Raw genomic sequence first — 113,002 nt, forward strand, 5'->3', positions numbered from 1 at the left:
CCACACCCCACCGGAGCCCCAGCATGACGAAGACGCTCGATCTCACCACCCTCCTCGCCGAGGCCGCATCCGACGGCGTCGGTGTGGCCGCGTGCAACGTCGTCCTCCTCGAACACGCTGAGGCTATCGTCGCGGGCGCCGAGGAGGCCGGCCTCCCGGTCGTCCTGCAGATCAGCGAGAACTGCGTCCGGTACCACGGCTCGCTCGCCCCCATCACGCTCGCGTCGCTCGCCATCGCGCGCGCCGCATCGGTTCCAGTGCTCGTGCACCTCGACCACGTCGAGTCGGTCGCCCTCGTGCACGAGGGTGTCGAGCTCGGTGTCGACAGCGTCATGTTCGACGCCTCCACCCTCCCCTATGCCGCCAACGTCCAGGCGACGAAGGACGTCGTGGAGTTCTGCCATGCCCGCGGCGTCGCCGTCGAAGCCGAACTCGGCGAGGTCGGCGGCAAGGATGGCGTCCACGCCCCCGGCGCTCGCACGGAGCCGTCTGAGGCGGCGGCGTTCGTCGAGGCGACAGGGGTCGACGCCCTCGCCGTCGCCGTCGGCACGTCCCACGCGATGACCACCAGGGAGGCAGCGGTGGATCACGAGCTGATCGAGCGCCTGCACCTGACGGTTCCCGTACCGCTCGTCCTCCATGGCTCCTCGGGCCTTCCCGACGATGAGCTGCGCGCGGCGGTGCGCTCCGGTATGACCAAGATCAACCTGTCCACGCATCTGAACGGGCTCTTCACCCGTGAGGTGCGCAACGTCCTGGACGAGCAGCCGAAGCTCGTCGATCCCCGGAAATACGTCCGCGCAGGGCGCACTGCGGTCGCCACGGAGACCACCCGGATCCTGCGTCTCCTCGCCGGGCGCTGAGCGCCGAGCGCTGAGCATACGCAACTACCAGCTTTCTATCAGCTATTCACAATGGTGAGATTGTAATATTTATCTTGTTGGAGATGATCCGACAAGACCACCGGTAACAGATCGTCCCCCGCGATCGCCCTCCGGCCTCCCGAGCTCGATACCCCTTCGAGTGCGCGGGAGATACGGCCACCCCATCCCCTAGATTCGGTGGCCGGAAGCTGCGCGGCCCTCTGGTCGCCGTCGATGCCCGGGTTCGGGCCCGGGCATCGACGCAGCCGGCACGCACGTCGCTCCACCGCGTCGCGCCTCGTTCACAGTGGTTTCACAGCTGAGGCGCGTACGTTCTTCTCCTGAGTGCCGATGTCACAACCGGCTTCCGTGTGCAGAGTCCACACCTCCACGGATCCGCCGATGCTCCCGACATGCACCACCAGCCGCGTCCCAGACCGGCGAACCGATCCGTCCGACGGCCCCAGCCGAAGGACACCGCCGAATCACGGCGAATCCCCGTCGCTTCATCCATGCGACCGGAACCGATCGTTTCGCATTCCCCGCGAGGGCCGGCCCATCCATCATCCGCATCATCAGAAACGAGATACACCATGTCCACCATTCAGACTCGGACCCCTGCGTCCACGAACCGCTCCACGGGCACTGCCGTCCACGGTCGCGGTCACTCCACCGACAAGCTCACCTACCGGTTCGGCCTCCGCACGCGCGAGGTCGGCAGCGAGCAGCGTGGCTCCAGCACCTCGGCGAACCGCCGCGGCTGACCCGCTCAGCAACTCCACCGACGCCCCCGTCCAGCCTGGCTGTGCGGGGGCGTCGTCGTCCGGCCCGATCGCGCTGAGCGAACCACCGCGATGCCGAACCCTCCGAGGGAGACGCGACCGCACCGAGGTGCGAGAATCCCCCCATGGATCCCGTCGCGCTCATCTCCTGGATCGTCGTGTTCGTGGTGGTCACCGTCACGGTGACCGGTCTCTCCGGACGCGCCGGCTGGTCGGCCCCCGTCGTGCTCGTCATCGTCGGAGGGGCGGCGTCGTTCATCCCGGCGGTGCCGCACGTGCAGATCGAACCGGACCTCATCCTCTACGGGATCCTGCCGCCGCTCCTGTTCGCCGCAGCCCTCCGCACGTCACTGATCGACATCCGCGCCAGGAACGACGGCATCATCCTCCTGTCGGTCGGCGCGGTCGCGTTCACCGTCGTCACCGTCGGGTTCGCCAGTTGGTTGCTGATCCCGTCGATCACCCTCGCGGCAGCCTTCGCCTTCGCCGCGGTCATCGCGCCGACCGACGCCGTCGCGGTGACCGCCATCGCCGGGAAGCTGCGCCTCCCACGCCGGGTGGTCACGATTCTCGAGGGTGAGAGCCTGCTGAACGACGCGACGGCACTCGTCGCCCTCAACGCCTCGATCATCGCGATCACGAGCGTCGTCAACCCGGTGGTGATCGCCGGTGAGTTCGTCATCGAGGTGGTCGCCGGGGTCGGCGTCGGGCTGGCCGTCGGGTGGGTGCTGTCCGAGGTGCGGCGGCGGCTCCGCGCACCGGTGCTCGACACGAGCCTCTCGCTCGTCACGCCGTTCCTCGCGTTCCTGATCGCGCAGTCGTTGCACGGCTCCGGTGTGCTCGCTGTCGTCACGGCCGGTCTCCTGCTGGGGTTCCGGTCGCCCGTCGTGCAGTCGGCCGAGGCTCGCATCGCCGAGTCGCTCAACTGGCGGACCATCCAGTTCCTGCTCGAGAACGCGGTGTTCCTGTTCATCGGGCTGAACCTGTCGGGCATCCTCGAGGGCGCCGTCCGTACGGGTCCGGGCCTCTGGCCGACCGTCTTCATCAGCATCGGTGTGCTCGCAGCGCTCATCGGGTCGCGCTTCGTGTGGGAGATGAGCGTGACCGCGATCTACCGTCTCGGCCCGAAGCGGCTGCGCGAACGCAGTTGGAGCTGGGGCAACGGCATCGCGGTCTCCGCGGCAGGGGTCCGTGGCGTGGTCACCCTCGCGGCCGTGTTCCTCCTGCCGGAGGAGACGCCGGCGCGCGAGTTCCTGCAGTTCCTCGCGTTCGTCGTCGTCGTCGGCACGCTGCTGTCGGGGCTCGCGCTTCCCGCGATCATCCGCGCGCTGCACCTGCCGCCGCCGAACCACGACCAGGAGAAGGTCGAGCAGCTCATGCTGATGGCAGAGGTGCAGACGGCCGGGCTCGAACGGCTCGACGAACTCACGACGGAGGCGGACGAGGAGCAGGTGCTCGTGCGGCTGCGCACGAACGCGAGCTTCCTCGCCGAGGCGCTCGAGCAGGAGGTCGCCGACGGAGACGAACCGCGTCCCGCTGCGTTCGCACGCTTGCGGCGTCAGATGATCGCCGCCGAACGCGCCGCGCTCCTGGCGGCACGGTCGGAGGGCCGGTACCAGGAGCCGGCGGTGGCCGCCGTGCTCGCCGCGATCGACGCCGAGGAGACGGCCTTGAAGGCGACCTCACCCAAGCGCCCGCGCGCCTGACTGGCGCGAACGGCGCGTGGTCGCTCGGGATGATCCTGAGCGACCACGCCCCGCACCTCCGCCGAGAGGCGCCGCCTAGTCTGGCGCGGTGTCGTAGACCTCGCGCGCGTCGTCGGTCGCCTCGGATGCCGGACCCGAGTCGGGCTGGTGGTCTGCGGAACCGTCGGCGTCGCCGCTGGCATCGTCGTCGGTGAGCGGCTCCTCACGTTCCGTGGAGGGCTCCGGCGAGTCGACCGCTTCCTCAGTGGCTTGGACCTCGCCGGTGTCGGCATCCTCGGTGCCCGTTCCATCGACCGTCTCGGACGACGTCCCGGAACTCGTCTGGTCGGAACTCACCAGCTTCTCGGTGTCGATGTCGGCGCCCTCCCAGGCCTCCTGGTCGGCTCCGGCCTCGCCCGAAGCGAGGTCACCCGATGCATGCTGGCCGTTCGAATCCGTCATGGTGCGCTCCTTTCCGTGCAACGCGATCGCCGCACGTGCGGCGACTCTACGTCGGCGAGCTGTCGTCCTCGGAGGGGTTGACACGATGCACACCCGGACCGACGCTCGCGCGCTAGCGTGAAGGGATGAGCCTTCCCCCAATGGACACCCGCGTCACCTATCCCGCCGGAGATCTGCGCTCCACGGGAACCGTCGTGCACGCCGAACCGTTCGGCGACCACCTCGCGGTGGTGCTCGATCAGACCGCGTGCCACCCGGTCGACGCGGCGTGGCCCGACCAGCCGGCCGACCAGGGCACCATCACGTTCGGCGACGGGGACCGTGCGGTCGAGGTGGCGATCAGCGATTGCGTCGTCGGCGCCACCGATGGCTCCGCGCTGTTCATCGGAGACGCCGTCCCAGTCCGGAAGGGTACCGAGGGTTGGGCGTTCCTCGCGGTGCACCTCGTCTATCCCACGGCCTCGGAAGCCGCGCAGGTCGGGGCAACAGCGCGGGTCGACATCGACGACACGACCAGGCGCGCCCTCTCGGCCGGGCACACCGGCTGTCACCTCGCCTCGCTCGCCCTCAACGCGGCCCTCGCGGATGCCTGGCGGAAGGACGTCGCCCTCGACACCCTCGGCGCGCCCGACTTCGACGCGCTGGCGTGCTCGTCGTCGCGGATCTCGCCGCGCGGCTCGACGGATCACTACCGGGTGGGGAAGTCGCTTCGCCGGAAGGGGTTCGATCCCGCAGCGCTCGACGACCTCGATGGATTGGCCGAGCGTATCGGCCGCATCCTGGCGGGCTGGACGGCGTCTGATGCCGCGGTCCGCATCGACCGCGACGGCGAGCTGCTCACGGACCGACGCAGCTGGCGGTGCGAGCTACCGGGCGGCCCCGCGATCATCCCCTGCGGCGGGACCCACGCCGGATCCCTCGCGGAGTTCTCGACCGTCGCCGTGTGGTTGGAACGCGAGGAGGTCGAGGGCGCCGTGGGATTCTCGATGATCACGACCGTGGTCCCGGCCGGCTGAGAGCTGCCCCAGGGAGTCGCTAGGCGCTGATCCCGGTGGACACGGCGCTGCCGACGAACAGCCCGCCGATGACAAACACCCAGAGCAGCACGAGCGCCGCCCAGACCAGCACGAACACCCCGTTCAGCACGATGCCGGTCACCGCCATCGCCCGACCTGCCGGCTCCTTGCGCGCACCCATGATGCCGAGGACCAAGCCGATCACGGGCAGCACGAAGGTGAACCCGAAGAACAAGGACACGAGCCCGATGACCATGCTCGCGATACTGAGCCCCCTCGGCGGCGAGGGCGTGTAGACGTAGGGGGCGACGTACACGGGCTGCCCGTACATCGGCTGTTGCGGGTACTGCGGTTGCCCGTACGCGAGCTGACCGTACTGCTGCTGCGGGTACTGCGCCTGCGGGTACTGCGCCTGCGCGACCGGCTGCTGCGCAGACGGCTGGACCTGGGCCGGCGGGTGCGGAGACTGCGGAGCGCTCGGCTGCATCGGCGGCTGCCCGACGGACGGGTACGGCTGCTGGGTGTCCTCCGGTGCGCTCATGCGGTCCACCCTACCGAGACGGGCTCCCTGCGCGACGGGGAAAACAGCCTACAGCTGTCTGAGAGCTTGGCCGCCGAGGCGGTGAGCGGCCCGGAAAGCGACTACCGTATTCGTGCGGTCCTCACAGTTCACCCGACTGGATCGCACTGAACCGCAGAGGAGTCCCGTGCAGAACGACGCGATCGCCGAGGAGCAGGACCACCTCGATCGACTGCATGACGTCATCCGGACGCAGTCTGATCTCGAGGAGCGCCGCTCCGAACTCGCCCTGCGGGCGTTCGACGGCGACGACGACTCCAGCTTCTCCGAGCGTGACGCGCTCGTCGCTCACCACCGCCAGCGCATGGTGGAACTGCGGTCCTCGAGCTACGGCCTCCTGTTCGGACTCCTCGAGCGCGATTCCGACGAGCGACACCACATCGGCCGCATCGGCCTCCGCGACCCGGAGAGCGGCGATCAGCTCCTGCTCGACTGGCGGGCGCCCGCGTCGCGTCCCTTCTACACGGCGACCCCGCTCCGCCCGGAGGGGCTCCGCCTGCGTCGCCGCATCGGCACCGCGGGGCGCAAGGTCACCGAGGTGCACGACGAGGTCCTCGACACCACCCTCCTGAGCGAGGACGAGCCGACCGGCATCGGCGAGTCCGGCGCTCTGCTCGCCGCACTCGGTCGTGCACGGACGAAGCACATGGCCGACATCGTCGACACCATCCAGGCCGAGCAGGACGCGATCATCCGCGCACCGCTGCCCGGGACGCTGCTCGTCCAGGGCGGCCCTGGAACGGGCAAGACGGCCGTCGCGCTCCACCGCGCCGCCTATCTGCTCTACGAGCACCGCGAACGCCTCATGCGCAGCGTCGTGCTCATCGTCGGCCCGAACTCCACGTTCCTCGACTACATCAGTCGTGTCCTGCCCTCGCTCGGCGAGACGGCCGTCGTGCTCGTCACCCCCGGCACCATCGTCCCGGGGCTCGACGCCCGTGGCGAGGACTCGCTCGAGACCGCCGAGCTCAAGGGACAGCTCCGGATGGCCGACGTCATCGAGCGCGCGATCCGTGAACGTCAGGTTCCGTTGGATGAGCCCGTCACGCTGCGGATCGCAGGCGACGGCCCACTGCGCATCACGCCAGGTGTCCTCCGCCGAATCAAGGCGGGCATCGAGCGGTCGCGTACGCCGCACAACGAGGCCAAGATCCGGTTCGACCGTGCCGTCCTCACCCACCTCATCGGCCTCGAGGCCAAGCGCGACGGCTTCGAACCGCGCACTGGCGAGGACGCCGACGACCGCCGTCAGGAGCTCAGCGAAGAACCGGAGATCGAGGAACTGCTCGACGCCCTCTGGCCCATCCTCGACCCCGCCGAGGTCGTCGACCACCTGCTGTCCGACCCCGAGTTGCTGTCCAGGGTCGCGACGGAGCACACCGCCCAGGAGCAGGCGCTGCTGCTGCGCGTCGCCGATCCCGGCGTCGCCCTGGCCGACCGGCTCACCCCCGGCGACATCGCCCTCGTGGACGAGGCGGCAGAACTCATCGGCGAGGACCAGCGTCCCGAACTCGAACGCCAGCGACGCGCAGCCTACGAACGCCGCCACGAGGTCGAGTACGCCCGGAGCGTACTCGAGATGATCGGTGACATCAGCATCGACGACGAGGCCCAGGACGACGACTACCTGCGCAACGCCCAGGACCTCGCCGACCGCCAGACGGTCGAGGACGACCGCAGCCCAGCCGAACGCGCCGCGACCGACCGCACCTGGGTCTACGGGCACGTCATCATCGATGAGGCGCAGGAGCTCACGCCCATGCTGCTGCGCGCGATCATCCGCCGAGGCCCGAACCGCTCGATGACGCTCGTCGGCGACATCAACCAGCAGTCCACCTCCACCTCGCGAACCAGCTGGCAGGACCTGCTCGGCCCGCAGATGCCGCGCTGGACCGAGGAACTCCTCACGGTCAACTACCGGACGCCCGAGCAGATCATGGATCTGGCCGACCCCGTCCGCCTCGAGCTCGACCCGGACTCCCCCGCGCCCGTGTCCATCCGACGCGGCGAGGAGGAGCCCGTCCAGCTCACCGTCGACTCGACCGAGCTGGCGGCAACCGCTGCCGCCGCGGCCGTGACTGCGATCACCGACCACCCGGGGATCGCTGGCATCATCGCACCACGCGCGCTGCTCGCCGACATCGACGCCCGGCTCGCCGTGCTCGGTGCCGACCGTGCCCGCGTGTGGAGCGGCACCGCTCGCGAGAGCAAGGGCCTCGAGTTCGACAGCGTCGTCCTCGTGCAGCCCGACGACCTCGGCGGGTCGGGACGCGCGGCGCTGTCCCTCCGCTACGTCGCGCTCACGCGCGCAACCCAGCGACTCACCGTCGTCAGGGAACCATCAGAGCACCCGGACCACTGAACAACCGTAGTCTTGAGCTCTGCCGACAGAATGTGAGGCTGGGATGAAGGTCATCAGCTACAACCTCCGCAAGAACATGGCCAGCGGCGAACTCGTCGCGCTCACCGAAGAGTTCGAGCCTGACGTCCTGGCGCTCCAGGAAGCCGACACCCTGCAGCTGCCCGCCGAGCTGGGCGCGCTGCACCTCGCCGACAGCACCCACCGCAACCGGCTGGGGCTCGCCCTCTACTACCGGCGCGACCGGTTCACCGCCGAGTCGACGCAGACTTTCGCACTGAAGAAGTCACTGCACGACATGGTGCTGGCGCCGGCCCACGAGCGCCTCATCGGCACGCGGCTCACCGACGTCGAGGCGAACCGCGAGCTCATCGTCGCGTCGTTCCACGCCGCCCCGCTCACCGCGCTGAACTCCCTCCGACGCCACCAGATCAAGGCGGCGCACGAGCAGCTGCACGCCATGGGTGACGTCCCGACGCTCATGGTCGGCGACTACAACTACCCGCTGTTCCAGAAGGCGCTCGGCACGAAGATGCTCGAGAGCGGTTACGACCTGAGCCTCAGCGACCGCAGCACCTACACGCGGTACAAGATGTTCCGCGGTCACTTCGACTTCGCGACCTCCGTGGGCCTCAAGATCGACCGCGTGCAGACGCTGCGACGCGGGATCTCCGACCACCTGCCGATCCTGGTCGACGCCAGTTACGGTGCGGCGGTGCCGCTCGACGGCGCTCCGGAGTCCGCCTCGCGCTGAGGATCGGCCGCACGAGCCCTGGATCCCATCGCCCACCACAGCGCACCTGACCGGACCCGACATTGGTCATTTGCCCTAACTCAGGAAGACCCCGGTGTGTCGCCGGGCGGCAGCGGCGTGTCGCGGGCGACGCGCCGCGAGCGTCATGAGTTAGGTTGAGCGCGGCGGGTGCCGGTTTCTGGATTGCCCTGAATTGCGAACCAGGTCGACGCTCAGATGAGGCTGCGGAGGAACTCCTGGACGCTCGTCCCGTGCTCGCGGGCCCGACGGGTGAGGCGCTCGTGTTCCTCGGCCGTCAGATCGAGGGTGAGCTGGTGCCACGTCGGTTCGGCGTCGAAGGAGAAGAGCGCGCCGTCGTCCTCCGCGTCGAACAGGGGTGCAGTGCGCTCCTCCGCGGCCTCGAGCTCGGCGAACAGCTCGGGTTCGGTCGTGTCGGTGGCTGCGACGTCAACCACTGAGGCCGCGCCAGCACCAGCACCGGTCCACCCCGGCCCCTCGGGGACCGCGGTCTTGCGCTGATACGCTTCAGCCGCTGAGCGCGCCCGGATGTCGGCCGCCTCGTTGAGCCGGTGGCCGACGTGCCCCTTGACCCACTCGAATCGGTACTGACGCCCGGCGATGGCCTCGTCGAGCTCCTTCAGGAGGTCGAGGTTCATGACGGGCTTGCCGTCGCCCTTCTTCCATCCCTTCTTCTTCCAGCCCGGCATCCACTTGGTCACCGAGTTGATGACGTACTGGCTGTCGCAGAGGATGTGGAGGTCTTCGTCGAGGTGCGCCGTCGCCCGGAACAGTTCGAGGACGGCTCGCAGCTCACCCATGTTGTTGGTGCCGTGCGGCCAACCACCCGCGGCCCAGCAGTCGTCGTCGACGTACCAGGCCCAGCCGGCGGGTCCCGGGTTGCCGAGGGCGGAGCCGTCTGCGGCAGCGGTGATCGTCATCCCCCCATTATCCCCGCTCAGAATTCAGGGAATGTCGAGCTGGACTCGGCTGCATGGCCGATTTCCGCGAGGATCGGGGTGGTTCCCACCGCCGCCGCGCAAGATTCCCTGAATTCTGAACTGGGAAAAGGGGTGCGGGGGTGCGGGGGTGCGGGGTGTCAGGATGGGGCGAAGGTACTCAGCGTGACCGAGACGGTGACGGTCGTGTAGCCGGGCAGGTCGGCGATCGCCTGCTCGAAGACGTCGTCGTCCAGGTGGTGGGCGCTCGGCCCCATCCGCACCTCGTCGCGCACCTCCTCGCGCATGAGCTCGACCTGGTAGTCGAGCGTGTCGCGCGATCGGAGTGCGAAGCCGTCGAGCTGCGCGTCGAGGCGGGCGTCCTTGTGCCCGGCGATCCCGATCATGCCGAGGCGGTCGCGCAACTCGGCGAGGTGTCCGGGCTGCGGGGTGACGACGGTGAGCAGCCCGTCCGGTCGCAGGACTCGCCGCATCTCGGAGCCGTTGCGCGGGCCGAAGATGCTCAACAGATGGTCGACGGAGGCCGTCCGGAGCGGGAAGGGCGCCCAGGCGTCCGCGGTCGCTGCAGCGGCCCGGCCGTGCGCGCGGGCGGCACGACGGGCGGCGAGCGGTGACAGGTCGAATCCGAAGCCGCGCCAGGCGGGACGGGCGTCGAGGATTCGGCCGAGGTAGTAACCCGTGCCACCCGCGATGTCCACGACGAGCGGCACTCCGGCCGGATCGACGGAACCGTCCGGGAGGAGCCGCGCCGCGGGCAGGGTCTGCGCGACGTGGTCGGCGATCGGTTCGTAGTGCTCGGCCTCCAGGAAGGCGGCACGGGCGGCGACCATCTCCTGGGTGTCCCCCGTCTTCGGCGTCCGGCCTCCGACGACGAGCGAGGCGTAGCCCTGGCGGGCGATGTCGAAGCTGTGGCCGGCGGGGCACCGGAGGACGCGGTCGCCGAGCGTGAGGTCTTCTGAGCAGATGGTGCAGGCGAGGTCGGGTGCGACGAGCGTCAGACGGTCGTGCTGCGGCACGTCCGGGAGCACGGGAATCATCGCGAACTGCTCTGGTTCGACCTGCTGAGATGTTTGCCGCTGCTGCGATGCATCCGGTTGTCGCACTTCACCCACACGGCGAGTCTAGGCGCGCGTCAGGGGTCCGTGCTTGACTCGGCGTCAGGGAGCGGATGGTGGCAGGATGGGAGGTTCGCTGATGGGAGAGGTACCGAAGGCGGGTTCCGGCACGAGCGGAGCGGGCCCCTCCATCCGTCTCGAACGCTATGGGCCAGCCGACCTCCCGACGCTGGAGCGGCAGAACACGCCTGAGATGACGACCTTCCTCGGCGGCCCGGAGAGCCGGGAGAAGCTCCTCGACCGACACGAGCGCTATCAGCGGTACTGGCGCACCGGCGAAGCACGCATGTACCGGATCGTGCTCGACGAGCCCGACGGTCCAGCGCTCGGCACCGGTGTCGGACTCATCGGCTTCTGGTCCACCACGCATGGCGATGAGGCGGTGCATGAGACCGGTTGGTCGGTGGAGTCGGCGTATCAGGGGCGCGGCATCGCGAGCGCCGCACTCCGCCTGGTGATCGATGACGCCCGCCAGCACGGCACGCATCGCTGGCTGCTCGCGTATCCGCGAACCGACAACGTCGGATCCAACGCACTCTGTCGACGCGCGGGCTTCGAGCTCCTCGGCGAGCAGGCGTTCGAGTACCCGAAGGGCAACCCGATCGTCTCGAACGTGTGGCGGATCGACCTCGGGGAGGTCGGCTGAGGCACCGCTGCACCGGACCGGGCGCCGGCCGGGTGCGGTCACCGCCGCCGAGGTCAGTCCTCGAGTGCTGCGCGCACCCGCTCGGCTGCGGTGTCCGCCGCCTCACCCTCTCGACGGAGCCGGTCGACCTCCCGCTGCTGTCTCGCGTGTTCGCGGCCGATGTCGGCAAGGTCCGCATCGAGTTCGGTCAAGCGGCGGGCGATATCAGCACGGTCGCGGAGCAGCTCCGCCTGGCGCGTCGCCGTCTCATCGAGGAGATGCTCGGCCGCCTCGATCTCCGCAGCGGCCACCTCACCGTCACGTTCTGCGTCGGCGAGCCTGGCGCGCAACCGCGCCCGCCGCTCACCGGTCAGCTCCGCATCGCCGTCCGCCTCAGGTGCCGTGGGCGCATCGCTCGCGCTGGAAGGAAGACCTGTTGCCATCCCGCTCGACCCCCAGCCAGATCCGCTCGAGGTGGGTGGCTCGACCAGCAGGCCGGAGGCGACCTGTTCTGCGACGTCTGCATCCGCGCTTGCGGCTTGCAGGCTCTGTCGGACGGATTCGACGACGCCTGCGGACAGGACCGCGCCCGAGGCGGCGGTCACCTCGATGGTGGCGTTCACGAGCTCGGCCACGAGAGACCGTCGTTCGGTGCCGAGGCTGCGCAGGGTGGCCGCGTCACCCGCCGCCTGTGCCGCACCGAGCGCGGAGCCGAGCGCTTCGAGGCGCGCGAACAGCTCGATCCGTTCCGCTGCGAGGACGTTGAGCGCCCAGGCGGCGACGGACGGCTTGCGGAGCGCCCGGATCGCCTTCGCCAGATCCGTGTCACCCCGGTCAGCCGCTTCGGCGGCGAGACGTGTCCGTTCGGCGACGAATCCGGCCGGCGGCGTGCGGAGCGCGACGCGGGCAGTGGCATCCAGGCCGAAAAGCTGGGCGTCTCCCTCGTGTTCGGCGTCCATGCGTGCACCCTTCGGTCCTTTTCCCGTCAGGCTAGCGTCCTCTTGCGCCAGAATCAGCGGCGTCTGTCGCCTTTTCAGGGGGTACTGCAGACAATGTGGGCATGGATCTCAGACCGAAACCGGCTGCTGCGACTCCCCTCGCCGAAGAGGACAGCACAGACCTCAAGTCTCTGCTGCGAGACGTGCAGTTCCCCATCTCAAGCGCGGAACTGCACCGGATCGCGGCCCGGAGCGGCCTCGACCGCGCGACGCTCGCGGCACTCACGGCGCTCTCCGAGCCCGAGTACACGGGCTCCTTCCAGGTCCTCCGCGAGCTCCGGCACCACGGCGACCTGCGTCGCTCCGCCTGACCCGGCGTGGCTGCCCGTCTGCCTGACGGATGCCCGCGCGGCGCGCTGATCCCAGCGCAAGTCCGTGGCGCGAGCGCGGGTCTCTGGAGGCCCGCGCTTGCGCCAGCGGCCCGCGGTGACGCAGGTTGCGCCGCGCTCGACTCAACGCACCGCGCTGACCTCGAAATGGCCACACGACGCGAAAAACCCCCGGCGAACCGAGGGTTTTCGTGAAGAGATCCAGTGCGGAGACGGCGGGATTTGAACCCGCGGTCCCCGTGAGGGGACTCCACCTTAGCAGGGTGGTGCACTAGGCCGAACTATGCGACGTCTCCATGTGCGCTCGCGAGCGGACGCACGACGACCAGCATAACCGGAGAACGGCCGCGGCACGAATCGCACCGAAGATGTGACCCCTCGACAAGCTCGGGACCGGCGACGGCGAGGCGGACGTGCGGCGACGACACGGCCGGCACCTGGCGTGGCGAGGCGGATGATTGAGGCTCGACTACTGGTCGTCGAGGGTCCTGCCGCGGGAACACGTGCGCTGGTCGGCGGTCTGGCCCTGCACCGTCGACGGCAGGACGACGGGACCCGACGCGCTCGCATCGGTCGGCACCGTCGTCGCGGCGGGATCTGCGGCGGGGTCGGCAGCCTCGGCCGGGTCCGCGGGAACCGGACCGGCCGGGTTCGCGACCGAACCCGCACCCGTCGCCCCGGTCAGCTGGATCGGCTGGTCGTTGCTCAGCGCTTCGAACAATGCCGTGGCCGCGGGCTCGATCGGCTCGACCCCGTTCTCGACGGCGGCGTTCGGGTACTGGACGAACGCGATGTTCGCGAGGTCGACCTCCCGCAGCGTCATCGCGATCGCGGTCATCGTGTCGAGACTGGTCAGGCTGTCCGACAGCTGCATGTTCTGCGCCGCCGCCTTCGCGAGCGAATACAGGATGGCGGGATTCGTGAGCGTCTCCGCGCTCTTCACCTGCTGCATCATCGCCGACAGGAACACCTGCTGGTTCGAGATGCGCGACAGGTCGCTGCCGTCTCCGACACCGTGGCGGGTGCGCAGGAACTGGAGCGCCTCATACCCCTCGAGCGTGTGCTCACCGGCGGCGAGGAAGGTGTTCGTGTACTCGTCCTCGATCGGGTCCGCGACACACACCGTCACTCCGCCGAGCGCGGTCGACATGGCCATGACCCCGCTGAACTGCACCTCCGCGGCGAACGGGATCTCGAGGCCGGTCAGCTGCGAGACGGTGAGGGCCGTGCAGGCGAGTCCGCCATAGCTGAGGGAGGTGTTGATCTTCTGCCGGGACATCGAGGAGAACGAGCCGCCCTCGGGGTCTGGACAGGACGGGATCGACACGAACAGGTCGCGCGGGAAGCTCACGACGGTCGCGTTGCTGTGGTCCTCGGAGATGTGCACCAGCATCGTCACATCGTTGAGGTTGCCGGTCTCCACCGTCTCATCGCCGAAGACCGGGTCCTGACCAGCACGGGAGTCGCTACCGACGATCAGCAGGTTCACGCCACCCGGGTACGCGCCGATGGCGGGGAGGGCGGCCGCCGTGACGTCCTGACCGTCGGCGCCGACCAGTGCGACACCGGGCTTCACGCTCGCGGCGACGTCCCAGAGCGCGATACCTGCCACGATGCCACCGCTCACCAGGGCGACGGCGAGCGTGGACGCGAGGATCTTGAACCCGGTGGCGAAGGGATTCGACCGCTTCAACCTGCCATGCCTGGCGATGGTCGCCAGCTTCGCCGGTCGACGTTTCGTCGAGCGCTCAGGTGACGGCTCGTCGACTTCAGGGGCATGCGGGGGCATCCGACGATTCAACCACGTCTGTCTGAGAATGCGGAATGTCTGATGCGGAGAGCGTGGGATTCGAACCCCGCGACGCGCCAGCGTTGCGCCGCCAGGCCCAGCCGGCCATCTCGACGACGTGCGGAGGGCGTGGGATTCGAACCCACGAGACATTTCTGCCCACCAGTTTTCAAGACTGGCTCCATCGGCCGCTCGGACAGCCCTCCTTGGTCGAGAGCCCCAGCGTCACACGCTGCGGTCGACCACGATCGAGTGTAACGGATGGGGCCAGTACCGCGGCCTCCCCACCCGTCCACCCGGTGCGACTACTGGTCTCCCTCAGGACGGCCGGCCGTGCAGGTGTTCTGTGCGGCGTTCTGGCCCGTGATGGTGTCGGGCAGGTCGACGACGCCACCGGCGGTCGGATCTGCCGGCGCAGCGGGGTCCGCCGTGGCCGCAGGGTCTGCCGTGGCCGCAGGGTCTGCCGTGGCCGCGGGATCGGCCGGAGCGGGATCGGCCGTGACCGGCGCGTTCGGATCGGTCACGACGTACTTGCCCGTGGCGGTGAGGTTGACCGCCTGATCACTCTGGAGCGCGCTCCACAGCAGGTCGGCGTCGGACGTCGCCTCGACACCGCCATCGACCGTGGCCGTCGGGGTCTGGACGAACGCGACGCGGTCGAGCGGGATGTCCTTCAGCGCGGACGCGATCGACACCATGGTGTCGATGTTGTTCAGGCTGCTCGACAGGGTCACGTTCTTCAACGCGGCGCGGGCGATCGAGTAGAGCTTGATCGGGTCGGACAGCGTCTCGCTGCTCTTCATGGTGCGGACGAGCGAGGAGAGGAAGATCTGCTGGTTCGAGATGCGGGAGAGGTCGCTGCCGTCGCCGACGCCATGACGCGACCGCAGGAATGCGAGCGCGGACGCCCCGGAGAGGTCGTGGGTGCCGACGTCGAGGTTGATGCCGCTCCAGGCGTCGTTCAGGGGCTCGGTGATGCACACCGGGACGCCGCCGACCGCGTTCGACATCGAGATGACCCCGTTGAAACCGATCTGAGCGGCGAACGGGATCGACAGGCCGGTGATGCCCTCGACCGTGGACACGGCGCACGCGAGTCCGCCGTCGTCGCCGCCGTACATGAGGGCGGTGTTCATCTTGTCGCGGCCGTTGCCACCGTTGGCGCAGTCGCCGATCTGCACGTACATGTCGCGTGGGAAGCTGACGACCGTGGCACTCGAGTGGTCGGCGGAGATGTGCATCAGGATCGTGACGTCGTTGAGGTTCTCGCCGCGCTCACCGTACTGGGCGTCGCCGTCTCCGGAGTCGCTGCCGACGAGGAGCAGGTTGACGCCGCCCTCGATCGCACCGATGTTCGGCGGGGGCGCACCAGGGGTCTCGTTGTCGAGGTGGGCGACGGGTTTCACGCTGTTCGCGAGGTCGAGTGCAGCGACGCCGGCGACGGCGATCCCGCTGACACCGACGACCGCGGCCGTGGCGGCGAGCACCTTGGCGACGGTCGCGAACGGGTTGGACTTGCGGAGCCTGCCGTGACGGACGGCGGCGCGTGGTTTGGGCGCGTCGGCGTTGCGGGTCATCGGTCTCACTCTCTCGTCGGGAACAGGGGCGGCACCAGCCCGTCAGGACAGCGGCTGGTCCGTGCGGGTGGCAACACGACTGCAGGCGCGACCCGAGGCTCCGAGCGCACCGGACAGGCGTGCGAGCACAGAGCTTTGGACGATGTTAACCCGAAATGCTCCTCAACAGCTGGGAGAGACCGTCCTCGGTGACCGTGCCGGTGACTTCGGAGGCGACAGCCAGCAGCTCTTCAGGCGCCTGGCCCATCGCGACACCGCGTCCTTCGACCCCGGCCCACTCGAGCATGTCGATGTCGTTGCGGCCATCGCCGACCGCCACCATCTGCGACCGTTCGAGGCCCAACCACTCGCGGACCCGCTCGAGGGCGGTCGCCTTGTTGACCCCCTTCGGCGCGATGTCGAGCCATGCCGTCCAGCCGATCGCGTAGCTGACCTGGTTCAGACCGATCCGCTCGACGATGCGGAGGAACTCCTCTTCATCGTGGCTCGGCGAGACGACGACGACGCGCGTGACGGGGCTCGTGACGAGCTCCTCGAACGGCACCTCCACGGCGTTGTCGAGGTTCCAGTCCTGCATACCGACCGTGTACTTCCGGAAGCCGTCCGGATACTCGACCATGTAGCTGCCCTCGGACAGGTGCGGTTTGATGAGGCCGAGCACCTCGCTCGGGTCGAACGTCTCCATGAAGAAGCGCTCGTAGCCGTGCTCCGCCGCCTCGTTCCGCTTCATGATGAGCGCACCGTTCGCGCACACGACGTACTCCGGGGTGAGTTCGAGGTCTTCGAGGACGGGGCGCGTGCTCTCCCAGCTGCGACCGGTCGCGAGCGTGACGACGTGACCGAGGGCGACGACGCGGCGGACCTCGTCGGCGACGGACAGGCTGAGCGAGCCGTCCTCGTGCAGCACGGTGCCGTCGACGTCGAGTGCGATGAGCAGCTGGGACGTCGTGGTCGTGGTCGACTCGGCCTGCGTCATCAGATCGGCCGCGCCACGTCGAGGCCACCCAGGTACGGGCGTAGCACCTCGGGGATGACGACGCTGCCGTCCTCCTGCTGGTGGGTCTCGAGGATCGCGACGATCCAACGCGTGGTCGCGAGCGTCCCGTTGAGGGTCGCGACCGGCGACGTCTTGCCCGACTCGGTGCGGTAGCGGGTGTCGAGGCGGCGCGCCTGGTACGTGGTGCAGTTCGACGTGCTCGTGAGCTCGCGGTACGCGTCCTGGGTGGGCACCCAGGCCTCGACGTCGAACTTGCGCGCGGCGCTGGAGCCGAGGTCGCCGGCGGCGGTGTCGATGACGCGGTAGCTGAGACCGAGCGACTGCAGCATCGCCTCCTGGTAGGACAGCAGGCGCTCGTGCTCCGCCTCGGCGTCCTCCGGCTTCGTGTAGACGAACATCTCCAGCTTGTTGAACTGGTGGACGCGGATGATGCCGCGGGTGTCGCGCCCGTAGGAGCCGGCTTCCTTGCGGTAGCAGGTCGACCAGCCGGCGTAGCGCAGTGCACCCTGCTCGAGGTCGAGGATCTCGTCGGAGTGGTATCCGGCGAGCGCCACCTCACTCGTGCCGGTGAGGAAGAGGTCCTCGCCCTCGATGCGGTAGACCTCGTCGGCGTGCTCGCCGAGGAATCCGGTGCCCTTCATGATCTCGGGGCGGACGAGCGTCGGGGTGATGAGCGGGACGAAGCCGGCCTCCATCGCGCGGTCGAGCGCGAGGTTCATGAGGGCGATCTCGAGGCGCGCTCCGATGCCGCGGAGGAAGTAGAACCGCGAACCGCTGACCTTCGTGCCGCGCTGCATGTCGATCGCGCCGAGGAGCTCGCCGAGGTCGAGGTGGTCGCGTGGGGTGAAGTCGAAGGTGGGACGTTCGCCGACCTCGCGGAGGGTGACGAAGTTCTCCTCGCCGCCGGCCGGGACGCCGTCGACGACGGGGTTCTGGATGCGCCCGGCGAGGTCGGCGAAGTACGCCTCCGCTTCATTGGCGACCTGCTGGGCCTCCTTGACGCGGGCGGCGAGCTGCTGCGCCTGGGCGACGAGGGCCTGCTTCTCCTCCTTGGGCGCCTTGGCGACCTGCTTGCCGAACGCGTTCTGCTCCGCGCGGAGCTCTTCGAAGCCCGTGATCGCGGCGCGGCGTGCGGTGTCGGCGGCGATCGCCTGGTCGATGAGCTCGACGGACGAGCCTCGCTTCTCCTGCGATTCGCGGAGGACTTCTGGACGTTCGCGGAGGAGGGCTGGATCGATCACCCGCCAAGTCTATCGATGACGCTCCTCGGGCGGACCCTGCGGCACTACCGTTGTGCCATGACGACATCCCGGCACGCGGCGCTCGTGTACAACCCCGTGAAGGTGGACGCGACCAAGCTGCGGAGTGCGCTCGAGACCCGGTCGCAGGCGGCCGGCTGGGAGTCCCCTCGGTTCTACGAGACGAGCGTGGAGGATCCGGGCAGCGGACAGGCGCAGCGTGCGGTCGTCGACGGTGCAGCGGTGGTGCTGGCCGCGGGTGGCGACGGGACCGTTCGCGCCGTCGCTCAGGGGCTCCGTGGCAGTGGGGTCCCGCTCGCGCTCGTCCCCTCCGGTACCGGCAACCTGCTCGCGAGGAACCTCAAGCTCCCGCTCAGCGACCAGGGTGCCGCGATCGACCTCGCCTTCGACGGCGAGACGCGCGCGATCGACATCGGTGTCGCCATGATCACCCGGGAAAACGGGGCGGAGGAGGAGCACGCCTTCGTCGTGATGGCCGGCATGGGTATCGACGCGATGATGATCTCGAACACGAACCCCGACCTCAAGAAGTCCGTCGGCTGGCTCGCGTACGTCGAGTCGGGTCTCCGGTCGATCATCACGGCCGAACCGTTCCGCATCCACTACCAACTGCGTGGACATCGTGAACACTCGGCTCGGGTCAGCTCCGTGCTCGTCGGCAACTGCGGCACGCTGCAGGGCGGCATCGAACTCATGCCGGATGCGGAGGTGGACGACGGGTTCCTCGACGTCGCGGTGCTGCAGCCGAAGGGCGCGTTCGGTTGGCTGCTCGTCTGGCGCAAGGTCACGTGGGAGAACCGGGTGCTACGGCGCACTGCGGTGGGTCGACGCATGATCAAGTTCACCGAGGGCGGCCGTGGTGGGAACACGATCACGAACCTGCGGTCGGAGGCGTTGACGGTGCGGGTGGAGCAGGCTCAGGACCTCGAGCTCGACGGCGATGAGTTCGGGACAGCGACGATGGTCGCCTTCGACGCCCACCGCGGCGGGCTGCAGGTCAAGCTCCCCTGACCGACGCCCCTCCGCATCGAGGTCTGGCTGTCTGGGCGGCCAGACAATATGCGGTGGGATCGGGTCGACCGGCGACCGCCCCGCGCGGTGGACTGAGCGCATGACCGACTCGACCACCACCCGCGTCATCCGCGCGGCCCGCGGAACCACGCTCACCGCCAAGAGCTGGCAGACGGAGGGGCCGCTCCGGATGCTCATGAACAACCTCGACCCGGAGGTCGCCGAGCACCCCGAAGACCTCGTCGTCTACGGCGGCACGGGCAAGGCCGCTCGCACCTGGGAAGCGTACGACGCGATCGTCCGCACTCTGGAGGGCTTGGAGGCCGACGAGACCCTCCTCGTGCAGTCAGGGAAGCCCGTCGGGGTCTTCCGCACCCATGAGTGGGCGCCTCGGGTCCTCATCGCCAACTCGAACCTCGTCGGCGACTGGGCCACCTGGCCCGAGTTCCGCAAGCTCGAGGCAGAGGGCCTCACCATGTACGGGCAGATGACGGCCGGTTCGTGGATCTACATCGGCACCCAGGGCATCCTCCAGGGCACCTACGAGACGTTCGCCGCCATCGCCGACAAACGCTTCGGCGGCACCCTCGCCGGCACGCTCACGCTCACCGGCGGCGCAGGCGGCATGGGCGGTGCGCAACCGCTCGCGGTCACGCTCAACGAGGGCGTCGTACTCATCGTCGACGTCGACCCGAGCCGTCTCCAGCGTCGCGTCGACCACCGCTACCTCGACGAGATGACCGACGACCTCGACGACGCCGTCGCCCGCGTCCTCGCCGCGAAGGCCGAGCGACGCCCGCTGTCGGTGGGCCTCGTCGGCAACGCGGCGACCGTCTTCCCGGAGCTCCTCCGGCGCGGTGTCGCGATCGACATCGTCACCGATCAGACGAGCGCCCACGACCCCCTCGCCTACCTGCCGGAGGACACCGCGCTCGCCGAGTGGCAGACCGAGGCCGCGGCCGACCCGGTCGACTTCACCCGCCGCTCTCGGCTGGCCATGGCGAAGCAGGTGCAGGCGATGGTCGACTTCCAGGACGCCGGCGCCGAGGTCTTCGACTACGGCAACTCCATCCGCGCCGAGGCGAAACTCGGCGGCTGCGAGCGCGCCTTCGACTTCCCGGGATTCGTGCCCGCCTACATCCGGCCGCTGTTCGCCGAGGGGAAGGGCCCGTTCCGCTGGGCCGCGCTCTCCGGCGACCCCGCCGACATCGCCGCGACCGACCGCGCCATCCTCGAACTCTTCCCCGAGGACGAGAAGCTGCGCCGCTGGATCACCTCCGCCGGTGAGAAGATCGCCTTCGAGGGACTGCCCGCGCGCATCTGCTGGCTCGGCTATCAGGAACGACACCTCGCCGGCCTGAAGTTCAACGAGATGGTCGCGTCGGGCGAGCTCAGCGCCCCCGTCGTCATCGGCCGCGACCACCTCGACTCGGGATCCGTCGCCTCGCCCTATCGCGAGACGGAGGCGATGGCCGACGGTTCCGACGCCATCGCCGACTGGCCCCTGCTGAACGCCCTGCTGAACACGGCGTCCGGCGCGACCTGGGTCTCCATCCACCACGGCGGCGGCGTCGGCATCGGGCGCTCCATCCACGCCGGCCAGGTGATCGTCGCCGACGGCACGGATCTCGCGGCCGAGAAGATCTCGCGCGTCCTCGTGAACGACCCGGGCACCGGCGTCATGCGCCACGTCGACGCCGGCTACGAGCGAGCCGCCGAGGTCGCCCGCGAGCGCGGCCTCCGCGTCCCGATGTGGGAGGGCGAGTGAGCGTTCGACCGCTCCTCGCCCATGGGCGGCTGGCGGGTCTCGACGAGATCGCGACGATCGGGGTCGACGCCACCCGGGGAGGCTACTCGCGGCATGTGTGGACGCCTGCGGAGTTCGAGTTGCGCGAGTGGTTCGTCGCACGCGCGACCGGACTCGGTCTCGACGTCGAGACGGACCGCAACGGCAATCTGTGGGCGTGGTGGGGAGCACCCGGACAGGACGCGGTCGTCACCGGCAGCCACCTCGACTCCGTTCCCGGTGGCGGCGCCTACGACGGCCCACTCGGCGTCGTGTCGGCGCTCGACGCGGTGGCGCGACTGCAGACGACCGGTTTCCGACCGTCGCGGCCGGTCGCCGTCGTGGTGTTCGCTGAGGAGGAGGGGTCGCGGTTCGGTGTGGCCTGCCTCGGTTCGCGGCTGCTGTCCGGAGCGATCGACGCGGATTCCGCCCGGGCCCTCACGGATGTGGACGGCGTGAGCTTCGCCGATGCCGCAGCGTCTGCTGGCCTGGACCCGGCCCACCTCGGTCGCGACGATGACATGCTCGCCCGCATCGGACTCTTCATCGAGTTGCACGTGGAACAGGGACGCGGCCTCATCGATCTCGACGCCCCCGTCGCCGTCGCCTCCTCCATCCTCGCCCACGGCCGCTGGCGCCTCCGGGTCACCGGTCAGGGCAACCACGCCGGAGCGACCGGCATGCGTGAACGCCGCGACCCCGTCGTCGCCGCCGCACGCGCGGTGCTGGCCGTCGAGGAGGCGGCGCTCTCGACCGACGACGCCCGCGCGACAGTCGGTCGCCTGCGCATCGTGCCCGGCGGCACCAACGTGATCGCCTCCGCGGTCGACGCCTGGATCGATGCCCGCGCGGCGACCGACGAAGCGACCCGAGCCCTGGTCGCCGACATCGAGACGCGCGCCCAACGCGCCGTTGCCGGTTCGGGCTGCTCGGTCGACCTCATTGAGGAGTCCTGGTCGGGCGTCGTCCGATTCGATCGGGACCTCGCCGCACGACTCTCCGGAACCCTCGGCGACGTGCCACTGCTCGCCACAGGGGCCGGTCACGACGCCGGTGTGCTCTCCGGCTCCGTCCCGACCGCGATGGTCTTCGTGCGGAACCCCACCGGTGTCTCCCACTCTCCTGAGGAGTTCGCCGAGGCCGCCGACTGCGTCGCAGGCGTCACGGCGCTCGAGGCTCTGCTGCGGAGCGTCCTGTGACCGGCGGACGCGCGTCGACCATCCCCGATCCGATCTGGGCCGCGACCGCCATCATCAACGGCATCGCGGTGCCACGCGTGCGGTTCCGGTCCGACGACACAGGCCGAATCACGGTCGTCGAACCCGACGTTCCAGCGGCGGATGGTGACCGACGTCTCGGCACCGTCGTCCCCGGTCTGGGCAATGCGCACTCCCACGCGTTCCATCGGCTGCTGCGCGGGCGGACGCACGCCGACGGCGGCGACTTCTGGCAGTGGCGCGAAGCCATGTACACCGCGGCCGCGAGCCTCGATCCGGCACACTACCGGCGCGTGGCCCGCGCGGTCTTCGGGGAGATGCTCGTCTGCGGATGGACCGCCGTCGGCGAGTTCCACTACCTGCACCATCGGGCGGACGGCTCGCCCTATCCGACGGCGCACGCGATGGAGTCGGCGGTGGCCGATGCGGCGGTGGAGGTCGGCATCCGACTCACCCTGCTCGACACGGCGTACCTCGCGAGCGGGATCGGTCCGGCCGGCGGGCCTCCGACGCCGCTCCTCGCCGAGCAAGTGGCGTTCGGCGACGGTGATGCCGACGGCTGGCTCACACGCTGGCGTGCCCTGCGGGACGCGCTGACCGCCACCCACGGTTCGACCGGACTCGTGATGCTCGGCGCGGCACTGCACTCCGTGCGCGCTGTCCCCGTCGACGCCATGCGGACGATCCTCGCAGGACTGCCCGCCGACATCCCGCTGCACGTGCACCTGTCCGAGCAGCCGCAAGAGAACACCGACACCCTCGTCGCCACGGGGCGCACCCCGACCGGGGTACTGACCGAGCTCGGCGCGCTCGGCGAACGCCTCAGTCTCGTGCACGCCACCCATCTCACCGACGACGACATCGACGCCATCGGACGCGCGGGAGCGACGGTCGTGATGTGCCCGACGACGGAAGCGGACCTCGGCGACGGCATCGGACCGGCACGTCGCCTGGCCGACGCCGGTGCACGGATCGCCCTCGGCTCCGACCAGAACGCCGTCGTCGACCCGTTCCTCGAACTCCGCGGCCTCGAGGCCGGTGAACGGCTCGCCTCTGGCCGTCGGGGCCGGTTCACGCCGGCGGAACTCCTCAGGGCGGGGAGCACCGGCGGGTACGCGTCGCTCGGCCTCTGGCGGCACACGCTCGCGGCCGGCGACCCGCTCGACCTCGTCGAAGTCAGCACGACGAGCCTGCGCACCACAGGCGGCGACCCCGCGCAGATCGCGCTCACCGCGACCGCGTCGGACGTCGAACGCGTCATCGTCGGCGGCAGACTCGTCGCGGAGCACGGTCGTCTCGTCGGCACTGACGAACGCCCGGAACACCTCCTCGCGGACGCGCTCACCGAGCTGGCAGCATCGAAACGGACGGCCACGCCCGCCCACGGAGGAAACCGATGACCACCGAACTCATCACCGGAATCACCGAGCTGACGACGAACGCCGGACAGAACGCGGAGGACACCGACGGCAACCGGATCGCCGATGCCGCGCTGGTCATCGAGGACAGCCGCATCGTCTGGCTCGGTTCGGCCAGTGAGGCTCCGGACGCCGACGTGTGCACGGACGTGGGCGGGCGGGCGGTGCTGCCCGGGTGGGTCGACACGCACACGCATCTCGTGTTCGCCGGCGACCGCTCCGCGGAGTTCGAGGCGCGCATGGCCGGCGGTCGGTACGCGGCAGGCGGGATCGCCACCACGGTCGCCGCGACCCGCGCTGCGAGCGAGGATCAGCTGGTCCTCGGCGCAGAACGGTTGCGTGCGGAAGCGCGGGCGCAGGGCACCACCTTCCTCGAGGCGAAGACCGGCTACGCACTCGACGTTGACGGCGAGGCACGCTCAGCCCGCGCCGCTGCCGAGGTCGCGGACGTCGTCACGTTCCTCGGCGCGCACCTCGTGCCGCAGGGCATGGACCGCCGCGACTACCTCGATCTCGTCACGGGCCCGATGCTCGACGCGGTCGCTCCGTACGCCTCCTACATCGATGCGTTCTGCGAGGTCGGCGCATTCGACGTCGAGGAGTCCCGCGAGGTGCTGCTCGCCGGTCGTGCCGCGGGGCTCGGCGCGCGCGTGCACGGCAACCAACTGGGCGAGAGTGGTGGTGTCCGGCTGGCGGTCGAGCTGGGTGCGGCAAGCGTCGACCATTGCAATCACCTCTCGGATGCCGACGTCGCGCTGCTCGCGGGGTCGTCCACGGTCGCGACGCTCCTGCCCGCGTGCGATCTCTCGACCCGGGAGCCTTTCCCGCCGGCTCGAGCACTCGTGGACGCCGGCGCCTCGATCGCCCTCGCCACGAACTGCAACCCGGGCACCTCGTATACGACGTCGATGAGCTACTGCGTCGCGACCGCGGTGCTGCAGATGCGGCTCACCATTGCCGAGGCCGTCTGGGCGGCGACTCGCGGTGCGGCCGTCGCGGTGGGCCGGGAGCACGGGGACGACGCGGTCGGTTCGCTCCGCGTCGGTGGCAGAGCCGACCTCCAGGTGCTCGACGCACCGTCGATCTCACACCTCGCCTACCGTCCAGGCGTCCCGCTGACGGCGGCCGTGTGGCAGCGCGGCGATCGGGTGGTGACCGGCGCCCGGCTGTGAACGAACAGCCTGGTGGCAGCAGCGGGGCGCATGGCGTCGAAGCGGACGTCGTCGTCCTGCCCGCCGACGGCTACGCAGCAGACGGAACCTGGAGCGCGAACCGTGGGTGCGGCGGCCGCCCGTCGACCAGGTCGAGGATGAGCCGGCCGAGGACGGGGCCGAACTTGAACCCATGCCCGGAGAACCCCGTCGCCACGACGACCCGGCCGATCCGGTCGATCACGAAGTCCTCGTCGGGGCTGATGTCGTAGAGGCAGCTGATCGTGGCGGGCTCGGAGGCGACGACCCCCGGCACCCAGGCGGCGACGTAGTCGACGAGCTGTGCGAGTTCACCGGGTTCCGCGAGACCGTCGCGCTCGTCCGGGTGCACATGGACCGCGCCGCCGTGGAGGCCCACCTTGACGCCCTCGCCAGGCGTCAGCAGACCGTAGACGGAGGACCCATCGGCGGGGTAGTGCACGAAACTCGGCCACGCGGCGTCAGGCAGCTCAGTCGGGAAGTGCGCCGGTTGCACCTGCGTGACGTCGATGGCGGGGAGCGGCGTCCCGGCGGCGGATGCGAGCGGTCCAGCCAGGTCGGGGGCCCACGAACCGGCCGCGACGACGACGTGGGCGGCACGGACGGTGCCGGCCGAGGTGTGCACGAGGACAGCCTCGGGTGCTGCATCGTCGGTTCCCTCGACCAGGTCGAGGTCCGTCACCCGAACCCCGAATCGCAGCGTCGCTCCGCTCTCCTCCGCGAGATCCAGCAGCGCTTCGATCGAGTCCGCTGCCAGCAGGCGTCCGCCACTCGCGTGGTGCAGGACCTCTCTGTCGAAGCGGAGCCCCGGCCAACGTGCTGCTGCGGCGGCAGGCGAGAGACGTTCGGAGGCGACGCCGCCGCGCGTCATGGCCGCCTCGATCGCGTCGAGCATCGCCGGCTCACCGTGGTCGACAGCGCCCGTCGACTCCAGGAGGGTGCGCCCGGTTCGCGCTTCGAGGTCGCGCCAGGCGTGCACGGCCTCAGTCGTCAGCGCGACGTAGTCGTCGGCGGTGTAGCCCTGCCGGAAGATCCGCGTCGCACCGTGGGAGGAGCCACGGTCGTGCCCACGCTCGAACCGTTCGACGAGCAGCACGCCGCGTCCGCTCTCCGCGAGACTGCGTGCGGCGGCGGCGCCGACGATGCCGGCGCCGATCACGACGACGTCCACCTGTCCGGGGAGAGCGGCGGTCGGGGCGGCGGAGTCCGTGCGGTACGAGGTCACCTGTCGAGGCTACCGACTCGCCGCCAGCGCGGTGCGCTCGTGCACGCGCGCCTCGTCGGACCGAGCGCGGCGCAGCCGCCGCCAGCGCGGTGCGCTGACCACCGCCGCACCCTCCACGCGTGAGCGCGGGCCTCCAGAGGCCCGCGCTCAGGCCGGTGACCCGCGCCCGGTGCAGCGCACCGCGCTGGCATCACCACGAACATCACAGGCGAAGCTGCGGCTAGATGACGCCCTGGGCGAGCATCGCGTCGGCGACCTTCACGAAGGCCGCCGTGTTCGCACCGACCACGTAGTCACCGGGACGCCCGTAGCGCTCGGCCGCCTCGAACGCCGCCTGATGCACGCCGTGCATGATGCCCCGCAGCTTCGCTTCGCTGTCGTCGAACGACCACCGCTGACGCGCGGCGTTCTGGCTCATCTCGAGCGCCGACGTCGCGACACCACCGGCGTTGGCCGCCTTGCCAGGGCCGAACAGCACGCCGGCCTCCTGGAACACGCGAACCGCCTCGGGCGTCGACGGCATGTTCGCACCCTCGGCGACCGCGATCACGCCGTTCTTCACGAGCGCGATCGCGTCTCGCTCGTTCAGCTCGTTCTGGGTCGCGCTCGGGAGCGCGATCTCACCGGGGACGTCCCACACGCTGCCACCGGCGACGAAGTGCGCACCCGGGCGACGAGCCGCGTACTCGGAGATCCGCCCTCGCTCGACCTCCTTGATCTGCTTGAGCAGGTCGAGGTCGATGCCGGCGTCGTCCACGACGTAGCCGGAGGAGTCGGACGCGGTCACGGCGGTACCACCGAGCTGGTGGACCTTCTCGATCGCGTAGGTGGCGACGTTGCCGGAACCGGAGACGACGACCCGCCTGCCGTCGATGCTCCGACCGTCCACGGCGAGCATCTCGTCGGCGAAGAACACCGTGCCGTAGCCGGTCGCCTCGGTCCGGACCTCCGCTCCACCCCAGCCGACCCCCTTGCCCGTGAACATGCCGGACTCGTGCCGGTTGGTGACCTTGCGGTACTGGCCGAAGAGGAAGCCGATCTCCCGGGCACCGACGCCGATGTCGCCGGCGGGAACGTCGGTGTGCTCGCCGAGGTGACGGTAGAGCTCGTTCATGAAGCTCTGGCAGAACCGCATGATCTCGGCATCGGACCGTCCGTGCGGGTCGAAGTCGCTGCCACCCTTCGCGCCGCCGATTCCCTGCGCGGTGAGGGCATTCTTGAAGATCTGCTCGAAGCCGAGGAACTTCACGATCGACAGGTTCACACTCGGGTGGAAGCGCAGCCCGCCCTTGTACGGGCCGAGCGCAGAGTTGAACTGCACCCGGAAGCCGCGGTTGACCTGCACACGGTTCTGGTCGTCGGTCCACGGCACCCGGAAGATGACTTGGCGTTCGGGTTCGACGAGGCGTTCGAGGATGCCGGCGTCGAGGTACTCGGGGTGTTCGCGAAGCGCAGGGCTGATCGATTCGAGGACTTCGGTGAGCGCCTGGTGGAACTCGGGTTCGTTCGCGTTGCGCCGTTTGGCGGCCTCTGCGACGGCGTGGACAGGGTCGTTGAGCGTGGTGGTGCCGGTCACTGTGGTGCTTTCTGATCGGCCGGGTGGACGTCTCCGAGTGGCGCTCGACGGTGGTCGGGAGCGTGGGTTCGTGTCTCGCCGGCGGGGAGGTACGCGGCCGTCGTGAGGCCTCGGTCAGCCTGGCAGCTGCGCGCGATGTCCGTCAAACGGCGCACGGGTTCTGGCCGGTTGACGACATCACAGGTGGTCGTGCTCCGCGCCCTCGCTCGGGATGATCGGGATCGCGACCGCCGGGAGGACGGCGACGGCGAGGAAGGCCAGCGGATAGCCGACGAGGCCGATGAGCGCGCCGACCGCTGGCCCGACGACCGATGCCGCGATGAACTGCCCGGTGTTCTGCACCCCCAGTGCGCGTCCTGCCCAGGCGGGCCCCGCCATCTCGGCCACCGAGGTGAACGCGAGTCCGTTGTCGGCGACGGTGACGGAACTCGCGATGACGAGCGCGACCGCGACGGCGACCGGCCATTGCACGGACCCGACACCGGCGAGCAGCACCATGACGACCACCGCGGAGACCGCCACCCAGCGCAGCGGTCGCACCCGACTGCCGACCCGGTCGCTGAGGACTCCGACGCCGATCCGCCCCACCGCGCCAACGAACTGCGAGACGCCCACGAGCACACCCGCGGCGAGGGCGTCCCAGCCCTGGTCGCTCACGAGCCACACGAGGGCGAAGGTCGTCAGCGTGAACTGCGGCACGACGAGCAGGATCGACACCGCGTGGATGCGCCAGAGGAAGCCGTCGCCGCGATAGGGGTTGCGCGGTGGTGCGACCGTGGGGTTGGGCGTCGTGTCGGTGGCCGGCGGCACGATAGCCACGGCACGCGGCGGGTTCCGGAGCCCGATCGCGCAGGCGAGCGCCAGCACAGCGGTGGCGATGAACGAGATGAGGAGTGCTGCGGCGATCCCGGATGTCGCCGCGACGGTCGGCACGGACACGGCGGCGGCAGTGACACCGAGCGGCTGCGACATCTGCCGGATTCCCATCGCCAGTCCACGTCGGTCCTTCGGGAACCAGCCGACGACGATGCGTCCGCTTGCCGAGTTCGTGCTCGCCGACACGGCACCACCGAGCAGCAGGAAGAGTCCGAGCGGGCCGTAGCCGAGCGTCGGGATCAGCGCGTCAGCGGCGATCGCGCCGCCGGCTGCGAGGGCGGTGAGCGCGAGACCACCCGCGATGACGATCCGCTCGCCGATCCGGTCGGCCAACCACCCCCAGGCGACGAGGGTGAGCACCATGCCGAGGGTCGGCGCCGCCGCGATCACGCCGGCCTCCGCGAGAGACATGCCTCGTTCGGCATGTAAGAGCGGGATGAGGAATGCGGGCGTGCTGACGAACAGGGTGCCGGCGGTCTGAGCGGCGACACCGAGCCCGAGCACGGTCCACGCACGACCTGCATTCGCCATGACGGCGCGGGTCGCGGGCGCTTCTGGTGCGGTCCTGTCGTTCGTCGATGGGGACGTCCCGTGCGTCATGGTCCCGCCTTCCGCAGCGCTTGGTCCCGCTGGTACGATGACGGTACACCATTTTGGTATACCAAGCTCGACGATCGGATCAGCATGAGCACCCCGTCGCAGACGACACACCTCTATGAGCGTCTGCGCTCGGCGATCCTCACCCTGGAACTCACGCCGGGTCAGGCGCTCACCGAACGTGGCCTCGAGCAACGGTTCCAAGCGTCCCGGACCCCCGTGCGGGCGGCGCTCGACCGCCTCGGCACCGAAGGCCTCGCCCGCCGGGAGGGCCGCGGCTGGATCGTCGCCCCCATCGACCTCCACGAGATCGGGCTCATCGCCGAATACCGCGAGGCCATCGAAACGGCGGCCGTCCGCTTGGCGGCCGAGCGTGCGTCCGACAAGCAACTCGACGTCGTCTTCGCGCTCCTCGAGAGACGCACACCCGACGATCCGCAGTCCGTCCTGCGCGTCGGCGGCGACTTCCACGAGGAGCTCGCAGCATTGTCCGGGAACCGGCTCCTCGCCGACGGGGTCCGGGGCGCGATGACACGTCTCGCCCGCACCCGCTGGCTCGAGGTGCGCACGACCGAGGCGCGCGAGCAGGCCGCCACCGAGCACCAGGCCATTCTCGACGCGGTCCGGGGGCGGGACGCCGATCGAGCGTCACTCCTCGTCGCGACGCACATCCGCGGCACGAATGAGCGTTTGCTCGCGTCACTCACGAGCGACCGGATGCGGCTCCGGGCCCACGGTCTCGACATCGTCGACTGAACCGAACCGGCAGCTTCTTGCACACAACTCCTGCAGGTCGTCAGCGCAGCGCCTGCGAGTCGTCTGCGCGGCAGTGCCCATACGGTCGGGTGGGACGCATCCCGGCGACCCGCAGGAGTTGTGCGCGACGAGCGGTGCGGTCAGTCCTGCGGCTCGGCGGACAGCAGCCCGCGCAGCCAGTCCCGCGCCTCGATGAACACCGCGTCGTTGTAGCGCGAGTGGTAGTCGACGGCGGTGCGGTCGGCGCTCGGGTAGGACCCCAGGAAGATCACGTTGGGGCTGAACCTCCGCAGACCGAGCAGCGCGTCGGCCATGCGTTCGTCCTCGATGTGCCCCAGGGCGTCGATCACGAAGCGGTAGCGGCCGAGGGCGTCGCCGATCGGGCGGGACTCGATGAGGCTGAGGTTCACCCCACGGGTCGAGAACTGCTCCAGCATGCCGAGCAGCGAGCCCGACTCGTCACTCGGCAATTCGACGATGAGGCTGGTCTTGTCGGCACCGGTGCGCTCCGGGATCGCCCGAGAACGGCTCACCACGACGAACCGGGTCACCGCGTTCGGGTTGTCGCCGATGTTCTCCGCGAGCACCTCGAGGTCGTAGTGGTTGACGATGCCGGGCGGGGCGACGGCGGCATCGGCGATCGACGTGCCGTCCAACAGCGAGGCTGCCGCCGCGACATTGCTCGCCGCCGGGATGTGTCCATGTGACGGCAGGTTCGCGTCCAGCCACAGATGGCTCTGCCCGTACGCGACGGGGTGTGCGTTGACGACGCGGACGTCTTCGAAGCGGGTGCCAGGACGCGCGACGAGGTAGAAGTTCACCGGCACGAGCACCTCACCGACGATGCGCAGACCCGGCATCGTCGCGAGGGCGTCCTGCGCCACCGAGACACCACCGTCGACCGAGTTCTCGATGGCGATGACGGCGGCCGTACTGCGGCCGGCGAGCACATCTCCGAGCGCCTCGCCGACGTTGCTGACGGGCTTCCAGATCTGCCCCCTGGCTTCCTCCACCTGACTCAGCGCGACCTCGGTAAACGTCCCGCTCGGGCCGAGAAAACTGTAGCTCCGGAGGTCGTCGGTCGAGGGCGATGCTGGCATGATCCGAGCGTACCGTGTACTTCGCGACACGCCCGTCGAGGTTCGCTTGGCTCCCGTGCGGGTCACATTCGGCCGATTCAGAGGAAAAACGCCCCGTTTTGGGTGCGAAACCATCCCCTTTGAGCTATTCAAAACACGCCAATCCCGGCACAATGAATACAAGGGTGTATTGGGCGCTGCCGCTCGCGTGGGGATGCGAGCACCAGCCGGTCGAGCATCCTCGACTCGAGGCGTGATCCGGTGTCTCGCATGGCTCCACCCGACGAGCTGCGACAGGAATGGGAGTGACGTGACGAGTGTCTTCGCCGACGCCGCTTCGCGGTCTGTTCCGCGCCTGACCCTCGCGGCCGGAACGGACGCTTCGTTCACCCTCGGATCGTCGTGGACCGCGCCCCGCTGGACCGCTCCGGAGTGGACGAGACGGCGCCTCTCCGGCGCTCGCGCGACCCTCGTCAAGACCGTCGTCATCGCCGCCGCCGTCACCGCGATCCTCGCCGGCGTCGTCACCGTCACGCATGTTCCGACCGCGACCTCGACGACGTCCTCGGCTGCAGATTTCGCGCCAGCCGCGTCGACCGTCCCCACGATGACCGCGACGCAGTTCACGACCGCCTTCGCCGGCGACCTCAGCGCCGCTGCGACGACCCTCGGGGCGATGTCGGCGACCCAGGTCGCGACGCTCTGGACCGAGTTCACGCCCGGCTACCGCGCGCTGCTCATGACGGGCTTCCCCGCGATCATCGGCAACCTGGAGGGTGTCGCGTACACCGACCGCGCGACGGCGAACGTCTCCAGGCTCGCGGGTCTCCTCGCCGACACCGAGGCGACGTACCGTTCGATGACGACCGGCGCCGACCAGGTCGACGGCGAGACGGCCTCGTCCGCACTCGCGACGACACTCTCCCGCCTCGAGGCGATCAAGCTGCTGGTCGAGCGCTACTCGCCCACCGCCGCGGCCACGCGTCTCCAGCCCGAGTACCTCGTCTCGCTGCAGGCGGCCGGCTCCGGCCCGCCGCGGGTCGCGGTCGCCGTGGGCGATGTCGACGTCGCGACGTATGTGACGGTGCTCGTGCCCGGCATGAACAGCAGCGCGCTCGAGCTCGACGACTACCTACGCGGCGCGAAACGCATCCAGACGGCGTCCCCGGACAGCGCGGTGATCCTCTGGATCGGTGCACACAGCCCGAGCGCCCTCGAAGTGCCGTCGAACGACCGGGCGATCGAGGGCGCTCCGCTGCTCGCGGCCGTCCTCGCCGGCTACGACGCCTTCCGGACGGCGCGTGGCCTGGCCTCGCAGCTGAGTGTCGTCGCCCACTCCTACGGCACGGCGACGGCCTCGCTCGCGCTCGCGTCCGCCGACTACCACGTCGACAACTTCGTGATGCTCGGTTCCGCCGGCATCCCGACGACCGTGTCCATCGACGACCTGCACGTGCCGGTGAGCCGGGTCTACGCCTCGCAGGCCAGTGCGGACACGCTCGCAGGGCTCGGCCAGGTGCTCTCGGGCCGCGCGAACCCCGCCGTGAGTTCGTGGGGCGCGACGGTGTTCGGATCCGACGGGCTCACGCTGGGCGACGGCGAGCGGCTCGGTGCCGTCAACGGTCACAACGCGGTCGGGTCGGACAACTCCGATGACAAGGGCAAGTACCTCGGTCCCGCGACGGAGAGCCTGTACGCGATCCAACGCATCGTGACGGGCAAGTCGTACGCGGTCCCCGACATCACGTCGCCAACCGCCGCGAGGCCCAGCGCCGCCGGCGTCGCGTCCGATGTCACCGCGTCCTCGCCCTCAGCGACCGCCGCCGCCCTCGTCTCCACTCCCTGACGCCGACCAGAGCAGGATCGATCGACTCCCACCGATCCGTCGGGAATCACCGCCCGGCTCCGGTCAAGCTCCTTCCTGACCGCCCTCGTTCCTGCCAGACTGGGACGATGAACGATCGTGCAGGGACCCCCGCCACCGAAGCTGATCTGATCGACGTCCCGTCGCTCATCGACGCGTACTACACACTGAAGCCCGACGTCTCGATCCCCGAGCAGCGGGTGGTGTTCGGTACCTCCGGCCACCGCGGCTCCTCGCTCAACACGGCGTTCAACCAGGACCACATCGCCGCGACCACGCAGGCGATCGTCGAGTACCGCGCGAGCCAGGGCATCACCGGTCCACTGTTCATCGGATCCGACACCCACGCGCTCAGCGGCCCGGCCCAGACCACCGCGCTCGAGGTCCTCGTCGCGAACGGTGTGCGGGTCCTCGTCGACGAATTCGACGACTTCGTCCCCACCCCGGCCCTCAGCCACGCGATCCTCACGTACAACGCCGAGGGCAACGGCGATCAGGCCGACGGCATCGTCGTCACCCCGAGCCACAACCCGCCTGCCGACGGCGGGTTCAAGTACAACCCGCCGCACGGCGGCCCTGCCGACTCGGACGCCACCTCGTGGATCGCGAACCGCGCGAACGAACTCATCGCCGGCGGCCTGCACGAGGTCAAGATGGCAGAACCCTCGGCCGTCGAGACGTACGACTTCCGCGGCAACTACGTCGAAGACCTCAAGCACATCATCAACCTCGACGCGATCAAGCGCAGCGGCATCCGCATCGGCGCCGACCCGCTCGGTGGGGCGAGCGTGCACTACTGGCAGGCGATCGCCGACCGGTACGAGATCGACCTCACCGTCGTGAACCCCCACGTCGATCCCGCTTGGGGCTTCATGACGCTCGACTGGGACGGCAAGATCCGCATGGACCCGTCGTCGCCGTCCGCAATGGCGGCGCTCGTCGCGCGCCGCTCCGAGTTCGACCTCCTCACCGGCAACGACGCGGACGCCGACCGTCACGGCATCGTCACGCCGGACGCGGGGCTGATGAACCCAAACCACTACCTCGCCGTCGCGATCGACTACCTGTACGCGAACCGTCCGGGCTGGCGGGAGGACGCCGCGATCGGGAAGACGCTCGTCTCCTCGTCGGTCATCGACCGCGTCGCAGCTTCGCTGGGTCGCCGTCTCTGGGAGGTGCCGGTCGGGTTCAAGTGGTTCGTGCCGGGTCTCGTCGACGGGTCCGTCGGCTTCGGCGGGGAGGAGAGCGCCGGCGCGAGCTTCCTGCGCTTCGACGGCACCGTGTGGACGACCGACAAGGACGGCATCCTGCTGTGTCTGCTCGCCGCCGAGATCCTCGCGGTCACCGGCAAGACGCCATCGGTGCTCTACCGCGAACTCACCGAGCGCTTCGGCGACCCGGTGTACGAGCGCGTCGATGCCGCGGCGTCGAAGGAGCAGAAGGCACGCCTCGGCAAGCTCGACGGCGACGCCATCACCGCGACGGAGCTCGCCGGGGATCCGATCATCGCGAAGCTCAGCCACGCCCCCGGCAACGACGCTGCCGTCGGCGGTGTCAAGGTCGTCACCGAGCATGCATGGTTCGCTGCACGCCCGTCCGGCACGGAGGACGTCTACAAGATCTACGCCGAGTCGTTCAAGGGCGCCGAGCACCTGAAGCTCGTGCAGTCCGAGGCGAAGCAGATCGTCGACGCAGCCCTCGGCGCCTAGGGCTGACCCCGGTCTCTGAGCCTGTCGACGGGCACTCCTCGACAAGCTCGGTGACCGGGGCGCCAGCTCGGTGACCGGGGCGCCAGCTCGGTGACCGGGGCGACAGCTAGTTCAGGTACCCCGGCGCGGCCGGCAGTCCGAAGAACTCCTCGAGCGTGGTGACACCGGTGTTGTGCATCTCGGTCGCGAGGGGGACGCCGATGTAGCGGTAGTGCCAGGGCTCGAACGAGAAGCCCGTCACCTCGACCTTGTCGGCCGGGTAGCGGAGCAGGAACCCGAAGCGGTAGGCGTTCGCCGCGAGCCACTGGCCCTCTGCGGTGTCACCGAAGCAGGTGTTCAGCGAACAGTTGCCGCTCTCCGCACCGATGTCCATCGTCCACCCGGTCTGGTGCTCGCTGTAGCCGGGCCGAGCGGTCGTCGCGTCGTCCGGCTCACTGTTGTAGACGGACACCTGGCTCGAGTAGCTGCGGTAGGCGCTGTTCGATGCGAGCGAGAGACCGGCCTCGTTCGCGGCCGCGTCGAACATCTGCACGATGCCGGCGGCCGCCTCGGCGCGGAGCAGCGGGTCCCAGGTGTGTGCGACCGGCACGGAGACGAGGTCCGGCGGTGTGTAGTCGACAGGGTTCAGGGGCCGGGTCTTGTTCACGACGACCCAGGGGCTCAGCGGGTCGTCGATCGAGAAGGCGGCCTTGTCGAACGCCGGGGGTGGCGGTGGCACCGTCTCAGTGGGCGTCGGCGTCGGTGTGGGGGTCGGTGTGGGCGTGGCGGACGGCGTCGCACTCGGAGTCTTCGTCGCGGCGACCGGCTTCGGGGTCGCACCACCCGCGATGTTCACGACCAGCACGACCAGCAGGATCGCGAGTGCCGCGGCGAGGATGCCGAACGCGATGGTGCGATTGCGCCGCACGCGCGGCGACACCGGGCGGCGGTGGGAGGGCTGGTGGGTGGACGTCACAGGTCGAGCCTAATCGCGCCACGCCGACTCCGCCTCTGCCACACTGGCGACAGCGAGCCGCACGGACGAGGGGACCGACTGATGACTGCAGCGCCGACCGAGCACACCCCGGAACATCGTCGGCGGCCCCGTGCTCGTCGGTTCGTGGTCGCCGCGGGCGTCGTCCTCGGTCTCGGGTTGGCGGTCGCGATCGTCGCTTCGGTGACGCCGTGGCCGTCGGCGATGCTCATCCGCGCCGTGTTCGAGAAGGGTGGGGCTGCGACCGTCGCCGAGATGGAACCGTACGTGCCGGACACGAAGCTCACAGAGTACCGCGACATCGCCTACGCACCCCCGGCCGACGGACGGCCTCAGACGGACACGACGCTCGACGTCTTCACGCCGGCCGACGGTACGACGCCGCTCACCACCATCGTGTGGATCCACGGCGGCGCCTGGATCTCCGGAGAGAAGGAGAACGTCGAGCCCTACCTCCGCATCCTCGCTGCAGCCGGCTACACCACGATCGGCGTCAACTACTCGATCGCACCGGAGGCCGTCTACCCCACGGCGGTGAACCAGCTCGATGCCGCACTCGGCTACATCTCCGAGCACGCCTCCGAGTGGAACGGCGACCCCGGCCGCCTCGTGCTCGCCGGAGACTCGGCCGGTGCGCAACTCGCGAGTCAGATGGCCGTCCTCGCCACCAACCCGGAGTACGCGCACCTCCTGGGCATCACGCCGAGTGTCGACGCGGACCAACTCGTCGGCGTCATCCTCAACTGCGGCGTCTACGATCTGCCGGCGATGGCCGAACTGAACGGCATCGAGGCATGGGGTTTGAAGGTCGCGCTGTGGGCGTATGCGGGCACGAAGGACTGGTCGTCATCGTCGACCGGCGCAACGATGTCGACCATCGACTTCGTCACGTCCGACTTCCCACCGACCTACATCAGCGGCGGCAACGGCGATGCCCTCACCTGGCTGCAGTCCATCCCGATGAGCCGGGCCCTCAAGGCCGCCGACGTGCCGGTGACCGAAGTGTTCTGGTCGGCGAACCACGTACCCGCGCTCCCGCACGAGTACCAGTTCCACCTGGACCTCGACGAAGCACATGTCGCCCTCGACGACACACTGGCTTACCTCTCGGCCCTGGACTCCCGACTCGACGCCGGCTGAGGCGCCGTTCGGCAACGCTCGGTGAACTTCTACGTGTGAGCGTCGGCTGGCTTGCCGCTCAACTTGCGGCGGGTGTAAGTTTGCACACTACGCAAAATCCCTGCCGCTACGGCGCCGACCGATCGGCGCGCCCCGAGTCGAACGAGACCGCATGTCATCCAGCACCCCATCCTCGGCGAAACCCGAGGCGTCCGCTCCCATCCTCAGCCACCGTCAGATCCTCTTCATCATCTTCGGCCTCATGGCCGGCATGTTCCTCTCCGCCCTCGACCAGACGATCGTCGGCACCTCGATGCGTACGATCGCCGACGACCTCGACGGCATGGCCCTCCAGGCCTGGGTCACGACGGCGTACCTCATCACCTCGACGGTCTCGACGCCCATCTACGGCAAACTGTCCGACATCTTCGGTCGCCGTCCGTTGTTCATCATCGCCATCTCGATCTTCCTCATCGGCTCGCTCCTCGCCGGGATGTCCGGTTCGATGTACGAGCTCGCGATCTTCCGCGCCATCCAGGGACTCGGCGCAGGTGGCCTCATGGCCTTGCCGCTCACGATCATGGGCGACATGCTCGCCCCTCGTGAGCGCGCGAAGTACCAGGGGTACTTCCTCGCCGTGTTCGGCGTCTCGAGCGTCATCGGTCCGCTCATCGGCGGGCTGTTCGCCGGCGCCCCTGAGCTCCTCTTCATCACCGGTTGGCGCTGGGTGTTCCTCATCAACCTGCCGATCGGTGTCATCGCGCTCGCAATCGTCCTGCGCTTCCTGCACATCCCGCACACGCGCCACAGCGTGCGCATCGACTGGTGGGGCGCGGCGACCGTGGTCCTCGCCGTCGTCCCGCTGCTGCTGGTCGCCGAGCAGGGTCGCATCTGGGGCTGGGCCTCGGCCGGTTCGATCGCCTGCTACGCGATCGGTGTCGCCGGCATCGTGGCGTTCATCCTCGTCGAGCGCGCGATGGGCGACGACGCACTGATCCCGCTCAAGCTGTTCAAGAACTCCACCTTCCGCGTCGCCACCATCCTGGGTGTGCTCGTCGGCTTCGGCATGTTCGGCGCGATGATGACGGTGCCGCTGTTCCTGCAGCTCGTCGAGGGCGCGACGCCGACCGAATCCGGTCTGCTGATGCTCCCGATGATCCTCGGCCTCATGATCTCGTCGATCGCGAGCGGGCAGATCATCGCGCGCACCGGCAAGTACAAGGCGTTCCCGATCGTCGGAACCTTCCTGCTGCTGAGCGGGTTCTTCTACTTCAGCTTCGCGACGGCCGACAAGCCGGTGTGGTGGATGATGGGCGGCATGCTCCTCGTCGGCCTCGGCCTGGGTCAGCTCATGCAGACGCTCACGATCGCCAGCCAGAACGCGGTCGAGGCACGCGACATCGGGGTGGCGACGAGTTCATCGACGTTCTTCCGTCAGATCGGTGGAACGCTGGGCACGGCCGTCATCTTCTCCGTGCTCTACACGCGCATCCCCGACACGATCGCTGCGGCCTTCGCCGACAAGACGCTGCTCGCGAACCTGCAGGCGGCGTCGCAGGACCCGGCGGTCCTGGCAGACCCGGCCAACGCGGGCATCCTCAAGGTGCTGCAGGAGGCGCAGGCCGGGAGCGGCTCGGTGGGGAGCGCGCTCGACGGCGACACCTCGTTCCTCGTCGGGGCGAACCACGACCTCGCGGCGCCGTTCCTCACGGGCTTCGCCGACGCGACGGTCACCGTGTTCTGGGTGAGCTTCGCGGTCGTCGCCGTGGCGTTCGCACTCAGCTGGTTCCTGAAGGCACCGCCGCTGCGGTCGAAGTCGGCCCTGCAGGAGCGGACGGACGCGCAGGCTGCGGAGGACGCCGAGGACCGGCGCATCGTGGAGGAGGACGAACTGTCGCTCGCCGCGCAGCGTGCCGCGGAGCTGGCCGGTTCGCAGCTGGCTCCTGACACGGCCTCCAACCGGATCATCACCCCCGACCAGCGCCCCTAGGTCCCGTTCGCCGGTTGCCAGCGCGGTGCGCTGGACCGAGCGCGCCCCACTGACGCGAGCGCGGGTCTCCAGAGACCCGCGCTCGTGTCGTATCACCCGCGCGAACGCGCACGGCCCCGCGCCCGGTTCAGCGCACCGCGCTGGCGCTGACACGTACGCCGACGCCGCAGGGCTCGGCTCGCCGGGTCAGCCCTGCAGCGCCTTGACCTCGTCGCGTCGGGTCTTCGCGAGACTCGCGATCGTCGCCACCGCGATCGTCGCGCCGATGAACAGCAACGAGAACCAGATCGGGATCTCCGGCACCCAGTCGATGTGCTCCCCACCGTTGATGAACGGCAGCTCGTTCACGTGCAGCGCGTGGAACACGAGCTTGACACCGATGAACGCGAGGATCACGGCAAGACCCTGCGCCAGGTAGACGAGGCGCTCCAGCAGTCCGCCGATGAGGAAGAACAGCTGGCGCAGGCCCATGAGCGCGAAGGCGTTCGCGGTGAACACGATGTACGCCTGCTCCGTCAGCCCGAAGATCGCGGGGATCGAGTCGACCGCGAACACCAGGTCGATGAAGCCGATCGCGACGATCGTCAACAGCATCGGTGTGAACCAGCGCTTGCCGTCGATCTTCACCGAGATGCGGTCGCCGTGGTAGTCGTCGGTGATCGGCAGGATACGCCGAGCGAACTTCACGACCTTGCCGTTCGCGGGGTCGCTCTCGTGGTTGCTGAACGCCTGACGGTACGCGAGGAACAGCAGGAGCGCGCCCATCAGGTAGAAGATCCACGAGTAGTTCTCGATGAGCGCCGCACCGGCGGCGATGAACGCACCACGCATGATGAGCGCGATGACGATGCCGATCATCAGCACCTTCTGCTGATACGCCTTCGGGACGGCGAAGCCCGTCATCACGATGAGGAAGACGAACAGGTTGTCGATCGACAGCGCCTTCTCGGTGAGGTACCCGGCGAAGTACTCGCCGCCGTATGTCCAGCCGGACACGAGGCCGATACCGACACCGAACAGCAGCGCGAGGCTGATGTAGAAGATCGACCAGCGCGCGGACTCGGCGATGCTCGGTTCGTGCGGCTTGCGCACGTGAGCGAAGAACTCGTAGACGAAGAAGGCGATCGTCACCGCGATGGTGATGATCCAGACAAGAGGCGTGACGGCCATGGGGGCTCCAAGGGGTCGGTGAACACGAGGTACCGATACGACGATCGGACCAAAGTCTCCTCCACTCTCGATGAGAGCCGACACCCCGGGATCCGACGGTGGATCCGTATTGACGGGCATGTCGCGTGGGAGTACTCCCCTTGCACGCACAAGCATACGACAGCTCGGGGGCTCTGGACTCCATCCGTCGTGTTCTCAGCGGGAACGCACATGAACAGGGCATGCTGGGAGCGGTGGAACGCGGGTATCGTCCGCCATTTCGAGCAGGGACGGGCGGCGGCATGGGCAGGACGACGGCATGACGGGTCCTCGACCGACACTCGCCGGCGACCGAGAGCAACGCCCCTTCGGCGGCGGCCCCCGCACCCGTCAGACGCACTCCGTCCTGAGCCACGGCCGACGTTTCACCCAGTTGATGCGCATCGCCCGCCGCAACGGCGTCCTCCCGTGGCGCAGACTCGACTTCACGACCGCACCCGAACGTTCGGCGCTGCGCGCGCAGCAGGCGGAGGGGTTCCGGCGTGCGCTGGAGGAAGCCGGCGGTGCGTTCGTGAAACTCGGTCAGCTGCTCTCGACCCGGTCCGACCTCCTTCCGGTCGAATGGGTCGACGCGCTCTCGAAACTGCAGCGCGACGTCGAGCCCGCCCCGTGGGGCGAGGTGCGGACGATGCTGGAGGACCGGTTCGGCGGCCCGCTCGCCGACGTGTTCACGGTGTTCCATGAGACACCGGTCGCGGCGGCGTCGATCGGTCAGGTCCATCGCGCGATCCTGCCGGGCGGTCGCGCCGTCGCGGTGAAGGTGCTGCGTCCGGGGATCGTCGAGGAGGTGCACCGCGACGTCGACATCGCCCTCCGCTTCATGCGGTTCGTCGACCGCACGTCCCCGAGGGCGCGCATGATGGGGTCTCGGGCTGTCGCCGAGCAGTACGCCGCTGACCTCCTCAGGCAGCTCGACTTCCGGCTCGAGGCCCGCAACCTGCTGGCCCTCCGTGCCATGCAGGAGCGCAGCGCCCGAGCCGGAGAGCTCCATCTCCCCGAGCTCGTGGACCATCTCTCCAGCGACAGTATTCTCGTGATGGAATATCTCGACGGTGAGACCATCACGGCGATCAACGCCCGCCCCGGCCCCGCACCGGCAGAGCTCGAACCGGCGATGCGCACGGTGTTGCGCGCGTTCATCCGACAGATCGTGTTCGACGGCGTGTACCACTCCGACCTCCACCCCGGCAACATCATGCTGTTGCCGGATGGGCGGCCGGCACTGGTCGACTTCGGCTCGGTCGGTCGCCTGGACCTCCGACTCCGGGAGACGACGCAGGAGCTCCTGATCGCCTACCTGCAGTCGGACACCGAACTCATCGGCGATGGACTGCTCACGCTCGGCACGCTGCGGAACCCGGAGGACGAGACGGCGTTCCGGCGGGACATCAGCGCGTTCATCGCCTACGAGCTGGGTCCGGGCGCGCGGGTCGACGTCGCCACGGTCGACGCACTGGTCGCCGTCCTCACGCGCTACGGGCTCCTCGTGCCAGCCGAGTTCGTCGCTGCATTCCGCGGCTTCGCGATCCTCGACGGCGCCTTGCGTTCCACCGTTCCCGACTTCGACCTCCTCGACGAATCGCGCCATCTGGCCGCTGAGCAGATCAGTGACCAGATGGCGCCGAAGGCGATGATGTCGAACCTGACGACGGAGATGCTGTCGATGCTGCCCGGCATGCGGCGCTTCCCGCGGCGGGTGGACCGGATCGGCGCGGCGTTGGAGAACGGCGAGCTGAGCATCAACATCCGGGTGCTCGCCGACCGGCGTGACCGCAGGATGCTGTCGGGGTTGGTACGGCAGGTCCTCCTGTCGCTCGCGGGACTCGTGACCGGCGTGGCCTCGCTCGTGTTCCTGACGGCCTCGCCGCCCGAGACGGCTGGCATGATCGATCCGGCCACCGCGGGGGTCGTCCTCGGCGGCGTCTCGCTCGTGTCGTTGGTGGGTGTGGGGGTCGACGTGCTCCTGGGCCGCAGCCGCTGACGGGTGCCAGCGCACCGCGCCGGCCCACGAGCACACAACGTGAGAGCGCTCTCAGCAGCGGGTAGCATGAGCGGGACCGACCTCGAGGAGCCTCCGATGACGAATGCACCCCACGCCGACCACCCGACCCTCGCGCTGCCGCCGTTCCTGTGGGGATCGGCGACCGCCGCAGCCCAGGTCGAGGGCGCCGCCCACGAGGACGGCAAGGGGGACTCCATCTGGGACGCATTCGCACGGGTCCCAGGAGCCATCGCGAACGGCGACGACCTCGAGATCGCCGTCGACCACTACCACCGCACCACCTCCGACATCGCGATCATGAACGAACTCGGCCTCGACGCCTACCGGTTCTCGACCAGCTGGGCGCGCATCGCCCCGGACGGCCGCAGCATCAACCGAGCCGGCCTCGACTTCTACAGCCGCCTCGTCGACCAGCTGCTCGAGACCGGCATCCTCCCCTGGCTCACGCTCTACCACTGGGACCTCCCGCAAGCCCTCGAAGAGCACGGCGGATGGACGAACCGCGACACCGCACTGCGCTTCGTCGACTACGCCGAGACCACCTACGCAGCCCTCGGCGACCGTGTCCAGCACTGGACCACGTTCAACGAACCCTTCTGCTCCGCACTGCTCGGATACGCGGTGGGAGTGCACGCGCCCGGTCGGCGTGACGAAGCGGCGGCCCTCGCCGCGGTGCACCACCAGCACCTGGCGCACGGGCTCGCCACGACACGACTCCGCGAGCTCGGCGCCCAGCAGATCGGCATCACCCTGAACCTCACGAACGCGATCCCGGCGAACCCGGCAGACCCGGCCGACGTCGATGCCGCCCGCCGCGTCGACGGCATCATGAACCGTCTGTTCCTCGAACCGATCGTGCTCGGCGCCTACCCGGCGGACGTCGTCGAAGACCTCGCCGGCCTCGGGCTCGACACCCTCGTCCACGACGGCGACCTGGCGACCATCGCCGCACCCATCGACTTCCTCGGCGTGAACCACTACCACGACGACCTCGTCTCCGGGCATCCCGACGACTCGGGCGCCGACGGAGGACACTCGGGCGCCACCGAGCGCGAGGCCGGTTCACCATGGCTCGGGTCACCGGGGATCTCCTTCCCGAGCCGTGAGCTGCCGCGCACCGCGATGGACTGGGAGGTGCACCCCGCCGGCCTCCGCACGCTCCTCGTACGACTCGGTCGGGAGTACCCGACCCTGCCGCCGCTCTACGTGACCGAGAACGGTGCGGCCTACGACGACGTCGCCGCCGAGGACGGTCGGATCCACGACGTCGACCGCGACGCGTTCATCCAGGACCACATCGACCAGGTCGAACTCGCCATCGCCGACGGCGCCGACGTGCGCGGCTACTTCGTGTGGTCACTCCTCGACAACTTCGAGTGGGCCTACGGCTACGACAAGCGGTTCGGGATCGTGCGCGTCGACTACCAGACCCAGGAGCGCACGATCAAGGACTCCGGACTCGCATACGCGAGGCGCATCGCTGCGTCGCGGGAGGGATCTCGACCCGGTCGGTGAGGGGGAACCGCTCAGCGACCACCGCCCCGCGAACGTGCGGAATCAGCCAGTGGCCCCGGCAGCCCGCGGCGATACACTCCACTCATGATGCAGTCCGGTCAGGGAGCCCCCACCCTCGAGATGGTCGCCGCTCGCGCCGGTGTGTCCCGCGCCACGGTGTCGCGTGTGGTCAACGGTTCGCCGAAGGTCACCGCAGAGGTCGTCGCAGCTGTGCAGGACGCCATCGCGGCCCTCGACTACGTGCCGAACCGTGCAGCCCGTTCGCTCGCATCGCGCCGCACGCAGGTCATCGCGCTCGTCGTCCCGGAGTCGACCGCCCGCGTCTTCTCGGACCCGTTCTTCGCCTCGGTCGTGCAGGGCGTCGCACTCGAACTCGCGCAGACCGACTACACGCTGAACCTCCTCATCGCTTCGGAGACGAACCCCGAGAAGACCCGCCGGTATCTGTTGGGCGGCAACGTCGACGGAGCGCTCGTCGTCTCGCATCACAGCGGCGACCACTCGTACACCCAGCTCGGGCAGGAGTTGCCGATCGTCTTCGGCGGCCGACCGATGGGAGCCGACGTGGTCGACAGCACCTACGTCGACGTCGACAACGTGGCTGGAGCCCGGACCGCCACCCGGTGCCTCGTCGACGCCGGCCGCACGCACATCGCGACGATCGCCGGGCGGCAGGACATGCCCGGTGGCGTCGACCGCCTCGTCGGTTGGCGTGCCGAGCTCGCGGCCGCCGGACTCAGGGACGACCTCGTGGAGGTCGGCGACTTCTCCCCCGGCGACGGCGCCGAGGCCATGCGCCGGCTGCTCGCCCGAGGGGTGCCGATCGACGGCCTGTTCGCCGCGAACGACCAGATGGCCGCCGGTGCCTACACGGCGATCCGAGATGCCGGCCTCACGATCCCGGGCGACATCGCGGTGGTCGGGTACGACGACGACCTGTACGGCGAGACGGCCGCCCCACCGCTGACGACGATCGCGCAGTCCCCGGTCGAGCTCGGTGCTGAGATGGCGAGGATCCTCGTCCGGCGTCTGTCGGACGACCCGTTCGACCGGGTGACGATCATGCCCACCCGCCTGGTCTCCCGTTCCTCCGTCTAGCCCGCGAGGGGTCCCGAATGGTTGGCGCGCGGGCATCCGAGCCAGCCATTCGGGACCCCTCGCGGGCTAGGAGAGGCGGGCGTTGATCACGGCGATCGCTTGCGGGTTCTCGTCGACGAGGACGTAGCGACGACCGAGCGCCCGTGCCACCGCGCCCGTGGTGCCACTGCCGGCGAAGAAGTCGAGCACCCAGTCGCCCTCACGCGACGACGCCTGCACGATCCGGCGCAGGATGCCTTCGGGCTTCTGCGTCGGGTAGCCGGTCTTCTCGCGGCCCGTGGGCGACACGATCGTGTGCCACCAGACGTCGGTCGGCAGCTTGCCACGCGCCGCCTTCTCCGCCGTGACGAGGCCGGGCGCCATGTACGGTTCGCGGTCGACGGTCTCGTTGTCGAAGTGGTACCCCTTCGGGTCCTTCACGTAGACCAGGATCGTGTCGTGTTTCGTCGGCCAACGGCTCTGGGCCTTCGCGCCGTAGTCGTATGCCCAGATGATCTCGTTGAGGAAGCACTCCCGTCCGAAGAGGGCGTCGAGGAGCACTTTCGCGTAGTGCGCCTCGCGGTAGTCGAGGTGCAGGTAGAGGGTGCCGTCGGCGGCGAGCACCCGCCAGGCCTCGACGAGCCGCGGCTCGAGGAACCCCCAGTAGTCGTCGAACGCGTCGTCGAAGCGTCGGAGGTCGCCGCGGATGCGCTCGTACGCCTGCCCCTTGAACCCGGCGAACCGCCCCACCCCTGTCTCCTCGGTGCGCACGGAGGTCGTCGAGTGTCGGCGCTGCACCCGACCGGTGTTGAACGGTGGGTCCAGGTAAATGAGCGTGAACGACTCGTCGGGCAGTTGGGCGAGCACGTTCAGGTTGTCGTCTTCGAGGACGAGGTCGGGGCCTTCCGGCGTCCACAGCAGTGGCAGTTCTTCGGCTGCTGCTGCGGAGGAGGGCATGCGTCCATTCTCGCAGGTGGCCTCTCGCAGCGAGGGAAGGAACCGCGCACGCGATACGTTGTCTCCCGATATGAGCACCGAGTTCACGAACGAGACCGACGCCCAGCGCTACACGATGCACGTCGACGGCCAGCTGGTGAGTGTCGTCGACTACCGCATCTCCGGAGACTCGATCTCGTTCCCCCGCACCTTCACGACGCCGCCGTTCCGTGGCAAGGGGTACGCGGGTGAGCTCGTCGAGTACGCGGTCGACGACGTCGAGCAGCACAGTGGGCGCCGTATCGTCCCGATGTGCTGGTACGTCGGCGAATGGTTCGACGCGCACCCGGACCGTCAGCACCTGCTGACGCGCACAGCCGAGTAGCCGCCGCCGTCCCTGTCTCAGGAGCGACTCGGCGTGTCCGGCCGGTGCGCGCCGACGCGCCGCGACCGTCCTGAGAAAGGGCAGTGCACCTGCGCGTCACCCGACGGCTACCCGGTGGTTACGTCGGGCGGCTAGCGTCGCGACCATGCAGCAGCTCGTGTCGCACTACGCCCCGCCGCCCGCTCTCGACCAGGTGGACGACTACCGGGTGGTCGACGTCGACGACGACGACCCCATCCTGCTCGACGCCTCAGGGAAGCACATCGACACCTGGCGCGAGGGCTACCCGTACGCCGAGCGCATGTCCCGAGAGCAGTACGAGAGCGACAAGCGCCTGCTGCAGATCGAGCTACTGAAGCTGCAGAACTGGATCAAGGCGAACGACCGCCGGCTCGTGGTCGTCTTCGAGGGCCGTGACGCCGCCGGCAAGGGCGGCACGATCAAGCGGTTCACGGAGCACCTCAACCCGCGTGGCGCCCGCGTCGTCGCGCTCGAGAAGCCCAGCGCACGCGAGTCGACGCAGTGGTACTTCCAGCGGTACGTGCAGCATCTGCCGGCCGCCGGTGAGATCGTCCTCTTCGACCGCTCCTGGTACAACCGGGCGGGTGTCGAGCGCGTGATGGGCTTCTGCACACCGGCGCAGTACGACGAGTTCATGCGCCAGGCGCCGGCCTTCGAGCAGATGCTCGTCGGCGACGGCATCGAGCTCGTGAAGTTCTGGTTCTCCGTCTCGGCCGATGAACAGCGCACCCGCTTCGCGATCCGCCAGGTGGACCCGGTCCGCCAGTGGAAGCTGTCGCCGATGGACCTCGCCTCCCTCGACAAGTGGGGCGACTACACCCGCGCCAAGGAGGCGATGCTGGAGGCGACCGACACGCCGGACGCCCCGTGGACCATCGTCAAGAGCAACGACAAGAAGCGCGCCCGGGTCGAGGCGATGCGGCACGTGCTCCACCGCTTCGACTACGACAACAAGGACCACGAGGTGGTCGGGACGCCAGACACGAAGATCGTCGGTCCGGCCGCCTCGGTGTACGAGCGAGGCGAGCGCTCGGAACCCTCCTGAGACCAACCGTGCCCGACCGGGTGCCGGGGCCGACCGCGGGGGCGGTCCGTCACCGGCGGGACCGTCGGCACGGTTGCGGGCCGGGCAGCGACCGTTCGGGTCGGTCGCTGCCCGGCCGTCGGACGCCGCTATCCTCGAGTCATCATGCAGACGAACTCCTCGATCCTGCGCCGCCTGACCACCGCGAGCGCCATCTACGGGACAATCGTGTACGCCGGGCTCATCGGGGCGTCGAGCGTCCATGACGACGATGACGTCGAGGACGTCCTCATCACGAGCCTGCTCACCCTCATCGTCTTCTGGCTCGCGCACGTGTACGCCGCGGCGCTCGCTCACCACGGAGACGACTCGCACGAGGACACGGTGACCCTCGGCACGTCGTTGCGGCACGGGTTCCGGGAGTCGTCCGGCATGCTGCTCGCCGTCGTCCTGCCGACCGTCCCGCTGGTCATCGGTGTCGCCGGTGCGATCGACCAGGAGACGGCCGTCCTCGGTGCACTCCGCGTCTCGACGCTCGTCCTGTTCGTCCTGGGCTTCGCGGCGTTCGTCGTGCGCGGCTACCGCTGGTGGGCCTGGTTCCTCGGGGGTGCCGCGACCGCGGTGTTCGGTGTCGCGATCTTCCTGCTGGAGGCAGGCACGCACTGAGTCGCGCACTGCCCGGGCTTCGTCGTCGGACGGCGCCCGGACTGCAGAGACGCGCTGTCGACGCCCGTGCTCAGCGCCCGGCGAGCCGGTCCGCGAGTGCGCGCATCGACTGTTGGGCGGTGCGGCGCACCTCGCGGTCGGGGTCGGTGAGCAGTCGTTCGAGGATCGGCTTCGTGTCCGCGTCGCCGATCGCGGCGAGCGCCCGGGCACCGGCGGAACGGACACGCGCGTGCTCGTCGTTCAGCAGCGGGACGATGGAGGCGACATCACCGATGTGGCGCTCGGCGCAGACTCGCGCGGCCATCTCGCGGACACGCCACGCCTGGTTGCCGAGGGCTGCGACGACTGCGGGAGCCGCGGAGTCGTCCCAGACGTGGAGGAGCGCGCGCGTTCCCCAGAGTTCTGGCCAGTAGAGCGCGGGGGCGCCGCCGAGGATGCCTTCGGCGTGGTGGCCGCCGACGACGCGGAGGAAGTCCTCGCCCTCGTAGCCGCCGGCGAGGAGGGACACGGAGCGTTCGACGACGCGCTGCTCGCTCGAACTGCTCACCGCCTCGGCGATCCGGTGTTCCAGGGAGGCCTGAGGTGCTGCGCTGTCTGTCTCGTTCGTCGTCATGGTCCACCCACCCTAGCCCGCGAAGGGTCCCGAATGGCTGGTCGCGACCGAGCGAGGCCAGCCATTCGGGACCCCTCGCGGGCTGTGGGTCAGGGGACTCGGGTGAGCCAGGCTTCAGTGGCGAACTTCGATGCCACGAGGGACTCGGCTGCGGCGCGCTCCTCTGCGGTGACATGGCCCTCGGTGGCGCCGGTGATCTCGGTGAAGGTGTCCTTCATACGCTCGATGATCTCCGCCCGCGACAGGCCGGTCTGGCTGCGGAGCGGGTCGACGCGCTTCGCGGCGGAGGTCGTCCCCTTGTCGCTGAGCTTCTCACGCCCGATGCGCAGCACCCGGGTCATGAGTTCGCCATCCATGTCGTAGCTCATCGTCACGTGGTGGAGCACGGCGCCGTTGCCGAGACGCTTCTGCGCGGCGCCACCGATCTTGCCCGACGGGCTCGTGATGTCGTTGAGCGGCTGGTACGTGGCCTCGATGCCGAGTGAGCGCAGGGCGACGAGCACCCAGTCGTCGAGGTAGGCGTAGGAGTCGGCGAACGTCATGCCGTTCACGAGTTCTGCCGGCACGTAGAGCGAGTAGGTGATGATCCCGCCGCGCTGCATCATCATCGCGCCGCCACCGGACACCCGACGCACGACCTCGAAGCCGTTCGCCGCGGCGTTCTCGAGGTCGACTTCGTTCTTCAGCGACTGGAAGCTGCCGATGACGACGGCCGACTGGTCCCATTCCCAGATGCGGAGTGTCGGCCCGCGGCGCCCCTCACCGACCTCGTTGGTGAGGACCTCGTCGAGCGCGAGGTGCAGTTGCGGTGACACGGACCCCTCATGGATGAGCTGCCAGTCGTAATCGCCCCAGCCGGTCGCCTTCGCGAGCGAGCGACGGATGGCGGTCGCGACGGCCTCCGGGGTGAATCCGAGCAGGACGGCGCCCTCCGGCAGTGCTCCACGGATGGCGGCGGCGAGGCCTGCGGCGTCGGTGGTGGCCGGAAGGCCGGTGACCGCGCGGTCGATCATCCCCAGCGCGTCGTCCGGTTCGAGGAAGAAGTCGCCGGCGAGACGGAAATCGGCGATCCGATCGTCGACCACCTCGAGATCGACGACGACGAGCTTGCCACCCGGGACCTTGTACTCACCATGCATGCCCCCAGCCTATTCCTGGACGGCGTCCGGATTCCCCCGATCGTGGAACGAGGTCCACGGCCCTGGCAGCGTCCGCCCCTCTACGAGTCGAAGCCGACGCCGAAACGGTCCATCACCTTGAGCAGCAGACCGTCGCGGCCCTCGTTCGCGTCGGAGCGGGCGACGGCTTTGCGGATGATCTGGATCGCCGGGTTCGCGATCGGCTCGGGCGGGATCGGGATGGGCTTCGACCGGACCATCCGCAGGCGGGTGAGCTCGGTCGACTCACCGCTCAGGAGGTCGAGCATGACCTTCGCACCGAAACGGGTCGCCCCGACGCCGAGACCGGTGAAGCCGGCGCTGTAGGCGACGCGTCCACCCATCGCGACGCCCTGGAACGCCGACAGCCGCGAGCACATGTCGATCATGCCGCCCCACGCGTGCGTGAACCGGACGTCGAGCTGCGGATACGTGGTGAAGAAGTGGTCGGCGAGCGTCTCGAACGTCTCGCGTCGCTGGTCGTACGCCTTCCTGATCTTCCCGCCTCGGTGGTAGACGGCGTCGAAACCGCCGTAGAGGATGCGGTCGTCGGCGGTTCGTCGGGAGTAGTGGAACTCCCGGCTGGAATCGGCGATGCCGAACCGCTCCGCCCACCCGATGCTCTCGAGCTGTGCCGCGGTCAACGGCTCTGTCATGAGCACGTAGTCGTAGACCGGGATGGTGAGCAGCTCCGTGCGCTTCAGCAGCGAGGGGAAGCCGTTGGTGGCGAGGGCGACCTGCCGCGCGAGAATCAGCCCGGCCTTCGTCTGCACGGCGACGCCGTCGCCGTCACGTCGCAACGACAGCGCCGGCGTGTGCTCGAAGACACGGACGCCGAGCTCGATGCACACCCGCTTGAGCCCCCACGCGAGCTTCGCCGGGTTGACGAGCGCGGTGCCGTGCCTCTCCCGCAGGCCGGCGAGGAACACCGGTGAGTGGACGAGGGCCTGCACGGCGGCGCGATCGAGGAACTCTGCGTCGCCGGCCGCCTCGCGGAGCGCGTCGACCTGATGCGGTTCCGTCGCGACCGTCAGCGCACCGGTGTGCTCGAACTCGGCGTCGATGCCGTGGCGGTCGAGCGTGGCGACGAACTCGTCGAAGTTCTCATCCGCGAGTCGGTCCAGCTCGGCCAACTCATCGGCGAAGTGTCGCCTGCCGTTGTCCTCACCGTGGGTGAGGCTCGCTTCGAAGAAGCCGCCGTTGCGACCGCTCGCCGCCCAGCCGATCTCCCGGCCCTCGATGAGCACGACATCGCGCGCGGGGTCCGCCTCCTTGGCGATGAGCGCGGTCCAGAGACCGGAGTATCCCCCGCCGACGACGAGGAGGTCGGCGGTGGTGTCACCGGCGAGAGCGGGCTCCGGTGCTGGACGGTCCGGGCTGTCGAGCCAGAACGGCACCGTGCTCGCGCCCTCGAGCGATCGTGCGATGCGCGAGGCTTCGTTGCGGCGTCGGTGACTATAGGTGGGGAGTGACGAGGACATGGCATCTCCTGTGGTCGGTGAGCCTTTCGAAGTGAAGCGGGTTCCGGCGGAGATCTCTACGCCTCGACACGCTCGGCGAAACGTGCTCAGGTGCGCGCGTTCAACCAGTCGACGACATCGCGTTCGACCTCGTCGCGGTTCAGCTCGTTGAAGATCTCGTGCCGGGCCTCCGGATAGATGATGAGCGTCACATCGGTCAGCTTCGAGCGGTTCACGTACGCGTCGCGCAGTTTCGTGAGGCCGCGCACGCCCCCGAGGGAGTCGTCGGAACCGCCGATGATGAGCACGGGGAGCTGCCGAGGGAGACGGCGGGGCGGGCGTCCGAGGAACGCGAAGGCCTGGATCGGATTCCACACGGGCTGCACGCCGATGTCGAAGTTGAGCTCGTCGGCGGCGAACGCGTCCCAGGCGGCCGGGTCACGGTTCAACCATTCGAGCCCGGTCTTGCCGGTGGCCCGCCAGCGCTTGTTGAGGTCACCGCTGTTGATGACGCCGGGGACGGCGAGGGAGGTGCCCGACAGGATGAGGAGTTCGTAGAGGTCGTGCTGCGCGACGACCTTCTGCGCCATGAGCGAGCCCCAACTGTGGCCGAGGAGCGCGAGGGGCGGCTCGGGGAACCGGGTGCGCAGGTATCGGCCGACGGCAGCGACCGAGGCGATCGCACCCCAGGTGGTGCGCGGCCCGAGCTTGCTGAGCCCGAGGTGGTTGAGTCCCGTCTGTCCGTGACCGCGGTGATCGTCTGCGGCGACCGTGTACCCGGCGTCGTTGAGCGCCGCTGCGAGCCGCTGGTAGCGGAGCGCGTGCTCGCCGGCGCCGTGTGCGATGTGCACGACGGCGCGCGGGTTCTCGACCTCCCAGAGGTAGAGGTAGATCGTGACGCCGTCGTCGTCGACGATCGTCTCCGTCTCGTACGGTCGTGGGGTGCTGGGCTGGGCCGGAAGCTGCTCGCTCATGCCAGAAGCGTAGGCCCTCCGGCGCTCCACCGCTTCGCCCCGTCCGGGAGACATCAGGCCGGTCAGCGGCATGATCATCCCGACGCGTACGGGTTTGCAGTTCCCAGGGACCAGGCGTACGGTGAACGAGGCCCGAACGGCGGGTCGGCAGGTTTCGACGGAAGCGAGGTGAGCGGCCATGGCTGGTGACAGTATCCGCGCCATCGCACCGATCAGCCGCCTCGCCTCCCGCACCCGGTAGGCGCTGCCGCCACCGGTGCTCGGCGCCCTTGCTCCCACCTCCCTCGGGGTCGACCGTTCGCGGTCTGCTCCCGTGCGGCCGCCACACGGTTCCGTCGATCGATGGACGGAGACCTCATGGCACTCATCGACAACGGCATCTACGTGACCGGGCGACGCTCGGCGAGCCCTCGCTCGCTCGACGCGACGTACGAGCTCCTGAACGAACAGCAGGGCATGGCCTGGATCGGCCTCTACCGCCCCGAGCCGTCGGAGATCCGTTCGGTCGCCCAGGAGTTCGACCTGCATCCGCTCGCCGTCGAAGACGCCCTCAAAGGCCATCAGCGCGCGAAGTTGGAACGCTACGGCGACACGCTCTTCGTCGTCCTGCGCCCGGCACGCTACCTGGACGCTGAGGAGGAGGTCGAGTTCGGCGAGGTGCACCTGTTCGTCGGCCCCGGTTTCGTGGTGACGGTGCGCCACGCGGAGAAGCCAGACCTCGGTGAGGTGCGGCGGCGCCTCGAATCGCGACCCGACATCCTCTGCCTCGGCCCGGACGCAGTGCTGCACGCGGTGCTCGACCAGGTGGTCGACGGCTACGGGCCGGTGGTCGCAGGCCTTGAGAACGACATCGACGAGATCGAGGACGAGCTCTTCGGCGATGCCGCGGACGTCTCGCGGCGCATCTACGAACTGCTGCGGCAGGTGATCGCGTTCCAGCGCGCCACGACGCCGCTGCGGTCGATGCTGCAGAGCTTCCTGCAGGGGGCGGACAAGTACGGTCTCGACGAGGAGCTGCGGAACGGGTTCCGCGACGTCCTCGACCACGTGCTCCGGATCTCGGAGCGCGTCGACTCGTTCCGGCTGCTGCTCCGCAACGCCCTCACGGTGCACGCCACCCTCATGACGCAGCAGCAGAACGAGGAGATGCGACGCCTGTCGGAGGCGAGCCTGGCACAGAACGAGGAGTCGCGGCGGATGAGCGAGACCGCGCTCGCACAGAACGAGGAGATCAAGCGGATCTCCTCGTGGGCGGCGATCCTGTTCGCTCCGACGCTCATCGGCACCGTGTACGGCATGAACTTCGAGGACATGCCGGAGCTCTCCTGGCAGTTCGGCTATCCGCTCGCGATCGGGGCGATGCTGGCCCTCTCCGGAACCCTCTACGCCATCTTCCGCGCCCGCCGCTGGCTCTGACCCGCCCTCCCCTCAGCTCGCGAAGGGTCCCGAATGGCTGGGTCATGAGTTCCGACACCAGCCATTCGGGACCCCTCGCGGGTTTACTTAGGGTTGCTAATTTGCTAGGCTAAGGGAATGTGGCGAGACGAGCGAGCGTAGAAGAGACGGCATCCGAACTCAGGATGGGGACGTTCCGGCTCGCCCGGCGACTGCGCGGGGAGAAGAGCGTCGACGACCTCAGCGATCCGCAGTTCTCCGTCCTCGGCGGACTCTACAAACAGGGTTCCGCCACCCTCAGCGCCCTCGCCGAACGCGACCGCGTCTCAGCACCGTCCATGAACCGCACCGTCAACTGCCTCGAAGAGGCCGGGTACGTCACCCGAGAGACCGACGCGACCGACCGTCGGAAGGTCACCATCGCCCTCACCGAAGCGGGCCACACCACCGTCACCGAGACCGTCCGGAAACGCGACGCGTGGATCACCCAACAGCTGCGCGCACTGACCCCGGACGAACGCGACACCCTCGCCCGCGCAGCCGACATCATGAGGAGGCTCGCCACCCAGTGAGTGCCATGTTCAGATCCCTGTCCAGTACCAACTACCGCATCTGGTTCATCGGCGCGCTCGTCTCGAACGTCGGCGCGTGGATGCAGGCCACCACCCAGAACTGGGTCGTCCTGACCGACCTCACCGACAACGACGCCGTGGCCGTCGGAGCGACGATGGCCCTGCAGTTCGGCCCGCAGCTCCTGCTCGTCCCCATCACCGGACTCATCGCCGACCGGTTCGACAAGCGCAAGATCCTGATCATCACCCAGTCGAGCCTCATGCTCCTGGCCCTCGCCCTCGGCGCCCTGCTCATCTTCGGCCACGCCGAGCTGTGGCACATGTACCTCTTCGCGCTCGCCCTCGGCATCATCAACGCCGTCGACGGCCCCGCACGGCAGACCTTCGTCTCCGAACTCGTCGACGAGCACAACATGTCGAACGCCGTCGCCCTGAACTCCGCCTCGTTCAACGCAGCACGCATGATCGGGCCCGCCATCGCCGGCCTCCTCATCGTCGCGATCGGCTCCGGCTGGGTCTTCGTCGTCAACGGGTTCACCTTCCTCGCCGTCATCGGCGCCCTGCTCGCACTCCGCACCGGCCAGCTGCGGCGAGCGCCGAGAGCCTCCCGTGCCCGCGGCCAGTTCGTGGAGGGCTTCCGGTACGTGCGCGGGCGCCCCGATCTGCTCGTGATCTTCGTGATCGTGTTCCTGATGGGTGCGTTCGGCATGAACTTCCCGATCTTCGCGTCGACGATGGCGGTGGAGTTCGGCAAGGGCGCCGGCGAGTACGGCATCCTCTCGTCGGTGCTCGCGATCGGTTCGCTGACGGGCGCACTGCTCGCCGCGCAGCGGGCACAGGCGCGGATGCGGCTCATCGTCGGTGCGGCCGGGCTCTTCGGTGTCGCAGCGCTGACAGCGGCGTTCATGCCGAGCTACTGGTCCTTCGCGGCCGTGCTGATCCTCGTCGGGTTCTCCACCGTCACCCTGCTGACCACGGCCAACGGGCTCGTGCAGACGAGCACCCATGCTGCCGTCCGCGGTCGCGTGATGGCGCTGTACATGGCGATCCTCATGGGCGGCACCCCGATCGGCGCACCCATCGTCGGTTGGGTGGCGAACACCCTCGGCCCACGGTGGGCGCTGGGGCTCGGGGCGCTCGCGGGCTTCGTCGCGTGCGGCATCGGGCTCGCGTACGGCATCGTCCGTCACCACCTGCGCCTGCAGGTCGCACCCGACTCCCGCTGGCGGCTGCAGTTCACGCACGACGGCGTGGTCGCCCCGGTGACACCGGAGGACTTCTCCGAGCAGATCGCGCTCACCTCGCCGATCCCGCTGCCCAAGCGCGCTGCGGCTCCGCGGATGACGACGCCGGCGGACCCGTCGATGATCGAGTCACTCACTCCTGAGGCTCAGCCGACCACCGTCCGCTAGCTCGCTGCACCACGGACCGACGGTCGGACTCGATCACGACTCCGATCCGCCGGAGGCCGCGGTCGGTGGCGAGAGGCTAGGTTCGGGCTCGGGTCCGGCGCACGATCCAGAGGACGAACCTCCAGCCGAGGAGGAACGCGCCGAGCACCAGCACCGTCACGATGACGAAGCTCAGCTGCACGCCCTGCCCTGCGACGATGCGGAGCAGCATCCCGACGACGACGGTCGACACCCAGACGACGACGCCGGCCCAGCGGTTCGACGTCGTCTCGCGTTGACCCAGCACGAGTGCCAGCATGTGGCCGATCAGCAGGCCGACGGCGAACGGCCAAAGCGTGTTGAGGAGTCCGAGGATGCCCTCACCATGGCTCGCGCGGCCGATGATCACGAACACGATGACGGCGACGAGGTCGGCCACCACGGAGAGCGCGAAGGTGGCGGGGGTCCTGACGGGGCGATCCATCGCCCCAGCCTAGGGTGTGGGACTTCGTTCGCCCTGAACGGTCGCCGGACGTGTGTCCGAACGACCATTCCGGCACGACGAGCCGCTGGCTACGATGGAGCAATCACCGAGGACGGGAGCATCTCATGTCATTCCAGGCCTATCTCGACGCCGTCGAGAAGAAGACCGGGCAGACGCCCCGCGCCATCGTCGACCTCGCCCACGCGCGCGGTTACGACGCATCGACGAAGGCCGGCGAGATCCTCGAATGGCTGAAGGACGACTACGAGCTCGGCCGCGGGCACGGCATGGCGATCGTCCACGTGATCAAGAACGGTCCGACCATCAGCGAGAAGCACGTCGGCACCGATGGCGTCCACCGCGACGAGTCGACCGAGTTGTGGCTCGACGGCGCCGCGACGAAGCCCGACGCCGGGCGCTGAGTCGCCCGAAAGTGTGCCGAAATCGCCGGATTTCGGACATTCCTGGGCAACTCAGCGCAGGAGCGCGACCTCAGTAGATGAAGATCGGGATCCAGTCCGGATTGTGCGCGTGGACGATCGCGAGAAACACGATCGCGTCGAACAACAGGTGCACGGCGAGGACGTACCCGAGCGAGCGCGTCTTCGAGAACAGGTAGCCCTGCAGGAGCGCGAACGGGAACGTGAGCAGCGGACCCCAGGAACGGTAGCCGAGCTCCCACAGGAACGACACGAAGATGACCGCCTGCAGCAGGTTCGCCTGCCACACCGGGAAGTGTCGCCGCAGCAGGGCGAAGCAGGTGCAGATGAAGAACAGCTCGTCCCAGGTGCCGACGGCGTTGACCCCGACGAAGAAGCGGCCGAGTTCCGAGGCGTCGGTGATGTCGGGCCAGTTCTGGTAGGCGCCCGAGCGGATGAAGTAGAACGGGAGGATCGCCCAACCGAGCAGCGGGACGGCGAACAGGTAGGCGATCTCGCCCTTCGTCTTCTTCTCGCGGCTGCGCCAGGGGAAGGTGATCGCCTTCCGGCGGTAGACGAAGCGGTCGATGAGGAGCGGGACGGCGACCGCGAGGAGCAGTACCGTGCCGATGCGGAGGAAGCTCGGCCAGGAGACGTCGGCTTCAACGGACGTCGTCGACACGATGCCGATGCCGATCCCGATGAGCAGCAGGTCCTTCGCGAGCTCCCGGTCGATGATGACGGCGGTGACGAGCGACGCGACGAGCAGCGGGTACCCGGCGAGCGGCTGCATGAACCCGAAGAGGCAGAGGGCCGACGCTGCGAGCAGCATCGCCGGGATCAGTTTGAGCGATGCGTGGGCCGGGGCGTCCGTCTCGGTCTGCATGCCCTTGATCCTACGGTCAGCGCGATGCGCCGGACCGAGCGCGGGTCGCTGGCCGCCGGCGCACCGCGCTGGCCGAGGCAACAGGTCAGGCCTCGCGGGTGATCTCCACCGTCACGAAGAGCTTCGAACGGTACGGACCGGCGTACACGCCGCGGAGGGGCGAGACGTCGCCGTAGTCACGACCACGACCGATGAGCACGTGACGCTCACCGACATCGACCATGTTGGTCGGGTCGAAGCCGCGCCAGTCGCCGCAGAACCACTCGACCCAGGCGTGCGACTCGCCGACCACCGTCTCACCGATCGCCGCGTTTGGCTTCGGGTGCAGATACCCCGACACGTAGCGGGCGGGGATACCGACCGAACGCAGGGCACCGAGCACGATGTGGGTGATGTCCTGACAGACGCCCTTCCGGTTCGCCCATGCCTCGGCCGCCGTCGAGTACACGCTCGTGACACCCTGCACGTAGTCCATCTGCTCGCCGATCTCACGGCTGATCGCCATCGCCGCATCGCACGGGTTCTCATGCTGGTCGGCGATCGACCGGGCGAGCTCGACGAGGTCCTCCGGCGGGGTCGTCCGACGCGTCTGCTCCAGGTGCTCCACCCGCGTGACCGCTGCCTGCGTGGCGATGTCGAGCTGCTCCCAACCGGTGGGGTGCGGCTCGTGTTGGCGCGGACGCACCTCGACGAGACTCGTCGCCGTGAGCGACAGCTCCTCGTGCGGGGTGAGCACCTCGAACGCCGACACCTTCATGCCCCAGTAGTCGGTGTAGGTCGACTGCGAAGCCCCCGGGTGGATGTCGATGTGCGAGTACAGGACGTACTGGTCCTCGGTCGTCACGGGCAGCATGCGGGCCTCGTTGTACGACGCGTTCACCTTGCCACCGTAGGAGAACCCCGTGCTGTGCTTGATGTGGAGGCGGGTCATGACTTCTCTCCGATCCACGCGGTGTCGCATCGAACACCTGCGAAGCACCCATCAGTCTTGGTCACGCAGCTCATGAGTTCTCTCCGATCCATGCGGTGTCGCATCGAACACCTGCGAAGCACCCAGCACTCCTGGTCACGCAGCTCATGAGTTCTCTCCGATCCACGCGGTGTCGCATCGCACACCTGCGAAGCACCCATCAGTCTTGGTCACGCAGCTCATGAGTTCTCTCCAATCCACGCGGGCACCGCATGAGTGGGGAAGTAGCGTTCGCGGATGGCCTCCGACACCTGGCTCGTGACGTTCTGCACGGCGTCCATCCGGCCGGGCAGGTCGACGAGCGTGTCCTGGATCGGTCGGTACTCGAGGTCGCTGCGGATCTGCCCGAGCAGACGCTGCGCCGAATCCACGGTACCGACGCGACCGCGACGCGGTTCGAGGTCGCGCATGCACTCCTCGGCACGACTGATGGAGAACATCACCGAGCGCGGGAAGAGCTGGTCGAGGAGCAGGAACTCCGCGGCGTTCTTGGCGCTCGGCATGCCGCGGTAGGTGCGCAGGTAGGCCTCGTATGCGCCGCACGAACGGAGGATCGTCGTCCAGGACGGCCCGCTCGCCTCGGTCAACGACCGGGTGGCGAGGAGCCTGGCGGTCATGTCGGCGCGTTCCAGGCTGCGACCGAGGGTGAAGAAGCGCCAGGCGTCGTCCCGGCTCGTCGCGGAGTCGACGATGCCGACGGCAAGAGCCGAGCGCTCACGCACCCAGCCGAAGAACTCGTGGACCTTGTCGCTCGCCACACGCCGCGGCATGCGGGCGCGCGTCGTGTTGAGGCACTCCCACAGCTCAGTCGACACGATCTCACGGGCACGCCGCGCGTTCTCACGGGCGGCACCGAGCGAGTACGCGATCGACGCGGGGTGCGTGCGGTCGACGGCGAGCTGCGCGAGGACGTCCTGACGCGTGAGCTCCTGGTCGGCCGGCGCGTCGCTGCCCATGACGGACAGGAGTGAACGACAGGCGGTGTCTTCGTCGATCCACGGGTCCTCGAGCAGGAGCTGCAGGTGGACGTCGAGGATGCGCGCGGTTCCGTCGCTGCGCTCGATGTAGCGGCCGATCCAGAACAGGCTCTCGGCGATGCGGCTCAGCATGATGCGTCCTCCGTCGTCTGCGCCAGCGCCTGCTGCTGCTGCTGCTGCTCCTGCTGATCCTGGTTCCCGGCCGGTCGGTCCTGCGGCGAGTGCTCCGGCGTCGTCCCGTGGTCGTAGATGATCGGGATCGACGTCGTCTCGCTCGTCGCCTGCTCGGCGACGAGACCCTGGATGTCGTGCGAGGAGGCCTCCGGGGCTGCGTTCGGGTCGTAGGCGCGACCGACGACCCAGGTGTCCTTCGAGCCGCCGCCCTGGCTGGAGTTCACGACGAGCTGCCCCTCGGGGAGCGCGACGCGGGTGAGCCCACCGGGCAGCACCCAGACGTCGTTGCCGTCGTTGACCGCAAACGGCCGCAGGTCGGCGTGGCGTGGGCGCATACCGTCCTCGACGAGGGTCGGGATGGTCGACAGCATGACGACCGGCTGTGCGATCCAGCCTCGCGGGTCCTCCTGCAGCTTCGATTTGAGGGTCGCCAGCTCCTCCTTGGAGGCGTCGGGTCCCACGACGAGTCCCTTGCCCCCTGAGCCGTCGACGGGCTTGATGACGAGTTCGTCGAGCCGGTCGAGCACCTCCTCGAGAGCCAGCGGATCCTCGAGACGCCACGTGTCGACGTTCGGGAGGATCGCGTCTTCGGCGAGGTAGTACTTGATGAGGTCGGGCAGGTACGTGTAGACGAGCTTGTCGTCCGCGACCCCGTTGCCGACCGCGTTGGCGATCGTCACGTTGCCGAGGCGTGCGGCGAGCATCAGGCCCGGCGAACCGAGCATGGAGTCGGCGCGGAACGCCAGCGGGTCGAGGAATTCGTCGTCGACCCGGCGGTAGATGACGTCGACCCGGGTCGGGCCCGCGGTCGTCCGCATGAAGACCTTGCCGCCGGAGCAGAAGAGGTCCCGTCCCTCGACGAGTTCGACGCCCATGAGTCGGGCGAGCAGGGTGTGCTCGAAGTAGGCGGAGTTGTAGACGCCGGGGGTCAGCACGACGACGTTGGGGTCTTCGACGCCGGGCGGGGCCGAGGCGCGGAGTGCCTGCAGGAGCTTGTTCGGGTAGTCGCCGACGGGTCGCACACGCATCGAGACGAAGAGCTCGGGGAGCGTCTGCGCCATGACGCGGCGGTTGGAGATGACGTAGGAGACGCCCGACGGCACTCGCACGTTGTCTTCGAGCACGCGCATCTGCCCGTGCTCGTCACGGATCAGGTCGATGCCGGACACCTGGATGCGCACCCCGTTCGCGCTCTGGATGCCGTAGGCCTGCCGGTGGAAGTGCGAGGAGGAGGAGATGAGCTTGGCGGGGATGACGCCGTCGCGGACGGCGAGCTGCGGGCCGTAGACGTCGGCGAGGAAGGCCTCGAGCGCCTTGACACGCTGCTTGATGCCGGCCTCGACCTGCGTCCACTCCTTCTGCTCGATCACGCGCGGGACGGCGTCGAGGGGGAACGGCCGTTCCTCACCCGCGAAGTCGAACGTGACACCTTGCGCAAGGTAGGAGCTGGCGAGGGCGTCGGTGCGTCCGCGGAGCTCCTCCTGCGTCATGCGCGCGAGCGAGTTGTAGATCTCCTGGTACGCCCGCCTGGCGGTCGCCCCGCCTGCGTGCTCCGCCGCTTCGCCGAACATCTCGTCGAATGCGGGAACACCGCTCGCCGTCTTGCGCGGGGCCAGCGTGCCGCCGTATCCGTTGAACAGATCACCCATGGCCCGACTCTACACAGGGCCATGTTGCCGGGGTGTTTCCGGCAGGTGGCCTGGCGTGATCACGGCCCGGCGTGTATCGCGCGCGGTCGCAGGAGGTTCGTGCGGAGACGAACTCATCGCGGTCGCCGAGCCTGTCGAGGTCCGCGCTTCGACACACTCAGGGCCAGGACCCGCCCGCGCCAGCCATACGGCGCCGCCGAGAGAGTCAGGCTGGTATATGACACGCTCAGATGCGCTCACGTGAAGGCGCGACCGGGAGGACATTCGCGTGAAGAGATCTGCCGCGGCGACTGATCACACGTCACACACGAACAGACTGCGCGTCCTCGGGTCCGCGACGGTCGCACTGGCAGCCGTGTCACTCGCGATCCCGCTGGCGTTCATTGGGGCCGGGATCGGTGCGGTACTCTGCGGACGCCGATGGTCCACCGCGTCGGATCGACTGACCCGCTCCGTGCTCGGACTCGGAATCGCCGCGACGATCCTCGCCTTATTGGCGTTGCTGGCGGCGACCTTGGCGCTGCCGCTCGCAGCACACCAGTAATCACCCCACTGAATCGCCCGAATACGCACGGTTTCGGCGGGAAACCGTGCATATCCGGGCGAGTGGGTGTTGCGGAACGATCAGGCGGAGGCGGGGACCGCGACGGACGCGTCGGTCAGGGCCGTGAGCTCTGCCTCGGTGAGCTCGAGCGTGGCCGAGGCGAGGAGGTCGGGCAGCTGCTGGACGGTGCGGGCACTCGCGATGGGCGCGGCGACCGTCGGCTGTGAGCGCAGCCAGGCGAGCGACACGGTCGCGACCGAGACACCGTGCGCTGCGGCCACCTCGTCGAGGACGGGCAGCAGTGCGGCGTGCTCGGCGAGGTACGCCTGGGCACCTTCGGCACGCACGCTGTCGACATCGACGCCGTCGCGGTACTTGCCCGTGAGGAAGCCCTTCGCGAGCGAGAAGTAGGGGAGGACCGCGAGCTGCTCGCGCTCGGCGATGGTGCGCAGCTCCCCCTCGAACTCGCGCTCGACGAGGTTGTAGTGCGGCTGCAGCGCGACCGGACGATGCAGACCCTTCGCATCCGCGATTTCGAACCACTCGGCGATGCGGGCCGCCGTGTAGTTGGAGATGCCGAGGTACCGGACCTTGCCGGCGTCGACGAGCGACGACAGTGCCGTGACGGTCTCCTCGAGCGGGACGGTCTCGTCGTCGAAGTGCGCGTAGTAGAGGTCGATGCGGTCGGTGCGGAGACGCTCGAGCGATGCATCGGCCGCCTTCAGGATGTTGTCGGCCGCGAGCCCCAGGAAGTCGGGGTGCTGGCTGACCTTCGTCGCGATGACGAGGTCGTCGCGGTTGCCGCGCAGCTCCTGCCACTCACCGATGAGGCGTTCGGAGTCGCCACCGGTGTTCCCGGGGACCCAGGCGGAGTAGCCGTCGGCGGTGTCGATGAAGTTGCCGCCGCCGGCCACGAAGGCGTCGAGGATGTCGAACGAGGTCTGCCGGTCGGCCGTCCACCCAAAGACGTTCCCGCCCAGGTTGAGCGGGAAGACGGACAGGTCGGACGTGCCGAGGTTCGTACGCGTGTGAGTCATCTGATGATCCTCCAAGGGTTCTGTTCAGCGGTGTACCGCACTTGACGCTAAGCGAGTCCGCCGGACACCTATTCCGACGTTGCGGAGGATGACAGCGGACCTTCAGCCACGATCGCGGAACGCACGGCGCGTCCTAGGCTGGAAACCATGAACTACGTGGTCGACGACTCCCGTGACCGGATCGACCGAGAGGTCGTGTGGGGCGCTCTGCGCGAGGTGTACTGGGCCAAGTGGCGTTCGCGCGAGGACGTCGAGGCGCAGATCGACGACGCGTGGCGAGTCATCGGCGTGTACGAGGAGGAGACCGGTGAGCAGGTCGGCTTCGCACGTGCGGTGTCGGACGGTGTCGGTTTCGCCTACCTCGCGGACGTCGTGGTGCTCGAAGCGCACCGCGGAAACGGGCTGGGCAAGCGGATCGTGCAGGCGATGATCGACGACGGCCCTGGGCCGCACTTCCGCTGGACACTGTTCACGAGCGACGCCCACGGCCTGTACGAACAGTTCGGCTTCACAGAACCCGACAGGACGGCGCTCGTCCGTCCAGCGGCCGCGCTGCCCGCGCACCCGACGCAGGCGGGCTGAGCACCTCGCCGATTCTCGCCCGACCTCCAGCCGCGACAGGCTAGCGTTGCACCATGTGGATCTCCGACGACGGCCGGTACAACATCGTTGATGTGCCCGAAGACGCCTACCCGGGGCGGGCCTACCTCGTGGAGCTGGTCGAGTCCCTGGAGGCCGACGAACACCACACCCTCGTGACGCGCATGCAGGAGTTCGACGACGCGATGATCGACCGCATCGAGGTGCTCGTCGACGAGGACGCCCCCGAGGTCGCCCCCGATCCTGAGCGTGAAGCCCCCTACGTCGACGAGATGATCCCGCGCCGCGTGCTCGACTCGGTCGACTGGGACGCGATCCTCACGCCGCCCTTCCGGATCGAGGCGATCGACGTGGTCGGTGACCGCTGGCGCCTCGACGCCTGGTCGTTCCTGGAGTCCGTCGTCGAACCTCCCGTCACCCGCCCGAGCGCCCGTAACCTGGGCTCCTCCTCCACCTCGTCCTAGCCCGCGGACGGTCGCTTCCGGCGAGTCAGCGGGGTCGCGCACCGTTCACGCGCGCCCGTTCGCGAGCTGGCTAGGGTGGAGGAATGGACGACGGACGTTGGATTGGACTGCTGGCTGACGGCGCGGAGGTCGAACGGCTGTGGACCGGTGCGGTGTGGAGCGAGGGGCCGGCTTGGATCGCCGAGACCGGGCGGGTGCGCTGGAGCGACATCCCGAACGACCGCATCCTCGAGTTCGACGAGGCGAGCGGTGAGACGACCGTGTTCCGCGACGGTGCGGAGTACACGAACGGCCGCACCGTCGACCGCGAGGGGCGCGTCGTCCAGTGCAGTCATGGGCGCCGCGCCGTCGAGATCGAGGGACCGAACGGCCCGGTGACCCTCGTCGACCGTTGGGCGGGTGGTCGGTTCAACTCGCCGAACGACGTGGTCGTGCATTCGGACGGGTCGATCTGGTTCACCGACCCGGCCTACGGCATCGACCCGAGCGGCCGCGAGGGGCACCCGGGTGAGCGCGAGTACGGCGGGTGCTTCGTCTTCCGGTTCGATCCGGGCACCGGTGGCGTCGAGCCCGTGATCACGGGGCTCGTCGCCCCGAACGGGCTCGCGTTCTCCCGCGACGAGTCACTCCTCTACGTCTCCGACACGGGCGGGGAGGCGGGCGAGGAGACCCTGCGGATCGCGGCCTACGACGTCGCCTCCGACGGCCTCTCGGTCCGGGGCGGCGACACCGCGGGGCGGACCTTCGCTCGCACGGACGTTCCGGCCTCCGACGGCTTCCGGGTCGACGAGGAGGGACGCGTGTGGTCCTCGGCCGGCGACGGTGTCCAGGTGTTCGATGAGGAGGGCCGGACGCTCCTGCGCATCCCCGTCCCGGAGCGCACGGCGAACGTGTGTTTCGGAGGCGAGGACGGACGCACGCTCTACATCACCTCGTCCACGTCGCTGTACCGGATCCGCACGCGGACGACGCAGGCGGGTCGCCCCGTCTGACGGCGGCCGGTCCCCCGACGGAGACCCGGCCACCGCATCGGACCAGGACGTGACATTCACCCTCGCGGTTCGCGACTCGTCACCGAGAGAGTCGTCCCACCACATCGTCACGCTGACTGGGAGCAGGGGATCGCCCGAGGGCGGGAGTGCGGACGGGGCCCAGCGACAGACGCCGTCCTGGACGAGGTTCTGCACCTTCCACTCGGCGGAGGGCGGCTGCGTCAACCTGGACCACGGCCAGCAGGGGCTCGGCAGTGCTTCGTGCAGCCCCGCACTCCCTGACCGCTACCGAGTTCCCGTCGTCGAGACCACCTTCGCCGTCCGCCTCCGCTCCCTGCCCTCCCTCGCCTCGTCCGAGCCCGCGAACGGTCGGTTCTGGACAGTGCGACGGGGTGAGCACTGACGGCGAGTGACCGTCCTCCCGTCTCAGGTGCGGTCGTGGAGGGTGATCCGGTAGCCGTCCGGGTCGGTGAGGGTGAAGGTGCGACCGAAGGGACCGTCGATGGGCGCGGAGGCGATCGGGTGTCCGTCGGCGACGAGCGCGTCGTGGATGTCCTGGACGTCGGTGGCGTGCAACCAGATCGCGGCTCCGACGCCCGGGTGCTCGCCGGAGGCGAGGTCGGTGCCCGGCACGATGTCGCGCAGGGCGAAGGCGATGGGTTCGGTCTGGAAGACCACGGCGTGCGGAGGGCCGGCGGGCGACCGCACGAGGCCGAGGTACTGCTCGTAGAAGGCCTGGGACGCGTCGAGGTCGCTGACCTGGAGGGAGATGAAATCGGGACCGGTGACCGGCATGTGGAGCTCCTTCGGGGGTATGTCAGTTTTCTGACATGCACCAAGCTATGTCAGACTACTGACATGAGTCAAGGCGGGATCCATCTCGAGACGTCGCTCGGCTATCTCCTCAAGGAGGCGTCGAGCGCGCTGCGCATCGCCATGGAGGAGGTCCTTCGACCACTCGGGATGACCGTGACGCACTACTCGTGCCTGGAGTTGCTGGCACAGCGCCCCGGGCTATCCAACTCCGAACTCGCGCGAGGGGCGTTCGTGACCCGGCAGTCGATGAACGTCCTGCTGCAGTCGCTGGAACGGGACGGCATCGTCACGAGGGCGACGGAGGCCACGGTCGGCAAGGCACTCCCGACCCGGCTCACGCCACTCGGGCGACGCAGCCTCGAGGCGGCGAGCGCGGCCGTCCGCGGCGTCGAGGTGCGCATGCTGGGCGGGATGACACCGGATGAGCAGTCTGCTGCGCTCGGCATCCTCAGGAGCATGATCCGTTCCCTGCGCGACGACCAGGGGTGACCGTCGGACGGAGACCGACCGCGCGTCGCAGTCGTACGCTCACGGCAGCGCTCAAGCGTCAACCGCCGCGCGCGAAGACCACGATCGGCGTGGCGTTGTCCTCACAAGCGGCTCTGAACGACTCCACGTGCTCGGAGTACTCACGACCATCGGGATCGAACAACGCCCCTGAGGGCAGCACCTCCTGGTTCGCCAGGAAGGCGTTCATCTCGGCGATCTCGTCGCGAAGTCCCCACGTACCGAAGGTCTGCATGCCGCGGTAGTCGAGGACGACGTTGTTGACGGCGAACGCCCAAGCAGCGTCGTCGATGGACCCGTCGGCCAGGTTCGACCGCGCCTCCTGGAGGTTCGTCTCGATGATCGCGACCCCGCCGCAGGTCAACGCGATCGCGGCCTCGGACGGCGCCGTCGTCGACGTCGCGGGTGGCGGGTCGGAGTCGCCTCCCCCTGGCGACCCTGTGGCCGTACAACCCGTCACGCACATGACGGCCAGGATGATCGGCACCAGGCCAGCACGGAACGTCATGATCGATCTCCCCCGAGAATGGAGCGCGAGGCTCCGACGTCCGACCACCCTACCCGGCGAGCGCGCTCCGGAAGGCTCGGCCATCCCTGGGGAGTCCTCCCCATCGGCATCACCGCCGGGCCGATGACAGGATGGCGGCATGCGCTCGACATCGACCAGAACCTCACTCGCCGCCGTCCTCGCGATCTCCGCGCTGGCTCTCGGAGGATGCGCATCGGTGTCGACCGGCGCCGGGGCGGCGTCTCCCTCCGCATCGTCGACGCCGACGGTTTCCGAGCCGCCGAGCACCCCGGTCGTCGAGACCACCCTCGAGGACGAGATCGACGGGACCAGGGTGACCCCGCTCGCGATCGTGACCGACTTCCCCGCCCCGGAGGGCTCAACGGCAGGTCTGCACCCGGTGCTCATCAAGGTGGAGCTCGAGGCCGGCGACGTCTACGGCGGCAGCGTCCACCCCTCCGTCGCCTCCATCACCAGGCGCGACGGCAACCTCGACTACATCACCCTCGGCATGGGCAACCCGAAGGAGCTCGTGACCGCGATGACCGCCGCCGGCTACACGCCGCTGCAGGCCGTTCCCGCCGGCGAGTCGCAGACGGGCTGGATCGGCGCGTGGCTCTCCGACGACGTCAGCGAGTACGACCTCGTCTACAACCGCAACGAGGGCAAGGTCATCGGCGGGAGCAAGAACGGCGAGACCGTCGCGGCGAGCCGGTCGATCACCCCGCTGACGGCGAAGTAGGTCGCGGGAGGATGCCGGTGTCCCCGTCGGCAGCCGCCTCCACGATCTCCGCCAGCCGCATCGATAGTCTCGGAGCATGCGATTCAGGGGTGCGGGAAGACGTTCGTTCGGTGTTGGCGCACTGATGATCACGATGGCGGTGCTGACGACGTCATGCGCCTCGATGTCGTCGCCCGGCGCATCGCCCGGCACGAGCGCATCGAACACCCCGTCATCGTCGGCACCGCTCGTGTGCGACGACCTCGTGACGCAGGACACCGTGGCGGCGGTGCTCGCTGCCGAACCGGCCGACGTCGCCGAAGCGGTGGAACCGTCCGACGCGCTCGACCTGGCGTCCCTCGCCGCGGCCGGCGGCCTGGCCTGCTCCTGGCGTGTCGGCGAGGGCCAGCAGTTCATCGGCTCCGGAGGCGGCGACTGGGCCTACCTGACCATTCGGATCCTCCCGGACGCTGCTGGAGACTGGGTGGCACCGTACGCGGGCGACACCCCGTCGGACGAGACCCGCACCATCGCCGGTGTCGAAGCCTCGACGACGGCGGGCGAGACCGGCTGGCGGGTGTCCGCACCGGTCGGGTCTGCATGGGTCGGCCTGGGCATCACGTCCTCAGGTCTCACCAGCTCCGGGAGCCGGTTCGAGGGCACACCGACCGGCGAGGTCCTCGACAACCTCGCGACGGCGGCGGAATCGGCCTTCACGACGGTGGAGTCGGCGTCGGCAGCGCAGCTCGCATGGCCTGCACTCCCCGTCCGCGACGGTGATGCGAGGTGCGACGGTGGGCTCGACGAGTCGGGGATCGTGAGCGCACTCGGCTACGGCGACGCGACAACGAGCTACACCCTCATCGACCCGCGGACGAAGCCGGTCGAGGACCTGGCCGATGCGGTGAGCGCCCGACTCGGCGCCTTCACCTGTGAACTGTTCGCGGAGGGCTTCGGCTCGACCGACATCCTCGTCCTGCGGGGCGCGGCGTCGATCATCGACGGGCTTGCCGCGACGCCAGACATCCGGGCGGCCCTGGAATCCATCGACCTCGAGGGTGCCGTGGACGGCGAACGCGCGCTCCTCGCACGGCGTGAGGACGGCCCGCGCTCTCCGCTCTTCTTCACCGTGGGAGACACCCTGTACGCCGTGAACTCCGGCGATGGCGCACAGACGGTCGCCGAGGCGATCATCGCGCAGACGAGGTAGCGGCGTGGCGCATCGGATCGCGCTCCGGCCGTATACGGAGGCGGATGCCGCTGGCACGCTCGCGATCTTCCTCGCGGCGATCACAGAGACGGCGTCAGCGGATTATTCGACGGAACAGGTCGAAGCGTGGGCCGCGCCTCGTGAGCGCGATGCTCCGAGTTGGAACGTCTCCATGGCAGCACGGGATTCCTTCGTCGCCACCATCGACGGCGCGTTGGCCGGCTTCTCCGACGTCGACTCCAGCGGGTACATCGACATGATGTTCGTGTCGCCGCGCTTCCTCCGACAGGGCGTGGCGAGTGAACTGATCGCGGAGGCGGAGCGACGAGCGCGTGCGGCGGGCACCATCCACCTCTCGGCCGACGTGAGCATCACCGCTCGACCGTTCTTCGAGCACCACGGGTTCGTCGTCGAAGCGGAGCAGCACCCCGTTCGGCGTGGAATCAAGCTCACCAACTACCTGATGCGACGACAGCTCGAACCGTGACCCGGCGGTTCCCCGTGTGAACGGCTTCTGCTACCGTCGATCTCGATAGCGCCTAGGGTTCCGGAGCAGCAGTGCTCGCCTGGTCCGAGCGGCGCCACGGTCGGAGCCCAGTCGACGGCCGTCATCTGACAGGACAAAAGCCCGGAGGACCCTGCCGTCGCGCCCGCGACCGGTAGAAGGGTCCCCGTGTCGTCACTCGCCATCGTCCTCGTCCTCAGCGCCGCCGTCTGCCACGCCGCCTGGAATGTGCTCGCCCACGGCGTGAGCCGGGTCGGCCTGCCGTTCCTCTGGTGGGGTGCCGTGGTGAGCACCGTCCTCTGGGCGGGCGCCATCCCGTTCACCGGGGGCCTGGGCACCGATGACGTGGCCGGATTCCTCCTCGGCACGGGGGTCTCGGCGGTCGTCCACGTCGTCTACATGCTCGTGCTGCAACGGGGCTACGCGACTGGACGGCTCTCGACCGTGTACACGACCGCGCGGGGCACCGGCCCCACGATCAGCGTGGTGGTGGCCGTCATCCTGCTCGGCGAACGGCCGTCCGCGATCGCGCTGGTCGGCGTCGCCGCCATCCTCGTCGGCGTCATCGCGGTGGGGCTCGTCGACCGGGGCACCGGCGGTGGCATGCATGTGTCCGCCTCCAGCCGTCGCCGCATCGATCCCGGCGTGCTGTGGGGACTGCTCACTGGCGTCGCCATCGCCACCTACACGATCTGGGACGCACACGCCGTGCGCACCTGGGAGCTGTCGCCGGTGGCCTTCATGGTGGGCTGCACGCTCATCGAGATCCCGATGTACTCGGCGGCGCTCGGACGACGTCACCGCGAACTCCTCTCGGTCCTCCGGCGGCATTGGGCGCGTCTGCTGGCGTTCGGCGTGCTCTCGCCGATGTCGTACATCCTCGTGCTCGCGGCGATCACCATGGCGCCGGTCGCCCTCGTCGCCCCGATGCGCGAGATCAGCGTGATCCTGGTCGCGTTGTTCGGCGTGTTCGTCCTGCGAGAGGGACGCCCCGGATGGCGGATCGCCGCGGCATCGGTCGTGGTGGGCGGGGTCGTCCTGCTCGCGGTCTGAGCAGCACCGCCACCTGACCATCTCGAATGTCAGTGGTCCATGGTTGGGTGGAACCATGCACGAACGGACCGTCGCGAGCGAGCACCCTCACGAGGTCTTCGCCGCGCGTCTGGCCTCGTTCAGCGATCGCCTGGTCGAGCTCGAGGCCGAGCGTGCGGCGCTCGACGCCAGGGAGGCCCGGTTGCTGGCCGAAGCGGCTGCCTTCGCCGCCGCCACGGCGAGCGCGATCGTGCCGGAGATCCACTCCCCCACTGAACGCGAGGAGCTTGCCCGACGTTCGCTGTGCGCATCGCTGTCGATGGCGACGCGCGCGTCCGAGCAGACCATGCAGCGGCGGATCGGTGATGCCGAAGACCTCGTGCACCGCGCCCCGGCCGTGCTCGACGCCCTGGAGCGGGCGAGGATCGCTCTCGGGCATGCCCGCGTCATCACCGATCAGCTGCACGGCGTCCCCACCGAGGGTCGTGCGAGGTTCCTCGAACACATCCTTCCCATCGCGGAACGCTCGACGCCCGCGCGCCTCAAGCAGCGCGCGCGAGTCGCGCGGGAACGCCTCCACCCCGAGTCGATCAGGGCGCGTACCGTCCGCTCCGCCGCCGACCGCCGGGTCGAGATCGAGGCAGCGGCCGACGGCATGGCGTGGCTGCACCTCTTCACCACGGCTGCCATCGCGCACGGCATCCACGAACGACTCGACACCGTGGCGGCTGCGGCTCGGGCCGCCGGCGACGACCGCACGCTCAGCCAGCTCCGTGCGGACGCGTTCGTGTCGTTGGGTGTCGCGGGTGTCGTGACGGCTGACGACGGCTCGACCGACCCCGGAGCGCTCGTCGAGCGCCCGGTCGCGGTCGAAGCCCACATCCGCGCCACGGTGCAGATCATGGTGCCGGCACTCAGCGTGCTCGGGGTCACCGACGAGCCAGCCACACTCGACGGCTACGGCCCGATCGACCCCGACACCGCCGCGCGACTCACGGCGGCCGCACCGTCCATGACGCGAGTCCTCACCCACCCGGAAACGGGGGCTGTCCTGTCGGTCGGCAGGGAGCAGTACCGCGTCCCGGCCGACCTGCAGCGCGCGGTCCGCCTCCGAGACGCCACGTGTCGGGCACCCGGGTGCGGCAGGCGAGCTCGGGCCTGCGACCTCGACCACTCAGTCGCATGGGCGAAGGGCGGCACGACAGCTGTCGGAAATCTCGCGTGCCTCTGCCGACATCATCACCGCCTCAAACACCTCCCCGGATGGGAGCTCACCCACACCGGAAACGGTGACCTCGACTGGCGCGCACCCGACGGCCGACACCATCAGACCACTCCGGAACTCGCCGGCGTCGGGTGAATCTCCGCGCGCCGCTGCCCGCGCGGTCGACTGGAGCTGCACTCGTTCCCCGACCGACTGCTCCTGCCTCACACCGGTCCTGACCTCACACCGGCCCCTGTCCCACACCGGCCGGCCCCTGTCCCACACCGGTCCCTGAGCTTGTCGAAGGGCGCCACGCTCTATCGTCGAGGGATGGCGATTCGACGGATCTGGCTGAACTCCTGGGAATGGGATTGCTGCGGAGAGCCGTTCAGGCCCGGTGACACCATGGACTTCGCCGTGACAAGCCCGCCGCCCGACTGGCTGGCCGAGTACCTCGGCGCTGCAGCATCCGAGGTCGCCGCCGTCGAGTCCCACCACGAGGAGGGCGGCGACCAGCGTTGGTCGGGCACGGTCAGGGGCGTGTCGAGCGTTGCGACACCGCACCTGGCCACGCGGGTCCGGCGACCACCACGACCGGACGGCGGCACCGACCTTCCGCGCTTCGATTTCGGAAACGGAGTGGTCGCGATCGGCGGCTCACGATCCGAGTGGATCACCTCAGTGGAACCGGTCGCCGGTGAGCCGCGGTTCACGCCGATCGCCGGCGTCCGACAGCCGGCCACGGACGCGACGAACGACGCGCACGCTGAGCCGCCGGAGGGTCTGCACCACCGCGTCGTCGGGTATCTCGTCGAACTCGACATGGCGGAGTGAACGCGGAGCGGGTCCTTCGGCACACCCAGGAAACCGGGCAAGCTCAGGGACCCGGCCGGCGAAACCGGAGCCCGCCCTACTGCCCGCGACCCGTCTTGTCCTGCAGGCGGTCGATGTGCTCGGACGCCTGCGCCTTGCTCAGGTCGCCGGGCAACTCCTCACCGGCCTCCCGGGCGAGGGTGTCGAGGTAGCTGCGCTGCGGGCCGGTCATGGGCTCGTCGCCCGTGACCCAGTCCTCAGGGTCCTTGCTCGCGCTCGTCGACGACCCGTCCCCGCGCGCACCGAGCACGTCCTCGGTCGTGGCGTCGTCTGCGTTCGTGTGCTCTGCTTCAGTGCTCATGCCGCCACCGTACGTCGGTCCAGGCGGAGGCCAGGAGGGGTTGCGCCGCGCACCGAACCCTGCAGAGCGCCGAACGTGGGTTCGTGGTCAGCGGCCTCGACGTCGTCCAGCTCGAAGCTCGGCGCGGCGTGCTGCACCGGGAGCAAGACCGTCTGCGCGACATCGCGCTCGCAACAGGACAGGGGCCGAAGTGGTGTCGGTCACGAGCGGCACGCACCGTTTCGAGGTCCGGACGGACTCGGATGCATCGGGTCCATTCAGAGGAATAGAACAGGTCTCCGCGACGCTGTAACCGACGTGAAGAAGATCGGGTTCTTGTCCTTCGGACACTGGCAGGATGTTCCGGGTTCGCAGGTGCGGACCGGCCGCGATGCCCTCGTGCAGAGCATCGAGCTCGCCGTGGCGGCCGAAGAGGTCGGTGTCGACGGCGCGTACGTGCGCGTGCACCACTTCGCGCGGCAGCTCGCCTCGCCGTTCCCGCTCCTGGCCGCGATGGCGGCGAAGACGTCGCGGATCGAGCTCGGCACGGGCGTCATCGACATGCGCTACGAGAACCCGCTGTACATGGCGGAGGAAGCTGCGGCCACCGACCTCATCAGCGACGGGCGACTGCAGCTCGGCGTGAGCCGGGGATCACCCGAGACCGCGCTGCGCGGTTCTGAGTCGTTCGGCTACGCACCGGGCGACGACGAGACCGATGCCGATGTGGCGCGCGCCCACACCGAGGTGTTCCGAGCGGCGATCGCCGGCGCCGGTGTCGCACGCGCGAACCCGCAGATGACCGGGACCAACGGACTGCTCGCGATCCAGCCGCAGTCCCCCGGCCTCGGCCAGCGCATCTGGTGGGGCGCCGGCAGTCGGCAGACCGCGCTGTGGACGGCCGAGCAGGGCATGAACCTCATGTCCTCGACGCTCCTCACCGAGGACACCGGGGTGCCGTTCGACGAGCTGCAGGCGGAGCAGATCGCGATGTTCCGCGCCGCCTGGGCGGAAGCGGGCCATGACTGGACGCCACGCGTCTCGGTCAGCCGCAGCATCCTCCCCCTCATCGACGACGAGACCCGCCACTCCTTCGGACTCCGCGCGCAGGCCGACTCGAAGGACCAGGTCGGGCATCTCGACGGCGGACTCGCCCGTTTCGGTCGCAGCTTCATCGGCGAACCGGACCGGATCGCCGAGGAGCTCGCCGCAGACGCCGCAGTCCAGGCCGCCGACACCGTCCTCGTGACGGTGCCGAACCAGCTCGGCGTCGAGTTCAACGCCCGCATCCTCGAGGCGATCGTCCGCGACATCAAGCCGGCGCTCGGGTAGCGCCCAGACTCACCTCAGTCGAGCAGGGCGGCGAGCGCCGGCGGCACCTGCCACGCGCCGGACGCGTCGCGGTCGAGCGGGAGTTCTGCGACGATCGCTGTTCCGTCGGTGGGGAGTGGAGCGTGCACGCGTGGGGCCGGGTCGAGGGTGACCTCGAGGCCGGCGGCTTGGAGTTCGTCGACATCCAGAACAACCAAGACCAGCGGCAGGTGGAGCGAGTCGTAGACGTCGTCGAGCACGGCACGGAGTCCGTCGGCGGTCGTCGCATGCACGAACCCGGCGTCGATGAACGGCACCGCCCTCGTCGACACCTCGTACTCGCCGAACGGGCGACTGGCCTCCCAGTCGTCCACGATCGCCACATGCAGGATCCTCGTCATGGTCACTCCCTTCGTCGTGTGCGCCACAATGAAACGACACCGTATCATTACAGCATGGACACCAAGCGAGGCAGACCCACAGCGGCCGAACGCGACCGACGCCGCGACGCGATCCTCGACGCCGCCATCGCCCGGTTCACGGACGACGGCTACGGCGCGACCAGCATCGAGGCGATCGCTGCCGACGCCGGCGTCACGAAACGCACGATCTACGCCTGGTTCGGCGACCTCGCCGGCGTCCTCACGGCGGCCGTCGAACGCCAGCACGGCTATCTCCTCGCGGTCGATGCCGAGGGTGGCGACGAGTCCGAGGCGAGCCTCGAGGACGCGACCACCCGCCTCGTCTTCGCCCTCCACGCAGACGTCTCCATCGCGCTGCACCGCCTCGTCATCGCGGAATCGCCGCGCTTCCCCGAGGTGGCGGCAGCGTTCTACGCCGCAGGGCCTGCGCGCTCGATCGCGTTCCTCGCGACCCACGTCGGCACACTGGCAGAGCCGCTCTACACCCTCCTGCTCGGCGAACCGCACCGGCGCAGACTCCTCGGCCTCACGTCCGCCCCCACCGAGCCCGCCTCCCGCGCGCATGCACGCACCTGCCTCGAACTCGTCGCCGCCGGTGGCTACTGAGCGCCTGAGCGCCTGTGCGGCCTGAGTCGCCCGAAACGGTGCGATTTCCCGGCGAAATCGGACGGTTTCGGGCGACTCAGCGCGCGACGGAGCCGCGGTCCAGGGTGATCGTGTCGGTGAGGCCCGCCGTCGCATCGGCCGGGAGGTCACCACGCCGCGCGAAGTCCGCCCAGAGTTGCCGCAGGAAGCGACCACGACGGTCGACCTCCTCCCAGGTGCTCGTGCCGATGAGCGCCGTGCGACCCCAGGAGCGTTCGGAGCCGAGCAACAACGGCAGGTCCGTGACGTGGGAGGCCCCGAACGGGCTCCCGGTCGGCGCCCAGCTCAGCTCGTAGCGTGTCGCCCGGCCACCGGCCGCCCGGTGCCGCTGCACGAACGCCTTCGCATCGCGTGTGTAGGTGAGATGCGTCGTGGAACCGACGAGCGCGTTCCGGATCCCGCGACCGACGAGCGGCAGAGCCGTGGCCCTCGCGAACACGGGGATGAGCGGCACGTACAGGCGCGTCTCCTCCGTCGTGGAACCGATGAGGACGTCGATGCGCGAGGCAGCCTCACGCCAAGCGGCATCGCGGTCAGACTCCAGGGGCAGCGGCGGGTGCCCGTATTGCGTCCCGAACGCCATCCCGCCACGGAGACCGAAACGCCGCGCCGCTCGCTCGACCTGCTCCTGCAGTGCCAGCAACTCGACGATGGGCGTCTCCGGCGTCGGCGTCCCGGCCGCCTGCATCATCGCCCGCGCCATCCGAGCCCGACCGCTGCTGATCCCGAGTGGTGCGCTCTGCACGATGACGCGCTGGAAGAGGCCCTCAGCGCCTGCACTGATCATCAGGTGGGCGATCGCGTCACCGCCGGCAGACTGCCCGAACAGCGTCACCGATCCGGGGTCTCCGCCGAACGCCGCGATGTGCTCGTGCACCCAGCGCACGGCGAGGATGAGGTCGAGGAGGCCGAGGTTCGCTGGGATCGTCTCACCGTCGCCGAGGAACCCGAGGATCCCCAGGCGGTAGGTGACCGACACGACGACGACGCGCTGCTCCGCGACGAGTGCGCTCGGGTCGTAGAGGTCGAGGTCGCCCGCGCCCGTCACGTACGCGCCGCCGTGGATCCACACCATCACCGGCACCTGTTCGCCGGGGGCGAGGTCGGCCGGGAGGGTGATCGAGAGCGCCTGGCAGTCCTCCGAGTCGACCATGCCGTCGCCGGCCCCTTCGAGGACGGCTGCCAGCACACGGGAGGTGCGTTGCGGCGATGCCGGCGCGCGGTCGAAGGCGCGGAAGACGGCGACTCCGTCCTCGCCGACCGGCAGGGTGGTGGGCACCGGCACCTCGAAGCGACCCGCACGGGCGTATGGAACACCGAGCGCGCGCACCACGTCGCCCTCGACACGCCCCACGATCGTGCCGAGTGCGGTCTCGAAGCTGCGGGAGTCGCTCGTCATCCCTCCAAGCTAACCGTCACCGCTTGCTGAGTCGCCCGGAATTGTGCATTTTCGCGGCTGAATCAGACACTTCCGGGCGACTCAGTGAGCCTGCCGCCTAGGGGATCCGGATGTACACCGGGTCGCCCCAGATGCTCAGGCGATGCTGCACGTATCGACCCCAGTCGGGCGAGTCGTACATGCCGCCCGCACCGTCGTAGATCGCGATGTGACCCTCGCCCCAGTAGAGGAGGTCACCGGCGACGGCCTCAGATGCCGAGATCTGCACGCCGGACGCCGCCTGCGCGCCGGCACCGCGTGGCAGGGACACGCCGAACGCGGCGAACACGTACTGCACGAATCCGTCGCACGAGAAACTGTCGGACGGGTCGTTGCCGTTGCCGTAGGGGACGACGCCGACGAACTGCGACGCGTACGAGAGGATCGCCTCGCCCGACCGGGCCACAGCCGGGGCGGCGAACGTCGCGGAGGAAGCGGACGAGGCGGAGGAGGATGTCTCGGACGCTGCAGCGGCGGCAGCGGCAGACACGGCCGCGGCGGCGGACGCGTCGAGCTCCTCCTGGCTGGTCGCCGCGTAGCCGTCCCGCACGAAGGGGACGTCGGCTGCGGTCGACGGCACCGCGTACGAGACGGACTGCATCGTGGCGGCGGACGGGATCGCCCCGCCGGTCGCGGCGTCGACGTCGAGCCCTGCTGCGGCGGCCGGCATCGAGACGGAGACGAACAGTCCCGTCGCGAGCGTCATGACACCGAACGTCGCGAACGGCTTGGCCCGCTTCGCGAACGAACGCTTCGCGCGCGAAGCCTCCGGTGGCGTGACCGGGACGAGGTCGACGTGGCGTCGCTCCTCGGCCGCCGACGCCGCCCATTGCGCATCGTCGAGGCGGGCCGCACGACGGGCGGCACGCGGGCTGAGCGCGACATGTCGACCACCGGCGCGTGGGGCGACGCGCTCGGGAGCGGGGGCAGCGGCGGGCTGCTGGCGCGCGAGATCGCGCGAGGGAGTCTTGCGGGTCATCGGGTACCGTCCTGGGTCTCGGTCGCGTCGGGGGCGCGCTCGGTTCATGCTCGGTGCGCCACACCTCGATGACCGCGGTCGACCGGTGAACCGATCCGAGGGGGCGAAACGGCAACCCTACGTCGGCGACGCTGAGAGGAACCTCCACTTGGCGTCTGCTGTGAACACGCTGCAGACCACCGTGCGAGCATGCTGCTCGCGGGCATCGTGCCACGATCGCCACCCGGAACCCGACGGACGTCGTCTGCGTCGGCGTCGGCGTCGAACTCGTCGCTGCGTGGGCCGCGTGGGCGCCGCACTCAGTCGCGGGCGAAGCCCGCAGTCGACTGACGGACGACGAGCTCCGGCTGAAAGACGACCTGTTCCGGCTCCGTTCCGGGGCCTCCAGCCGCCTCGCGGAGGAGGAGCTCCACGGCGGTGGTACCGATGAGCGCGCTCGGCTGGCGGATCGACGACAGCGGCACGACGGCTGCGGACGCGAAATCGATGTCGTCGTACCCGATCAGGGCGATGTCCTCCGGCACCCGCACGGTGCCGAGCATGCTGAACGCCTGCAGCACCCCCATCGCGAGGAGGTCGTTGGCCGCGAACACGGCATCCGGCCAGGCGTCACGTGCGCGGTCACGCAGGCGCTCGCCGGCCGACCGCCCTTCGAGCACCGTCAGCGCCTCGGTCGACACGAGCTCGAGCTGGACGTCGACGCCACGACCGACGGCGTCCTCCACCGCTTCAGTCGCTCCCGCCAGCCGGTCGACGACCTGACGCAGCGCCGAAGGCCCACCCACGAACGCGATGCGCCGGCGACCGAGCCCGATGAGGTGGTCGACGGCGAGCCGCCCGCCCGCGACGTCGTCCACCGCCACCGAGGAGAAGCTCGCATCCTCGGTCTGGCGATCGACGAGCACGGTCGGCGTCCCTCGGTCGCGGAGTCGAGCGAGGCGGGAGAGATCGTCGCCGAGCGGGGTGATGAGGACGCCCGCGACACGTTGCTCCTCGAAGAGGTCGAGGTACGCCCGCTCACGACTCACGCTCTCATCGCTGTTGCCGAGCAGGATCGACAGACCATCGTGATCGGCGCGGTCCTCCGCACCCCTGGCGACGTCGGTGAAGAACGGGTTGCCGACGTCGAGGACGACGAGACCGATGCTCCGACTGCGACCCGCGCGAAGCTGGCGAGCGGCGTCGTTGCGGACGAAGCCGAGTTCGTCGATCGCCGCGTGCACCCGGTCGACCGTTTCCGGCGAGACCTTCTCCGGACGGTTCAGCACGTTCGACACGGTGCCGACGGAGACGCCGGCCCTCGCGGCCACGTCCTTCACACTCGCGCTCACACTGCCCCCTCGTCGGCTCGCCTCGGACCGTCACGATCCTGGGCTGATTCGCGGTCGGGCTGGCTCATTCTCGCACGCGCTGAGTCGTTTCATCGGGCTCGTCGTGTTCCCGACTCAGGACGCTCGCGGCGTGTCGGCCCGACTCCAGCGCGGCGCGCCGAGCGCTTCCTGAATCAGGAACCGACCACACGAGAGGGTGCGTCGAGCGCGGGCACGGCCGGGAGGGTCACGACGACCTCCAGGCCGACGCCGGGACGGTTGCGGAGCTCGATCGTGCCACCCGCGTTCCGCACGATGGCCGCGACGATCGCCAACCCGAGGCCCGCACCATGACCCGCCGCACGCGTCGCGTCGGGCCGGCTGAACCGTTCGAACGCCCGCGACTCGAACGCCGGATCGAGCCCGCCACCCGTGTCGGACACCCGGAGCACCAGCATCCCGTCTCCCTCGACGAGTGACACGATCAACTCCGGAACCCAGTCGCGGTCGGCAGTCCCCGCTCGCTCCGCGATCGCCTGCAGCGCGTTGCCGGTGAGGTTGTCGACGATGCGGCCGTAGTCGTCGGCATGGACCGCGTACCCGGCGCCGAGCCCGTCACCGACGAGCGACGCCACGTGATCGATGCGCACGTCGACATCACGCCCGCCCGAGACCGAGCCCGAGCCCGAGCCCGAGTGTGAACCTGCACCCGCACCCGCACCCGCGCGGAATCGCGCCCGTTCCACGGCCTCGAGCACCCCCGCGTCGAGCGCTGCTGCCGAGGTGAGCGGCGGCGGCGTGGCGGCCTCTATCCGTGACAACTCCAGCAGTGACGTCACGAGTGCCGAGAGTCTCGTCGCACTCCGTTCGGCCCCTTCGATGTCGGTCAGCAGCTGCTCACGCGAGGAGTCCTCGAGACGGGCGAGTTCGAGCTGGGTACGGAGGATCGCGAGCGGCGTCCGCAGTTCGTGGCTGGCGTCCGACACCAGCTGCCGCTCGCGTTCGGCTGAGGCACGCAACCGTTCGATGAGGTGGTTGAGGGTGATCGCAAGCTGCGCGATCTCGTCATCGGCGCGCCCCACCGGCAGCAGCTCGGCCGTCGATCGTTCACTGAGGCTCTGCGCGCTCACCCGCAGCCGGGTCACCGGCCGGAGCGACACCGTCGCGAGCACCCACCCACCGGCACCGATGCCGAGTACCAGCAGCGCGAAGGAGCCGATGAGCAGCAACCGCATCTGGACGAGCACGGTCGTCTCCTCGGCCTCGTCACGCCCGGCGACGACGTACCAGGTCTCCCCGGCGACGCTCACCGGCTGCGACAACAGGATGTAGGTGGCACCGCCGGCGTCGGCGGTCGACACCCCCTCCCGGACGGCGAGCGCCGGGATCTGCGCTGCGAGCGTCGTCGGCAGGCTGAACACCGGGATCGACCCGTCGGGGGCGACGACGGCGATCCGGGTGCCGAGCCCTGGGCCCTGCAACGGCTCGTCCGGACGCGCCTGCAGAGCGAACACGTACTGGGCACCGTCGCTCCGGAGCGCCTGGACGGTACCGTCCCGCACGATGCGTTCGAGCTGCGCGTTGATCACGAGTCCGGCGAACAACGACACGACGAAGGCGATGAGCAGGCTACCACCAGCGATACGGGTTCGGATGCCGTGGTGTCGTCGTCGGCGAGCAGGGGTCGCCCCCCTGGGCGCGTCGTCGTCCGTCCCGAGTACGCCGTGCCGCCGGCCGGTGCGTGCCGCCACCACCACCGGCGCGTCGTCGTCCGTCCCGAGTACGCCGTGCCGCCGGCGGGTGCGTGCCGCCACCACCGGCGCGTTCAGCTCTCCGCGGCGACGAGCGAGAAGCCCACGCCCCGGCTCGTGATGATGCGCACACCGGCGTCGGCGAGATCGAGCTTCCGACGCAGCCGGCTGATGTACTGGTCGACGACGTTCGGATCGATGTTCGCCGGCGTCTCCCACACCTCGCGGAGCATGGTGCTGCGGGGCACGACGACGCCGGGCTCGGCTGCGAGGACCCGCAGGACGTCGAACTCGGTGCCGCTCAACGGGACGTCGTGGTCGCCGACCCGCGCACGGTGGCGGTGGAGGTCGACGCTCAGTCCGCCGACGTCGAACCGTGGTTGCACGGTCAGGGCGTCTCGGCGTCGGACGGCCCGGATGCGGGCGGCGAGTTCGGCGAAGGCGAACGGCTTGATCATGTAGTCGTCGGCGCCGGCGTCGAGCCCGCGCACCCGGTCGTCGACGGCGTCGCGGGCGGTGAGCAGGATCACGGCGAGCGTCGGGTCGAGGTCCTTGAGCGCCCGGCAGACGGCGAACCCGGACACCCCCGGGAGCATGACGTCGACGACGGCGACCTGGAATCCGGCCTCCGCGGAGGCCGCCTCAGTCGCCGAGGTGATGGCACTCGCGCCGTCGAAGGTCGCCGTGACCTCGTGGCCGTCGGCGCCGAGGCCGCGGGACAGCAGGCCCGCCATCTCGCGTTCATCATCGACGACGAGGATCCGCACGGTCGTCCCTCCTGTCGTCGTCGAGCATCCACAGCCTAGGCGAGACAGGGCCGCGGGCGTTTCTGAAGGTCCTGTCAGGAAGGGGCGATCGACCTTGCCCACCGCGGGGGAGCCGCCATACAGTGCAGTTGCTCCCGACTCTGAATCGATTCACAACCCGCCGACCGGCGCCACGCGAAACGACTCCCCGCCACCGTCGGGAGCGAGCACCTCACCGTGGAGGAACGGACCCTCAATGACGATCGACCACCCAGCGCAGCCAGAGCGCTCCGGAGCCACATCCTCCGGACGCGACTCGAAACCCGGCGGCGCCCCAGCGCTCTCCCTCATCGGAGCGGCCAAGACCTTCGGCCCCGTCGTCGCGCTCGCCGACGGCACCATCCAGATCGAGGCGGGCGAGATCCACGCCCTCGTCGGCGAGAACGGTGCGGGCAAGTCGACGCTCGTGAAGATCCTCGCCGGCCTCTACACGCCCGACGCGGGCGACTTCGCGCTCGACGGTCGCACCGTCGCGTTCCGGAACGTCGCCGACAGCAAGGCCGCCGGCATCTCCGTCATCTACCAGGAGCCGACCCTCTTCCCCGATCTCACGGTCGCGGAGAACATCTTCATCGGCCGTCAGCCGAAGAACTCCCTCGGCCTCATCAGCACCGGTGCGATGCGCAAGGCCGCCCGGGCCCTGTTCGACCGCCTCGGCGTCCAGATCGACCCCGACCGCGTGGCCGAGGGGCTCTCCATCGCCGACCAGCAGATCATCGAGATCGCCAAGGCCATCTCACTCGACGCCAAGGTCCTCATCATGGACGAACCGACCGCCGCCCTCTCGGGTGTCGAGGTGGACCGCCTCTTCCAGGTGGCGCGCAGCCTGCGCGACGCCGGCGCCGGCATCATGTTCATCTCCCACCGCTTCGAGGAGGTCTTCGCGCTGTGCGACCGCATCACGGTCATGCGCGACGGTCGCTACATCGCCACGCACGTCACGAGCGAGACCACGGTCGACGCGATCGTCCGGCAGATGGTCGGACGCGACATCGCCACCCTCTTCCCGAAGGAGGACGCCGAGATCGGTGACGCCGTCCTCACCGTCGACGGGCTGTCCCGCGCGGGCGTGTTCTCCGACATCTCGTTCACGGTGCGGTCGGGGGAGATCGTCGCACTCGCTGGCCTCGTCGGCGCCGGACGCACCGAGGTCGCCCGAGCGGTCTTCGGCATCGACCCGTACGACACCGGTCGCGTCACCATCGGCGGCGCAGCCGTGAAGGCAGGCGACCCACAAGCCGCGATCGACGCCGGCATGGGCTTCGTCCCCGAGGACCGCCGCAAACAGGGCCTCGTGATGGACCTGTCGGTCGCCAGGAACGCGACCCTCACCCTCCGCCACAAGCTCGCGACGTTCGGACTCATCTCCGGGCGCAAGGAGCGCGCTGCCGCCGAGGAATGGTCGACCCGCCTGCAGGTGAAGACCGGCTCGCAGGAGTATCCGGTCTCGACCCTCTCCGGCGGCAACCAGCAGAAGGTCGTCCTCGCGAAATGGCTCGCCACCGAGCCCCGGTTCCTCATCGTCGACGAACCCACCCGCGGCATCGACGTCGGCACCAAGAGCGAGGTCCACCGCCTCATCTCCGAACTCGCCGGTCGCGGCATCGCGATCCTCATGATCTCCTCCGAGCTGCCCGAGGTCCTCGGCATGGCAGACCGCGTCCTCGTCATGCACGAGGGCCGCATCACCGCCGAGCTCTCCCGCGAGGACGCGACACCTGAGACCGTGATGCACGCGGCCACCGGATCCCTGGAAGGCGCACGATGACGAACACCACCGCAACGAAACCGGGAGGCGGACCCGTCACCGTGGCGACCGAACGCACCTCGGGGCCGTTCGCCTCGATCCTGCGCCTCCGCGAGGTGCCCGTGACGATCGCGCTCGTCGTCCTCGTGCTCGTCACCTACCTCGCGAACCCGCTGTTCCTGTCGGCGCAGGGCGTCAAGGACCTCCTCCTCAACGCGACGATCATGATCATCCTCGCCGTCGGCCAAGCGCTCGTCATCATCACCCGCAACGTCGACCTGTCCGTCGGTTCGATCCTCGGCCTCGTCGCGTTCGCGACCGGCACGATGTTCGCGACGACGGACCTGCCGATCATCGTCGTGTTCCTCATCGCGATGCTGCTGGGGGCGGCGCTCGGCGCGATCAACGGTGCGCTCGTCACCCTCGCGAAGGTCCCGGCGCTCGTCATCACCCTCGGCACGCTCTACATCTACCGGGGCCTCAACAACGCGTGGGCGGGCGGCACCCAGTACTTCGCCGACGACCGACCCGACGCGTTCGGCAACCTCTCCGTCGACACCGTGCTCGGCTTCCCCGTGATCACGCTCATCGCGATCGTCGTCGTCGTGATCGTCGCGATCTACATGGCCGGGGCACGCTCCGGACGCGACCTGTACGCGATCGGCTCCGACCCCGACGCGGCGAAGCTGTTCGGCATCCCCGTCGCCCGCCGTGTCTTCCTCGCGTTCCTGGCGAACGGCCTGCTCGCCGGTCTCGCCGGGGTGCTGTACGCATCGCGCTTCAACTCGGTGGGTGCGACGACCGGAACCGGCATGGAGCTCGACGTCGTGGCGGCGGCCGTCGTCGGTGGGGTCGCGATCTTCGGCGGCAGCGGCTCGGTCGCAGGTGCCGCGATCGGCGCGATCCTCCTCACCACCATCACGAGTGCCCTCACCGCGCTGCGCGTCGACAAGTTCTGGCAGCAGGCGATCGTGGGCATCCTCATCCTGGCCGCGATCATCATCGATCGCGTCGCCAGCCTCCGTACGGCCAAGAAACTGCGAATGAGCGAGGCACGCGATGTCTGATCTGAAGACCCCGACAGCCCCGAAGGCTCCGTTCACCAAGGGTGCCGGCCCGCTCGGCACCGACACCACGGGCGTCCTGGTGGCCGAACCCAAGGGCCGGACCGGCGCTTCGCGCATCCTGCTCGGCCGCGACGCGATCATGATCTACGCACTGCTCGTCGTCGTCATCGGCGCCTGCCTGCTCATCCCGCGCTTCGCCTCACCGGTGACGGTCGGCTTCCTCCTGCTCGACGTCATCCCGATCCTCCTCATCGCGATGCCGATGACGCTCGTCATCATCACGGGCGAGATCGACCTGTCGGTGGCGAGCACCGCCGGCCTCACGAGCGCCGTCATCGGTGTGCTGTGGGCCGGCGGCGGGATGGACATCTGGCTCGTCCTGTTCATCGGGCTGCTCGTCGGCGTCGTCGCCGGAGCGTTCAACGGCTTCCTCATCGCGGTGGTCGGGCTCCCCTCGCTCGCCGTGACGATCGGCACGCTCGCCCTGTTCCGCGGCCTCGCCCTCGTCGTCATCGGCGACAACGCGGTCGCGAACTTCCCACCGGACCTCACCGCATTCTTCACCTCGAAGATCGGTTCCACCGGCATCCCCGTCGTCATGCTCGGCGTGCTCGTCGTGGTCCTCGCCTTCGGCGTGCTGCTCCACCTCACCCCCTTCGGTCGCGGCCTCTACGCGCTCGGGTACAGCACCGAAGCCGCCAGCTTCGTCGGCATCAAGGTCGCCCGCTCGAAGTTCTGGCTGTACGTCGCGACCGGTGGTGTGTCGGCCCTCGCCGGCATCTTCTGGACGCTCCGCTACTCCAGCGCCCGCAGCGACAACGCCTCGGGACTCGAGCTCGCGGTCATCGCGGCGGTCCTCCTCGGCGGCGTCTCCATCTTCGGCGGCAAGGGCTCCATCCCGGGCGTCGTCGCGGGTGTGCTCCTCATCGGCACCATCAACTACGCGCTCCGTCTGGGCCGCGTCTCCGACGTCGTGCTCATCATCGTCACCGGAACCCTGCTGATCGCCTCGGTGGTCGGCCCCAGTATCTTCGAATCCGTCAAACAGTGGAACCACCACCGTCGGATCCGACGCAGCCTGCCCCAGCACTGATCATCGCGATCGGCGCGCACCACGGGCGAACCCACGCCACAGCACCAGGCGTATCCAGAAAGGAACAGACAATGCAGTCGATTCGAAACCGCGCATCAGGCCGTTCGGCCCGTCGCGCAGCGGCCCTCATCGCCGCAGCAGCATCGCTCGCGCTCATCGCGACGGGGTGCTCCACCGGAGGTTCAGGTGACTCCGCTTCCGGCGGCGCCGGTGCTGCGGAGAGCATCACCTTCATCCCCAAGCAGCTCAACAACCCGTACACCGACGTCGTGCTCGGCGGCGGCAAGGACGGCGCCAAGGCCGCTGGCTTCACCGCGACCGAGGTCGTCGGCCCGCTGGAGGCGAGCGCGTCCAGCCAGGTCTCGTTCATCAACGCCGAGACGCAGGCCGGCACGAACGTCATCGTCATCGCGGCGAACGACCCCGACGCCGTCTGCCCGGCTCTCAAGGAGGCCCGTGACGGCGGCGCGAAGATCGTCGCGTTCGACTCCGACACGAGCAAGGACTGCCGCGACGTCTTCATCTCCCAGGTCGTCGCCAAGGACGTCGCCCTCATCCAGACGAAGCTCATCTCTGAGCAGATCGGCGGCTCCGGCGAGATCGCGATCCTGTCGGCCACGGCCAACGCGACGAACCAGAACGAGTGGATCAAGTACATGGAGGAGGAGCTCGCCTCCAACCCGGACTACAAGGACATCAAGCTCGTCGCGAAGGTCTACGGCGACGACGACGACACGAAGTCGTTCCAGGAGGCCCAGGGCCTGCTGCAGGCGCACCCGAACCTGAAGGGCATCATCTCGCCAACGACGGTCGGTATCGCCGCCACGGCCCGCTACCTCTCCACCTCGGAGTACAAGGGCAAGGTCGCACTGACCGGTCTCGGCCTGCCGAACGAGATGCGTCCGTTCGTGAAGGACGGCACCGTCACCGCGTTCGCACTGTGGGACCCGGCTCAGCTCGGCTACGTCGCCGCGTTCGCCGGCAAGGCACTCGCCGACGGCACGATCACGGGCAAGGAGGGCGACACCTTCAAGGCCGGCGACCTCGGCGACCGTGAGGTGGGCGCCGACGGCACCGTCATCGTCGGCCCGCCGACCACCTTCGACGCGAAGAACATCGACGACTACGACTTCTAGGAGTCGCCAGCACCACCAGCACCACCAGCACCACCAGCACTGCCCGCACCACCAGCACTGCCCTATCTCAGGAGCGCCTCGGCGCGTCGCGGCCGGATCCGGCCGACACGCCGGCGGACTCCTGTGATAGGGCAGTACTCACGTGCGGGGGTTGGCGTCGTCCTCGGGGTCGGGTTCGGGTCGGTTTAGCTCCAGTTCGAGCTTGCGGATGCGTTCGGCGTCCTCGGCCGCCTGGATCTCGCGCTCGAGGGCGGCGAGCTGCTCCTCGGTGTCGCTCACGGCACGATCAGGTTGCGAGGGCGTCGGTGGCGACCATGTGTCGGCGGGGCCGGGACGCCTGCGCGCACGACGCTCCGGGAGCTTGATCCGACTATTCGACCAGTCCTTGCCGAGCGTGAACCACAGCACGACGCCGATCAGTGGGATGAACACGATGAGCAGGACCCACACGATCTTGGGGAGGTTCCTGACCACGGGATCGGGCTGCCCGACGACGTCGATGAGCGCGACGATCGTCAGGATGATGAGCAGCAACGACAACAGGAACATGCCCCAATCCTAGGCAGGCGCTGTGGAGAACGGCCCCGATGTCCACATTCGGCTGCGATGGCTGGCGTCTGTCGGCGGCGACCGCGAGGATGGACGGATGAAGACCATCCCCCTGCCCCAGACCGAGCTCACCGCCTCGAGCATCATCCTCGGACTCATGCGCATCCAAGACCTCGACGACGAGTCGATCCGCACCCTCTTCCACACCGCTCGCGACGCCGGTGTCACCGTGTTCGACCACGCCGACATCTACGGCTCCGAGCGTCACGGCTGCGAGCGCCGCTTCGGCGAGGCGATCACCCTCACCTCCGCCGAGCGCGAGCAGGTCCAGATCCAGTCGAAGGTCGGCATCCGTCCGGGCTTCTTCGACTTCTCGGAGGAGCACATCCTCCGCACCGTCGACGAGTCGCTGGCGGCGCTGAAGACCGACTACCTCGACTTCCTCCTCCTGCACCGCCCCGACTCCCTCGTCGAACCCGAGGAGGTCGCGTCGGCGTTCGACGCGCTGCAGGCATCGGGCAAGGTCCGGAACTTCGGCGTCTCGAACCACACGCCGGCACAGGTCGAGCTGCTGAAGGGCTCCGTGGAGCAGCCGCTCGTGGCCAACCAGGTGCAGCTGTCCATCACGCACGCGCCCATCATCGCCTCGGGTGTCGCCGCGAACATGGCGGGCCTCGACCAGTCGATCGACCGCGACAACGGCATCCTCGACTACAGCCGCCTCACGGGCATGACGCTGCAGGCGTGGTCGCCCTTCCAGGCGGGGTTCTTCACGGGGGTGTTCCTCGGCGACCGCGAGCACTACGCCGAGCTGAACGAGGTGCTCGACGAGCTGGCCGCGACGCACGGGGTGACGCCGATGGGCATCGCGACGGCATGGATCACCCGGCATCCCGCGAACATCCAGGTCGTGCTCGGCACCACCACGCCGTCGCGCGTGCAGGAGGCCGCGGCCGGCTCCGACGTCGCGCTCTCGCGCCAGGAGTGGTACCGCCTGTTCACTGCCGCGGGGCACACGCTGCCCTGAAGCCTGACCAGCATCGGTCGTCGGCGGACCATCCACTCGACCGATCGTCTCGTGACCTTTCTCAGGACCGTTCCGGCGTGTCGGGCGTCTGGAGACCCGACACGCCGCGACTCTCCTGAGAAAGGTCGCCCGCTCTCGAAGGGTTCGCCGGCGAGCCGGCGAGGCGGCCGGGCAGGCGACGCCCGCTACGCTCGGAGATGACGCGGGAGGCACGGCATGGCGAAGGACGACATCGGGTTCGCCGCCGTCGCCAGGCTCGCCGGGGTCTCGAATGCGACCGTCTCGAACACGCTGAACCGTCCGGAGATCGTCGCGCCGGCCACCCGTGAACGGGTGCTCGCCGCCATCAAGGAGCTCGACTTCGTTCCCAACCGCGCCGCCGCGACACTGCGACAGGGCACGAACCGGCTCATCGGCCTCGTCATCCCCGACATCGCCAATCCGTTCTACTCAGCGATCGCGCGCGGGGTCACCGAGGCCGCGGCCGAACGCGGGTACACGGTCGCGCTCTGTGTGAGCCACGACGACGCCGACCTGGAGCTCCGGCACTTCGAGATGCTCGCGGAGCATCGAGCTGCCGGGGCACTCGTCGCCCCGCTGAGCGCGGACGCCTCCCGGCTCGCGCAGCTCCGCCGGGTCGGCAGCCGACTCGTCCTCATGGACCGGACCGCTCCCGAGGGAACGGGCTGCTCGGTCGCGATCGACGATGTGCACGGTGGCCGACTCGCGATGACCCACCTGCTCGAGACCCGCGGCCCGGCACATGCCCCGACGCCTGGTGCTCCTGCGCGATCGCGGCAGGCCCTGCACGACGCGCCCGGAGTGCGGGCACGTGCCCGCTCCACCGACGGAGGCGGCTTCACGCTCGTCAACGGTGATCTCGCTATCCCGCAGTGCACCGACCGCCGCACGGGGGCGCGAGCCGCATTCACCGCTGCGGGACTCGATCCGGATGCACTGCACGAGATCACCGTCGCCGAGATGACTGTCGCCGCCGGCATCGCCGCCGGTCGGGAGATCGCCGCGACGCGTCCCACGACAGCCGGTGTCTTCTGCACCAACGACCAGCTCGCACTCGGCGTCATCCGCGGGTTGAACGGCGGCGGCCTCGATGTGCCGGTGGACGTCTCAGTGGTCGGGTACGGGGACCTCTCGCTCGCCGCCGACGGACGCGTGCCGCTCACGACCGTCGAGCAGCCGAAGGACGAGCTCGGGCATGTCGCCGTCGAGATCCTCCTCGCCGAGCTCGGTGCCGACCGCAGCTCGCACGTGCACGTCACCCGGACGCTCGAACCGCACCTCGTCGTCCGTGAGTCGGCGCCGCTGACGACCTGAGTCGACACCGCCGGAGCGGAACCTGCTCGGCTGGATCGAGCCGCCGAAATGACTCCCGAGGCGAGGGAAGCAGCCCAGGGAACGAGATCGATGCTCGACACGTGGTGGCGACGCGAGTACAGTCGATCCCAGGATTTAATCGATTAAATTCTTCGCCCCACGCCGAACCAAGGATCAACGATGACCCACGACACCGCCGTCCACCCGCTCCTCACGCCGAAGGAACGCCGCAAGCCGCGCATCGGCCTCGTCGCGGGCGGCCTCGGCACCTACTGGCCGCAGTTCCCCGAGCTGCTCCCGCAGCTGCAGGAGTCGGCACGCTACGTCTCCGAACGCTTCCAGCAGATGGACGCCGAGGTCGTCGATGTGGGCTTCATCTCCGACGCGCAGGAGGGCGACGCCGCGGCCGAGCGCCTCCGTCAGGGCGACTGCGACCTGATCGTCCTCTTCCTCACGACCTACCTCACCTCCTCGATGGTGCTGCCGATCGCCCAGCGGGCGAACACACCGGTCCTGGTGATCGACCTGCAGCCCACCGAGAAGATGGACCACGCCTCGTTCGACACCGGCGCCTGGCTCGCCTACTGCGGGCAGTGCCCGGTGCCCGAGGTGGGCAATGTGTTCCGTCGCGCCGGCATCCCGTTCCGTTCGGTGTCGGGCTGGCTGCGGCAGGAGTCGGCATGGGAGCGCATCTCGCAGTGGATCCGCGCAGCGCATGTCCGCGCAGCCCTCCGCCACGCCCGGCACGGCCTCATGGGACACGTCTACCCGGGCATGCTCGACGTCTCGACCGATCTCACCCTGCTCCCGACCACCTTCGGCTCGCACGTCGAGGTCGTGGAGTTCGACGACCTGCGAGTGCTCGTCGACGAGGTGACCGACGCGCAGGTCGCCGACCGCATGGCCCTCGCGCGCGAGATCTTCACCCTCGACGACACCGTGGTCGACGACGACTTCGCCTGGGGTGCGAAGGTGTCGGTGGGCCTCGACCGCCTCGTCGACGAGTTCGCGCTCGACACCCTGGCCTATTACCACCGCGGCCGTGACGGCGAGCAGCACGAGCGACTGGGCGCCGGCATGATCCTCGGTGCCTCACTCCTCACGGCTCGTGGCATCCCGACGACGGGCGAGTACGAACTGCGGACCACGGTCGCGCAGCTCGCGACGCAGGTCGTGGGAGCAGGCGGGTCGTTCTGCGAGATCCAGGCGCTCAACTTCGAGGACGACGTCGTCGAGATGGGGCACGACGGTCCGGCGCACCTCGCCGTCTCGTCGCGAGACCCGCTGCTGCGCGGCCTCGGCGTCTACCACGGCAAGCGCGGCTGGGGCGTGAGCGTCGAGTTCGACGTCCGCCAGGGACCGGTCACACTGCTCGGCCTCGGTCAGGACCGTGACGGCTCTCTCGCGTTCGTCGCCTCCGAGGGCACCGTGGTCCCGGGCCCCCTGCTCGAGATCGGCAACACGACGAGCCGCGTGGACTTCGGACGCGATCCCGGCGTCTGGGTGGACGAGTGGAGCGCGACGGGCATCGGTCACCACTGGTCGCTCTCCCTCGGACACCGCGCAGCCGACTACCGCGCAGCCGCAAGCCTCCTCGGGATCGACTTCCGCCAGGTCTGACCGGGCCCCGGCCCGGCGGCAACACCCCCGGCGTGCGGCGACGCCCCCACCGGGACAGCGTCGATCGAGCCCTGGCCGCAGCGATGGTCACCGTCGACCGAAATAATCCGTTCTCATATATGAGTATTCCGGTGTACCGTGTTGCCTTCCGGTGTTTCCGGTCAGCCGATGAAGGAGAACCAGATGTTCCAGACCACCACCATCGCCATCGCATCACTGCTCACCCTCGCCAGTCCGGGCCTCGCCGCGTCGGAGGCGGCGCCGCGCGACCCGGCGACCCCCGGCTGCGTCGTGCTGCTGATGACCGCCGATCACGTGCAGCGCGAGGTCTCCTGGACCGTCTCCTGCGACGAGGGCCGGTACGTGACGATCGATGCGACAGCGTTCCAGGGCACTGCAGACGACCACGAGATCGTGGAGGTCCAGAACGCCCACCAGTACCTCCCGGCCGGCTCCGAGTGGAGCGGAACGGTGCAGTTCGACGCGGAGGCGATCGACATGATTCGCGCCCAGGCGGTGACCTTCGTCTCGCCCGGCGATCCACACGAACGTCCAGCGATCATCGGCGGCGCCACCGGTTGACCCAGTGAGCGGCCCCGATCACGACCGGTGTCGGCACGAATGCTCGCGCCGCGCTACAGGACCGAGCGCAGACGTTCCGCCGCCGCACTCACGACGGCGATCGGGGCCGGTCGCTGCAGGCCGTCGAGCGCCGTCGCGAGACGCTGCATCGCACGCTCGACATCGCCGGTTCCGGCGCGCAGCTCTCGGATCGGAGCGATCAGCGCCGCGCGTCGCAGCCACGGCTCGTCGCGCATCCATCGGTCGAGGACAGCCTCGGCCTTGGCTCGAGGCGCGCCATCGAGATGCGCGAGGAGCGGACCGACGACGTCGTTCGCGAGCGGGTCGGCGAGCTCTGCCAGTCGCCCCGATCGGAGGAAACCCTCGATGCGTGTGAGATCGGTGTGCCGGAGGAGCCCGACGCTCGATTGCAGCAGCACGATAGTCGCGAGCCGTCGCTCGAAGACCGGTTCCTCCCAGAGTTCGGAGGCGAGTGCCGTCACCTCGTCATGGTCGAGACCGCGGAACTTCCTGAGCGCGTCGCGCACTGTCCCGCGGACCGCACCGACCGATGCACCGTAGGATCCGAGCCCACCACCAAGCCGCTCGACGATGTCGGCCGCACGGTACCCATCGCCCTCGTACCGCAACGCGGTATCGATGAACTCGGCGACAGCAGGCACGTCACCCATTATCTGCGCACCCTGGCGCTCGCCCGACCCTCGGGCGCTCCTTGCACGACGCGCCCCGAGCCCTCGTCAGTGCCGACGCGAGCGGCACGTGCCCGCGGAACCGTCTCAGCGCGCGACGAAGTCGAGCTCTTGGAAGTCGGACACCTCGGGCACCCACCGACCCTCGACGAACGCGACGTGCGCCGGGTGGACGTTGTAGGCGTCGTAGGCGGCCTGGTCGGCGAAGGCCATCGAGAAGTGGAAGGCGAGCGGACTCTTCGGGCTCACCTGGCGGGAGATGGCGAAGTCGGTGACGCCCGGGATCGCGGCGAGCTCCCGCGCGGCGGTGTCGAGGAAGTCGCGCTCGGCGTCGGAGTCCTGGTCGTGGACGAGCGAGAAGGTCACGGTGTGCTGGATCATGCGGTCAATCCTAGACAGGGTTAGAACGAGACAACTTCGAGTGGCGGCCCTGCATCGCTACGGTTGAGCGATGACGATCGTGATCGTGGGACTCGGAAAGCTCGGATCGGATGTCGCAGCGCGACTCACCGCGCGTGGCCAGGACGTCCTCGGGCTCCGGCGGACAGCAGCGACGCCCACCGCACCCGAGCCCTCCTCAGCCCCTGAGCGCGTCGCGGGGCGTCTCACCCACGCCGCGGTCGACCTCATCGCCGAGACGCCGACCCTTCCCACCGACACCTCGGCGATCGTGGTCGCCCTCGCACCGCGCGCCCGCTCCGTCGAGGCCTACGACGCGCTCTACCGCGGGGGCATCGGCCACCTGCTCGACGCGGCCTCGACCCTCCCCACTCCACCGCGCATCGTCTTCGTCTCCTCGACCGCGGTCTGGGGCGAGGATGCCGGCGAGGAGCTCGACGATGCGAGCCCTGCGACACCGGCCACCGGCACGGGCCACGCACTCCTCGCCGCAGAGGGCGCGATCCGCGCAGCTGTCCCGGAGGCGAGCTGCGTGCGTTTCGGCGGCCTCTACGGTCCGGCCTCGACGATGCTCGTCGACCAGGTGCGTGCCGGTGCCGTCACCCGGTCGTCAGGCTGGACGAACCGCATCCACCGTGATGACGCGGCAGCCGTCGTCCTGCATCTGCTCGATCTTCCAGCGGAAGCGCTGCCGGCCGTCGTCGCCGGCATCGACGAGGAACCGGCGCTCCTGTCCGACGTCGTCGACCATCTCGCGGACCGCCTCGGCGTCGCTCCCCCGCGGCTCGACGACGCGGGCCGCACCCTCGAGGAACGCCGTCGCGGCAAACGCATCGCAGCGACGGCCCTGCGGGGCACCGGTTTCACCTACCGGTACCCCACCTTCCGCGAGGGTTACGCAGCGCAGCTCACCGACCAGCCTGCGCCGGACAGCAGGACATCGGCGCGACGACGGGACCTCTGAGCACCCTCCATGCTTCCCCGGTGCGCATCTCCTGCTGCCGGCATTCGCTACGGCTGCTCGCGCACCGCCGCCATCGCTCGACGACCGGACGGCACGAGCGCTGCGATCGCGACCACGGCGAACGTCAGGATCCCGGCGACGACGAGCAACGACTCCACCGAGACGACGTCGGCGAGCGGCCCGAACACGACCATGCCGATCGGCATGGACACTGCCATCACGATGCCCACGAAGCCGAAGACGCGACCCTGACGTTCGGGCTCCACGCGCTCTTGCAGCAGCGTCATCGAGGTGGTGGAGAAGAACGGCACCGCGAGCCCCAGCAGGAACATGAAGCCGAAGAACACCCAGAGGTTCGTCGAGAGCCCGAGACCGATCGACAGCACTCCGAACACCACCGACGACCCGACGATGAGCAGCACCCGGTTCTTCGTGCCGCCCCAGATCGCGATGATCGCACCGCCTCCCACCATGCCGATGCTGAACGCGATCTCGTTCACCGTGAGCATCCACACCTCGTCGCCGAACGTCCGCGCGATCATGAGCGGCGTCAGGTACGACGGGGCGACGATGAGCAGGAACACGATCGCGAAGAGGATGAGGAGCCACCGCACGAAGCCGTGGTGCCAGACGTACCGGACACCCTCGACGAGGTCGGCGAAGTAGCCCGGCCGCTCCCCCGCCCGGACGAGCGTTCGCACCGGGACGAGCAGCAGGAGACCGATGCCGATCGCGGCGGTGACGACGTCGACGAAGAAGATCGCGATGAGCGATGCGCTCGCGTAGAGCGCCCCGGCGGCGGCCGGCGCGAGCAGCATCATCGCCGACTGGATGGACCCGTTGATGCCGTTCACCCGCATGAGCTTGTCGGTGGGCGTGATCTGCGGGATGAGCGCCGACACCGCAGGCATCTGGATGCCGGCTCCGACCGAGCGGATCGCGAGCGTCAGGAAGATGAGCCAGAGGTCGGTGACACCGTTGAGGAGGAAGATCGCGAGGGCGAGGGTCGTGACGGCGATCGACCCGTCGGCGAGGATGATGAGCAGCTTGCGGTTGAGCCGGTCCGCCCACACCCCACCGAAGATCGACACGATCGCCTGCGGCAGGAAGCCGGCGACCGCCGCGAGGGCGAGCACGACGCCGGACTTCGTCTCGAGCGTGAGATGCCACATGATGGCGTACTGCACGAGCATCGAACCGAACAACGACACGGTCTGGCCGGAGAGGAAGATCGCGACGTCGCGACGCCACTGCGGGCGCGCTGCGTCGTCGAGCTGATCCGGAGCGCCGGGATCCTCGATGGGGGGAGTGTCAGGGGTCGCGTCCTCGACAGCCATGTGGACACCGTACACATGCTGCGCGGTGGAGTCCATGCCCTTGTGGAATGTCCGGAGCCGACCGGTCGTCGAGCCAGTCGGTCATCGAGCCTGTCGAGATGCGAGCAGCCACCACACCAGCGGCGCGTTCCCGAGCAGGATGACGGCTGCGATCACGCCGACGGCCGGGAGTGCGCCGAACCCGTCGTACACGGCGAGCGCCACGAGCGGCCCGACGACGGCGCCGGCGTCCCCCGCGGTCCGGGTCACCCCGACGACGAAGCCGCTGCGCTCCGGGGGGATCGCCTGGCTCATGAGCACCGAGGGGACGACGCTCGCGACGCACGCGGTCACGAGGAACAGCAGCATCACGAGCGCGTACGACACGGGGCCTGCGGCGAACGGGAACACGAGCATCGCCAACGCCGAGATCACGATGCTCGGCAGGAACACCCACACGAGTCCGCCCCGGTCGAGCAGTCGGCCGATGCCGAGCACGACGCCGAGTGAGACGATCGTCGCGAGAGCGAGGGCGAGGCCGAGCGTGAACGGCGTGAGGCCGCCGATGGCGTAGCCGAGGAGCGGGATGAGCCCCTGCTCACCGGCGAACCGTGCGAAGAACGCGGCGACGGAGGCGAGCGCGAGCGCCACGATGAGCGAGGTGACCCGCGATCGCTGGCCTCGGAGCGGCAGCGGCGGCTGCGTCGGCAGCACGGTGGCGCGTGATCGCGCCGGCACCCGCATCGGCACCGCCCAGTAGGTGGTGGCCGGGCGGGCGAGGTCCCACAGCAGGCATCCCACGAGCGGCACCACCGCGACGGCGAAGGCGACGGGCAGCGGGAACACACTGAGCGCCAGGCCACCGAGGAACGCGCCGAGCGCACCGGCGGACATCTGCACGGCCGTCGCCGTCGACATCACCCGGCCACGTCGATCGGCGGGGGCACCGGCGACGAGCACCGCGAAACCGACGGTGATCGCCGCACCGCCGAGCAGCCCTGCGACGACGCGCGCCGCGACGAGCACCGGCACCGTGGGGCTGAGCCCGGTGGCCGCCGTGACGATGACGAGGAGCCAGCACACGATGTGCAGGAACGGCCGAGGCCGCCACCAGCGCAACGCGATGCCGGCCGGGATGTTGACGATCGCACGACCGAAGCCGAAGGCCGCGATGATCGGGCCGAGCACGAGCGCTGTTGCACCGAAGCGCTCGAGGTAGAGCGGGAGTGCCGGGACGATCGTCCCCCAGGTCATCTGGGTGGTGCCGATGAGCGCACAGATCAGCAGCGTCTGCGCGGTGACCGACGTGCGCTGCCGACCGGCGTCGTCCGCTGGGTCGACGGCACGGGCATCGGCCGGCGGGCGACCCGACGCCGTCGCCGGCCGATGCGCGCTCACCGGGCCAGGTTCTCGCGGAGGGTCCGCCCCTGGTAGGGCTCGCCCATCGCGCCACGGCGCCGGAGTTCCGGCACGAGGAGTTCGGTCACCTCGGCGTACGACGCCGGCATGCTCAGCGGGTTGCCGACCATGTAGCCGCCGCGCGCCCCCGTGGCCGCGAAGTTCTCCTCCAGGGCGTCCGCCACCTGCGACGCCGTTCCGGCGATCGTGTGGTCGAAGCCGACGGCGTGCCGCCAGCCGCGCTCGAAGAACTCGTTCCGGCTGATCTCGTGATCGGCTCCGAGCTCGGCGACGAGCTGCCCGACGAAGCCGGCCGGGGAGGCCTGGGATCGGACGATCTCCTCGGCGAGCTCACCGAGGATGATGCGGTCGGGCACGGCGGAGAAGTCGTAGCCGGCGTTGTACGACAGGTACACGCCGACCGCTTCGTCGCCCCAGTACTCGAGCATCTCCCGCTTCTTCGCTGCGGCCTCGTCCTCGCTGCGGCCGAGGACGAGCTGGGTCGTCCACAGGATGCCGACGCCCGCAGGGTCTCGGCCGGCCGCGAGGAGCTCTGCGTCGAGGGCGGTGCGATGGCGCACCTGGTTCGCGACGTTGCCGCCGATGCCGAAGATGAGGTCGGCGAACTTCGCGCTCGTCGTGATGCCCTGCGGCGAGCTTCCCGCCTGCACCAGCACCGGGTGCCCCTGAGGACTCGGGGCACTCGTGAGCGGACCCTTCACGTCGAAGAACCTGCCGTGGTGGTCGATCGCGTGCACCTTCGCCGGGTCGGCGAACCGGCCGGTCTCACGATCCATGACGATCGCATCCGGCTCGACGGAGTCCCACAGCGCTTGGCACACCGTGATGAACTCCTCCATGCGTTCGTACCGCAACCCGTGTTCGAGCAGCTGGTCGTAGCCGTAGTTCGCGGCGTCCGAGAGGCGTGTCGAAGCGACGACGTTGAAGGCGATGCGGCCGGAGGTGACGTGGTCGAGCGAGTTGAGGAGCCGGGCGACGTAGAAGGGGTGCATGAACGTCGACGAGTAGGTGAGGCCGAAGCCGACGTGCTCGGTGACAGCCGACATCGCCGCGATGAACGGACTCATGTCGTGCCTCGGCCATTGGACACCCCATTCGACGGCCGGATCCGTCGATCCACGCCAGGTGTCCGGGAGCCCGCTGCCGTCGCCGAAGAACAGCATGTCGATGCCACCGCGCTCGGCGGTGATCGCGAGCTCCTGGAACATGCGGACATCGGGGAAGGTCCGCGACACCCACGAGCCGGGCCTCGCCCAGCGGCCTTCGGAGTGCGTGAACGACAGGTCGAAGGCGAGGTGCATCTCGTGCGGGTCTGCGTCGGACGCGCTCATGCGCCGACCACCGCAACCCGCTGTGACGCGACCGCTGCCAGCAGGGCGTCGACGGTCGTCGGCTTGGCGACGGACAGCGCGAGCTGCTCCACAGCGTTCTCGTGGAGGCGGACCTCGTAGGCCGCCGCGGCGTCCGTAGGCAGCAGCACGGGGTAGCCGAGCTGCATCGCGTCGTTGGCGGTCGAGGCGACGCAGCACTCGGTGGTGAGCCCGGCGACCGCGACCCAGGACACGCCGGCGGCACGCAGGAGACCGTCGAGTTCCGTCCCGAGGAAACCGCTGTACCGGGACTTCCGCACCCGGATGTCGCCCACGGCGGGGTGGACGCCGTACCAGTCGGCCCCCGGCGTTCCGACGATGCACGGCTCCTCGTCGCTCATGACGAGCGGATCGCCGCCGTGCAGCCAGTTGCTCGACCCCCACGGTGCTGCGGGGTCGGAGGCGAGCTCCACCCAGACGATCGGGAGTCCGAGTGCACGGGCGCCGTCGACGAGCACGCCCATGCGGTCGATCGCGGCGACGAGGGCCGCCGAAGCCTCGGTGTCGAGCCCGTACCCACCGAGGTGGGCCGGGTCGGCGAAGGAGCGCTGGACGTCCACGACGATGACCGCACCGGCCGCGGCATCGAGGCCGTCGAGCAGGCGGTCCGGTCCGAGCAGGTCGATCATGCGGACACCGCCGACAGGTCCTGTGCGCGCAGACGCGGGAGGACCGCCTCACCGAACGCCGGGAGGTCCTCGTGGTAGTCGGGGAAGATCAGCATCAGGCCGTCGAGTTCGGCGCCCTCGACGACCGTGTTGATGTGGGAGAACACCGAGTCCGGCGACCCGGCGACATAGGGGGTCTGGAACGCGTCCTGGCCGGTGGCCGACTGCGTCCACGACGTCGCACGGTCACGGGGCATCCCCCACGAGACGCGCATGTTCGCCAGTGCCTCCACGTCGACACCCTCGGCGATCCTCGCCACGCGACGCTCGGCGAGGGCATCCGTCTCGTCCATCACGACCGTCAGCATCGCGTAGGTCTTGCACTCGCGGCCGAGTGCCGCGGCCTGCTCGTGGACGTCACGCGACGCGATCCGCAGATCCTCCATCGTGTCGCCCGACAGGAACGCACCGTCGCTGCGGCGCGCCTGGAAGTCGCGACCGGCCGGCGAACGACCAGCGCTGATGACGGTCGGTCGAACCCGCGGATGCGGCCGCGACTCGCAGTCCGTCAGCTGGAAGAACTCACCGTCGAGGGTGACGGAGTCCTCCTCCCACAGCCGGGTCACGGCGTCGGTCCACTCGTCGACCATCCGGTAGCGGGCTTCCTTCGACATGTCCGCGTCCCACAACCCCATCTGCTCGAACTCGTCCGCATAGGACCCGGAGACGATGTTCATGCCCGCGCGGCCGTTCGAGATCTGGTCGAGCGTGACGAACATCTTCGCCGCGATGACCGGGTTGTGGATGTTCGCGTGGACGGTGGCCCAGATCTTCACCCGCTCGGTCGCCTCAGCGATACCGGCCATCATCGTCATCGACTCGAGGCTGCGACCCCAGTGGTCGGTGCTGCCGCCGAAGCCGCGCCACTTCGCCATCGCCATGACGAAGTCCATACCGGCCTCCTCGGCCAGGATCGACGCCCGCTTGTTGTACTCGTAGCTGCCGTCCGGGTGCGGGGCCGTCGTCGAGACGAGCCAGCCTCCGTTCCCGATCGGGAGGAAGATGCCGTATTCGTGTGCCATGGTGCGCTCTTTCGTTCGCTTCGGAGGTGCAGGTGCTGCGGGTCGTTCGGGCGGTGCGTCCGGGGCCTCACTGGGCTGCGAGGCCCCGGAGGGTGAGCTACGGTGCGGGCCAGATCAGTGTCGTGCCGTCGTAGATGTTCTCGATGAAGCTGTTGTCGAAGAACGCACGGGCGTCTGCCGGGGCCGCCGGGAGCTGCCCCGTCTCGACGAGGAAGTCGGCCTCGGCGTCCACGTTGTCGAGGTCGATGAGCCCGATGGGCCGGTCGTCGGGCTGGTTGTCGGCCACGATCCCGACCTCGGTGTTCCAGACCTTCTCGTTGTGCGCCGCGTCGTAGCCCTCGCCGGAGAGCGTCGCGGCGAACCCGACGCACTCGGTGGCGTTGTCGACGCAGTAGTCGTAGGCGTGCTGGCTCGCCCGCAGGAAGTCCTCGACGGCAGTCGGGTTGGCTTCGGCGAACGCCGGGTTGGCGGCGATCGAACCGAGCGACCCCGGCACCCCGAAGTCGTAGGGGCGCCAGACGGTCACGTCGTAGCCGGCGGCCTCGAGCAGGTTCGGCTCGTTGGAGATGAAGCCCGTGAGCGAGTCGACCTGACCGCGCGGCAGGATGGTCGGGTCGTAGCCGACGACGACCTGCTGCAGTGACGCGACGTCGGCGCCCGCGTTCGTGAGCATCGTCGAGACGGCCGGCGGCAGGTTGCCCTTCTGCCCGAGGATCGTGCCGTCGAGCTGGGACAGGTCGGTGATGTCAGTGCCGGTCATGAGGATCTCGAGGCCGACGTTCGAGTAGGTCGAGATACCCGTGATGTCGAGGCCGTTGCCCTGCGCCTGCATGAGGTTCTGCTCGCTCACACCCGTGAAGGTGACCTGGCCGGAGGCGAGCAGCTGGGCGTTCTCGCCCGTGTCCCCGGTACCCGGCTGGATCTCCACGTCGAGGCACAGGGCGTCGAAGTAGCCGAGTTCGTCGGCCGCGACGATGTTCAGGATCGACGCGGACGCCTGGTACTGGTAGCCGGTGAGGAAGGTGATGGTGCCGGCGTCCTCGTTCGCCGCGCAGCGTTCAGCCGAGACGGCGCTGCCGCGCGCGGCGGTCGTCGTGGACGAGGGCTCGGCCGAGGCGCTGCACCCGGCGAGGGCGAGGGCGAGGGCCGCTATCGAGGCGGATGCGACGAGCTGTGGGGTGCGTGTGGGCATAGCTGTCTCCTTGGAGGGTGGGTGGGGGCGGAGGATTCGGGGGCGCTGAACGGGGTGTCGGGACGACTCAGCCGCGGGATCCCTGACGGGAGTCGTGCCAGTGGAGGGCGCGGTTCTCGACCGCGGTGATCGCGAGGAGCAGCAGCGACCCCATGACGGCGAGGCAGGCGATCGCGGCGTAGACCACCGACAGTCGGTTGTTCGAGGACGCGACGCTGATGACGGTGCCGAGTCCTTCCGCAGCACCGGGGGCGGCGAGCTCGGCGACGACCGCACCGATGATCGACAGCGGGAACACGACGCGCAACGCGTTGAACAGGTAGGGCAGCGCGCTCGGCATCCGCACGTGCCACAGCGTCTCGAGGCGTGAGGCGTGCAACGTCTGGAACACCTGCAGCACCGCCGGCGGCACCGAGCGCAACCCGGTCGAGACGCCGATGAGGATCGGGAAGAAGCAGATCAGCGCCGTCACGATGAGCTTCGGCTCCGGACCGAACCCGAACGCCACGACGAGCGCCGGGGCGATGGCGACGAGCGGCGTCACGTTGAGGACGACCGCGACAGGCATGATCGCGCGCCGCATGATCGGCAGCTCCGAGACGAGGATCGCGAGGATGTACGCGACGACGAAACCGATCGCGAGGCCGATGAGCGCCACCCGCAACGTGGCCCAGGCGTTCGTCACGTAGAACATCGGGTTCGCGGCGAGCGCCCGGAACACCGAGTCGAGCGGCGGCAGCAGGTAGGGGCTGTCCTTGGCGACGAGCCCCCAGACCAGCGCGAGTCCGGCGAGGAGGATCGCGACGGGGCCCCAGTAGCTCGGCTTGATGAACGCGAGGCGTGGACTGAGGCCGCTCCGCGCCTGCTTGACGGGGAGTTCGTTCTCGAGCGTCGCATCACGCGTGCCGCTCATCGTGGTTCCGGACACGGGCTGATCGGACACGCTGCCGCTCCTCGGAGTCGCTGTGGTGGTCATCTGTCGCTCCTACGCGGCGCTCGTCGTGAGGGGTCCCTCATGCCAGGCCGACTGCAGGTGGCCACGGATGAGGTCTTCGAAGTGGTGGAACTCGGGCGTGCCGAGCATCGCCTGGCTGCGCGGACGCTCCAGCTCGATGTCGACCGAGGCGGTGATGCGTCCGGGGCGGGCCGACATCACGAGGACGGTGTCGGAGAGGCGCACGGCCTCAGTGACGGAGTGCGTGACGAAGACGACGGTGGTGTTCTGCTCGTCCCAGATGTCGAGCAACTGACCCTGGATCGCTTCGCGGGTGAACTCGTCGAGCGCGGAGAACGGTTCGTCCATGAGGAGGACGTCGGGCTGCACCCCGAATGCGCGGACGATGGCCGCGCGCTGCTGCATGCCACCGCTCAATTGGGCGGGGAGCTTGTCCATCGCGTCGCCGAGCCCGACCATCCGCAGCAGCTCGGTCATGTCGGGGGCCGCCTTCTCCTGGTGTCCGCCGATGCGTTTGCGTCGCCGGTCCGCACCGCGGTTGACCCTGCCCGGCAGGCTCACGTTCTGGAGCACGCTCAACCAGGGAAGCAGCGCGGGAGCCTGCGGTACGAGCCCGATCATCTTGGCCGCGCAGGCCGCCTCGCTCGTGACGCCGAACACACTCGCCTCGCCCTGGTCGGCTGTCTCAAGCCCCGCGATGAGCCGCAGGAGCGTCGACTTGCCGCAGCCCGACGGGCCGATGAGGCTGACGAAACGTCCGCGAGGGATCTCGACGTCGATGCCGTTGAGAGCCACCTGCTGCGTGGGACCGGAGCCGTAGATCTTGACGGCGCCGCGGATCGAGATGTTGTCATCGACGACGGTGCTTGCTGCCTGTGTCATAGGTCAGACCAACTTCCTGAACTCGCGGTTCTGGTAGACGAGCGGAGCGCTCTGCGTGCGGATGACGTCATCGACGCTCACGATGATCATGAGGTGGTCCCCGACCGTCCAGCGCTCGTGGACGCTGCCGATGATGGAGGCCTGCGCACCCGTCACGACGGGCACGTGGGAGTAGCCCTCCTGGAGCGTGACGGCGGCGAACTTGTCGATGCCCTTCGTCGCGAACCGGCGGGCGATGTCGCCCTGGTCGTCGGCGAGGACGTTGATGGCGACGTGGTCGGTCTCGGCGAACGCCGGGTAGCTCTCTGCGGTCTCGGCGAGGAACACGGCGACGAGCGGCGGTGAGACGGAGACGTTGGTGAAGCTACTGGCGGTGAAACCGTAGGACGTGCCGTGGATGCTCGTCGTCACGAGGGTGACCGAGGTCGCGATGCCGGCGAGTGCGCGGCGGAGCTCCGCGGCATCGAGGCCGGCGGGCGGGGTGAGCGTCTCGTCGGTGACGGAGTCGACCGTGTGGACGGCGGGGGCCGTGTGGACAGCGGGGGTGGTCAAGCGTGCCTCCTGGGCTCAGACAGGCGTCGACGAGGTGTCGATGCGATGGCCGGAGAGCGAGCGGGTGAAGTGCACTGCAGGTCTCGACGATGTCGAGGTCCTGTCTGCGCAAATGGCCCGCGGAGGTCCGTTGACCTCAACGATAAGCGGGCCGTATTTCCGGGAGGGGATCCCTCGTATTTCGGGTTCGTAAACTCCGCGACGGGTTCCGGCGGTCGCCGTGCACCGGTGTCAGTCGCGCATCGCCGCCGAAACGAGCAGCGTGGCTCCGTCGTCGCCGTGCACCCAGACGTCGACGCCGAGATCGCGGGCCGCCGTGCGCGGCCAGGCTCCAGCGGAGAAGAACCGCGCGAGCGGCTCGGAGATGCACAGCACGGCGCGCGGCCTCGTGGGGAGCGCCTCATGCAGCCACACCAGCTTGAACAGATCGGCCATCGCCTTGTTGCGGTGATGCGACTTCGGTTGCGCGGCACTCGGAACGAGCTGGACGACGATGCGTGCCGCGGCGTCGATCCCCTCGACCTCGACCCGTTGACCGTCGGCGAGGGTGAGCACGCGCGGCGCGAGGTCGACGCCCAGGCGCCCACCGAGGGTCTGCAGCATCGCGTGCTCGATCGACTGCGCGGCCATCCGGCCCGTCTCACCGATGTGCTCAGGCTCGGTCATCACCTGTTCCGTTCTCGCGGTCCGCCGGCTGTTCGCGCCGTTGAGACGTGAGTGTAGGCGACGCGTGTTGCGGACGCGTTTCCGGCGGCCTGAGCCCGCGACGTCCCTCGTCACCCGGGGAGCGGTCGACTGTCCTCCTGGCGCGAGCGTGAGCCATCCTGTCGGGATGTTCAGAGACGGGTTGTCGCACACGATTGACGGCATGTCGGCGGCGAGGTTAGCCTGAACATTGAGAGTGAATCGATTCAGAAGCTCTCTCCGCGACGAAGGACGAACTCGATGACGAGCCCCACACCCGTGCACCGCGTGTGCTTCCAGCTGCAGGTCAAGCCGGAGCGCCTCGCCGAGTACCGCGAACGCCATGCCGCCGTCTGGCCGGACATGCTCCAGGCGCTCGCGGCGACCGGCTGGCGGAACTACTCGCTCTTCGTGCGAGACGACGGCCTCCTCATCGGCTACTTCGAGACCGAGTCGCTCGCGGCAGCCCAGGCCGGCATGGCCGAGACCGAGGTGAACGCACGCTGGCAGGCGGAGATGGGCGAGTTCTTCGTCGACCTCGACCTCCCGCCCGACGAGGGCTTCCTCCAGCTCACGGAGGTCTTCCACCTCGAGGACCAGCTCGCCGCCCTCCCAACCCCTTCTCCCTAACTCAGGAACCCCTCGGCGTGTCGCGGTCGTTCCAGCGCACAGCACCCGCGACGCGCCGGAGCATTCCTGAGAAAGGGTCTGGACTGAGCTCCGGAGTAGCGGCATTGAAACGATTCACGTAGAATCGCGACGGACGCACGAACCACACAGACCACCGCAACACACCACAGAGAAGTGATCATGACCAGTTTCGACACCATCACCCCCCTGCTCGAGAAGCAGGCCATCGAGCTCCCCTCGTGGGCGTTCGGCAACTCGGGCACCCGCTTCAAGGTGTTCACGACCCCCGGCACACCCCGCACGCCCGAGGAGAAGATCGCCGACGCCGCGAAAGTGCACGAGTTCACCGCCCTCGCTCCGAAGGTCGCGCTGCACATCCCGTGGGACCTCGTCGACGACTTCGCCGCACTGCGCGTGTACGCGGAGGATCACGGCGTCGCGCTCGGCACGATCAACTCGAACACCTTCCAGGACAACGACTACAAGTTCGGCAGCCTGACGCACAGCAACCCGGCCATCCGCCAGAAGGCGATCGACCACCACTTCGACTGCATCGACGTCATGCACGCGACCGGCTCGCAGGACCTCAAGATCTGGCTCGCCGACGGCACCAACTACCCCGGCCAGCAGGACATCCGCGGCCGCCAGGACCGCCTTGCAGACTCGCTGCAGCAGATCTACGCCCGCCTCGGCGACGAGCAGCGCCTCGTGCTCGAGTACAAGTTCTTCGAGCCCGCTTTCTACCACACCGATGTTCCAGACTGGGGAACGTCCTACGCGCAGGTCGCCCAGCTCGGCGACAAGGCGCTCGTCTGCCTCGACACCGGTCACCACGCACCCGGCACGAACATCGAGTTCATCGTCGCGCAGCTCCTGCGCCTCGGAAAGCTCGGCTCGTTCGACTTCAACTCACGCTTCTACGCCGACGACGATCTCATCGTGGGCGCCGCAGACCCGTTCCAGCTGTTCCGGATCCTCTACGAGGTGGTCCGCGGCGGCGGCCTCGAGGACGACTCGCCGGTCGCGTTCATGCTCGACCAGTGCCACAACGTCGAGGACAAGATCCCCGGTCAGATCCGCTCGGTCCTCAACGTGCAGGAGATGACGGCGCGGGCACTGCTCGTCGACCGCACCGCGCTCACCGCAGCGCAGGAGTCCGGCGACGTCCTCGGCGCGAACGGCATCCTCATGGACGCGTTCTACACCGACGTCCGGACGCCGCTCGCCGAGTGGCGCGAGAGCCGCGGTCTGCCGGCCGACCCGTTCGCCGCGTACCTGGCTTCCGGCTACCAGCAGCAGATCGCCGAGGAGCGCGTCGGCGGCACCCAGGCCAGCTGGGGCGCCTGACGCTCGACCACGCATGACGAAGCCCCGCGACACCAGTCGCGGGGCTTCCGTCGCTTCCCCCGCCGCCCCACCATTCGCCCCTCCCATCCGGATCTCCGGCCCGACTCAGGACGCGCGCGGCGTGTTGGGACCGTCGGCAGACCGTGGCGCCCGACAGGCCGCGCCGATCCTGAGTTGGGGAGATCAGAACACGAGCGAGGGGGACGTGAGTTGCGAGGTGTGGACGCCGGGGCGGGGCGGCAGACGCTACTTCGCGAGGAAGGCGAGCAGCTGCTCGTTGACCTCCTGGTAGTGGGTCCACAGCATGCCGTGCGGGGCACCGTCGATCTCGACGTACTCGGCGGACGGGAGCGCCTTCGCGAACACGCGGCCGGTCGAGTCGATGGGGAGGATGCGGTCACCCGTGCCGTGCACGATGAGCGACGGCACGTCGATCTTCGCGACGTCGGCGCGGAAGTCCGTGAGCCACGTCGGCTGCGCAGCGACCGACGCGTACGGCGAGGCGTTGTACGCGAGCTGCGTGTTGGCCCGCAGCGCCTCCTCGCTGAGACGCGAACCGAGGTTCTCATCGGTGTTGAAGAAGTTCGTGAAGAAGTCGGTGAAGAAGGCGTAGCGGTCCGCCGTCACCGCTTCGAGCAGGCCGTCGAAGACCTCCTGCGGGACACCGGTCGGGTTGTCATCGGCCTGCAGCAGGTAGGGCTCGAGCGATCCGAGGAACACGGCCTTCGCGACACGGTCAGAGCCGTAGGCGCCGAGATAGCGACCGACCTCACCGGTGCCCATCGAGAAGCCGACGAGCACGGCATCGTGGAGGTCGAGGGAGTCGACGACGGCCTTGAGGTCGGCGGCGAAGGTGTCGTAGTCGTAGCCGGTCGTCGGCTTGGAGGACTTACCGAAGCCACGACGGTCGTAGGTGATGACGCGGTAGCCGGCATCGAGCAGGGCAGCGGTCTGCTTCTCCCAGGACGATCCGTCGAGCGGGTAGCCGTGGACGAGCACGACGGGCTGGCCGGAGCCATGGTCCTCGACGTAGAGCTCCACGGATGTGCTGTTCTCGGTTCCGACGGTGATGAACGACATGGTTCGATTCCTTTCGTCTCGACGCCCGGGCTGATCGCCCGATCCTGCGCCACTCACCGAGAACGCTCGTTCTCACTGAGTGATTCCCACCTTAGGGAACGATCGTTCTCAGTGCAAGTACACTGAGGGAATGGACAGCGAACACACTGTGACGATCGATCCGCCGGCCCCCGCCGCGGCTTCGAGCATCCGCGACACGATCGTTGACGCCGCCGACCGCCTGTACTACGCGAAGGGCATCCAGTCCGTCGGCATGGACGAACTCCGGGGAGCCGCAGGGGTCTCGCTCAAGCGGCTGTACGCCGAGTTCCCGAGCAAGGAGGACATCGTCCTCGCGGTCATGCAGCACCGCCACGAGCTGTGGACTGCGGGCGTCTCCGCGCTCGTCGAGGATGCCGACACCCCACGAGATCGACTCCTCGCGATCTACGACTACCTGGCCGGCTGGTTCAGCGAGGACTCGTTCCGGGGGTGCGGCTTCATCAACGCGTTCGGAGAGCTTGGCGGGGTGTCCCCGGCTGTCGCGGCGATCACGCGCGAGCACAAGGCGTCGTTCCAGGACTACGTCGCCGACCTCGTCGCCGACGCCGGCGCACCGGCCTCACTCGCGCCACAGCTTGCGATCCTCGCTGAGGGCGCCCAGACCACCGCCGCCATCACCGGTTCCTCGGCCGCCGCCCACGACGCCCGAGCCGCCGCCGAGATCCTCATCGACGCCGTCCGCTGAGTCGACCGCGTTCCGTTCGCCGATGTCTGGGCGAGCGAGCCCGAGAGCACCGTCAGACGATGCCGCCCACGAATGCGTCGCGGCGGAGCTGCGCCTGGGTGCAGTGGAAGTGCCCGTGCTCATCCCACCAGGCCTCGTGACCCTCCAGATCGGGTGCGTCCTCGATGGTCACGAGGTGGTCGCGGAGGTTCTTCAGGTAGTACCGGATCTCGCCCCCGACGTGTCGCTTCTCGACCTTGTCGGATGCCTCGAGTTGGTCGCGGGTCGGTTCTGCAGAGTCAGCCATGCTTCAGACACTAGGCACACGTCGCACATTTCGACGGACCGCCACTCAGTTCGGATCTGCCGGCGGCGGGTGGATCCCCAACTCAGGACGGCCAGGGCGTGTCGGCGCCCAGCGCCGGCGTGTCGGCGGCGGCGCGCCGGCACGGTCCTGAGTTGGGGGCATGATCAGGCGGCCGGTTGTGTCATCCTGTTGGGCGGAACAGCATCGGACACGACGCGCGCGGCGGATGCGACGCGAGCGACGCAGGCGAGGGAGGCGACATGGCGACCACGGGCACCCTGGGGGCCGAAGGCCGTCGCGCGCGGCTGACCGCGATCCTGGAACGCGACGGCAGTATCCGTCTCGATGACGCCGCCGTCGAGCTCGACGTCTCCTCGATGACCGTGCGCCGCGACCTCGCCGACCTCGAACAGGCGGGCCTCGTCCGACGGGTGCGCGGCGGCGCCATCCCGACCCTCCGGCCGCGAACCTTCACGGAACGCTCTGCGACCGGCGTGCGGGAGAAGAGCGTCATCGTCGAGAAGCTCCGGGCACTCATCCCGACCGACGGGGCCATCGCGATCGACGCGTCGAGCACGGCCGGCGGGATCAGCCGTCTCCTCGGCAGCTCCACCCTCACGGTCGCGACGAACTCCTACCCGAACTTCCTGCTCGCGAGCGCGAACCCGGAGGTGTCCGCGATCCTCGTCGGCGGGCAGGCGGAGTCGCGCACGGACAGCTTTATCGGTCCGATCGCCTGCCAGGCCGCGTCGTCGCTGCTGTACCGACGGTTCTTCCTCTCCGCCGCCGCGATCGACCCCCTCGTCGGGAGTTCCGAGGTCACGCTCGAAGAGGCACAGGTGAAGCAGGCGTTCGCTCGGGCGTCCGACGAGACCGTGCTCGTGGCCGCATCCGCCAAGCTCGACCAGCGCGCGATGGCGACGGGCTTCACCCTCGGCGACATCGACCTGCTCGTCACCGAACTCGACCCGTCCGACGCCCGGCTCGACGCCTATCGCGACACCGTCGAGCTCCTCTGACGCGCGGAGCGGGCGACACCTCGACACGCTCGGCTCCGGGTCGTCCGCGGGCGACCCGGAGCCGAGCGTGCGGGCGGGCGGGCGGGCTACAGCATGGTGGCCTCGTCCTCACGAGCAGCCGCACGACGCTTCGCGATGAGGACACCTCCGAGGCCTGCGAACAGCGCGAGCGCCGCGACTCCCACAGCACCCGCTGGGCCGACGCCGGTGGCGACGAGACCGCGGAGGTGGTGGCCGAGCTGCCCGTCGACGAGACCGGGCAGGTGGGTCAGGCCGGTGACCGTCGTGATCGGCTTCGAGTGGACCTTGAGTCCCTCGTCGTCGGCGTCCGCGACCGCCGCACGCGTGGTCTCCGGAGCGTCCGATGCACGCGGCATCAGTCCCTCCGCGACGAGCGTGTGCTCGGCCTGCCCTGCGGCGATGTCGGACTCGGTGATCACGATGGGGCTGGCACTCGTGCAGGTGACGCTCTCACCGGGCGCGATGGTGCGGACGTCGCAGCCCGCCTGCGAGGACGGCTGGTCGTTGATGGTGACATCGGAGACGGTCACGTTGCCCGTGTTCGTGATGGTCGCGGCGTAGCGCAGGCCGTCCCCGGGTTCGACGATGGCCGAACCGAAGGTGACAGGGCTCTCCTGGCCGTCCCGGTTGCGCACGCTCGTCGCGACCTCCGCCTCGATCTCTCCGACGGCGCGGAGGCTGGTGCGCGCCTCGGTCGCGGGGAGCTCCACGACTGCACCGGACGGCGCCAGAGCGTTCCCGGACACGGTGTTGACGATGGCGCCGGCGTCGATCTGCTCCTGGGTGAGTGCAGAGGGCGTGTCGCCGACGCAGGTCACCGATGCACCTGGCGCGATGTCGTCGTCGCAGATGAACAGCGTGCCCAGGCCACCGAGCAGTGATGCGCCACTCAGCGTGACGTTCCCGAGGTTCCTGATGGTCGCGCGGTACTCGACCTCGTCGCCCGCGGACGGTCGTTCCACAGCGTCGTCGTCGAGCGCCGCATCGACTTCGACGGCGACCGCCGGTGCGGCGGCGATGGCCGTGTGCACGGTCGACCGGGGTGCGGTCACCGCGGCGCCGTTCGGTGCGAGGGCATGGAGCTCGAACCGCGTGACCACCTTGCCGGCGTCGACATCAGCCTGGGTCAGGACGTGGTCGGCCGTGCGGCATTCAGCGTTCTCACCGGGCGCGAGAGCGGCCACGGAGCAGTCGAGGTCGCCCTGGACGAGCGCGAGCCCCGTGAGGGTGACGTCGCCGGTGTTCGTGACGACACCCGTGTAGCGGATGATGTCGCCGGCACGGACGAGCGCTTCGTCGGCGGCGACGATCGAGCCGATCATCTCGGCTGCGACAGCCGGCTGCGTCACGATCTTCAGCTGCGCCTCGGCAGCTGGAACGGCCACGCGAGCACCGTTCGGCGCCACGACGTGCCCGGAGGCGACGGCCGCGAGCGTACCGGCGTCGACGTCCGACTGCGTGACGAGGTACGGCATGGCCGATTCGCACCGCAGGTCAGCACCGGGCGCGACGGTGTCGGCACACACGTACGCTGCGCCGAGCGTGTCGGTGATCCGCCCGGCCCCCAGGGTCACGTTGCCCGTGTTCCGGACCGTCAGCACGGACCGGATCTCAGTGCCGACCGCGATCACGTCTGTCGACGCGACGAGTTCGAGGGCGGTCGTGGTCGAGGCGGCTGCGAGGAGCGGCACCGAGAAGGCGCGCGTGTGCGAGGCGACCGGGCGGCCGTCGGGTGAGGCGCCCGAGGCGACGGAGAAGTTCTCGAGCACTCCGGCGTCGACGTCCGCCTGGGTGAGCGTGTACGCGCCCGCCGAGTCGCAGTCGACGGTTGCACCGGGTGCGAGTTCGGTCGCGTCGCAGCTCATCGCCGTACCGAGGTGGTCGGTGATCTGCAGGTCGCGGACGGTCACGTTGCCGCCGTTGGTGACATTCGAGGAGTAGGTCACCGTGTCGCCGGCACGGACGTGGGTGCCGTCGGACTGGACGGATCCGGTCAGCTCGGTCACGAGGCTCGGCGCCGCGGCGAGGGACTGCTCCACGGCGGTGAGAGGTGCCGAGGCGGCCTTGCCGGTGGCGGAGACGCCGTGCGCTGCGAGCTCGTTGCGGAGCACACCGGTGTCGATGTCGTCCTGGCTGATCTCGTACGGCGACGCCGACGTGCACTCGGCGGTCTTCCCGACGGCGACCGGGAGCCCCGTGCAGACGATCCCGGTCTCCAGCGAGTCGATCGCTTCGACCGCGGTGATCGGGGTGTTGCCGGTGTTGGTGATGGTGGCCGTGTAGGCGATCTTGTCACCGCTCTCGGGTGCACGGTCCGCAGCAGCGAGGGTTTCCAGCGGCGCGACCGACAGCTCGGCGACGAGCGCAGGCGCGTCGGGTGTGACCGTCATCTTCACGGGCTTCGTGCTCGCCGGGACGAGGTTCGACGCGCCCGCGATCATCGTCTTGGTGAACGGGATCGAGCCGGGCTCGTCGAACACGAGGTCGACGGAGAAGTCGCAGGCTGACGCGCCTGCCGCGGCATCCGCGCCGCGCACGGAGACCCGTGACGAGCCAGGTTCGGCCGTGACCGTTCCCGCGCAGTCGTCTGCGGTGATCTTCGGGTCGTCGGCGACGCGCACACCCGTGGGCAGCTCGTAGTCGAAGTCGATGTCGTGGATGCGGCCACTGCCCGCGCGGTTCGCGATCGTGGAGGTGAGCGTCGCGGTCGCGCCCTGGCTGACGGTGTCGGTGGACAGGTTCGGCTGGACGCACGCCTGCGGAACCGACGGCGGTGCGAAGAAGAAACCGCGCCCTCGGGTGGCGTCGTAGCTCATCTCGACGCGCTGGACGGGTTCGTCGGAGTCGAACGCGAAGTAGACGGCACCTGTCTTGTCGTCATTGTTCTGGCTCCGGATCGACGTGAACGAGTTGCCGCCGTTCGACCGCACGCTCGTCTCGTCGACGACATAGGCGGCGTTCCCGTCGTGTGTGCGGTCGGGAGCGAGCGTGGGCAGCGTGTCCGGGTTCGAGAGCGACTGCACGTCGAGCGGGATCGCCGTGCCGCCGGTGGCGTTCGCATAGGCGTTGAGGGTCATCGTCTCATCACCGTTGTCGAGGTCGGTGATCGCGGTGCGCATACCGAAGACGGGCTTGTCGTAGGTGATCGTGACGGTGACACGCCCAGCCTCGTCGAGCATGAGATACCAGGAGTCGACCGAGCCCTGGGAGAGGTCGCCGCCGGCGTTGTTCCAGGGCACGCCCTGCTGCTCACCGGAACGCTGCAGGCCGAAGGTGGTGGTTGCGAGGCTTGGAGCGTTCACGGTGATGTCCGCACCGACGGCCGACGGGTTGGTCCCGTAGCCCCCCGGCTTCGACGCGGCGCCGGCCGGGCTCGTCAGGCCGAAGGGCAGTTCGACGGAGGAACTCTCGTCCGTCTCGAACGCGAGCGTGGGGCTGAGGCCGGCGTCGCACTGCAGGCCACCGGAGCTGGTGGTCGTGTGGAGCGTGCCGGCGACACCGGTGGGTGCGGCGAACGACGCTGTCGGGGCGAGCAGCGTCGCCCCCACGGTCGCGAGCGCCGCCAGAGCAGCACCAGATCGTCTGGAGGGGAGAGGCATGGATGATCCTTCGGGACGGAGATAAAACATGAGACGCTAACATATATCTTTACGTTTCAACGAAGTCGAACAACTGACGGCTTGCGCACATCTGTCCTTTCTTGTCATACTTAACAAGATCGAACAGCGGGCACGGGCGTGCCCCGACGAAGGAGTACGAATGTCCGTGAACCAGACCGCGGCTGAGCTCATCGCTCGGAGCAACCGCCTCGGCAGCGACCCGAAGAACACGAACTACGCCGGCGGCAACACCTCCGCCAAGGGCACCGAGATCGACCCCGTGACGGGCGAACCCGTCGAGCTCCTCTGGGTCAAGGGATCCGGCGGCGACCTCGGCACGCTGACGCCTGCGGGCCTGGCCGTCCTCCGCCTCGACCGTCTCCTCGCGCTGCAGAACGTCTACCCGGGCGTCGACCGCGAGGACGAGATGGTCGCCGCCTTCGACTACACGCTCCACGGCAAGGGCGGCGCTGCCCCGTCGATCGACACCGCGATGCACGGCCTCGTCGACGCGGCGCATGTCGACCATCTGCACCCCGACTCCGGCATCGCCATCGCGACCGCCGCGGACGGCCCCGACCTCACCACGAAGATCTTCGGCGACAAGGTCGTGTGGGTCCCGTGGCGCCGTCCCGGCTTCCAGCTGGGCCTCGACATCGCTGCCATCAAGGCCGCGAACCCGCAGGCGGTCGGCACGATCCTCGGCGGCCACGGCATCACCGCGTGGGGTGACACCTCCGACGAGGCGGAGGCCAACTCGCTGTGGATCATCGAGACGGCGAGCGCGTACATCGAGGCCAACTCCCGGCCCGAGCCGTTCGGGCCTGCGCTCGACGGCTACGCGGCCCTGCCAGAGGAAGAGCGTCGCGCGAAGGCCGCCGCCCTCGCCCCGACCATCCGGGGTATCGCCTCCGCAGACCGCCCCGTCGTCGGCCACTTCACCGACAGCCCGGAGGTCCTCGACTTCCTCGCCTCGGCGGAGCACCCGCGCCTCACCGCCCTCGGCACGAGCTGCCCCGACCACTTCCTCCGCACGAAGGTGAAGCCGCTCACCGTCGACCTGCCCGCCACGGCGAGCGTCGAGGAGATCATCGAGCGCCTCGGCACGCTGCACGAGGCGTACCGCGAGGACTACCAGGCCTACTACGACCGCCACGCGACGGCCGACAGCCCGGCGATCCGCGGCGCAGACCCGCTCATCGTCCTCGTCCCGGGCGTCGGCATGTTCAGCTTCGGCAAGGACAAGCAGACCGCTCGCGTCGCCGGAGAGTTCTACGTGAACGCGATCAACGTCATGCGCGGTGCCGAGGGTCTCTCCACCTACGCCCCCATCGACGAAGCCGAGAAGTTCGCGATCGAATACTGGGCACTCGAGGAGGCCAAGCTCCAGCGGATGCCGAAGCCGAAGCCCCTCGCCACCCGCATCGCGCTCGTCACCGGTGCAGCCTCCGGCATCGGCAAGGCCATCGCCACCCGTCTCGTCGCAGAGGGCGCGGTCGTCGCGATCGCCGACCTGTCGCTCGAGAAGGCGCAGGCGGCAGCGGCAGAACTCGGCACCACCGACGTCGCGATCGGCATCGCC

Annotated in this window: 107 protein-coding genes and 2 tRNA genes (2 of these 109 only partly in view); 56 read left to right on the top strand and 53 right to left on the bottom strand. The window is 69.2% G+C overall.

Annotated elements, in window-relative coordinates; genetic code table 11:
* The 4 genes from KXS11_RS09300 to KXS11_RS09315 all read left to right on the top strand — a co-directional run.
* On the top strand, positions 1–27 hold the end of the coding sequence (locus KXS11_RS09300) for a 1-phosphofructokinase family hexose kinase (protein ID WP_437385282.1). It extends 942 nt beyond the left edge of the window; 27 of the gene's 969 nt are visible here — the last part of the coding sequence; its start codon lies off the left edge, out of view; the stop codon is at positions 25–27.
* On the top strand, positions 24–863 hold the full coding sequence (locus tag KXS11_RS09305; RefSeq protein WP_437385283.1) for a class II fructose-bisphosphate aldolase: 840 nt from the start codon (positions 24–26) through the stop codon (positions 861–863). The genes KXS11_RS09300 and KXS11_RS09305 overlap by 4 nt, the downstream gene beginning before the upstream one ends.
* A 593-nt stretch (positions 864–1,456) precedes the next feature.
* Entirely contained in the window at positions 1,457–1,627 is a 171-nt protein-coding gene (locus KXS11_RS09310; protein ID WP_437385284.1) for a hypothetical protein, read from the top strand.
* Between the two features lie 143 nt (positions 1,628–1,770).
* Positions 1,771–3,351: a cation:proton antiporter gene (locus tag KXS11_RS09315; protein WP_437385285.1), complete on the top strand. Its 1,581-nt coding sequence runs from the start codon at positions 1,771–1,773 to the stop codon at positions 3,349–3,351.
* A gap of 75 nt (positions 3,352–3,426) precedes the next feature.
* Here the strand turns inward: KXS11_RS09315 and KXS11_RS09320 are convergent, their stop codons facing one another.
* Entirely contained in the window at positions 3,427–3,792 is a 366-nt protein-coding gene (locus KXS11_RS09320; protein ID WP_437385286.1) for a hypothetical protein, read from the bottom strand.
* A 125-nt stretch (positions 3,793–3,917) separates the two neighbouring features.
* On the opposite strand from KXS11_RS09320, the gene KXS11_RS09325 reads away from it, so the two are divergent.
* Positions 3,918–4,808 carry a metal-dependent hydrolase gene (locus KXS11_RS09325; RefSeq protein ID WP_437385287.1) on the top strand — a complete coding sequence of 297 codons (891 nt, stop codon included), beginning with the start codon at positions 3,918–3,920 and terminating at the stop codon, positions 4,806–4,808.
* Positions 4,809–4,827: 19 nt separating this feature from the next.
* On the opposite strand, the gene KXS11_RS09330 is transcribed toward KXS11_RS09325, so the two are convergent.
* Positions 4,828–5,349: a DUF4190 domain-containing protein gene (locus tag KXS11_RS09330; protein ID WP_437385288.1), complete on the bottom strand. Its 522-nt coding sequence runs from the start codon at positions 5,347–5,349 to the stop codon at positions 4,828–4,830.
* Positions 5,350–5,515: 166 nt separating this feature from the next.
* Between KXS11_RS09330 and KXS11_RS09335 the strand changes: the two genes are divergently transcribed.
* Both KXS11_RS09335 and KXS11_RS09340 read left to right on the top strand, forming a co-directional pair.
* Positions 5,516–7,750, top strand: a complete 2,235-nt coding sequence (locus KXS11_RS09335; RefSeq protein WP_437385289.1) for a HelD family protein — start codon at positions 5,516–5,518, stop codon at positions 7,748–7,750.
* A gap of 43 nt (positions 7,751–7,793) precedes the next feature.
* Positions 7,794–8,501, top strand: coding sequence for an endonuclease/exonuclease/phosphatase family protein (locus KXS11_RS09340; RefSeq protein WP_437385290.1), 708 nt, complete (start codon positions 7,794–7,796; stop codon positions 8,499–8,501).
* A gap of 212 nt (positions 8,502–8,713) precedes the next feature.
* On the opposite strand, the gene KXS11_RS09345 is transcribed toward KXS11_RS09340, so the two are convergent.
* Entirely contained in the window at positions 8,714–9,439 is a 726-nt protein-coding gene (locus KXS11_RS09345) for an RNase H family protein (protein WP_437385291.1), read from the bottom strand.
* Positions 9,440–9,597: 158 nt separating this feature from the next.
* Positions 9,598–10,569 (bottom strand): putative RNA methyltransferase, encoded by a 972-nt coding sequence (locus KXS11_RS09350; RefSeq protein WP_437385292.1) that lies wholly within the window; start codon positions 10,567–10,569, stop codon positions 9,598–9,600.
* 82 nt (positions 10,570–10,651) lie between these two features.
* Here KXS11_RS09350 and KXS11_RS09355 point away from each other — a divergent pair, with 82 nt between their 5' ends.
* Positions 10,652–11,218, top strand: coding sequence for a GNAT family N-acetyltransferase (locus KXS11_RS09355; protein WP_437385293.1), 567 nt, complete (start codon positions 10,652–10,654; stop codon positions 11,216–11,218).
* 53 nt (positions 11,219–11,271) lie between these two features.
* Here the strand turns inward: KXS11_RS09355 and KXS11_RS09360 are convergent, their stop codons facing one another.
* Entirely contained in the window at positions 11,272–12,156 is an 885-nt protein-coding gene (locus KXS11_RS09360; RefSeq protein WP_437385294.1) for a hypothetical protein, read from the bottom strand.
* Between the two features lie 101 nt (positions 12,157–12,257).
* Between KXS11_RS09360 and KXS11_RS09365 the strand changes: the two genes are divergently transcribed.
* Positions 12,258–12,506: a hypothetical protein gene (locus KXS11_RS09365; RefSeq protein WP_437385295.1), complete on the top strand. Its 249-nt coding sequence runs from the start codon at positions 12,258–12,260 to the stop codon at positions 12,504–12,506.
* A gap of 225 nt (positions 12,507–12,731) precedes the next feature.
* Here the strand turns inward: KXS11_RS09365 and KXS11_RS09370 are convergent.
* The 6 genes from KXS11_RS09370 to serS form a co-directional block, all read right to left on the bottom strand.
* Positions 12,732–12,820 (bottom strand) — tRNA-Ser (locus KXS11_RS09370).
* Between the two features lie 173 nt (positions 12,821–12,993).
* Positions 12,994–14,313, bottom strand: a complete 1,320-nt coding sequence (locus tag KXS11_RS09375) for an LCP family protein (RefSeq protein ID WP_437385296.1) — start codon at positions 14,311–14,313, stop codon at positions 12,994–12,996.
* A 121-nt stretch (positions 14,314–14,434) separates the two neighbouring features.
* Positions 14,435–14,519: transfer RNA gene (locus KXS11_RS09380), tRNA-Ser, on the bottom strand.
* A 99-nt stretch (positions 14,520–14,618) separates the two neighbouring features.
* On the bottom strand, positions 14,619–15,890 hold the full coding sequence (locus KXS11_RS09385; protein WP_437385297.1) for an LCP family protein: 1,272 nt from the start codon (positions 15,888–15,890) through the stop codon (positions 14,619–14,621).
* Positions 15,891–16,035: 145 nt separating this feature from the next.
* Positions 16,036–16,866 (bottom strand): HAD family hydrolase, encoded by an 831-nt coding sequence (locus KXS11_RS09390; protein WP_437385298.1) that lies wholly within the window; start codon positions 16,864–16,866, stop codon positions 16,036–16,038.
* Entirely contained in the window at positions 16,866–18,128 is a 1,263-nt protein-coding gene (gene serS / locus KXS11_RS09395) for a serine--tRNA ligase (RefSeq protein ID WP_437385299.1), read from the bottom strand. The genes KXS11_RS09390 and serS overlap by 1 nt, the downstream gene beginning before the upstream one ends.
* A 57-nt stretch (positions 18,129–18,185) precedes the next feature.
* Between serS and KXS11_RS09400 the strand changes: the two genes are divergently transcribed.
* From KXS11_RS09400 to hutI, 5 genes are all read left to right on the top strand, one after another.
* Positions 18,186–19,157 carry a diacylglycerol/lipid kinase family protein gene (locus tag KXS11_RS09400; RefSeq protein WP_437385300.1) on the top strand — a complete coding sequence of 324 codons (972 nt, stop codon included), beginning with the start codon at positions 18,186–18,188 and terminating at the stop codon, positions 19,155–19,157.
* A 100-nt stretch (positions 19,158–19,257) separates the two neighbouring features.
* Positions 19,258–20,925: a urocanate hydratase gene (gene hutU, locus KXS11_RS09405; RefSeq protein WP_437385301.1), complete on the top strand. Its 1,668-nt coding sequence runs from the start codon at positions 19,258–19,260 to the stop codon at positions 20,923–20,925.
* On the top strand, positions 20,922–22,142 hold the full coding sequence (locus KXS11_RS09410) for an allantoate amidohydrolase (protein ID WP_437385302.1): 1,221 nt from the start codon (positions 20,922–20,924) through the stop codon (positions 22,140–22,142). The genes hutU and KXS11_RS09410 overlap by 4 nt, the downstream gene beginning before the upstream one ends.
* Positions 22,139–23,560, top strand: coding sequence for a formimidoylglutamate deiminase (locus tag KXS11_RS09415; RefSeq protein WP_437385303.1), 1,422 nt, complete (start codon positions 22,139–22,141; stop codon positions 23,558–23,560). The genes KXS11_RS09410 and KXS11_RS09415 overlap by 4 nt, the downstream gene beginning before the upstream one ends.
* Positions 23,557–24,750 carry an imidazolonepropionase gene (hutI, locus tag KXS11_RS09420; protein WP_437385304.1) on the top strand — a complete coding sequence of 398 codons (1,194 nt, stop codon included), beginning with the start codon at positions 23,557–23,559 and terminating at the stop codon, positions 24,748–24,750. The genes KXS11_RS09415 and hutI overlap by 4 nt, the downstream gene beginning before the upstream one ends.
* Before the next feature lie 70 nt (positions 24,751–24,820).
* Here the strand turns inward: hutI and KXS11_RS09425 are convergent, their stop codons facing one another.
* The 3 genes from KXS11_RS09425 to KXS11_RS09435 all read right to left on the bottom strand — a co-directional run bounded on the left by KXS11_RS09425 (position 24,821) and on the right by KXS11_RS09435 (position 29,045).
* On the bottom strand, positions 24,821–25,993 hold the full coding sequence (locus tag KXS11_RS09425; protein ID WP_437385305.1) for an FAD-dependent oxidoreductase: 1,173 nt from the start codon (positions 25,991–25,993) through the stop codon (positions 24,821–24,823).
* A 220-nt stretch (positions 25,994–26,213) separates the two neighbouring features.
* Positions 26,214–27,569, bottom strand: coding sequence for an NADP-specific glutamate dehydrogenase (gdhA, locus tag KXS11_RS09430; protein ID WP_437385306.1), 1,356 nt, complete (start codon positions 27,567–27,569; stop codon positions 26,214–26,216).
* Between the two features lie 177 nt (positions 27,570–27,746).
* A complete protein-coding gene (locus tag KXS11_RS09435; RefSeq protein WP_437385307.1) occupies positions 27,747–29,045 on the bottom strand; it encodes an MFS transporter in 1,299 nt (432 codons plus the stop codon).
* Positions 29,046–29,129: 84 nt separating this feature from the next.
* Here KXS11_RS09435 and KXS11_RS09440 point away from each other — a divergent pair, with 84 nt between their 5' ends.
* Positions 29,130–29,798, top strand: coding sequence for a GntR family transcriptional regulator (locus KXS11_RS09440; protein ID WP_437385308.1), 669 nt, complete (start codon positions 29,130–29,132; stop codon positions 29,796–29,798).
* Positions 29,799–29,938: 140 nt separating this feature from the next.
* On the opposite strand, the gene pheA is transcribed toward KXS11_RS09440, so the two are convergent.
* Complete coding sequence (gene pheA, locus KXS11_RS09445) at positions 29,939–30,898, bottom strand: prephenate dehydratase (protein WP_437385309.1); 960 nt, start codon at positions 30,896–30,898, stop codon at positions 29,939–29,941.
* Positions 30,899–31,187: 289 nt separating this feature from the next.
* Here pheA and KXS11_RS09450 point away from each other — a divergent pair, with 289 nt between their 5' ends.
* Together KXS11_RS09450 and pgm are read left to right on the top strand one after the other, a co-directional pair.
* Positions 31,188–32,723, top strand: coding sequence for an alpha/beta hydrolase (locus KXS11_RS09450; RefSeq protein ID WP_437385310.1), 1,536 nt, complete (start codon positions 31,188–31,190; stop codon positions 32,721–32,723).
* Between the two features lie 107 nt (positions 32,724–32,830).
* Complete coding sequence (gene pgm / locus KXS11_RS09455; protein ID WP_437385311.1) at positions 32,831–34,450, top strand: phosphoglucomutase (alpha-D-glucose-1,6-bisphosphate-dependent); 1,620 nt, start codon at positions 32,831–32,833, stop codon at positions 34,448–34,450.
* A gap of 106 nt (positions 34,451–34,556) precedes the next feature.
* On the opposite strand, the gene KXS11_RS09460 is transcribed toward pgm, so the two are convergent.
* Complete coding sequence (locus KXS11_RS09460) at positions 34,557–35,405, bottom strand: M15 family metallopeptidase (protein ID WP_437385312.1); 849 nt, start codon at positions 35,403–35,405, stop codon at positions 34,557–34,559.
* Between the two features lie 81 nt (positions 35,406–35,486).
* On the opposite strand from KXS11_RS09460, the gene KXS11_RS09465 reads away from it, so the two are divergent.
* Together KXS11_RS09465 and KXS11_RS09470 are read left to right on the top strand one after the other, a co-directional pair.
* Positions 35,487–36,563, top strand: coding sequence for an alpha/beta hydrolase (locus tag KXS11_RS09465; RefSeq protein ID WP_437385313.1), 1,077 nt, complete (start codon positions 35,487–35,489; stop codon positions 36,561–36,563).
* A 151-nt stretch (positions 36,564–36,714) separates the two neighbouring features.
* Positions 36,715–38,532 carry an MDR family MFS transporter gene (locus tag KXS11_RS09470; RefSeq protein WP_437385314.1) on the top strand — a complete coding sequence of 606 codons (1,818 nt, stop codon included), beginning with the start codon at positions 36,715–36,717 and terminating at the stop codon, positions 38,530–38,532.
* 186 nt (positions 38,533–38,718) lie between these two features.
* Here the strand turns inward: KXS11_RS09470 and KXS11_RS09475 are convergent, their stop codons facing one another.
* On the bottom strand, positions 38,719–39,702 hold the full coding sequence (locus tag KXS11_RS09475) for a TerC family protein (protein WP_437385315.1): 984 nt from the start codon (positions 39,700–39,702) through the stop codon (positions 38,719–38,721).
* Positions 39,703–40,000: 298 nt separating this feature from the next.
* On the opposite strand from KXS11_RS09475, the gene KXS11_RS09480 reads away from it, so the two are divergent.
* The 3 genes from KXS11_RS09480 (at position 40,001) to KXS11_RS09490 (ending at position 44,356) form a co-directional block, all read left to right on the top strand.
* A complete protein-coding gene (locus KXS11_RS09480; protein ID WP_437385316.1) occupies positions 40,001–41,722 on the top strand; it encodes an ABC1 kinase family protein in 1,722 nt (573 codons plus the stop codon).
* 96 nt (positions 41,723–41,818) lie between these two features.
* Complete coding sequence (locus tag KXS11_RS09485; RefSeq protein ID WP_437385317.1) at positions 41,819–43,258, top strand: GH1 family beta-glucosidase; 1,440 nt, start codon at positions 41,819–41,821, stop codon at positions 43,256–43,258.
* A gap of 84 nt (positions 43,259–43,342) precedes the next feature.
* Entirely contained in the window at positions 43,343–44,356 is a 1,014-nt protein-coding gene (locus KXS11_RS09490) for a LacI family DNA-binding transcriptional regulator (RefSeq protein WP_437385318.1), read from the top strand.
* Positions 44,357–44,422: 66 nt separating this feature from the next.
* Here the strand turns inward: KXS11_RS09490 and KXS11_RS09495 are convergent, their stop codons facing one another.
* Complete coding sequence (locus KXS11_RS09495; RefSeq protein WP_437385320.1) at positions 44,423–45,292, bottom strand: DNA-methyltransferase; 870 nt, start codon at positions 45,290–45,292, stop codon at positions 44,423–44,425.
* 70 nt (positions 45,293–45,362) lie between these two features.
* On the opposite strand from KXS11_RS09495, the gene KXS11_RS09500 reads away from it, so the two are divergent.
* The 3 genes from KXS11_RS09500 to KXS11_RS09510 all read left to right on the top strand — a co-directional run bounded on the left by KXS11_RS09500 (position 45,363) and on the right by KXS11_RS09510 (position 47,367).
* A complete protein-coding gene (locus KXS11_RS09500) occupies positions 45,363–45,656 on the top strand; it encodes a GNAT family N-acetyltransferase (RefSeq protein ID WP_437385321.1) in 294 nt (97 codons plus the stop codon).
* Between the two features lie 145 nt (positions 45,657–45,801).
* Positions 45,802–46,722, top strand: a complete 921-nt coding sequence (ppk2, locus tag KXS11_RS09505) for a polyphosphate kinase 2 (RefSeq protein WP_437385322.1) — start codon at positions 45,802–45,804, stop codon at positions 46,720–46,722.
* Between the two features lie 144 nt (positions 46,723–46,866).
* Positions 46,867–47,367, top strand: a complete 501-nt coding sequence (locus tag KXS11_RS09510; protein WP_437385323.1) for a hypothetical protein — start codon at positions 46,867–46,869, stop codon at positions 47,365–47,367.
* A 70-nt stretch (positions 47,368–47,437) separates the two neighbouring features.
* Here KXS11_RS09510 and KXS11_RS09515 read toward each other — a convergent pair whose 3' ends face one another.
* From KXS11_RS09515 to KXS11_RS09530, 4 genes are all read right to left on the bottom strand, one after another.
* Positions 47,438–47,980, bottom strand: coding sequence for a HEAT repeat domain-containing protein (locus KXS11_RS09515; protein ID WP_437385324.1), 543 nt, complete (start codon positions 47,978–47,980; stop codon positions 47,438–47,440).
* Positions 47,981–48,069: 89 nt separating this feature from the next.
* Complete coding sequence (locus KXS11_RS09520; RefSeq protein ID WP_437385325.1) at positions 48,070–49,119, bottom strand: lipoate--protein ligase family protein; 1,050 nt, start codon at positions 49,117–49,119, stop codon at positions 48,070–48,072.
* An 80-nt stretch (positions 49,120–49,199) separates the two neighbouring features.
* The gene (locus KXS11_RS09525) at positions 49,200–50,618 is read right to left on the bottom strand and encodes an NAD(P)/FAD-dependent oxidoreductase (protein WP_437385326.1); all 1,419 of its coding nucleotides are present in this window, start codon (positions 50,616–50,618) and stop codon (positions 49,200–49,202) included.
* An 86-nt stretch (positions 50,619–50,704) separates the two neighbouring features.
* Positions 50,705–51,571, bottom strand: a complete 867-nt coding sequence (locus KXS11_RS09530) for an alpha/beta fold hydrolase (RefSeq protein ID WP_437385327.1) — start codon at positions 51,569–51,571, stop codon at positions 50,705–50,707.
* Between the two features lie 357 nt (positions 51,572–51,928).
* On the opposite strand from KXS11_RS09530, the gene KXS11_RS09535 reads away from it, so the two are divergent.
* The 3 genes from KXS11_RS09535 (at position 51,929) to KXS11_RS09545 (ending at position 54,950) form a co-directional block, all read left to right on the top strand.
* Positions 51,929–52,987 carry a magnesium and cobalt transport protein CorA gene (locus KXS11_RS09535; RefSeq protein WP_437385328.1) on the top strand — a complete coding sequence of 353 codons (1,059 nt, stop codon included), beginning with the start codon at positions 51,929–51,931 and terminating at the stop codon, positions 52,985–52,987.
* A gap of 164 nt (positions 52,988–53,151) precedes the next feature.
* The gene (locus KXS11_RS09540; RefSeq protein WP_437385329.1) at positions 53,152–53,538 is read left to right on the top strand and encodes a MarR family winged helix-turn-helix transcriptional regulator; all 387 of its coding nucleotides are present in this window, start codon (positions 53,152–53,154) and stop codon (positions 53,536–53,538) included.
* Between the two features lie 5 nt (positions 53,539–53,543).
* Positions 53,544–54,950, top strand: coding sequence for an MFS transporter (locus KXS11_RS09545; RefSeq protein ID WP_437385330.1), 1,407 nt, complete (start codon positions 53,544–53,546; stop codon positions 54,948–54,950).
* Between the two features lie 76 nt (positions 54,951–55,026).
* Here the strand turns inward: KXS11_RS09545 and KXS11_RS09550 are convergent, their stop codons facing one another.
* Positions 55,027–55,413: a DUF3054 domain-containing protein gene (locus tag KXS11_RS09550; RefSeq protein WP_437385331.1), complete on the bottom strand. Its 387-nt coding sequence runs from the start codon at positions 55,411–55,413 to the stop codon at positions 55,027–55,029.
* 125 nt (positions 55,414–55,538) lie between these two features.
* Here KXS11_RS09550 and KXS11_RS09555 point away from each other — a divergent pair, with 125 nt between their 5' ends.
* Positions 55,539–55,835 (top strand): DUF4287 domain-containing protein, encoded by a 297-nt coding sequence (locus KXS11_RS09555; RefSeq protein ID WP_437385332.1) that lies wholly within the window; start codon positions 55,539–55,541, stop codon positions 55,833–55,835.
* 70 nt (positions 55,836–55,905) lie between these two features.
* Here the strand turns inward: KXS11_RS09555 and KXS11_RS09560 are convergent, their stop codons facing one another.
* The 4 genes from KXS11_RS09560 to KXS11_RS09575 form a co-directional block, all read right to left on the bottom strand.
* Complete coding sequence (locus tag KXS11_RS09560; protein WP_437385333.1) at positions 55,906–56,718, bottom strand: CPBP family intramembrane glutamic endopeptidase; 813 nt, start codon at positions 56,716–56,718, stop codon at positions 55,906–55,908.
* Positions 56,719–56,803: 85 nt separating this feature from the next.
* Positions 56,804–57,649 carry a transglutaminase family protein gene (locus KXS11_RS09565; protein ID WP_437385334.1) on the bottom strand — a complete coding sequence of 282 codons (846 nt, stop codon included), beginning with the start codon at positions 57,647–57,649 and terminating at the stop codon, positions 56,804–56,806.
* 218 nt (positions 57,650–57,867) lie between these two features.
* A complete protein-coding gene (locus KXS11_RS09570) occupies positions 57,868–58,797 on the bottom strand; it encodes an alpha-E domain-containing protein (RefSeq protein WP_064295753.1) in 930 nt (309 codons plus the stop codon).
* On the bottom strand, positions 58,791–60,488 hold the full coding sequence (locus KXS11_RS09575) for a circularly permuted type 2 ATP-grasp protein (RefSeq protein ID WP_437385335.1): 1,698 nt from the start codon (positions 60,486–60,488) through the stop codon (positions 58,791–58,793). The genes KXS11_RS09570 and KXS11_RS09575 overlap by 7 nt, the downstream gene beginning before the upstream one ends.
* A gap of 268 nt (positions 60,489–60,756) precedes the next feature.
* Between KXS11_RS09575 and KXS11_RS09580 the strand changes: the two genes are divergently transcribed.
* Positions 60,757–61,032, top strand: a complete 276-nt coding sequence (locus KXS11_RS09580; protein WP_437385336.1) for a hypothetical protein — start codon at positions 60,757–60,759, stop codon at positions 61,030–61,032.
* Between the two features lie 80 nt (positions 61,033–61,112).
* Here KXS11_RS09580 and KXS11_RS09585 read toward each other — a convergent pair whose 3' ends face one another.
* Positions 61,113–62,069, bottom strand: a complete 957-nt coding sequence (locus tag KXS11_RS09585) for an aldo/keto reductase (protein ID WP_437385337.1) — start codon at positions 62,067–62,069, stop codon at positions 61,113–61,115.
* A gap of 147 nt (positions 62,070–62,216) precedes the next feature.
* On the opposite strand from KXS11_RS09585, the gene KXS11_RS09590 reads away from it, so the two are divergent.
* The 3 genes from KXS11_RS09590 (at position 62,217) to KXS11_RS09600 (ending at position 64,125) form a co-directional block, all read left to right on the top strand.
* Entirely contained in the window at positions 62,217–62,651 is a 435-nt protein-coding gene (locus KXS11_RS09590) for a GNAT family N-acetyltransferase (protein ID WP_437385338.1), read from the top strand.
* A 53-nt stretch (positions 62,652–62,704) separates the two neighbouring features.
* Positions 62,705–63,133 (top strand): hypothetical protein, encoded by a 429-nt coding sequence (locus KXS11_RS09595; RefSeq protein ID WP_437385339.1) that lies wholly within the window; start codon positions 62,705–62,707, stop codon positions 63,131–63,133.
* A gap of 83 nt (positions 63,134–63,216) precedes the next feature.
* Positions 63,217–64,125, top strand: a complete 909-nt coding sequence (locus KXS11_RS09600) for an SMP-30/gluconolactonase/LRE family protein (RefSeq protein WP_437385340.1) — start codon at positions 63,217–63,219, stop codon at positions 64,123–64,125.
* 426 nt (positions 64,126–64,551) lie between these two features.
* Here the strand turns inward: KXS11_RS09600 and KXS11_RS09605 are convergent, their stop codons facing one another.
* The gene (locus KXS11_RS09605; protein ID WP_437385341.1) at positions 64,552–64,920 is read right to left on the bottom strand and encodes a VOC family protein; all 369 of its coding nucleotides are present in this window, start codon (positions 64,918–64,920) and stop codon (positions 64,552–64,554) included.
* A gap of 63 nt (positions 64,921–64,983) precedes the next feature.
* Here KXS11_RS09605 and KXS11_RS09610 point away from each other — a divergent pair, with 63 nt between their 5' ends.
* Complete coding sequence (locus KXS11_RS09610) at positions 64,984–65,430, top strand: MarR family winged helix-turn-helix transcriptional regulator (RefSeq protein ID WP_437385342.1); 447 nt, start codon at positions 64,984–64,986, stop codon at positions 65,428–65,430.
* A 58-nt stretch (positions 65,431–65,488) separates the two neighbouring features.
* Here KXS11_RS09610 and KXS11_RS09615 read toward each other — a convergent pair whose 3' ends face one another.
* On the bottom strand, positions 65,489–65,956 hold the full coding sequence (locus KXS11_RS09615; protein WP_437385343.1) for a hypothetical protein: 468 nt from the start codon (positions 65,954–65,956) through the stop codon (positions 65,489–65,491).
* A 139-nt stretch (positions 65,957–66,095) separates the two neighbouring features.
* On the opposite strand from KXS11_RS09615, the gene KXS11_RS09620 reads away from it, so the two are divergent.
* From KXS11_RS09620 to KXS11_RS09645, 6 genes are all read left to right on the top strand, one after another.
* Positions 66,096–66,698, top strand: a complete 603-nt coding sequence (locus KXS11_RS09620; protein ID WP_437385344.1) for a hypothetical protein — start codon at positions 66,096–66,098, stop codon at positions 66,696–66,698.
* 124 nt (positions 66,699–66,822) lie between these two features.
* Positions 66,823–67,887, top strand: a complete 1,065-nt coding sequence (locus tag KXS11_RS09625) for a hypothetical protein (protein WP_437385345.1) — start codon at positions 66,823–66,825, stop codon at positions 67,885–67,887.
* Between the two features lie 4 nt (positions 67,888–67,891).
* The gene (locus KXS11_RS09630) at positions 67,892–68,374 is read left to right on the top strand and encodes a GNAT family N-acetyltransferase (RefSeq protein ID WP_437385347.1); all 483 of its coding nucleotides are present in this window, start codon (positions 67,892–67,894) and stop codon (positions 68,372–68,374) included.
* Between the two features lie 186 nt (positions 68,375–68,560).
* Positions 68,561–69,445 (top strand): EamA family transporter, encoded by an 885-nt coding sequence (locus tag KXS11_RS09635; protein ID WP_437385348.1) that lies wholly within the window; start codon positions 68,561–68,563, stop codon positions 69,443–69,445.
* 55 nt (positions 69,446–69,500) lie between these two features.
* Complete coding sequence (locus KXS11_RS09640) at positions 69,501–70,784, top strand: DUF222 domain-containing protein (protein ID WP_437385349.1); 1,284 nt, start codon at positions 69,501–69,503, stop codon at positions 70,782–70,784.
* Between the two features lie 174 nt (positions 70,785–70,958).
* Entirely contained in the window at positions 70,959–71,462 is a 504-nt protein-coding gene (locus tag KXS11_RS09645; protein ID WP_437385350.1) for a DUF6578 domain-containing protein, read from the top strand.
* Positions 71,463–71,538: 76 nt separating this feature from the next.
* Here the strand turns inward: KXS11_RS09645 and KXS11_RS09650 are convergent, their stop codons facing one another.
* Positions 71,539–71,802, bottom strand: coding sequence for a DUF3072 domain-containing protein (locus tag KXS11_RS09650; RefSeq protein WP_437385351.1), 264 nt, complete (start codon positions 71,800–71,802; stop codon positions 71,539–71,541).
* A gap of 297 nt (positions 71,803–72,099) precedes the next feature.
* Here KXS11_RS09650 and KXS11_RS09655 point away from each other — a divergent pair, with 297 nt between their 5' ends.
* Entirely contained in the window at positions 72,100–73,113 is a 1,014-nt protein-coding gene (locus KXS11_RS09655) for an LLM class flavin-dependent oxidoreductase (RefSeq protein ID WP_437385352.1), read from the top strand.
* 14 nt (positions 73,114–73,127) lie between these two features.
* Here KXS11_RS09655 and KXS11_RS09660 read toward each other — a convergent pair whose 3' ends face one another.
* Positions 73,128–73,493: a DUF952 domain-containing protein gene (locus KXS11_RS09660; protein WP_437385353.1), complete on the bottom strand. Its 366-nt coding sequence runs from the start codon at positions 73,491–73,493 to the stop codon at positions 73,128–73,130.
* 54 nt (positions 73,494–73,547) lie between these two features.
* On the opposite strand from KXS11_RS09660, the gene KXS11_RS09665 reads away from it, so the two are divergent.
* Positions 73,548–74,120 carry a TetR/AcrR family transcriptional regulator gene (locus tag KXS11_RS09665; protein WP_437385354.1) on the top strand — a complete coding sequence of 191 codons (573 nt, stop codon included), beginning with the start codon at positions 73,548–73,550 and terminating at the stop codon, positions 74,118–74,120.
* A gap of 76 nt (positions 74,121–74,196) precedes the next feature.
* Here the strand turns inward: KXS11_RS09665 and KXS11_RS09670 are convergent, their stop codons facing one another.
* The 5 genes from KXS11_RS09670 to KXS11_RS09690 form a co-directional block, all read right to left on the bottom strand.
* Positions 74,197–75,558 carry a carboxylesterase family protein gene (locus tag KXS11_RS09670; protein ID WP_437385355.1) on the bottom strand — a complete coding sequence of 454 codons (1,362 nt, stop codon included), beginning with the start codon at positions 75,556–75,558 and terminating at the stop codon, positions 74,197–74,199.
* Positions 75,559–75,655: 97 nt separating this feature from the next.
* A complete protein-coding gene (locus KXS11_RS09675) occupies positions 75,656–76,576 on the bottom strand; it encodes a C40 family peptidase (RefSeq protein WP_437385356.1) in 921 nt (306 codons plus the stop codon).
* A 299-nt stretch (positions 76,577–76,875) separates the two neighbouring features.
* Positions 76,876–77,907, bottom strand: coding sequence for a LacI family DNA-binding transcriptional regulator (locus tag KXS11_RS09680; protein ID WP_437385357.1), 1,032 nt, complete (start codon positions 77,905–77,907; stop codon positions 76,876–76,878).
* 173 nt (positions 77,908–78,080) lie between these two features.
* On the bottom strand, positions 78,081–79,700 hold the full coding sequence (locus KXS11_RS09685) for a sensor histidine kinase (protein WP_437385358.1): 1,620 nt from the start codon (positions 79,698–79,700) through the stop codon (positions 78,081–78,083).
* A gap of 11 nt (positions 79,701–79,711) precedes the next feature.
* Positions 79,712–80,404, bottom strand: a complete 693-nt coding sequence (locus KXS11_RS09690) for a response regulator transcription factor (protein ID WP_437385359.1) — start codon at positions 80,402–80,404, stop codon at positions 79,712–79,714.
* Between the two features lie 235 nt (positions 80,405–80,639).
* Between KXS11_RS09690 and KXS11_RS09695 the strand changes: the two genes are divergently transcribed.
* From KXS11_RS09695 to rhaS, 4 genes are all read left to right on the top strand, one after another.
* Positions 80,640–82,211 carry a sugar ABC transporter ATP-binding protein gene (locus tag KXS11_RS09695; RefSeq protein WP_437385360.1) on the top strand — a complete coding sequence of 524 codons (1,572 nt, stop codon included), beginning with the start codon at positions 80,640–80,642 and terminating at the stop codon, positions 82,209–82,211.
* Positions 82,208–83,257, top strand: a complete 1,050-nt coding sequence (locus KXS11_RS09700) for an ABC transporter permease (RefSeq protein WP_437385361.1) — start codon at positions 82,208–82,210, stop codon at positions 83,255–83,257. Before KXS11_RS09695 ends, KXS11_RS09700 begins: the two co-directional genes overlap by 4 nt.
* Positions 83,250–84,350: an ABC transporter permease gene (locus KXS11_RS09705; protein WP_437385362.1), complete on the top strand. Its 1,101-nt coding sequence runs from the start codon at positions 83,250–83,252 to the stop codon at positions 84,348–84,350. Before KXS11_RS09700 ends, KXS11_RS09705 begins: the two co-directional genes overlap by 8 nt.
* Before the next feature lie 71 nt (positions 84,351–84,421).
* Complete coding sequence (gene rhaS / locus KXS11_RS09710; RefSeq protein ID WP_437385363.1) at positions 84,422–85,486, top strand: rhamnose ABC transporter substrate-binding protein; 1,065 nt, start codon at positions 84,422–84,424, stop codon at positions 85,484–85,486.
* 138 nt (positions 85,487–85,624) lie between these two features.
* On the opposite strand, the gene KXS11_RS09715 is transcribed toward rhaS, so the two are convergent.
* Positions 85,625–86,035, bottom strand: coding sequence for a PLD nuclease N-terminal domain-containing protein (locus KXS11_RS09715; RefSeq protein ID WP_437385364.1), 411 nt, complete (start codon positions 86,033–86,035; stop codon positions 85,625–85,627).
* 97 nt (positions 86,036–86,132) lie between these two features.
* On the opposite strand from KXS11_RS09715, the gene KXS11_RS09720 reads away from it, so the two are divergent.
* The 4 genes from KXS11_RS09720 (at position 86,133) to KXS11_RS09735 (ending at position 90,599) form a co-directional block, all read left to right on the top strand.
* The gene (locus KXS11_RS09720) at positions 86,133–87,062 is read left to right on the top strand and encodes an aldo/keto reductase (RefSeq protein ID WP_437385365.1); all 930 of its coding nucleotides are present in this window, start codon (positions 86,133–86,135) and stop codon (positions 87,060–87,062) included.
* 216 nt (positions 87,063–87,278) lie between these two features.
* Complete coding sequence (locus KXS11_RS09725; RefSeq protein ID WP_437385366.1) at positions 87,279–88,397, top strand: LacI family DNA-binding transcriptional regulator; 1,119 nt, start codon at positions 87,279–87,281, stop codon at positions 88,395–88,397.
* A gap of 180 nt (positions 88,398–88,577) precedes the next feature.
* Positions 88,578–90,017: an arabinose isomerase gene (locus KXS11_RS09730; RefSeq protein WP_437385367.1), complete on the top strand. Its 1,440-nt coding sequence runs from the start codon at positions 88,578–88,580 to the stop codon at positions 90,015–90,017.
* Positions 90,018–90,200: 183 nt separating this feature from the next.
* Complete coding sequence (locus tag KXS11_RS09735; RefSeq protein WP_437385368.1) at positions 90,201–90,599, top strand: hypothetical protein; 399 nt, start codon at positions 90,201–90,203, stop codon at positions 90,597–90,599.
* A 53-nt stretch (positions 90,600–90,652) separates the two neighbouring features.
* Here KXS11_RS09735 and KXS11_RS09740 read toward each other — a convergent pair whose 3' ends face one another.
* Positions 90,653–91,270, bottom strand: coding sequence for a DNA alkylation repair protein (locus KXS11_RS09740; protein ID WP_437385369.1), 618 nt, complete (start codon positions 91,268–91,270; stop codon positions 90,653–90,655).
* Positions 91,271–91,375: 105 nt separating this feature from the next.
* On the bottom strand, positions 91,376–91,669 hold the full coding sequence (locus tag KXS11_RS09745; protein WP_437385370.1) for a Dabb family protein: 294 nt from the start codon (positions 91,667–91,669) through the stop codon (positions 91,376–91,378).
* A 70-nt stretch (positions 91,670–91,739) separates the two neighbouring features.
* On the opposite strand from KXS11_RS09745, the gene KXS11_RS09750 reads away from it, so the two are divergent.
* Positions 91,740–92,651, top strand: a complete 912-nt coding sequence (locus KXS11_RS09750; protein ID WP_437385371.1) for an NAD-dependent epimerase/dehydratase family protein — start codon at positions 91,740–91,742, stop codon at positions 92,649–92,651.
* 47 nt (positions 92,652–92,698) lie between these two features.
* Here KXS11_RS09750 and KXS11_RS09755 read toward each other — a convergent pair whose 3' ends face one another.
* The 10 genes from KXS11_RS09755 to KXS11_RS09800 all read right to left on the bottom strand — a co-directional run bounded on the left by KXS11_RS09755 (position 92,699) and on the right by KXS11_RS09800 (position 102,693).
* Positions 92,699–93,988: an MFS transporter gene (locus KXS11_RS09755; RefSeq protein WP_437385372.1), complete on the bottom strand. Its 1,290-nt coding sequence runs from the start codon at positions 93,986–93,988 to the stop codon at positions 92,699–92,701.
* Positions 93,989–94,069: 81 nt separating this feature from the next.
* Positions 94,070–95,365, bottom strand: a complete 1,296-nt coding sequence (locus KXS11_RS09760; RefSeq protein ID WP_437385373.1) for an MFS transporter — start codon at positions 95,363–95,365, stop codon at positions 94,070–94,072.
* The gene (locus tag KXS11_RS09765; protein ID WP_437385374.1) at positions 95,362–96,717 is read right to left on the bottom strand and encodes an NtaA/DmoA family FMN-dependent monooxygenase; all 1,356 of its coding nucleotides are present in this window, start codon (positions 96,715–96,717) and stop codon (positions 95,362–95,364) included. The genes KXS11_RS09760 and KXS11_RS09765 overlap by 4 nt, the downstream gene beginning before the upstream one ends.
* Positions 96,714–97,385, bottom strand: coding sequence for a cysteine hydrolase family protein (locus tag KXS11_RS09770; RefSeq protein ID WP_437385375.1), 672 nt, complete (start codon positions 97,383–97,385; stop codon positions 96,714–96,716). The genes KXS11_RS09765 and KXS11_RS09770 overlap by 4 nt, the downstream gene beginning before the upstream one ends.
* Positions 97,382–98,446, bottom strand: coding sequence for an LLM class flavin-dependent oxidoreductase (locus tag KXS11_RS09775; protein WP_437385376.1), 1,065 nt, complete (start codon positions 98,444–98,446; stop codon positions 97,382–97,384). Before KXS11_RS09775 ends, KXS11_RS09770 begins: the two co-directional genes overlap by 4 nt.
* Positions 98,447–98,543: 97 nt before the next feature.
* Entirely contained in the window at positions 98,544–99,638 is a 1,095-nt protein-coding gene (locus KXS11_RS09780; protein ID WP_437385377.1) for an ABC transporter substrate-binding protein, read from the bottom strand.
* A gap of 67 nt (positions 99,639–99,705) precedes the next feature.
* Positions 99,706–100,614, bottom strand: a complete 909-nt coding sequence (locus tag KXS11_RS09785) for an ABC transporter permease (RefSeq protein ID WP_437385378.1) — start codon at positions 100,612–100,614, stop codon at positions 99,706–99,708.
* Between the two features lie 9 nt (positions 100,615–100,623).
* Positions 100,624–101,475, bottom strand: a complete 852-nt coding sequence (locus tag KXS11_RS09790) for an ABC transporter ATP-binding protein (protein WP_437385379.1) — start codon at positions 101,473–101,475, stop codon at positions 100,624–100,626.
* Positions 101,476–101,478: 3 nt separating this feature from the next.
* Positions 101,479–102,027, bottom strand: coding sequence for a flavin reductase family protein (locus tag KXS11_RS09795; protein WP_437385380.1), 549 nt, complete (start codon positions 102,025–102,027; stop codon positions 101,479–101,481).
* Between the two features lie 231 nt (positions 102,028–102,258).
* Complete coding sequence (locus KXS11_RS09800) at positions 102,259–102,693, bottom strand: hypothetical protein (RefSeq protein ID WP_437385381.1); 435 nt, start codon at positions 102,691–102,693, stop codon at positions 102,259–102,261.
* A gap of 279 nt (positions 102,694–102,972) precedes the next feature.
* Here KXS11_RS09800 and KXS11_RS09805 point away from each other — a divergent pair, with 279 nt between their 5' ends.
* Together KXS11_RS09805 and rhaI are read left to right on the top strand one after the other, a co-directional pair.
* Complete coding sequence (locus tag KXS11_RS09805; protein ID WP_437385382.1) at positions 102,973–103,341, top strand: L-rhamnose mutarotase; 369 nt, start codon at positions 102,973–102,975, stop codon at positions 103,339–103,341.
* A 180-nt stretch (positions 103,342–103,521) separates the two neighbouring features.
* Entirely contained in the window at positions 103,522–104,688 is a 1,167-nt protein-coding gene (gene rhaI / locus KXS11_RS09810) for an L-rhamnose isomerase (protein ID WP_437385383.1), read from the top strand.
* Between the two features lie 246 nt (positions 104,689–104,934).
* Here the strand turns inward: rhaI and KXS11_RS09815 are convergent, their stop codons facing one another.
* Complete coding sequence (locus KXS11_RS09815) at positions 104,935–105,768, bottom strand: alpha/beta fold hydrolase (RefSeq protein ID WP_437385384.1); 834 nt, start codon at positions 105,766–105,768, stop codon at positions 104,935–104,937.
* Positions 105,769–105,898: 130 nt separating this feature from the next.
* Between KXS11_RS09815 and KXS11_RS09820 the strand changes: the two genes are divergently transcribed.
* On the top strand, positions 105,899–106,495 hold the full coding sequence (locus KXS11_RS09820; RefSeq protein WP_437385385.1) for a TetR/AcrR family transcriptional regulator: 597 nt from the start codon (positions 105,899–105,901) through the stop codon (positions 106,493–106,495).
* 52 nt (positions 106,496–106,547) lie between these two features.
* Here the strand turns inward: KXS11_RS09820 and KXS11_RS09825 are convergent, their stop codons facing one another.
* Positions 106,548–106,781, bottom strand: a complete 234-nt coding sequence (locus KXS11_RS09825) for a hypothetical protein (RefSeq protein ID WP_437385386.1) — start codon at positions 106,779–106,781, stop codon at positions 106,548–106,550.
* 260 nt (positions 106,782–107,041) lie between these two features.
* Between KXS11_RS09825 and KXS11_RS09830 the strand changes: the two genes are divergently transcribed.
* Positions 107,042–107,800 carry a DeoR/GlpR family DNA-binding transcription regulator gene (locus KXS11_RS09830; RefSeq protein ID WP_437385387.1) on the top strand — a complete coding sequence of 253 codons (759 nt, stop codon included), beginning with the start codon at positions 107,042–107,044 and terminating at the stop codon, positions 107,798–107,800.
* An 86-nt stretch (positions 107,801–107,886) separates the two neighbouring features.
* On the opposite strand, the gene KXS11_RS09835 is transcribed toward KXS11_RS09830, so the two are convergent.
* Positions 107,887–111,420, bottom strand: coding sequence for a DUF7507 domain-containing protein (locus KXS11_RS09835; RefSeq protein WP_437385388.1), 3,534 nt, complete (start codon positions 111,418–111,420; stop codon positions 107,887–107,889).
* Between the two features lie 160 nt (positions 111,421–111,580).
* On the opposite strand from KXS11_RS09835, the gene KXS11_RS09840 reads away from it, so the two are divergent.
* Positions 111,581–113,002, top strand: partial view of a bifunctional aldolase/short-chain dehydrogenase gene (locus tag KXS11_RS09840; RefSeq protein WP_437385389.1) — the 5' portion only. 618 nt of this gene lie beyond the right edge of the window; the window shows 1,422 of its 2,040 coding nt (coding positions 1–1,422); its start codon is at positions 111,581–111,583; its stop codon lies beyond the right edge, outside the window.

The organism is Plantibacter flavus, assembly GCF_051487245.1.
In the GTDB taxonomy this organism is placed as follows: Bacteria; Actinomycetota; Actinomycetes; order Actinomycetales; family Microbacteriaceae; genus Plantibacter; species Plantibacter flavus_B.

Excerpts from the sequence above, each read along its gene's own strand:
- KXS11_RS09305 (WP_437385283.1), top strand. The coding sequence starts at position 24 with ATGACGAAGACGCTCGATCTCACCACCCTCCTCGCCGAGGCCGCATCC.
- KXS11_RS09470 (WP_437385314.1), top strand. The coding sequence starts at position 36,715 with ATGTCATCCAGCACCCCATCCTCGGCGAAACCCGAGGCGTCCGCTCCC.
- KXS11_RS09830 (WP_437385387.1), top strand. The coding sequence starts at position 107,042 with ATGGCGACCACGGGCACCCTGGGGGCCGAAGGCCGTCGCGCGCGGCTG.
- KXS11_RS09495 (WP_437385320.1), bottom strand. The coding sequence starts at position 45,292 with ATGCCCTCCTCCGCAGCAGCAGCCGAAGAACTGCCACTGCTGTGGACG.
- KXS11_RS09475 (WP_437385315.1), bottom strand. The coding sequence starts at position 39,702 with ATGGCCGTCACGCCTCTTGTCTGGATCATCACCATCGCGGTGACGATC.
- KXS11_RS09625 (WP_437385345.1), top strand. The coding sequence starts at position 66,823 with ATGATCACGATGGCGGTGCTGACGACGTCATGCGCCTCGATGTCGTCG.
- KXS11_RS09820 (WP_437385385.1), top strand. The coding sequence starts at position 105,899 with ATGGACAGCGAACACACTGTGACGATCGATCCGCCGGCCCCCGCCGCG.
- KXS11_RS09465 (WP_437385313.1), top strand. The coding sequence starts at position 35,487 with ATGACTGCAGCGCCGACCGAGCACACCCCGGAACATCGTCGGCGGCCC.
- KXS11_RS09365 (WP_437385295.1), top strand. The coding sequence starts at position 12,258 with ATGGATCTCAGACCGAAACCGGCTGCTGCGACTCCCCTCGCCGAAGAG.
- KXS11_RS09790 (WP_437385379.1), bottom strand. The coding sequence starts at position 101,475 with ATGACACAGGCAGCAAGCACCGTCGTCGATGACAACATCTCGATCCGC.
- KXS11_RS09835 (WP_437385388.1), bottom strand. The coding sequence starts at position 111,420 with ATGCCTCTCCCCTCCAGACGATCTGGTGCTGCTCTGGCGGCGCTCGCG.
- KXS11_RS09665 (WP_437385354.1), top strand. The coding sequence starts at position 73,548 with ATGGACACCAAGCGAGGCAGACCCACAGCGGCCGAACGCGACCGACGC.
- KXS11_RS09640 (WP_437385349.1), top strand. The coding sequence starts at position 69,501 with ATGCACGAACGGACCGTCGCGAGCGAGCACCCTCACGAGGTCTTCGCC.
- KXS11_RS09735 (WP_437385368.1), top strand. The coding sequence starts at position 90,201 with ATGTTCCAGACCACCACCATCGCCATCGCATCACTGCTCACCCTCGCC.
- KXS11_RS09730 (WP_437385367.1), top strand. The coding sequence starts at position 88,578 with ATGACCCACGACACCGCCGTCCACCCGCTCCTCACGCCGAAGGAACGC.
- KXS11_RS09775 (WP_437385376.1), bottom strand. The coding sequence starts at position 98,446 with ATGGCACACGAATACGGCATCTTCCTCCCGATCGGGAACGGAGGCTGG.
- KXS11_RS09780 (WP_437385377.1), bottom strand. The coding sequence starts at position 99,638 with ATGCCCACACGCACCCCACAGCTCGTCGCATCCGCCTCGATAGCGGCC.
- KXS11_RS09390 (WP_437385298.1), bottom strand. The coding sequence starts at position 16,866 with ATGACGCAGGCCGAGTCGACCACGACCACGACGTCCCAGCTGCTCATC.
- pheA (WP_437385309.1), bottom strand. The coding sequence starts at position 30,898 with ATGCCAGCATCGCCCTCGACCGACGACCTCCGGAGCTACAGTTTTCTC.
- KXS11_RS09535 (WP_437385328.1), top strand. The coding sequence starts at position 51,929 with ATGGCACTCATCGACAACGGCATCTACGTGACCGGGCGACGCTCGGCG.
- KXS11_RS09570 (WP_064295753.1), bottom strand. The coding sequence starts at position 58,797 with ATGCTGAGCCGCATCGCCGAGAGCCTGTTCTGGATCGGCCGCTACATC.
- KXS11_RS09345 (WP_437385291.1), bottom strand. The coding sequence starts at position 9,439 with ATGACGATCACCGCTGCCGCAGACGGCTCCGCCCTCGGCAACCCGGGA.
- KXS11_RS09540 (WP_437385329.1), top strand. The coding sequence starts at position 53,152 with ATGGGGACGTTCCGGCTCGCCCGGCGACTGCGCGGGGAGAAGAGCGTC.
- KXS11_RS09770 (WP_437385375.1), bottom strand. The coding sequence starts at position 97,385 with ATGATCGACCTGCTCGGACCGGACCGCCTGCTCGACGGCCTCGATGCC.
- KXS11_RS09740 (WP_437385369.1), bottom strand. The coding sequence starts at position 91,270 with ATGGGTGACGTGCCTGCTGTCGCCGAGTTCATCGATACCGCGTTGCGG.
- KXS11_RS09825 (WP_437385386.1), bottom strand. The coding sequence starts at position 106,781 with ATGGCTGACTCTGCAGAACCGACCCGCGACCAACTCGAGGCATCCGAC.
- hutI (WP_437385304.1), top strand. The coding sequence starts at position 23,557 with ATGACCACCGAACTCATCACCGGAATCACCGAGCTGACGACGAACGCC.
- KXS11_RS09805 (WP_437385382.1), top strand. The coding sequence starts at position 102,973 with ATGACGAGCCCCACACCCGTGCACCGCGTGTGCTTCCAGCTGCAGGTC.
- hutU (WP_437385301.1), top strand. The coding sequence starts at position 19,258 with ATGACCGACTCGACCACCACCCGCGTCATCCGCGCGGCCCGCGGAACC.
- KXS11_RS09325 (WP_437385287.1), top strand. The coding sequence starts at position 3,918 with ATGAGCCTTCCCCCAATGGACACCCGCGTCACCTATCCCGCCGGAGAT.
- KXS11_RS09480 (WP_437385316.1), top strand. The coding sequence starts at position 40,001 with ATGACGGGTCCTCGACCGACACTCGCCGGCGACCGAGAGCAACGCCCC.
- KXS11_RS09815 (WP_437385384.1), bottom strand. The coding sequence starts at position 105,768 with ATGTCGTTCATCACCGTCGGAACCGAGAACAGCACATCCGTGGAGCTC.
- KXS11_RS09435 (WP_437385307.1), bottom strand. The coding sequence starts at position 29,045 with ATGACGCACGGGACGTCCCCATCGACGAACGACAGGACCGCACCAGAA.
- KXS11_RS09705 (WP_437385362.1), top strand. The coding sequence starts at position 83,250 with ATGTCTGATCTGAAGACCCCGACAGCCCCGAAGGCTCCGTTCACCAAG.
- KXS11_RS09745 (WP_437385370.1), bottom strand. The coding sequence starts at position 91,669 with ATGATCCAGCACACCGTGACCTTCTCGCTCGTCCACGACCAGGACTCC.
- KXS11_RS09650 (WP_437385351.1), bottom strand. The coding sequence starts at position 71,802 with ATGAGCACTGAAGCAGAGCACACGAACGCAGACGACGCCACGACCGAG.
- KXS11_RS09620 (WP_437385344.1), top strand. The coding sequence starts at position 66,096 with ATGCGCTCGACATCGACCAGAACCTCACTCGCCGCCGTCCTCGCGATC.
- KXS11_RS09590 (WP_437385338.1), top strand. The coding sequence starts at position 62,217 with ATGAACTACGTGGTCGACGACTCCCGTGACCGGATCGACCGAGAGGTC.
- KXS11_RS09310 (WP_437385284.1), top strand. The coding sequence starts at position 1,457 with ATGTCCACCATTCAGACTCGGACCCCTGCGTCCACGAACCGCTCCACG.
- KXS11_RS09545 (WP_437385330.1), top strand. The coding sequence starts at position 53,544 with ATGTTCAGATCCCTGTCCAGTACCAACTACCGCATCTGGTTCATCGGC.
- pgm (WP_437385311.1), top strand. The coding sequence starts at position 32,831 with ATGAACGATCGTGCAGGGACCCCCGCCACCGAAGCTGATCTGATCGAC.
- KXS11_RS09360 (WP_437385294.1), bottom strand. The coding sequence starts at position 12,156 with ATGGACGCCGAACACGAGGGAGACGCCCAGCTTTTCGGCCTGGATGCC.
- rhaS (WP_437385363.1), top strand. The coding sequence starts at position 84,422 with ATGCAGTCGATTCGAAACCGCGCATCAGGCCGTTCGGCCCGTCGCGCA.
- KXS11_RS09500 (WP_437385321.1), top strand. The coding sequence starts at position 45,363 with ATGAGCACCGAGTTCACGAACGAGACCGACGCCCAGCGCTACACGATG.
- KXS11_RS09485 (WP_437385317.1), top strand. The coding sequence starts at position 41,819 with ATGACGAATGCACCCCACGCCGACCACCCGACCCTCGCGCTGCCGCCG.
- KXS11_RS09670 (WP_437385355.1), bottom strand. The coding sequence starts at position 75,558 with ATGACGAGCGACTCCCGCAGCTTCGAGACCGCACTCGGCACGATCGTG.
- ppk2 (WP_437385322.1), top strand. The coding sequence starts at position 45,802 with ATGCAGCAGCTCGTGTCGCACTACGCCCCGCCGCCCGCTCTCGACCAG.
- KXS11_RS09320 (WP_437385286.1), bottom strand. The coding sequence starts at position 3,792 with ATGACGGATTCGAACGGCCAGCATGCATCGGGTGACCTCGCTTCGGGC.
- KXS11_RS09615 (WP_437385343.1), bottom strand. The coding sequence starts at position 65,956 with ATGACGTTCCGTGCTGGCCTGGTGCCGATCATCCTGGCCGTCATGTGC.
- KXS11_RS09720 (WP_437385365.1), top strand. The coding sequence starts at position 86,133 with ATGAAGACCATCCCCCTGCCCCAGACCGAGCTCACCGCCTCGAGCATC.
- KXS11_RS09520 (WP_437385325.1), bottom strand. The coding sequence starts at position 49,119 with ATGCATGGTGAGTACAAGGTCCCGGGTGGCAAGCTCGTCGTCGTCGAT.
- KXS11_RS09600 (WP_437385340.1), top strand. The coding sequence starts at position 63,217 with ATGGACGACGGACGTTGGATTGGACTGCTGGCTGACGGCGCGGAGGTC.
- KXS11_RS09725 (WP_437385366.1), top strand. The coding sequence starts at position 87,279 with ATGGCGAAGGACGACATCGGGTTCGCCGCCGTCGCCAGGCTCGCCGGG.
- KXS11_RS09605 (WP_437385341.1), bottom strand. The coding sequence starts at position 64,920 with ATGCCGGTCACCGGTCCCGATTTCATCTCCCTCCAGGTCAGCGACCTC.
- KXS11_RS09375 (WP_437385296.1), bottom strand. The coding sequence starts at position 14,313 with ATGCCCCCGCATGCCCCTGAAGTCGACGAGCCGTCACCTGAGCGCTCG.
- KXS11_RS09510 (WP_437385323.1), top strand. The coding sequence starts at position 46,867 with ATGCAGACGAACTCCTCGATCCTGCGCCGCCTGACCACCGCGAGCGCC.
- KXS11_RS09715 (WP_437385364.1), bottom strand. The coding sequence starts at position 86,035 with ATGTTCCTGTTGTCGTTGCTGCTCATCATCCTGACGATCGTCGCGCTC.
- KXS11_RS09550 (WP_437385331.1), bottom strand. The coding sequence starts at position 55,413 with ATGGATCGCCCCGTCAGGACCCCCGCCACCTTCGCGCTCTCCGTGGTG.
- KXS11_RS09585 (WP_437385337.1), bottom strand. The coding sequence starts at position 62,069 with ATGACTCACACGCGTACGAACCTCGGCACGTCCGACCTGTCCGTCTTC.
- KXS11_RS09700 (WP_437385361.1), top strand. The coding sequence starts at position 82,208 with ATGACGAACACCACCGCAACGAAACCGGGAGGCGGACCCGTCACCGTG.
- KXS11_RS09750 (WP_437385371.1), top strand. The coding sequence starts at position 91,740 with ATGACGATCGTGATCGTGGGACTCGGAAAGCTCGGATCGGATGTCGCA.
- KXS11_RS09530 (WP_437385327.1), bottom strand. The coding sequence starts at position 51,571 with ATGAGCGAGCAGCTTCCGGCCCAGCCCAGCACCCCACGACCGTACGAG.
- KXS11_RS09515 (WP_437385324.1), bottom strand. The coding sequence starts at position 47,980 with ATGACGACGAACGAGACAGACAGCGCAGCACCTCAGGCCTCCCTGGAA.
- KXS11_RS09440 (WP_437385308.1), top strand. The coding sequence starts at position 29,130 with ATGAGCACCCCGTCGCAGACGACACACCTCTATGAGCGTCTGCGCTCG.
- KXS11_RS09315 (WP_437385285.1), top strand. The coding sequence starts at position 1,771 with ATGGATCCCGTCGCGCTCATCTCCTGGATCGTCGTGTTCGTGGTGGTC.
- KXS11_RS09555 (WP_437385332.1), top strand. The coding sequence starts at position 55,539 with ATGTCATTCCAGGCCTATCTCGACGCCGTCGAGAAGAAGACCGGGCAG.
- KXS11_RS09565 (WP_437385334.1), bottom strand. The coding sequence starts at position 57,649 with ATGACCCGCCTCCACATCAAGCACAGCACGGGGTTCTCCTACGGTGGC.
- rhaI (WP_437385383.1), top strand. The coding sequence starts at position 103,522 with ATGACCAGTTTCGACACCATCACCCCCCTGCTCGAGAAGCAGGCCATC.
- KXS11_RS09800 (WP_437385381.1), bottom strand. The coding sequence starts at position 102,693 with ATGACCGAGCCTGAGCACATCGGTGAGACGGGCCGGATGGCCGCGCAG.
- KXS11_RS09355 (WP_437385293.1), top strand. The coding sequence starts at position 10,652 with ATGGGAGAGGTACCGAAGGCGGGTTCCGGCACGAGCGGAGCGGGCCCC.
- KXS11_RS09400 (WP_437385300.1), top strand. The coding sequence starts at position 18,186 with ATGACGACATCCCGGCACGCGGCGCTCGTGTACAACCCCGTGAAGGTG.
- KXS11_RS09660 (WP_437385353.1), bottom strand. The coding sequence starts at position 73,493 with ATGACGAGGATCCTGCATGTGGCGATCGTGGACGACTGGGAGGCCAGT.
- KXS11_RS09560 (WP_437385333.1), bottom strand. The coding sequence starts at position 56,718 with ATGCAGACCGAGACGGACGCCCCGGCCCACGCATCGCTCAAACTGATC.
- KXS11_RS09330 (WP_437385288.1), bottom strand. The coding sequence starts at position 5,349 with ATGAGCGCACCGGAGGACACCCAGCAGCCGTACCCGTCCGTCGGGCAG.
- KXS11_RS09575 (WP_437385335.1), bottom strand. The coding sequence starts at position 60,488 with ATGGGTGATCTGTTCAACGGATACGGCGGCACGCTGGCCCCGCGCAAG.
- KXS11_RS09755 (WP_437385372.1), bottom strand. The coding sequence starts at position 93,988 with ATGGCTGTCGAGGACGCGACCCCTGACACTCCCCCCATCGAGGATCCC.
- KXS11_RS09765 (WP_437385374.1), bottom strand. The coding sequence starts at position 96,717 with ATGAGCGCGTCCGACGCAGACCCGCACGAGATGCACCTCGCCTTCGAC.
- KXS11_RS09525 (WP_437385326.1), bottom strand. The coding sequence starts at position 50,618 with ATGTCCTCGTCACTCCCCACCTATAGTCACCGACGCCGCAACGAAGCC.
- KXS11_RS09645 (WP_437385350.1), top strand. The coding sequence starts at position 70,959 with ATGGCGATTCGACGGATCTGGCTGAACTCCTGGGAATGGGATTGCTGC.
- KXS11_RS09595 (WP_437385339.1), top strand. The coding sequence starts at position 62,705 with ATGTGGATCTCCGACGACGGCCGGTACAACATCGTTGATGTGCCCGAA.
- KXS11_RS09340 (WP_437385290.1), top strand. The coding sequence starts at position 7,794 with ATGAAGGTCATCAGCTACAACCTCCGCAAGAACATGGCCAGCGGCGAA.
- KXS11_RS09610 (WP_437385342.1), top strand. The coding sequence starts at position 64,984 with ATGAGTCAAGGCGGGATCCATCTCGAGACGTCGCTCGGCTATCTCCTC.
- KXS11_RS09695 (WP_437385360.1), top strand. The coding sequence starts at position 80,640 with ATGACGATCGACCACCCAGCGCAGCCAGAGCGCTCCGGAGCCACATCC.
- KXS11_RS09785 (WP_437385378.1), bottom strand. The coding sequence starts at position 100,614 with ATGACCACCACAGCGACTCCGAGGAGCGGCAGCGTGTCCGATCAGCCC.
- KXS11_RS09490 (WP_437385318.1), top strand. The coding sequence starts at position 43,343 with ATGATGCAGTCCGGTCAGGGAGCCCCCACCCTCGAGATGGTCGCCGCT.
- KXS11_RS09385 (WP_437385297.1), bottom strand. The coding sequence starts at position 15,890 with ATGACCCGCAACGCCGACGCGCCCAAACCACGCGCCGCCGTCCGTCAC.
- KXS11_RS09675 (WP_437385356.1), bottom strand. The coding sequence starts at position 76,576 with ATGACCCGCAAGACTCCCTCGCGCGATCTCGCGCGCCAGCAGCCCGCC.